This window comes from Acetoanaerobium noterae, from assembly GCF_900168025.1.
Taxonomy (GTDB): Bacteria; Bacillota; Clostridia; order Peptostreptococcales; family Filifactoraceae; genus Acetoanaerobium; species Acetoanaerobium noterae.
This window is the reverse complement of sequence record NZ_FUYN01000002.1, coordinates 323,357-438,699: the sequence shown is the minus strand read 5'-3', so window position 1 is coordinate 438,699 and position 115,343 is coordinate 323,357. Positions and strand designations below refer to the sequence as shown.

The 115,343-nt window shown below is 34.6% G+C and carries 99 protein-coding genes and 2 riboswitches (2 of these 101 running past the window's edge); of the genes, 14 read left to right on the top strand and 85 right to left on the bottom strand.

The features are described from left to right. The 25 genes from rfbB to B5X47_RS05485 all read right to left on the bottom strand — a co-directional run. Positions 1-1,052 carry the 5' portion of a dTDP-glucose 4,6-dehydratase gene (rfbB, locus tag B5X47_RS05600; protein WP_079589206.1) on the bottom strand. The gene continues 4 nt to the left of window position 1, outside the view, so only the first 1,052 of its 1,056 coding nucleotides appear in the window; the start codon lies at positions 1,050-1,052; its stop codon lies off the left edge, out of view. 25 nt (positions 1,053-1,077) lie between these two features. After that, positions 1,078-1,947 carry a glucose-1-phosphate thymidylyltransferase RfbA gene (rfbA, locus tag B5X47_RS05595; RefSeq protein WP_079589205.1) on the bottom strand — a complete coding sequence of 290 codons (870 nt, stop codon included), beginning with the start codon at positions 1,945-1,947 and terminating at the stop codon, positions 1,078-1,080. 11 nt (positions 1,948-1,958) lie between these two features. Continuing rightward, the gene (locus B5X47_RS05590; protein ID WP_079589333.1) at positions 1,959-3,059 is read right to left on the bottom strand and encodes a DegT/DnrJ/EryC1/StrS family aminotransferase; all 1,101 of its coding nucleotides are present in this window, start codon (positions 3,057-3,059) and stop codon (positions 1,959-1,961) included. A gap of 4 nt (positions 3,060-3,063) precedes the next feature. Beyond that, positions 3,064-3,786: a dTDP-4-amino-4,6-dideoxyglucose formyltransferase gene (locus B5X47_RS05585; protein ID WP_079589204.1), complete on the bottom strand. Its 723-nt coding sequence runs from the start codon at positions 3,784-3,786 to the stop codon at positions 3,064-3,066. Positions 3,787-3,939: 153 nt separating this feature from the next. Then, the gene (locus tag B5X47_RS05580; RefSeq protein WP_079589203.1) at positions 3,940-5,397 is read right to left on the bottom strand and encodes a lipopolysaccharide biosynthesis protein; all 1,458 of its coding nucleotides are present in this window, start codon (positions 5,395-5,397) and stop codon (positions 3,940-3,942) included. Between the two features lie 64 nt (positions 5,398-5,461). Beyond that, the gene (locus B5X47_RS05575; RefSeq protein WP_079589202.1) at positions 5,462-6,400 is read right to left on the bottom strand and encodes a glycosyltransferase family 2 protein; all 939 of its coding nucleotides are present in this window, start codon (positions 6,398-6,400) and stop codon (positions 5,462-5,464) included. Further along, on the bottom strand, positions 6,400-7,740 hold the full coding sequence (locus tag B5X47_RS05570; RefSeq protein ID WP_079589201.1) for an O-antigen polymerase: 1,341 nt from the start codon (positions 7,738-7,740) through the stop codon (positions 6,400-6,402). Before B5X47_RS05570 ends, B5X47_RS05575 begins: the two co-directional genes overlap by 1 nt. Further along, a complete protein-coding gene (locus tag B5X47_RS05565) occupies positions 7,737-8,651 on the bottom strand; it encodes a glycosyltransferase family 2 protein (RefSeq protein ID WP_079589200.1) in 915 nt (304 codons plus the stop codon). Before B5X47_RS05565 ends, B5X47_RS05570 begins: the two co-directional genes overlap by 4 nt. Positions 8,652-8,683: 32 nt before the next feature. Then, positions 8,684-9,703 carry a glycosyltransferase family 4 protein gene (locus B5X47_RS05560; RefSeq protein ID WP_079589199.1) on the bottom strand — a complete coding sequence of 340 codons (1,020 nt, stop codon included), beginning with the start codon at positions 9,701-9,703 and terminating at the stop codon, positions 8,684-8,686. Between the two features lie 28 nt (positions 9,704-9,731). Continuing rightward, a complete protein-coding gene (locus tag B5X47_RS05555) occupies positions 9,732-10,517 on the bottom strand; it encodes a glycosyltransferase family 2 protein (RefSeq protein ID WP_079589198.1) in 786 nt (261 codons plus the stop codon). A gap of 30 nt (positions 10,518-10,547) precedes the next feature. Further along, positions 10,548-11,714, bottom strand: a complete 1,167-nt coding sequence (locus B5X47_RS05550; RefSeq protein WP_079589197.1) for a nucleotide sugar dehydrogenase — start codon at positions 11,712-11,714, stop codon at positions 10,548-10,550. A gap of 10 nt (positions 11,715-11,724) precedes the next feature. Beyond that, positions 11,725-12,891: a glycosyltransferase family 2 protein gene (locus B5X47_RS05545; RefSeq protein WP_079589196.1), complete on the bottom strand. Its 1,167-nt coding sequence runs from the start codon at positions 12,889-12,891 to the stop codon at positions 11,725-11,727. A 141-nt stretch (positions 12,892-13,032) separates the two neighbouring features. Further along, positions 13,033-13,671: an acetyltransferase gene (locus B5X47_RS05540; RefSeq protein ID WP_079589195.1), complete on the bottom strand. Its 639-nt coding sequence runs from the start codon at positions 13,669-13,671 to the stop codon at positions 13,033-13,035. A gap of 4 nt (positions 13,672-13,675) precedes the next feature. Then, the gene (locus B5X47_RS05535; RefSeq protein WP_079589194.1) at positions 13,676-14,341 is read right to left on the bottom strand and encodes a sugar transferase; all 666 of its coding nucleotides are present in this window, start codon (positions 14,339-14,341) and stop codon (positions 13,676-13,678) included. Between the two features lie 17 nt (positions 14,342-14,358). Further along, positions 14,359-15,477 carry a DegT/DnrJ/EryC1/StrS family aminotransferase gene (locus B5X47_RS05530; RefSeq protein ID WP_079589193.1) on the bottom strand — a complete coding sequence of 373 codons (1,119 nt, stop codon included), beginning with the start codon at positions 15,475-15,477 and terminating at the stop codon, positions 14,359-14,361. Positions 15,478-15,559: 82 nt separating this feature from the next. Further along, positions 15,560-16,594: a YveK family protein gene (locus B5X47_RS05525; RefSeq protein WP_079589192.1), complete on the bottom strand. Its 1,035-nt coding sequence runs from the start codon at positions 16,592-16,594 to the stop codon at positions 15,560-15,562. Between the two features lie 14 nt (positions 16,595-16,608). Then, positions 16,609-18,507, bottom strand: a complete 1,899-nt coding sequence (locus tag B5X47_RS05520) for an O-antigen ligase family protein (RefSeq protein ID WP_159446408.1) — start codon at positions 18,505-18,507, stop codon at positions 16,609-16,611. A gap of 122 nt (positions 18,508-18,629) precedes the next feature. Continuing rightward, on the bottom strand, positions 18,630-19,775 hold the full coding sequence (locus B5X47_RS05515) for a hypothetical protein (RefSeq protein WP_079589190.1): 1,146 nt from the start codon (positions 19,773-19,775) through the stop codon (positions 18,630-18,632). Between the two features lie 20 nt (positions 19,776-19,795). Continuing rightward, the gene (locus tag B5X47_RS05510) at positions 19,796-20,551 is read right to left on the bottom strand and encodes a stalk domain-containing protein (RefSeq protein ID WP_079589189.1); all 756 of its coding nucleotides are present in this window, start codon (positions 20,549-20,551) and stop codon (positions 19,796-19,798) included. Between the two features lie 189 nt (positions 20,552-20,740). Then, complete coding sequence (locus B5X47_RS05505) at positions 20,741-22,894, bottom strand: copper amine oxidase N-terminal domain-containing protein (RefSeq protein WP_159446407.1); 2,154 nt, start codon at positions 22,892-22,894, stop codon at positions 20,741-20,743. 281 nt (positions 22,895-23,175) lie between these two features. Then, positions 23,176-24,294: a S41 family peptidase gene (locus tag B5X47_RS05500; RefSeq protein ID WP_079589187.1), complete on the bottom strand. Its 1,119-nt coding sequence runs from the start codon at positions 24,292-24,294 to the stop codon at positions 23,176-23,178. A gap of 15 nt (positions 24,295-24,309) precedes the next feature. After that, positions 24,310-25,731 carry an S-layer homology domain-containing protein gene (locus B5X47_RS05495; RefSeq protein WP_079589186.1) on the bottom strand — a complete coding sequence of 474 codons (1,422 nt, stop codon included), beginning with the start codon at positions 25,729-25,731 and terminating at the stop codon, positions 24,310-24,312. A gap of 14 nt (positions 25,732-25,745) precedes the next feature. Further along, the gene (locus B5X47_RS13910) at positions 25,746-25,883 is read right to left on the bottom strand and encodes a hypothetical protein (RefSeq protein ID WP_207651482.1); all 138 of its coding nucleotides are present in this window, start codon (positions 25,881-25,883) and stop codon (positions 25,746-25,748) included. An 82-nt stretch (positions 25,884-25,965) separates the two neighbouring features. Beyond that, entirely contained in the window at positions 25,966-28,434 is a 2,469-nt protein-coding gene (locus tag B5X47_RS05490) for a hypothetical protein (protein WP_079589185.1), read from the bottom strand. Then, positions 28,412-34,546, bottom strand: a complete 6,135-nt coding sequence (locus B5X47_RS05485; RefSeq protein ID WP_159446406.1) for an IPT/TIG domain-containing protein — start codon at positions 34,544-34,546, stop codon at positions 28,412-28,414. The genes B5X47_RS05490 and B5X47_RS05485 overlap by 23 nt, the downstream gene beginning before the upstream one ends. Positions 34,547-34,880: 334 nt before the next feature. On the opposite strand from B5X47_RS05485, the gene B5X47_RS05480 reads away from it, so the two are divergent. After that, positions 34,881-35,705, top strand: coding sequence for a hypothetical protein (locus B5X47_RS05480; protein WP_079589183.1), 825 nt, complete (start codon positions 34,881-34,883; stop codon positions 35,703-35,705). Positions 35,706-35,845: 140 nt separating this feature from the next. On the opposite strand, the gene B5X47_RS05475 is transcribed toward B5X47_RS05480, so the two are convergent. The 16 genes from B5X47_RS05475 to B5X47_RS05400 form a co-directional block, all read right to left on the bottom strand. Then, positions 35,846-36,760, bottom strand: a complete 915-nt coding sequence (locus B5X47_RS05475) for a Ppx/GppA phosphatase family protein (protein WP_079589182.1) — start codon at positions 36,758-36,760, stop codon at positions 35,846-35,848. A gap of 12 nt (positions 36,761-36,772) precedes the next feature. Then, the gene (locus tag B5X47_RS05470) at positions 36,773-37,306 is read right to left on the bottom strand and encodes an FtsB family cell division protein (RefSeq protein WP_079589181.1); all 534 of its coding nucleotides are present in this window, start codon (positions 37,304-37,306) and stop codon (positions 36,773-36,775) included. After that, positions 37,306-37,548: an RNA-binding S4 domain-containing protein gene (locus B5X47_RS05465; RefSeq protein WP_079589180.1), complete on the bottom strand. Its 243-nt coding sequence runs from the start codon at positions 37,546-37,548 to the stop codon at positions 37,306-37,308. The genes B5X47_RS05470 and B5X47_RS05465 overlap by 1 nt, the downstream gene beginning before the upstream one ends. 60 nt (positions 37,549-37,608) lie before the next feature. Continuing rightward, positions 37,609-37,917 carry an HU family DNA-binding protein gene (locus tag B5X47_RS05460; protein WP_013360565.1) on the bottom strand — a complete coding sequence of 103 codons (309 nt, stop codon included), beginning with the start codon at positions 37,915-37,917 and terminating at the stop codon, positions 37,609-37,611. A 149-nt stretch (positions 37,918-38,066) separates the two neighbouring features. Continuing rightward, positions 38,067-39,140: a MazG nucleotide pyrophosphohydrolase domain-containing protein gene (locus tag B5X47_RS05455; RefSeq protein WP_079589179.1), complete on the bottom strand. Its 1,074-nt coding sequence runs from the start codon at positions 39,138-39,140 to the stop codon at positions 38,067-38,069. A 180-nt stretch (positions 39,141-39,320) separates the two neighbouring features. Continuing rightward, complete coding sequence (locus tag B5X47_RS05450) at positions 39,321-40,784, bottom strand: methyl-accepting chemotaxis protein (protein WP_079589178.1); 1,464 nt, start codon at positions 40,782-40,784, stop codon at positions 39,321-39,323. Between the two features lie 455 nt (positions 40,785-41,239). Beyond that, complete coding sequence (locus B5X47_RS05445) at positions 41,240-41,485, bottom strand: DUF2442 domain-containing protein (protein ID WP_079589177.1); 246 nt, start codon at positions 41,483-41,485, stop codon at positions 41,240-41,242. Between the two features lie 11 nt (positions 41,486-41,496). Then, positions 41,497-41,763, bottom strand: a complete 267-nt coding sequence (locus B5X47_RS05440; protein ID WP_079589176.1) for a DUF4160 domain-containing protein — start codon at positions 41,761-41,763, stop codon at positions 41,497-41,499. A gap of 251 nt (positions 41,764-42,014) precedes the next feature. Beyond that, positions 42,015-47,024, bottom strand: coding sequence for a phosphoribosylformylglycinamidine synthase (locus B5X47_RS05435; RefSeq protein WP_079589175.1), 5,010 nt, complete (start codon positions 47,022-47,024; stop codon positions 42,015-42,017). Positions 47,025-47,110: 86 nt separating this feature from the next. Beyond that, positions 47,111-48,625 (bottom strand): bifunctional phosphoribosylaminoimidazolecarboxamide formyltransferase/IMP cyclohydrolase, encoded by a 1,515-nt coding sequence (gene purH / locus B5X47_RS05430; protein WP_079589174.1) that lies wholly within the window; start codon positions 48,623-48,625, stop codon positions 47,111-47,113. A 228-nt stretch (positions 48,626-48,853) separates the two neighbouring features. Then, positions 48,854-49,438: a phosphoribosylglycinamide formyltransferase gene (gene purN / locus B5X47_RS05425; RefSeq protein ID WP_242951006.1), complete on the bottom strand. Its 585-nt coding sequence runs from the start codon at positions 49,436-49,438 to the stop codon at positions 48,854-48,856. Continuing rightward, positions 49,425-50,471, bottom strand: coding sequence for a phosphoribosylformylglycinamidine cyclo-ligase (gene purM, locus B5X47_RS05420; RefSeq protein WP_200805086.1), 1,047 nt, complete (start codon positions 50,469-50,471; stop codon positions 49,425-49,427). Before purM ends, purN begins: the two co-directional genes overlap by 14 nt. A 39-nt stretch (positions 50,472-50,510) precedes the next feature. Next, entirely contained in the window at positions 50,511-51,854 is a 1,344-nt protein-coding gene (gene purF / locus B5X47_RS05415; protein WP_013360558.1) for an amidophosphoribosyltransferase, read from the bottom strand. Positions 51,855-51,856: 2 nt separating this feature from the next. After that, positions 51,857-52,552, bottom strand: coding sequence for a phosphoribosylaminoimidazolesuccinocarboxamide synthase (gene purC / locus B5X47_RS05410; RefSeq protein WP_013360557.1), 696 nt, complete (start codon positions 52,550-52,552; stop codon positions 51,857-51,859). 80 nt (positions 52,553-52,632) lie between these two features. Then, the gene (purE, locus tag B5X47_RS05405; protein WP_079589172.1) at positions 52,633-53,121 is read right to left on the bottom strand and encodes a 5-(carboxyamino)imidazole ribonucleotide mutase; all 489 of its coding nucleotides are present in this window, start codon (positions 53,119-53,121) and stop codon (positions 52,633-52,635) included. Between the two features lie 100 nt (positions 53,122-53,221). Then, positions 53,222-54,553 carry an NCS2 family permease gene (locus B5X47_RS05400; protein WP_079589171.1) on the bottom strand — a complete coding sequence of 444 codons (1,332 nt, stop codon included), beginning with the start codon at positions 54,551-54,553 and terminating at the stop codon, positions 53,222-53,224. A gap of 52 nt (positions 54,554-54,605) precedes the next feature. Then, positions 54,606-54,703: riboswitch (purine riboswitch) on the bottom strand. A 326-nt stretch (positions 54,704-55,029) separates the two neighbouring features. On the opposite strand from B5X47_RS05400, the gene B5X47_RS05395 reads away from it, so the two are divergent. After that, positions 55,030-55,602 (top strand): GNAT family N-acetyltransferase, encoded by a 573-nt coding sequence (locus B5X47_RS05395; RefSeq protein ID WP_079589170.1) that lies wholly within the window; start codon positions 55,030-55,032, stop codon positions 55,600-55,602. A gap of 109 nt (positions 55,603-55,711) precedes the next feature. On the opposite strand, the gene B5X47_RS05390 is transcribed toward B5X47_RS05395, so the two are convergent. From B5X47_RS05390 to B5X47_RS05365, 6 genes are all read right to left on the bottom strand, one after another. Continuing rightward, positions 55,712-56,212 (bottom strand): type 1 glutamine amidotransferase domain-containing protein, encoded by a 501-nt coding sequence (locus tag B5X47_RS05390; protein ID WP_079589331.1) that lies wholly within the window; start codon positions 56,210-56,212, stop codon positions 55,712-55,714. 22 nt (positions 56,213-56,234) lie between these two features. Beyond that, on the bottom strand, positions 56,235-57,080 hold the full coding sequence (ypfJ, locus tag B5X47_RS05385; protein WP_079589169.1) for a KPN_02809 family neutral zinc metallopeptidase: 846 nt from the start codon (positions 57,078-57,080) through the stop codon (positions 56,235-56,237). Positions 57,081-57,222: 142 nt separating this feature from the next. Further along, positions 57,223-59,133: a serine hydrolase domain-containing protein gene (locus B5X47_RS05380; RefSeq protein WP_079589168.1), complete on the bottom strand. Its 1,911-nt coding sequence runs from the start codon at positions 59,131-59,133 to the stop codon at positions 57,223-57,225. Between the two features lie 36 nt (positions 59,134-59,169). Further along, positions 59,170-59,811 carry a TetR/AcrR family transcriptional regulator gene (locus B5X47_RS05375; RefSeq protein WP_079589167.1) on the bottom strand — a complete coding sequence of 214 codons (642 nt, stop codon included), beginning with the start codon at positions 59,809-59,811 and terminating at the stop codon, positions 59,170-59,172. A gap of 191 nt (positions 59,812-60,002) precedes the next feature. Continuing rightward, positions 60,003-60,587 carry a DUF1062 domain-containing protein gene (locus B5X47_RS05370; protein WP_079589166.1) on the bottom strand — a complete coding sequence of 195 codons (585 nt, stop codon included), beginning with the start codon at positions 60,585-60,587 and terminating at the stop codon, positions 60,003-60,005. Between the two features lie 236 nt (positions 60,588-60,823). Further along, positions 60,824-61,093, bottom strand: a complete 270-nt coding sequence (locus B5X47_RS05365; RefSeq protein WP_079589165.1) for a CD3324 family protein — start codon at positions 61,091-61,093, stop codon at positions 60,824-60,826. Between the two features lie 289 nt (positions 61,094-61,382). On the opposite strand from B5X47_RS05365, the gene B5X47_RS05360 reads away from it, so the two are divergent. Next, positions 61,383-62,186 (top strand): ion transporter, encoded by an 804-nt coding sequence (locus tag B5X47_RS05360; RefSeq protein WP_079589164.1) that lies wholly within the window; start codon positions 61,383-61,385, stop codon positions 62,184-62,186. On the opposite strand, the gene B5X47_RS05355 is transcribed toward B5X47_RS05360, so the two are convergent. After that, positions 62,178-62,987, bottom strand: coding sequence for an MBL fold metallo-hydrolase (locus tag B5X47_RS05355; protein ID WP_079589163.1), 810 nt, complete (start codon positions 62,985-62,987; stop codon positions 62,178-62,180). The genes B5X47_RS05360 and B5X47_RS05355 overlap by 9 nt on opposite strands. A 30-nt stretch (positions 62,988-63,017) precedes the next feature. Continuing rightward, positions 63,018-63,500 (bottom strand): GNAT family N-acetyltransferase, encoded by a 483-nt coding sequence (locus B5X47_RS05350; protein ID WP_079589162.1) that lies wholly within the window; start codon positions 63,498-63,500, stop codon positions 63,018-63,020. A gap of 323 nt (positions 63,501-63,823) precedes the next feature. Between B5X47_RS05350 and rsgA the strand changes: the two genes are divergently transcribed. Further along, a complete protein-coding gene (gene rsgA, locus B5X47_RS05345) occupies positions 63,824-64,849 on the top strand; it encodes a ribosome small subunit-dependent GTPase A (protein ID WP_079589161.1) in 1,026 nt (341 codons plus the stop codon). A 120-nt stretch (positions 64,850-64,969) separates the two neighbouring features. Here the strand turns inward: rsgA and B5X47_RS05340 are convergent, their stop codons facing one another. The 8 genes from B5X47_RS05340 to B5X47_RS05305 form a co-directional block, all read right to left on the bottom strand. Continuing rightward, a complete protein-coding gene (locus B5X47_RS05340; protein ID WP_079589160.1) occupies positions 64,970-66,865 on the bottom strand; it encodes a DUF2207 domain-containing protein in 1,896 nt (631 codons plus the stop codon). Between the two features lie 15 nt (positions 66,866-66,880). Further along, on the bottom strand, positions 66,881-67,438 hold the full coding sequence (locus B5X47_RS05335) for a LemA family protein (protein ID WP_079589159.1): 558 nt from the start codon (positions 67,436-67,438) through the stop codon (positions 66,881-66,883). Between the two features lie 49 nt (positions 67,439-67,487). Further along, complete coding sequence (locus tag B5X47_RS05330) at positions 67,488-68,516, bottom strand: zinc-ribbon domain-containing protein (RefSeq protein WP_079589158.1); 1,029 nt, start codon at positions 68,514-68,516, stop codon at positions 67,488-67,490. An 18-nt stretch (positions 68,517-68,534) separates the two neighbouring features. After that, positions 68,535-70,169, bottom strand: a complete 1,635-nt coding sequence (locus B5X47_RS05325; protein ID WP_079589157.1) for a putative manganese-dependent inorganic diphosphatase — start codon at positions 70,167-70,169, stop codon at positions 68,535-68,537. A 57-nt stretch (positions 70,170-70,226) separates the two neighbouring features. Next, the gene (locus tag B5X47_RS05320) at positions 70,227-71,594 is read right to left on the bottom strand and encodes an MATE family efflux transporter (protein WP_079589156.1); all 1,368 of its coding nucleotides are present in this window, start codon (positions 71,592-71,594) and stop codon (positions 70,227-70,229) included. A gap of 400 nt (positions 71,595-71,994) precedes the next feature. Next, a complete protein-coding gene (locus B5X47_RS05315) occupies positions 71,995-72,270 on the bottom strand; it encodes a hypothetical protein (protein WP_079589155.1) in 276 nt (91 codons plus the stop codon). A 259-nt stretch (positions 72,271-72,529) separates the two neighbouring features. Continuing rightward, positions 72,530-73,441 carry an arginase gene (gene rocF / locus B5X47_RS05310; protein WP_079589154.1) on the bottom strand — a complete coding sequence of 304 codons (912 nt, stop codon included), beginning with the start codon at positions 73,439-73,441 and terminating at the stop codon, positions 72,530-72,532. Between the two features lie 351 nt (positions 73,442-73,792). Beyond that, positions 73,793-74,626, bottom strand: a complete 834-nt coding sequence (locus B5X47_RS05305) for an IS110 family transposase (protein WP_079589153.1) — start codon at positions 74,624-74,626, stop codon at positions 73,793-73,795. Between the two features lie 561 nt (positions 74,627-75,187). Here B5X47_RS05305 and B5X47_RS05300 point away from each other — a divergent pair. After that, the gene (locus tag B5X47_RS05300; protein WP_079589152.1) at positions 75,188-76,486 is read left to right on the top strand and encodes an RNA-binding domain-containing protein; all 1,299 of its coding nucleotides are present in this window, start codon (positions 75,188-75,190) and stop codon (positions 76,484-76,486) included. 282 nt (positions 76,487-76,768) lie between these two features. Here the strand turns inward: B5X47_RS05300 and B5X47_RS05295 are convergent, their stop codons facing one another. The 10 genes from B5X47_RS05295 to B5X47_RS05255 all read right to left on the bottom strand — a co-directional run bounded on the left by B5X47_RS05295 (position 76,769) and on the right by B5X47_RS05255 (position 86,819). Beyond that, positions 76,769-77,638, bottom strand: coding sequence for a nucleotidyl transferase AbiEii/AbiGii toxin family protein (locus B5X47_RS05295; RefSeq protein ID WP_079589151.1), 870 nt, complete (start codon positions 77,636-77,638; stop codon positions 76,769-76,771). Next, positions 77,631-78,224, bottom strand: a complete 594-nt coding sequence (locus B5X47_RS05290) for a type IV toxin-antitoxin system AbiEi family antitoxin domain-containing protein (protein ID WP_079589150.1) — start codon at positions 78,222-78,224, stop codon at positions 77,631-77,633. The genes B5X47_RS05295 and B5X47_RS05290 overlap by 8 nt, the downstream gene beginning before the upstream one ends. A gap of 342 nt (positions 78,225-78,566) precedes the next feature. Continuing rightward, positions 78,567-79,403: a nucleotidyl transferase AbiEii/AbiGii toxin family protein gene (locus B5X47_RS05285; RefSeq protein WP_079589149.1), complete on the bottom strand. Its 837-nt coding sequence runs from the start codon at positions 79,401-79,403 to the stop codon at positions 78,567-78,569. Next, positions 79,400-79,993 carry a type IV toxin-antitoxin system AbiEi family antitoxin domain-containing protein gene (locus B5X47_RS05280; RefSeq protein WP_079589148.1) on the bottom strand — a complete coding sequence of 198 codons (594 nt, stop codon included), beginning with the start codon at positions 79,991-79,993 and terminating at the stop codon, positions 79,400-79,402. Before B5X47_RS05280 ends, B5X47_RS05285 begins: the two co-directional genes overlap by 4 nt. Before the next feature lie 177 nt (positions 79,994-80,170). Continuing rightward, positions 80,171-80,377, bottom strand: a complete 207-nt coding sequence (locus tag B5X47_RS13695; RefSeq protein WP_207651481.1) for a hypothetical protein — start codon at positions 80,375-80,377, stop codon at positions 80,171-80,173. A 58-nt stretch (positions 80,378-80,435) separates the two neighbouring features. After that, a complete protein-coding gene (gene guaA / locus B5X47_RS05275) occupies positions 80,436-81,965 on the bottom strand; it encodes a glutamine-hydrolyzing GMP synthase (protein WP_079589147.1) in 1,530 nt (509 codons plus the stop codon). A gap of 5 nt (positions 81,966-81,970) precedes the next feature. Then, a complete protein-coding gene (gene guaB / locus B5X47_RS05270) occupies positions 81,971-83,434 on the bottom strand; it encodes an IMP dehydrogenase (RefSeq protein WP_079589146.1) in 1,464 nt (487 codons plus the stop codon). Positions 83,435-83,548: 114 nt separating this feature from the next. Then, positions 83,549-83,648: riboswitch (purine riboswitch) on the bottom strand. Between the two features lie 263 nt (positions 83,649-83,911). Then, positions 83,912-84,619: a B3/B4 domain-containing protein gene (locus B5X47_RS05265; RefSeq protein ID WP_079589145.1), complete on the bottom strand. Its 708-nt coding sequence runs from the start codon at positions 84,617-84,619 to the stop codon at positions 83,912-83,914. A gap of 35 nt (positions 84,620-84,654) precedes the next feature. Further along, positions 84,655-85,338 (bottom strand): radical SAM protein, encoded by a 684-nt coding sequence (locus tag B5X47_RS05260; protein WP_079589144.1) that lies wholly within the window; start codon positions 85,336-85,338, stop codon positions 84,655-84,657. Between the two features lie 152 nt (positions 85,339-85,490). Beyond that, entirely contained in the window at positions 85,491-86,819 is a 1,329-nt protein-coding gene (locus B5X47_RS05255; RefSeq protein WP_079589143.1) for an MATE family efflux transporter, read from the bottom strand. A gap of 391 nt (positions 86,820-87,210) precedes the next feature. Here B5X47_RS05255 and B5X47_RS05250 point away from each other — a divergent pair, with 391 nt between their 5' ends. Continuing rightward, a complete protein-coding gene (locus B5X47_RS05250; protein ID WP_079589142.1) occupies positions 87,211-88,962 on the top strand; it encodes an ABC transporter ATP-binding protein in 1,752 nt (583 codons plus the stop codon). Between the two features lies 1 nt (position 88,963). Further along, positions 88,964-90,757, top strand: a complete 1,794-nt coding sequence (locus tag B5X47_RS05245; RefSeq protein WP_079589141.1) for an ABC transporter ATP-binding protein — start codon at positions 88,964-88,966, stop codon at positions 90,755-90,757. Between the two features lie 81 nt (positions 90,758-90,838). On the opposite strand, the gene B5X47_RS05240 is transcribed toward B5X47_RS05245, so the two are convergent. From B5X47_RS05240 to larB, 3 genes are all read right to left on the bottom strand, one after another. After that, complete coding sequence (locus B5X47_RS05240; RefSeq protein WP_079589140.1) at positions 90,839-91,969, bottom strand: alpha-D-ribose 1-methylphosphonate 5-triphosphate diphosphatase; 1,131 nt, start codon at positions 91,967-91,969, stop codon at positions 90,839-90,841. A 159-nt stretch (positions 91,970-92,128) separates the two neighbouring features. Then, positions 92,129-93,274, bottom strand: a complete 1,146-nt coding sequence (larC, locus tag B5X47_RS05235) for a nickel pincer cofactor biosynthesis protein LarC (RefSeq protein WP_079589139.1) — start codon at positions 93,272-93,274, stop codon at positions 92,129-92,131. 95 nt (positions 93,275-93,369) lie between these two features. Then, positions 93,370-94,119, bottom strand: coding sequence for a nickel pincer cofactor biosynthesis protein LarB (gene larB, locus B5X47_RS05230; RefSeq protein WP_079589138.1), 750 nt, complete (start codon positions 94,117-94,119; stop codon positions 93,370-93,372). A gap of 464 nt (positions 94,120-94,583) precedes the next feature. Here larB and B5X47_RS05225 point away from each other — a divergent pair, with 464 nt between their 5' ends. Next, positions 94,584-96,329: a methyl-accepting chemotaxis protein gene (locus tag B5X47_RS05225; RefSeq protein ID WP_079589137.1), complete on the top strand. Its 1,746-nt coding sequence runs from the start codon at positions 94,584-94,586 to the stop codon at positions 96,327-96,329. Between the two features lie 193 nt (positions 96,330-96,522). Here the strand turns inward: B5X47_RS05225 and groL are convergent, their stop codons facing one another. From groL to B5X47_RS05205, 4 genes are all read right to left on the bottom strand, one after another. Next, positions 96,523-98,148 (bottom strand): chaperonin GroEL, encoded by a 1,626-nt coding sequence (gene groL / locus B5X47_RS05220; RefSeq protein ID WP_079589136.1) that lies wholly within the window; start codon positions 98,146-98,148, stop codon positions 96,523-96,525. A gap of 80 nt (positions 98,149-98,228) precedes the next feature. Continuing rightward, positions 98,229-98,513, bottom strand: coding sequence for a co-chaperone GroES (gene groES / locus B5X47_RS05215; RefSeq protein ID WP_013360508.1), 285 nt, complete (start codon positions 98,511-98,513; stop codon positions 98,229-98,231). Positions 98,514-98,807: 294 nt separating this feature from the next. Beyond that, positions 98,808-100,271 carry a cardiolipin synthase gene (cls, locus tag B5X47_RS05210; protein WP_013360507.1) on the bottom strand — a complete coding sequence of 488 codons (1,464 nt, stop codon included), beginning with the start codon at positions 100,269-100,271 and terminating at the stop codon, positions 98,808-98,810. A 2-nt stretch (positions 100,272-100,273) separates the two neighbouring features. Then, complete coding sequence (locus B5X47_RS05205) at positions 100,274-101,155, bottom strand: DNA-3-methyladenine glycosylase family protein (protein ID WP_079589135.1); 882 nt, start codon at positions 101,153-101,155, stop codon at positions 100,274-100,276. 116 nt (positions 101,156-101,271) lie between these two features. On the opposite strand from B5X47_RS05205, the gene cobT reads away from it, so the two are divergent. Together cobT and B5X47_RS05195 are read left to right on the top strand one after the other, a co-directional pair. Next, positions 101,272-102,318 (top strand): nicotinate-nucleotide--dimethylbenzimidazole phosphoribosyltransferase, encoded by a 1,047-nt coding sequence (gene cobT / locus B5X47_RS05200; protein WP_079589134.1) that lies wholly within the window; start codon positions 101,272-101,274, stop codon positions 102,316-102,318. 126 nt (positions 102,319-102,444) lie between these two features. Then, positions 102,445-104,220, top strand: coding sequence for a bifunctional metallophosphatase/5'-nucleotidase (locus B5X47_RS05195; protein ID WP_079589133.1), 1,776 nt, complete (start codon positions 102,445-102,447; stop codon positions 104,218-104,220). A 204-nt stretch (positions 104,221-104,424) separates the two neighbouring features. Here the strand turns inward: B5X47_RS05195 and B5X47_RS05190 are convergent, their stop codons facing one another. From B5X47_RS05190 to B5X47_RS05155, 8 genes are all read right to left on the bottom strand, one after another. Beyond that, a complete protein-coding gene (locus tag B5X47_RS05190; protein ID WP_079589132.1) occupies positions 104,425-104,634 on the bottom strand; it encodes a heavy-metal-associated domain-containing protein in 210 nt (69 codons plus the stop codon). An 83-nt stretch (positions 104,635-104,717) separates the two neighbouring features. Further along, positions 104,718-105,272: an orotate phosphoribosyltransferase gene (gene pyrE / locus B5X47_RS05185; protein WP_079589131.1), complete on the bottom strand. Its 555-nt coding sequence runs from the start codon at positions 105,270-105,272 to the stop codon at positions 104,718-104,720. Continuing rightward, positions 105,273-106,208: a dihydroorotate dehydrogenase gene (locus tag B5X47_RS05180; RefSeq protein ID WP_079589130.1), complete on the bottom strand. Its 936-nt coding sequence runs from the start codon at positions 106,206-106,208 to the stop codon at positions 105,273-105,275. After that, on the bottom strand, positions 106,189-106,908 hold the full coding sequence (locus B5X47_RS05175; RefSeq protein WP_079589129.1) for a dihydroorotate dehydrogenase electron transfer subunit: 720 nt from the start codon (positions 106,906-106,908) through the stop codon (positions 106,189-106,191). Before B5X47_RS05175 ends, B5X47_RS05180 begins: the two co-directional genes overlap by 20 nt. Next, entirely contained in the window at positions 106,896-107,738 is an 843-nt protein-coding gene (gene pyrF / locus B5X47_RS05170; RefSeq protein WP_242951005.1) for an orotidine-5'-phosphate decarboxylase, read from the bottom strand. Before pyrF ends, B5X47_RS05175 begins: the two co-directional genes overlap by 13 nt. Then, positions 107,719-108,930 (bottom strand): dihydroorotase, encoded by a 1,212-nt coding sequence (locus B5X47_RS05165; RefSeq protein WP_159446405.1) that lies wholly within the window; start codon positions 108,928-108,930, stop codon positions 107,719-107,721. Before B5X47_RS05165 ends, pyrF begins: the two co-directional genes overlap by 20 nt. A gap of 14 nt (positions 108,931-108,944) precedes the next feature. Continuing rightward, positions 108,945-110,018, bottom strand: a complete 1,074-nt coding sequence (gene pyrB, locus B5X47_RS05160; protein ID WP_079589127.1) for an aspartate carbamoyltransferase — start codon at positions 110,016-110,018, stop codon at positions 108,945-108,947. Positions 110,019-110,194: 176 nt separating this feature from the next. Next, entirely contained in the window at positions 110,195-110,626 is a 432-nt protein-coding gene (locus B5X47_RS05155; RefSeq protein ID WP_159446404.1) for a universal stress protein, read from the bottom strand. 264 nt (positions 110,627-110,890) lie between these two features. Here B5X47_RS05155 and B5X47_RS05150 point away from each other — a divergent pair, with 264 nt between their 5' ends. Beyond that, positions 110,891-111,256 (top strand): lipopolysaccharide assembly protein LapA domain-containing protein, encoded by a 366-nt coding sequence (locus B5X47_RS05150; protein WP_079589125.1) that lies wholly within the window; start codon positions 110,891-110,893, stop codon positions 111,254-111,256. A gap of 71 nt (positions 111,257-111,327) precedes the next feature. On the opposite strand, the gene B5X47_RS05145 is transcribed toward B5X47_RS05150, so the two are convergent. From B5X47_RS05145 to B5X47_RS05135, 3 genes are read right to left on the bottom strand one after another with little or no spacing between them, the layout of a single operon-like run. Further along, entirely contained in the window at positions 111,328-112,134 is an 807-nt protein-coding gene (locus tag B5X47_RS05145) for an energy-coupling factor ABC transporter ATP-binding protein (RefSeq protein WP_079589124.1), read from the bottom strand. Continuing rightward, entirely contained in the window at positions 112,127-112,831 is a 705-nt protein-coding gene (gene cbiQ / locus B5X47_RS05140; RefSeq protein WP_079589123.1) for a cobalt ECF transporter T component CbiQ, read from the bottom strand. The genes B5X47_RS05145 and cbiQ overlap by 8 nt, the downstream gene beginning before the upstream one ends. Before the next feature lie 56 nt (positions 112,832-112,887). Next, positions 112,888-113,664 (bottom strand): sirohydrochlorin cobaltochelatase, encoded by a 777-nt coding sequence (locus tag B5X47_RS05135; RefSeq protein ID WP_079589122.1) that lies wholly within the window; start codon positions 113,662-113,664, stop codon positions 112,888-112,890. Positions 113,665-113,935: 271 nt separating this feature from the next. Between B5X47_RS05135 and B5X47_RS05130 the strand changes: the two genes are divergently transcribed. The 3 genes in view from B5X47_RS05130 to feoB are tightly spaced (at most 14 nt apart) and all read left to right on the top strand, a layout consistent with a single transcriptional unit that may run on beyond the window. Continuing rightward, positions 113,936-114,151, top strand: a complete 216-nt coding sequence (locus tag B5X47_RS05130) for a FeoA family protein (RefSeq protein WP_159446403.1) — start codon at positions 113,936-113,938, stop codon at positions 114,149-114,151. Between the two features lie 14 nt (positions 114,152-114,165). Further along, positions 114,166-114,387: a FeoA family protein gene (locus B5X47_RS05125; protein WP_013360489.1), complete on the top strand. Its 222-nt coding sequence runs from the start codon at positions 114,166-114,168 to the stop codon at positions 114,385-114,387. 12 nt (positions 114,388-114,399) lie between these two features. Further along, a protein-coding gene (gene feoB, locus B5X47_RS05120; protein ID WP_079589120.1) for a ferrous iron transport protein B crosses the window boundary here: on the top strand, positions 114,400-115,343 show its 5' portion. The gene runs 928 nt beyond the window's last position; 944 of the gene's 1,872 nt are visible here — the first part of the coding sequence; its start codon is at positions 114,400-114,402; its stop codon lies beyond the right edge, outside the window.

Genomic DNA, 115,343 nt, shown 5'->3' with positions numbered 1-115,343 from the left:
ACCCCCATGTACATTCTGTCATAGTAATTCGCATAGTCACCTGAAATGATATTCTCAATCCAATTAGTATTATCAAGGTACCATTGAATTGTTTCTTTCATACCTTGTTCAAAGGTATATTGTGGCTCCCATCTAAGTTCAGTAGTAATTTTAGTATTGTCAATTGCATACCTTCGATCATGACCTGGACGATCTTTAACATACTTAATCAGATTTTCTGACTTTCCAAGAGTATTAATAATTAGTTTTACTATTTCTATATTAGCTTTCTCGTTATTTCCACCAACATTATAAACTTCTCCATCTATACCTTTATGAAGAACTGTGTCAATTGCTGAACAGTGATCAGAAACATGGAGCCAATCTCTTACTTGCATTCCATCCCCGTATACAGGAAGATTTTTTCCTTTCATACAGTTATTAATCATCAATGGTATTAGCTTTTCTGGAAATTGATATGGACCATAATTGTTACTACATCTTGTAATATTAACAGGTAATCCAAAAGTTTCATTATAAACTCTAACAATCATATCTGCACTTGCTTTTGATGCTGAATACGGGCTGTTTGGCATAAGAGGCATTGTCTCTACAAACATACCTGTTTCACCAAGCGCCCCATAAACTTCATCAGTAGAAACTTGAAGAAATTTAACTCCTTCTTTATATTCTTTGCAATATTTGTCATCAGGATTGATTTTCCAGTATTTCTTTGCGGCATCTAAAAGTACTTGCGTTCCTATGATGTTAGTCGTTAAAAAAACTTCTGGTTCATCTATACTTCTATCCACATGAGACTCTGCTGCAAAATTAACTACCAAATCTATATCTTGAGTATTAAAAATCTGCTCTATTACCTCTCTATCTCTAACATCTGCTTTAACAAATGTATAATTAGAAGCTGTATCTATATCAGAAAGATTTTCAAGATTTCCAGCATATGTTAATGCATCTAGATTTAAAATATTATACTTTGGATACTTTTCAACCATCATCTTGACAAAGTTACTACCTATAAATCCAGCTCCACCTGTTACTAAAACGTTTTTCATCTGAGTTCACCTTTCTTTTTATGGATTATAGCTCTTCTAACAACGACAATATATATTGACCATAATCTGTCATCTTAAGGCTTTCTCCAACTTCTCTAAGCTTATTATCGTCTATAAATCCTCTTCTCCAAGCTATCTCTTCAAGGCATGCAATATAAAAGCCTTGTCTTGCTTGTACTGCCTCTACATATTCAGCAGCCTTAAGCATTCCTTCTGGTGTTCCAGTATCAAGCCATGCCATACCACGCCCTAAAAGAACCACATTTAAATCCTTCTTTTCAAGGTATACGTTATTTATTGAAGTAATCTCAATTTCTCCACGTTCAGAAGGCTTTACATTTTTAGCAATCTCAACTACGTTATTGTCATAGAAGTACAAACCTGGTACAGCATAATTTGATTTAGGTTTCTGTGGCTTTTCTTCTATTGAAACAACCCTGCTATTATCATCAAACTCGACAACTCCAAAAGATTTTGGGTCTTTAACTGGATATCCAAAGACTATCGCGCCTTCTTTAAGATTACTTGCATCTTTTAATTGCCTAACAAAATCTTGTCCGTAAAAAATATTATCACCTAAAATTAAACAAACACTCTCGCTTCCAATAAACTGTTCGCCCAAAATAAAGGCATCCGCAAGCCCTCTTGGTGTGTCTTGTACTTTATACTCAATTTGAATACCTAAGTTTAATCCATCACCTAATAGTTTCTCATAAATAGGTGTGTCCTCTGGAGTTGAAATAATAAGTATTTCTCTAATTCCTGTCATCATCAAAACTGAAAGAGGATAATAAATCATTGGTTTATCATAAATAGGTAATAATTGTTTTGATATTGCTTGTGTCATAGGATATAGTCTAGTTCCCTTCCCACCAGCTAAAATAATTCCTTTCATCAAATCACCTCTTATCTCTTAATAATTTCACAAATTCTATCAACATCTTCTAGTCCTAAATCTGAATATAATGGTAGTGTCAGTACATGCTCCGCAATGTGTTTTGCTACTGGAGTATCATCAACATTATATTCGTCCTGATAACACTCAATAGCATTTGTAAGTGGATAAAAATATTTTCTTGTAATAATATTATTATCCTTTAGTTCTTCAAAAACTTGATTTCTATCTTTCTTGAAACCATCGAATATAACTGGAAAATACGCATAATTACTCTTGACTCCTTTTTGTGGCTTAGACAATATTATTCCATCAATATTACTTAAGTTTTCATAATACCGATCAACTACTAACTTTCTTTTTTCGATTTCCTCATCTACATGTCTTAAATTGCATAAACCCATAGCAGCTTGAAATTCGTTCATTTTAGCATTTCCGCCAATATACTCGATGGTTTCAGGACCAGTAATTCCAAAATTCTTGATATCATTTAAAACCTGCTGAAGTTTGGGATTGTTATATGTGAGTGCCCCTCCCTCAATTGTGTTAAATACTTTTGTTGCATGAAAACTAAACATGGATACATCTCCAAAGTTTCCAATACCTACTTCGTTGACAGTAATACCAAAAGTGTGAGCGGCATCATAAATTACCCTTAGATTATACTTATCAGCAATTCTTTGAATTTCTTCAATGTTACAGACGTTCCCATATACATGCACTGGAATAATTGCACTTGTTTTTTCCGTAATCAATTTTTCTATTTTGGTAACATCAATTGTATAGTCTTCAGAATTAATGTCACAAAAAACTGGCGTTAGCCCGTTCCTGAAAATAGCATGAGTTGTTGAGACAAATGTATAAGGTGTAGTTATAACCTCACCGGTAAGATTGAGAGCAGCAATGGCGCATTCTAATGCTAGGTGTCCATTTGTAAACAAAGTTATATTGTTTGTTTTCAGATAATTATTCAGCTTGTCCTCAAGTTCAAGATGTTTCTCTCCCATATTTGTTAACCAGTGACTTTCCCACAAACCTTTTATTTCATTAATATATTCTTCTAATGGAGGCATGGAGGACTTGGTAACTAATATCTGTTTTTTATTACTCATCACCTTATTCCTCCTTTTCTAATTCTATCTCGACAAAAATCTTATTTCCTTCTTCATCATGGAAGTATGCGTTTTTATAACCTTTAAAACTCATAGATCTAAAGAAGTCAATAGCCTCTCTATAACTTACTTTCTTATCTAAATCAATTTCACAAAGCTCATTAAAGTCTTTCTTTAAGTTAACATTTCCTTCAGAGTTTGGTTGAACTGCTTTATACTCATTATTAATTATTTTTAGTAAATTTTCTCTAATAAGTTCAATCTCTAATTCTTGAATTCGTTGATAAACATCATACGAAGTCTCCCAAGCTCTTATTTCTAGCTCTTTTTGAACAATAATTGGACCATGATCTAATTCTTCATCCATTTCATGAATTGTTACTCCTATTGGTAGCTTATTGATAATGCTAAATACTTGTGGGAACCATCCCCTATTATGTGGATTTAAGCCCGGATGTACATTGACACAACGTACGCTTTTAACCAACTCAGGTGGGAATAATTGTTTGCAGTGGAGTGAGAAAACCAAATCGTAATTTTCAATAATAACATCACATTTTTTTTTGAGGTTTATAGCTTTGAAATTATTGATGCATTTTTTTTGCAAAAATTCATTATTGTATGAATAAAAGTAGTCAAACTTGATCCCTTCAAAATCACAGCCCATTATCAACTTTTTGAAACTTATATAAAGAAATTCATTATCTGTGAGTATAAGTATATTCATAAAATCTTCCTTTCTACTTGATTGTTTATTTACAGCATATTGTTATGCCTAAATACACAGTTATATTAAAACAAACTAAGCGGAACAAATATTAATCAGAATATTACAATAGTGATAATATTAACCATTGTTATGGTCTGTGTTTAACCTTTCCTAACTATATTCATTTTTTCTTTTCAATTGTCTAATCGTTCTAACTAAGTAGTTAAAGCTTTCTAAATTAAATGTTCTGGCCAATCCAATATAAATACTTACTCCTAAAATTATTTGAAGTATAAGTATCTGCCAATCGTTAAAGCTAAAGAGATTTAAAGAATAGACTATTCCTCCCATAGTAATAGAAATGAAAAGAGATGGCATTATATCTATCAATTGCTCCTTATAGCTATAATTTAGCAACTGTTTGTTCGGATAAGCGTTAATGAATGTAAAAATAATTCCACTGATAGCAACTCCTAGCGCCAATGCGTATACTCCGAAAGGTAATGTAATTCCCAGAATTATTAGGCCAACAGTTTTCTTAATAATCTCTAGTCGCAAAAATATATCGCTTCTACCCATTGCATTAATTGCTTGTAAGTTAGCTGTATGAATTGGCCATAGTGAAAAAGTCAAACATGATATCTGCAAGAACGGTACTGCAGGTAACCACTTTTCTGTTAGTACAATCAGTACTAATTGTTTTGACACTACAGCCATACCTATCATCATAGGGAAAATCAGAAAGGAACTTGATACTATTGCTCTTCTCATCATTTCCTTAACTCTCTTTTTGTCATCTTGACAAGCTGATAATGCTGGTAGCATTACAGATTGAATTGAGCCGTTAATATTCGCTACAATCAACTGTGGAAATTGTTGTCCTCTATTATAAAAACCTATCATCGATGGACTATAAACCCTTCCAATAATAAGGGTTGTCAACTCTCTATATAGAGTGTCAATCAAGCCTGATGCAAGCAGCTTTGATCCGTAGGAAAAAAGGCTCTTTACTCTTTGAATTGAGAATACCAATTGAGGTCTCCATTTAACAGTAGACCATAATAATACTGCAACTGTTAATTGATTAGTCAATTGTTGAGCAACTAAAGCCCAGACACCCATACCCCTATATGCAGCAACTATACCAATAACCCCCGAGATAATCACAGCACCTAAACTGCATACAAACAATTTCTTGAATAACATATGTTTTGCTACAAAGGCGTTTTGAATAGAGTTTACTGCTCCAATAAACAAAGTAATTGATAATATTCTAAGCACATTTGTTAATACAGGTTGGTTGTAAAATTTTGCTACAAAGGGGGCGCAGAAAAAGATAACAGTATATAATATTGTAGCAACTCCTAAACTTAAATACAAAACTGATGAAAAATCAACTTCATCCGCGTTCTTTTTTTGGATTAATGCTGTATTAAAGCCACTTTGTACAAATACATTGGCTAGAAGTATAAACACCATTACTATAGCAATAACACCGAACTCTTCAGGCGAAAGAAGTCTTGCTAGAATAATTTGGACGATAAATTGTATACCTTGTGTTCCACTTCTCTCTAATAGTTTCCACATTAGGGAAGAGACTATATTTGATTTAATGCTTTCTGTTTGCATTATATCCCTTCTTTCTAAAAAGCGAAATTTTCTTTCAGCCTTGCTTCTTCTGATATAGTTCAAATTAGAAAACTATTAATTTTTTTCTAATATATGAACAAAGTTTCCTTACGAATAAGTGTATTGTGAAGAGTTTAGTTTTATAAGATAACTTTCTTGTAAATCCTGAAATATGTTTTAGTGTTGTATTCTTTTTTACCAAATAGGTAGAAATAAGTTCTAATGCTCGCACTGCTTTAGTATAATCAAAGTTATATTTTTTATCGAAATAGCTTTCAAGTTTACTATACATAGTAATTATTTCTTCATACTCCCCTATCATATTACGTCTAATAATTGCACTTGCATTTCCGCCATTATTGGAAAGATTTTCCCTATAAGAACTTAACTTGTCTGGGATGTAAAGAATCGGACCATTATTTAAACAAAGACATGCTATAGTGTAATCTGATATAAGTTTGTGTGCTTCAAATATTATGCTGAAATCTAAATCAGAATTTAAGAAAAAATTCTTATGCATTAGTGTTGCAGTATGAAATATCCCCGACGTCTTTAACAAATCGTTAATTGTTATTTCTGTAGGCTCGTCGAAGTAACAGGTTTCGCCGAAAATATTTCCTTTCATATCAACTCTATAATTTGCGTGAGCTATGCCAAAATAAAATCCACATTCAAGTAAACTAATCTGTTTTTCAATTTTACCATTATCACTCCAAAAATCATCACCTTCTAGATAAGCAATATATCTTCCTTTTGTTTTCAGTAAAAGATCGTGTAAATTTTTTGTTGCTCCTATGTTCTCAGTTCTTTTAATTAATCTTATTTTGTCTGGATATAACTCCTGATACTCCCCAAGTATTTTCGCAGTAGTATCTTCAGAAGAATCATCTCCAATAAGTATCTCATACTTATATTGAGTCCATTGCATTAATATGCTTTCTATGGCATCTTTTACATATTTTTCGTGATTGTAAGTTACCATAACAATTGATAGATCTATCATTAAAGTTCCTCCTTGATTCTTTCCAAGTTTTGTTTCTTATTTAACTCATCAGAAAAAACAAATCTTATGAGTATTAATGGAACTAGGTAAGAATAAAAAACTGAACTAATAGAAACACTTAAAAAGGCTATTGTAAATATTACTATGACAATACCCGCATATGATATATCCATTCTATTCATAATCCAGTTAATCATCTGTAAGAGTACAACTAAAGAGAATGCCCCGAGTATTATCCCTAGAAAACCTAAATCAGCATAAGCGTATGAAAACATTCCATTATTGGCCAACAATTCTTCTCTACCTAAATAATTCAATCCAATAATTTTTGCAGATGGTACCTCATAATTCGGAGATAAGCCAAAAACTTTTATGAAAAATCTTGAGAAAAACATATCTTCAAATAGAAGTAGTTTTGAGTTTCTGCTAAAGTAGTCAAAGTAATAGGAGTTTAATAATGCTGGAACAAAGAATATCCTTCTAATGAAATAATCAAAAAGGATATCAGTTTTTTTAATAACTAATTCTAATAATGATAATAGATTTAAACTAACAAAAGCAAATGGCAAATACCTCAGATTTTTGTTGTTTAAAAAGTAAATTGATGCTATCCCTATGGGGATTAAAAAAAATTGCGTTTTATGCCCTGCAATTGAAAATGATATTATTTGTGCAATTAATAGATAGAAGAAACTATAATAGTTCTTTTTTTTGTAATTGTATACTGCCATTACAGGAATTATTATTGTTCCACTCCAAGTAAGAACAAGCGAATACAATGTTCCAAAATTTGATAAGGATTCATTAAATCTCAAATCGTATACATCTGATAATCCAAAGTGAAAATAAATCCTTCCGTAAACTTTAAATGATGTATACACAACGAACAGAACTGCCATAATCTGTATTATGTACCTTATCGTTTCTGGAGTGAATATTCTTTTTAAACCCTTTATTTGTATTTTTGGTAAGCTAATTTTCTTTCTTTCGAGTAATTGATTAAAACAAAACAATATCAACCAATAAAAATTGTGATATATAAAATAGGCCCACTCATTACTATTATATGAGTCATGGATAGTCGTCGGTATATAACTCACATAGAATAGAATAATAATAATCACAGAAGAGATTTTAATATTTGAATTTTTATTATACAAATTAGATATTAAGAAATTGAAAATTAAAAAAAAAGCCCACGACATAACATATCTATGCAATGAAAATTCTACTTCATAAGTTAGAGGGTATTTTACATGTAAGACCGAAACATATATATACTCCATGATAACTCTGTATAAAACTGACCAACTAAACACTTTGAGATTTACAAGTCTCATGTCTTAGACCCTCCTTTACTTGTCATTCGAGTCTTAACGAACTCCTTAACAAAATTCATAAATATACCTAAACAAAGAAATGATTTTTCAATATCTAATGCTTCTAGAATTTTTTGTGACTTAAATTTCTTTTGTTTTGCAATTTTATAGTATCTACCTGCTGAGAAGAAGTTGTAAGGGAAAGGTAGTGTATTACAGTTCATTTTTTCTAACAAAGTATAGCCATTAAAGTTTGACAGTTTCCTATATTCAGAATCTGTATTTGTCAAACCATCATGTAAATAATCACAAATACAAATTATCTCTGGAAACCATCTAATTAAAAATCCATCTGAGGCTATTTTATTCCAAACCACAGCCTCCCATAAAAATTTTTCTCCCTCAAATTCGGGAAAAGGATACTTTTTCAAGATTTCAGTTCTATATATTTCGGCTTTGTCTCCCTGAAGTTTATTTTTAATTCTATCTATATTATTAGAATCAACATACTTATTCTCATCAGGAAAATCTCCAATTCTAATTAACTGGTTACCATCATACTTTCCCTTACAGCCTGAAACCCCAACATATCTTTCAGCATTATCAATCTCTTTTATCCATTTATAAATTAACTCTACAGCATTATTAGTTAAGTAATCATCGCTATCAAGAATATATGTGAAATCATATTGTGCAAAGTTGATTCCTTTGTTTATAGCTCTATGCTTTCCTCCATTATCTTGTTTAATATAGTTTATATTGAATTCTATCTCTGAATCTTTCCATTTTCTAACAATTTCTTCAGTATTATCTGTAGAGCCGTCATCTACTACAATCCATTCAAACCCCTTCTTGGATTGTCTTTTCAATGATTCAAATAATTGTGGCAAGATATATGCTCTGTTATAAGTGGGTGTTAATATTGATAACATACTTCATTTCTCCATTTCATATATTAAATATCTTATCTAATGGTTTTTAAAATCTTATTTAATAACGATTCTGATGCTCTTTCTAAACCAATTTCATCTTCAAGAACACCTCTCATTAGCCTTCTAGCATTCCCAATATTTATAATTTTTTCAATCTTACTTGAAATTTCTTCAATGTTATCCTGATTAAATATTAAGTCTGTATCAGTTATAGTTTTAATTACCCCAATTGCACCTACTCTTCTTGACACCAATAAATTGCAATTTGAAAATAATGCTTCAATCAAAGCCAATCCAAAAGTTTCAAAGCTACTATTCTGTACATATAAATAACTTTCAGCTAGAATTTCCAGCACTTTTTCATGGGGTAGTTCATCATAGTAAGTAACAAAATCATAGCTGCATATCTTTTCTTTGTCAGTGTATGGAAGTCCTATAACTATATATTTTAAACCCATGTTTTTTTCTTTATTAAGTTTATCAATGGCCGCGCAAACCGCTAAATTGTTTTTTTGCTTCATTCCACCTCCAATAGAAACAATTTGTCCTTGTTTCTTGTTTGCAGAATATTTTACAGTGCTGTTCTTGATTTTATTTAAATCTAAACCATTATAATTATAATCAAACTTTTCTTTGAATGTAGGTTCTGCATCTTTCATATAATTCATGAAAGCTTCTGATACACAAAAAATATGATCCACATTTCTGAATATATACTTCTCACACTTATTAATTTTCATAAGTTGCTTTTCAGTAATATTTTCGTTATTAATTCTATTTTCAAGCGTTGAATATCCATGCATCAAGTAAAAAGTCTTTTTATTGAAGAGTTTTGCTATCCTAATTCCAAAGATAGTTGCTTTTGAAAAACTACAAAAACAAACTCCGTCTGAAAATAAAATCTTAACTACAATTTCTAAAGCCCTCGTTAACTTGTTATTGGCATCCGAAAAAACTACACTTTTATTTCCTAAAAGACCTTTTCGAATAGCTTTATTTGCCATTGCAGGTCCTGTATTATTTTTTAAATCACCTACAAAAAAAAACTTCATTTGTATAACCTCTAATCTATAGTTTTATTTACATAAGTTTCAAATACTCACTTCGCCCCTGCAACATAATTTTTAAAGCGTTCATCAGAGAGGTTTCTTTTTTATATAAATTACGTTTTCTTAAAGCAAATTGCAAAATATACAATAAAGATAGCGATTTTGACATTGCAGTAAACTGAGCACCTTTACTAATAAAATAGCCTTTATTATAACCATTGAACCACGAAGATTCACCTATATGTAAGTCAGCAATTTTCACGGGAACATATGCGATTTTTAGCCCATTTTTAATACAATGAGCAAGAAAAATATTCTCTTCTCCCATTTTATATCTTGATCCCGCACCAAAATTTTCATCAAACTTTATATCTTGCTCTTTTACCTTTTCTAATCTAAATGCAACTTCAACTGATGATATCTTCATAGAAGTAAAGTAGTTTAATTTTCTCGACTCTTTATAATAACTTTTAAATTTTTTCTCTATCCCTTCTACTTGGAAGGTAATAATGTCTGCTTGTGGATGTAACTTAAACTGTTCTATGATTAAATCGCTATAGTTTTCAACATACTCCAAATCATCATCAGCCAAAACACAAATATCTCCTGTAGCATGTTTCAATGCCATATTTCTACTTTTGCTTAACCCTCTATCAGAATCATTGAACCATTTCACTTTCTTCCCATCATGCTGAATTTCATTTTCGCTATTTTCATCACATTGATTTATCACAATTGCATCGGAATTGATATTCATTTTGTCTATCAAACTATAATCTTTCTGATGCATTGTTGCCACAAGTACTTGCAAATCCATATATTAAAACCCCTTAACCTATCATATTATTTAATCTCTACTAAACAAATCTCTTGTATAAACCTTGTCTACTACATCCTTAATCTCATCAGACAACCTATTTGCCACAATAACATCAGAAATTTTCTTAAACTCATCAAAGTCTTTTATCACTCTTGAATGATAGAACTCATCCTCTTTAAGAGCTGGCTCATATACAACAACCTCGATACCTTTGGCTTTGATACGTTTCATGACTCCCTGGATAGCGGATTGACGGAAGTTATCAGAATCCATCTTCATAGTTAGCCGATAAATACCTACAATCTTAGGATTTCTTTTAATAATCATCTCTGCAATATGGTCTTTTCTTGTTCTGTTTGCCTCCACTACCGCCCCCATTATATTTTGGGGAACATCCTGGTAATTGGCTAACAACTGCTTTGTATCCTTGGGTAAGCAATATCCACCATAACCAAATGAAGGATTATTATAATGCGTCCCTATCCGTGGATCCATCCCCACACCCTCAATAATTTGTTTAGTATCAAGACCTCTTACCTCTGCATAAGAGTCAAGTTCATTAAAGTAAGCAACTCTTAAAGCAAGATAAGTATTGGCAAAGAGTTTAATTGCTTCGGCTTCGGTTGGATTTGTATAAAGAATTGGAATGTCCTTCTTGATCGCACCATAAGCTAATAGTTCAGCAAATACTTTTGCTCTCTCAGACTGCTCTCCTACAACAATTCTTGATGGATATAAATTATCGTATAAAGCTTTTCCTTCTCTTAAGAATTCTGGCGAAAAAATGATATTCTCTGTTTCGAATTTTTCTTTAATTGAGTCTGTATATCCAACAGGTACCGTAGATTTAATTATCATAACAGCTTCTGGATTTATTGAAAGAACATTAGCAATAACTGCCTCAACGGTTCTTGTGTTAAAGTAGTTTTTTTCAGGGTCATAATTAGTAGGCGTAGCAATAATTACATAATCAGCATCTTTAAACGCAACATAATTATCAGTAGTAGCATTTAAATTCAATTCTCTAGTAGCTAAGTATTCTTCAATTTCTGCATCAATAATTGGTGATTTTTTATTGTTAATCATATTAACCTTGTCTTGGATGATATCCAATGCTATTACTTCATTATTTTGCGCTAAGAGAACTGCATTAGATAAACCAACATAACCAGTTCCCGCTATTGTTATTTTCATTTCAATCCCCCTACCTTGTACTTTCAGCTTTATCCCAAAACGGTTTAGCCTTGCTTGTTAATATTCTGTATACTCCGACCCATTGGGCTATTATTGTTACTGTGTAATAATAAATCAAAGTTAGATATTTATTCTGTGATTTAGTAATCGCTTTTAACAAAGCTAAAAAGTAAAAAAGAACTTGCCCTATAAATGCCAACATATAAAACCATGATCCGCTAATTAAAAAAGCACTCAAAACAAACAATATAAAGTGTGATATCCAAAGTAAGTACCTACACGTCCTGTGACCAAAATAAAAGTAAGAAAACCATCCGTATTTGAACACATTTAATATCCTGACATCTGGTAGTATCTGTTTAAGGATTATTCGGTTCATCCTTACCTTTCTACCAAACTCATCTTCTATAACTTCCCCTGCTTTTTCATAAGCAATTGCATCATGATTCGCTATTGCTCTTTTACCCTCAAGTGCATACAATGGAGGCATTGCACTATCATGGCATTGAATTGGGTTAAAATCATAGTAATCTTTTGTTCTACAGGCATATAATGCTCCATTACCCGCAGTAATAGTCTGTATTCTACCTTCAATTTCTCTAGCCGCTAAATCACTATCCCAATAACTAGCCTCAGCATTACTTACATCACTGGCTTCTTGATTCACTATAGATAGTCTACCTGAAACATATGCAATGTTCTCTGAAGTAAAAGCTGCCATTAATTCTCTAACAGAGTTTTTATCCATCATTGAGTTTGCATCTGTCATTACAAGATACTCTGTTGATACTGTTTTTTGAGCTTCATTCTGTGCATTAGTTTTCCCCATACGGGCTTTAACTTCATAAAGTCTTATGTTATATTCAGAATGATTAGCTATAAATTCCTTAACTATTTCATTTGTTCTATCCGTGCTGTTATCTGATGATATTAAAAACTCAATCTTCTCTTTGGGATAATCAAGTTTAATGATATTATGGAGTTTCTCAAGAATTACTTTTTCTTCATTATGAGCTACAACCATAACTGTAACCGTTGGCTGATGTTTGTAGTCTTTCTTTAGTTTTCTAGACTTATAGATCTTACCAATTATCTTTAAAGATACTGGATAGCCTACCATAGCCCAAACAATAATAAATGCACTTATATAAAATAATATTTTAAAGAGTAATTCCATTTTCTCTTCTCCTCACAACATTTAATCTATCTTTCTCACCGGAACCCAACATATGTCCCAAGTTCAGTAATATCCTTAACCACCACAGCACCTGCACCCACTTTGCATCCACTGCAGATGTTCACGTTATTGCCTAATATCTTATTCATGAAACTTAATTGGTTTAGCAGGCGAACCAACAGCAGTGCAATTTGCTGGTAAATCTTTTACTACTACAGCTCCTGCACCAACAACGGTGTTTCTTCCAATGTTTACACCTTGGATAACAGCTGATCCTGTTCCAATGCTTACACATTCTTCTGTTTCAACAAAACCCGATATATTAACGCTTGGAAGAACTGTTGAATAATCACCAATAATTGCATCATGTCCAATTGTACAATCTAGATTTACAATGACGTGCTTGCCAATTTCAATATTCACTGTAATAATATTCCCGGCGCAAATGATTGAACCTTCCCCAAAATTAACACTGTCGGAAAAAACAACATTTGGATGGATTAATACTGGATATTGGTTCTTGCTACTATCTAATTTTTCTATAATTTTCTTTTTCGTTATTGGATCCCCGATTGCATTAACTACATATAGTTCTTGCTCTTTTAACCAATTGATATTTCCAACGACTTTATATCCATTAACTTCAGTTCCTTGGATATCTTGATTATCATCAACAAATCCAACAATATTCCATTCCTTATTTTCTTTATTAATATCTTCAATAAGCCAAGCAACTTCTCTACCAAAACCACCAGCTCCAATAATAACTATATTTTTCATATAATTAATCCTCCATTCTTTGAGATCCTCTAAAAGGCTCCATCGTCACTGATGTATCCGAACTAATTCCTTCTTTAACAAATACCTTCTTTATTGTAAGAAAGATAATCTTCCAGTCTCCGATAAAGCTCACACTATCTACATACTCAACATCTAGATTGAACTTATCTTCCCAACTGATGGTATTACGTCCATTCACTTGAGCATGTCCTGAAAGACCTGGTCTTACTTCATGTCTTCTCTTTTGGTGTTCGTTGTAAAGTTCAAGATATTGAATGAGTAAAGGCCTCGGCCCCACAATACTCATATCCCCTCTAAGGATATTAAACAGCTCCGGAAGCTCATCTAGACTTGTAGATCTAAGCATCCTACCAAACTTTGTTAATCTAACACTATCTGGAAGCAGCTCACCATTCTCGTCCTTCTCGTCCGTCATTGTTCTGAACTTATACATAGTAAAAATCTTCTCATTAAGACCTGGTCTTTTCTGCTTAAACAATACCGGACTACCAAGCTTAACTCTAACCAATACCCCAACGATTATAAGTACCGGACTTAAAGCAATAATCGCCATCAAAGATAAAATGAAGTCCAATGGTCGTTTGAAAAATCTTCTGTATAAGCCTTTATTCACTTTAACATTAACTTCTTCTTTAACTCCACTTTGCATCTCTTAGCACCTACTTCTTATTTAAACCATAGTCCCTTTATAATTGAACATATCCTATGCAAATCCTCATCTGTCATCTTGGTGTCACTCGGCAAGCACACACCATTCTCAAATAGCTGCTCACTAACATCTGATCCAACATAATCATACTCAGCGAAGAACGGCTGCATGTGCATCGGCTTCCATACAGGTCTTGATTCGATGTTTTCCTTCTCTAGTGCTTCCATAACATCAAGAGGTCTTACCGAACCCTTCAATGTCATCATACTCAACCAGTAATTCGGCTCATTCCAATCATTGATTGGCATAAACTCTACACCTTCTAACTGACCAAGTTTTCTCTTATAAAACTCAAATATATATTTCTTCTTAGCAACTCTCTTGTCTAATACCTTAAGCTGCCCTCTCCCAATCCCAGCAACAACGTTGCTCATACGGTAATTAAACCCTAATTCGCTGTGTTGGTAATGCCTTGCAGCATCTCTCGACTGAGTGGACCAAAACCTAACTTTCTTAATCTTCTCTTCATCATCTGAAACAAGCATTCCTCCACCAGAAGTAGTGATGATTTTATTTCCGTTAAAACTAAACACTCCGAACTTACCAAATGTTCCAGTATGTTTTCCTTTATAATAGGCACCCAAAGATTCAGCTGCATCTTCAATAACCGTTACTTCGTATCTGCTGCATATCTCCATAATCTTATCCATATCAGCAGAAAGACCATATAAATGCACAACTAAAACAGCCTTCACCTTATAACCATACTTCTCGAAGGCCTCCTCTAATGCTTTTGGATCCATATTCCATGTTTCATAATCACTGTCGATAAAGACAGGAGTTGCATTCTGATAGATGATTGGATTGGCTGTAGCTGAAAAAGTGAGGGTCGGACAAAATACTACATCTCCTTCACCGACATCGGCAGCTTTAAGTGCTAAGTGAATAGCTCCCGTCCCTGATGTCATCGCTGCAGCATGCTTTGAACCAACTTTAGCAGCAAGTTCTTTCTCAAATTCATTTACATTAGGTCCAAGTGGGGCTATCCAATTTGTATCAAACGCTTCTTGTACATACTTTCTTTCATAACCTTCATCACTCATATGTGGTGACGCTAACCATATTTTATTTGGCATATTAATCACTTCTCCTTTATTCAAGCTTAAAGAAATAAATAAGACCCAGTGATTTTTTAGTTCAGTGGGTCCTTAAGTACTATTATTTTTCAATGTAAATCACTGAGGTTTTAATTTTATATTTACTAATTATTTTTATTAGTTCCTCTAAGTCTTTTATTTCTGATTTTTCTTCTTCTACTATTATCATAGATAAGTCTGATTCTTTGGATTTTAGTAAAAATTCATCAGTAGTATATGGTAGTATCTGAACTTCTATATTATTTGATTTAGCAATTTTTATAAAGTCAGAAGGTAATACTGCAGAATCAGTATTATGAATTCCTATTAGCAGCTTATCTACCTCAGATAGTTTTGCTAGAGCTATAAGTTTATTTTGGCTTTCTGTATCTACTTTATTTTTAAGTCTTAAATCTATGTCTATTCCCATAGCTGTAATCTGAGCTTGCGATTGAATTTTTTTGCTTAAATAACTCATTGCAAATGCTAAAAATATCCCCAGCATAATTCCTAAAACCATTCCTATAGCAACTGGCAACAATCTACTCGAACCTTTTGTTTCACTTGCAATAGCATAGTCAATAATATTGATTTGATAATTGCTAAGTTCTGGATTTGCTTTTGCCATTTGAATTAATTTCTCAGGTATTTTATTTGCTATATCTGCTACTAATTTTTCATCTTTGTATTTCACTGTGATAGTAAGAAGATTACTGCCTGTCTGATTTTCTATTTCTATATCTTCTGCTAGCTTTCTTGCCTTTATATATTCTCCTTCATCATCTTTTATTTCCAGTTCAGTTATGATACTTCTAAGAATACTCAGTGACTGAGCATATCCTTTTATAGTAGGTATCATTATTCCTTGCAACCTATCTTGATAATACACATACCCTTCCCCGATTTCTTCTGGGTTTTCTGGTGCCTTATAGTTATAAATTATAGCTATGCTACTTACTGCATCATATTCTGTTTGTTTTTCAAATGCAGGCAAAAAAGCATATATTCCCGATAATAAGGTAATAATTATAAAAGATATTAGGATTACTTTTTTTCTTTTTATGAGTACTCCTAGTAATTCTTTAAGAGATATTTCCTCTTCATATGTTTGATTCATTTGTCTTCCACCTTTTAGTTATTTGATTTAATAATACCTAATACATTGATTCCTAGTAATATATATATCATAGGAGTAATAGCCAAAATGCTGTCGTTAAAAACTGATGATAGTAAAAACCCTAAAATGGCTGATGAGAATATAGCTATTGTGATATTTATATTCCCTTCATTTAATGATGATTTAATTGACTTAAATATAAGTAACACTATTCCAGTTAAAAGAATAAGTAATGAAATTAATCCTGAGTGTATACCTATTTGTATGAAGGTATTATGAGGTTTATCAGTTAGTATGTTCCAGTAATATTGAGGCATATTCTCAGCTTGTCTTCCAAATATATCGTACTGTGGAAATTCTGTTATAAATGTATCTTGCCCCGAACCAACAATTATATTGCTAAAAACTAAAGGAATGCTTCTAGACCATATATACCCTCTTCCACTAGCTAATTTGCCTCTTTCCTCAAATCCTATATGCTTAGCATATAAGTCTTTTTGTATATCCACTTTTCTAAATGATGGAGTAGTAAACGAAAGCTCTCCATTTGATACTAGAAAATCTAATTTTTCCCAAGTTCGGTCATTATAATAATAATGTATGCTGTAATTGCTGTTTCCTTTATCAACTATATTTATATAGCAAGGATACTCTGTTATCCCTAGTATATGACCAGAAGACTGTTTTTCTCCCTCTATTTTAAGGTTAAAAAGCAACTTATGATTATCATCAATTAAGTTTAAATTCATATCTTTATCCACGTTCAATCTAGTAACCTTACCGTATATCTTTAGCTCAATGGTCTTCTCATCTATCTGCTTTATATCATTAATAGGCCCAATTTCTTTATAGTCTTTACCTTTTAAATCTGACGGCTGAAATAATGTTACAGCTTCTGTTCTAATTCTAGTAAGAGGGTTATCTGATATAGGTATATATGACAGACTCACTGGTAGTATAATAAGTGATAGTAGTATAGGTAAGAATCTAGTAAGTAGTAGTTTTTTATGTTCTTCTTTTGGTTTATCTTTTATTATGTATCTAGCTGTAAATACTAATATCAATAGACCTATCGCTCCTACTATTCCCAGCACTCCTGCTTCACTTCGACTACCATATAGGGCGAACATAGATAATATGAAGAATACCGCAAATAGCGCTCTTTCTCTTATGTTATTTGATATGATGGCAAACGATAACATAAGTAGTGCATAGAAGCTTATGTATCCTCCTAAGTAGTTAGGATTATAGAATACTCCATAGGAATATTTTTCACCAAATTTTATGTTAAAATCTTTTACTTGTGATTGTATTTCACTTGATATCATAATATTTTTTGCAAATTCTGTAGTAAAAATATCCATCCCAAAATATTGAAATATAGATATTAAAGATATTATTGCTCCTGAAGCACCTAGTGTATATATTATTGCTTTAATTTGTTTTTCAGTTTCTACTAAATTAATGGTTGAAAACATAAGTAATAAATAACAAAGAATTATCCACATTCCTTCCCGTCTTTCATTAAATCCGTGGAGTGCAATTTGAGGATATTTAGAAAATATAGTAGAAAGTATTACTAAAAATCCATATGCTCCCATAAAATAGTATGCTTTAGTAAATTTTATTTTTTTTGTAAAGAGAAAAGTATGTAATAAGGCCCATGCTGTTACAACGTAAATAAAAATTTGTTTATAATAGGTAAAAAAATCAGGATTAATGCTTTGTCCATTCCAAAATTCATAAAAAGGACCTTCTAGTGGCACTAATTTTAGACGTATAATAAATGGTAAAATTCCAACAATTAATAAAAGCGGTAAAATCTTAAATAAATCAAAATATATGTGTGAAGTCTTAAGTGCATTTTGGTTTATTCTAGTATCATTATTTAGTCTCTTCTTAGATGTAGACACCATGCTACCTCCTTCTATTCATTCGTTACCAATATATTATAACATAGGATATCTAAAAATGAAAAAGCGATTGCATAAAAAAAGGCAGAATAAATGTAAATTCTGCCCGTTTTTATATTAATTTAGTTAATGCTTCCTCCTGCTAATAACGGATTGTTATACATCTCTACTAAAAGCGCATGTTGAGATTGAATTTTTTCAATTCCATTATTAACTTCATTTATTCCAAGTAATAAATCTTGATAATCTTGGTTTATTGCTGTTCCAGCTTTAATAGCAACTTCTAATATTCTTTTTTTCTCTTCTAACTCTTTTAGTTTCAAAATAGTATTATCATAAGCAGTTTCAAATTTTTTAATAGAGTTATATTTGTTAATTACACTATCTTTTAAATCTTTCTTTGCTTGCTCCAAATCATTTGAAGAAATTTTAGCATCGAGTTCTAAGGCTTTATAGGGTGTAGGATTAGATTGCATGTTGCTAGGTAATCCACTAATATAATTAAGAGCATAGAAATCAACATCAATTCTTTGAATATCTAATTGTTGTTTTTTCCCCCATATATTGATATCACTACTTAACGCTCTTGTAGCTTTAAACTCAATATCTTCCTGAGTATCTTTTATGGGTTGGTATTCAAAATCAAGTTTTTCAATATTATATTTCTCGAAGTTGTCATAACCAATTATTTTACTAAGAGCTATATACTGCTCCTCAAGTTCTTTTTCTAAAGTTTCAATATCTTTTCTTGTTTGATTGATTTCTATATCCTTAGTCGTTAAATTAGTTTTACTTTCCATTCCGTATTCAACTTTAAGAGCAATTGTATTTCTTTTTTTAATATCATTGTCTAACTTAGATATTTTTAAATCTAAATCTTCTTCCATTAAATTTATATTATTGAACATGGATTTTAATTTAAAAGCTAAAGCTTGTTTAATATACTCTTCCATTTTAGTTGTTTTTTCTGAACTTATTTTATCATTTTTTTGAATTTTCATTAAGGCTAAAACTTGAGGATCATATAAGCTTGTTCCAAATTGGTCTAGAGCATCATCGATTTTCACTGTGGTAGATTCTTTTTCAAGTTTTAGATTTTTTAAGTCAGTACTTTCATTAATTGCAAGTTCTACCGCTCTTTCATAGGTAAGTAAGTTAGATGCTTGTACTGATTCTAAATTATTTGGTTCAGCAAATGCTGATAATGGATTCACAATAGTAAATGTCAAAAAAGCAGATAGAATTATTTTTTTGATATTCATTTTCAAGTTAATCACTCTCCTTTAAATTAATCATTTAGCACTTTAAACACTAATGTTTCAGTTTTTGGGTATGCTTGATTGATTTCAACTTCAATTGTAATTGTCATTTCTTTTATATCTTTATCTTCTTCTGGTAAATCAGAAAATGGAATAAATGTTTTTAAGTCTTCAGTACGTTGAACCCATTTAAACAATTTCATATCTAAATTCTCTTGCATCATTGCAGATGCTTTGTAAGTTTTTCCATTGGCTTCTATCGTGGTAGCCATTGAATTAATTTTTATACCCGTATTAACATCTTCATTTTTTAAATAAAAGTATAGTCTTCCATCTCTTCCATCATCTCTTACAGATAAGCCTTCAACAGTTAATTGGTAGCCATCTTTAGATACACGCGATGGAAAGTTTGCGTAATCTGAAGTAACCTGTGTTGATGATTCTAATTTTTTTATTTTATTTTCAAGCTCTTTTATTTTATTTTCATACTCATCAATCTTGTTTTGATCAAGACTATTTTGCGGTTGTGAAGCAATATTAACAGTTTTAGTCGAAGTATCAAATGTTGTACTAGCTCCTAATATATCAGCTATAAAAGCTGCAGGCAAGTATGTTCTATTTTCATACACTATAGGTTTTAAGCCTTCTGGATGGTATTTAAATTCTCCATTTACTTTAATTAAAAAATCATTTTGTAAATATGCTTCAATAGTTTTAGGTGCAGCATAAGCAAAACTCGATATACCTATCAACATTGTAAGAGTAATTGCTAATATTTTTTTCATTTAAGTTCCTCCTAAATAATTAATAATCTAAATCTAAATTTAAATCATGATATAATTTAAAATTGTACACTATAATTTTATACTAAATCACGATTTAAATTATAACATTGATATTACATTTTTATAAAAAAGAGAGCTGAGATATCTCAGCTCTCTTTTATTTGATTATAATTATTCTTTTAAACTCAATTATTGAGCGTTAGGGAATAAAGTTACAGTTCTTGTAGCTGCATCATAAACTATATCGATTCCGTTTTGGATACCGAAAGCTTGTGCAACATAAACAACTGGTACAAATGCTCTGCTGTTAACTATCTCTGGCTTAGCATCCATTGGAACTGGAGATCCGTTTACTAGAAGAATATTAGTGTCTAAGTTCATAGATACAACTAGGTTATCTTTAGTAAATACAGCAGTTCTAGTAGTTGCTGAGTAGTTAAGAGTAGCACCTGCTAATTGAGCTACAGTTCCGATAGGAAGCATAGTTCTGTTGTTAGAAATATATGGTGCTGCATCTAAAGTTTTAGTTTCAGAACCTACAGTGTAAGTTGTAGAATCTAAAGTAAATACAGTTTTTTGTTGTCTAGCTGTTTGTACTTCTGTTACTACGTTTAAGAAAGGAACTTTCTCAATTATAGTTTCAACTTCATATTCAAAACTCTTTTTCTCTGGGTCAATACCAAATTCTCCATCAGTGATTGTTCCTTGATCTCCATCAGCTACAACTGCTCCAAATCTTAAATCAAGTTGTCCAAATGGAACAGCTCTGTCAAGAGTAACAGTTAGACCTTTTATAACTATAGAAGAAGCTTCTTTATTTGACTCTCCATCTACATATACTACTACTTTATCGCCATTTTCAATAGTGTAAACATCATCAACACTGATATCTCCAGTAGTCTCGAACTTAACTGTAGAATCAATAAATTCTACTCCAGCATATCTAGCTTGGTTAAGATCGAATACATAGTATCCTTCTGCTAAAGAACCAGCTTCTGTCTCAGTAATAATAATTTCTGGAGTAGCTTGATTTTGAAGTCCAACTACTACATCAGCAACAGTTTTTGTATCATCTACTTTAGTAGTGATTTTAGCTGGCGCTAAAACATCAGCCAATTTAATTGTTTGCTCTTCAACCCCTGCACCTTTAGCAGTAAGTTTTAATTCACCATTAGCATCCCAATCAGCTTTTAAATAAGCTTCAAATTCAATTTTTGCAGTAGTTGAATTTGCTTGGATACCAAATTCATCATCATATTTTCCAGATATAGTGTCTTTTCCTGTTTCCATAGTTCCACCAGTAACAGAACCTTTTAATTTAAGGTCTCCACCAGCAACTGTGAAATCTATAGTTCTTGAAGGAATAAAAGAAGCTCCATTTGGGTCAAGTGTAATTTTTACAGTATATTCTTTGCTAGTTTTTTCTGTACCAGCAACTATGCTCTTAACTTTATCCACTTCTAGCACAGCGCCAAATTCTTTATATTCAGCAACTTTCACATCGTCAGCGTCCATATTAGCATTTACATCAATTACTTCGATTTCTATATCTCCGAATTTAGCATCCTTAGAAATAGATATTACTGGCTTAACAATAATTCTATCCATTACGCTATCAGAAATTTTTCCATTTGCAAAAGTAACTGTCATTTCTCTATCGCTAAATGTTTTTGTCACATCTGCCGCTACATTGTTTAATGTAACTACAGTATCTGCTTGATTCCATGACATATCCTTAGGAAGTCTTAATTTAAAGCTAGCTCCATTTGCAGTGCTAAGAGCTTTAGCTGAAACTTCTCTAAGTTCAAACTCTGCGCCAACCGCTTGAGCAGATCTAGTTACAGTTTTAACGTCTTCTAATCTTCTAGATATAACTGATCCAGAACCAGAAACTACAGCGTAAGTAAGAACTTGTCTAGAAACTCCTGAGTTTCCAAGATCTTCAATTGTTACTTTTTGGTCCCCGGCAGAAGCGCCGTCTAGTTGAACTTTACCAGTGATTACAATTTCTCCAGCTGGTACTGTTGCTGGCATCTTGAATTCCACTCTTTTTTCTGTTTCTCTTTCTTTTGTTGGTTGAACTGGAGAAGAACCAGCTACATTAATAACAAAAGTACTTCCAGAAGTTAACCACTCAGCATTTTCTCCTAATGCAATTTCAAAACTTCCATTAGGCTCAAAACCTGTACCTTTAGGGTCAATCTGGATTTGGAAGTTTACTGTTCCGTCAGCACTTGTTGTTGTTGTGTTAACAACAGCATCACTTGCAGCAAACGCCATGTTAGCAGGTATTAATGTTAACATCATCATTAATACCATTAATAGAGATAATTTTCTCTTCATGTTTGTCTTTCCTCCTTTAAAATATGTGTTTTTTGGTTTGAGAGTTTTACAGCCTCCCTGCTGGTCTGCCGTACAAATCGTCAGACTTACAAAATGAATTATAGCATTACATCCAACTCGAGTCAAGCTCTGAATGTGCATGTAATAGAGTTGTAACTTGAGAAGTTTTCATACTCCACCCCCAAGTTCTTATAGCTATTATACTACTAAAACTAGGTTTTTAATATTACATGTCTGTTACACTTGCTTGTTTTTGTTGTAATATTAACATTATTTACCTGTTATTTCTGCTTTATAAATTCAATCGCTGTGTTTAGCTGATTATCTGTATCTGAGTTATTTGTTGGCGTGATATACTCTACTTTTTTGTCAGGATTTAATCCTTTTAAGTTTATACTTCTACCTGATGGTAAGACATATTTTGCTATAGTTAGCTTTATGGCTTCCCCATTTTTTAGAGGATATAAGTCTTGAACTACTCCTTTCCCATAGGTAGTAGTTCCAACTAGCGTTCCTGAGTTTGTGTCCTGAATAGCTCCTGCTAGGATTTCTGATGCAGATGCTGTGTTTCCATCTATTAGTACTGCAACTTTTTCAAACTGAAGGTTACCATTAGAATAAAATACATCAGGTTTATCTTCCTTATATTGTATCTCTAGGAGCTTGCCTTTTGGTACGAAATAGTTAGATACTTTTAGGACCTGGTCTAAAGAGCCTCCTGGGTTTCCTCTTAGGTCTAGGATTACTTTTTTTATTCCTTGCTTTTTTAGGTCTTGTATAGCTGTAGTCATGTTAGTATAGGTATTATTATTGAATTCAGTTATTCTGATATAGCCTAGGTCTTTTTCTAAGGTTTTGTATTCTATAGGGTTTACTTGAATCTGCGCTCTTACTATATTTACTGTAAGAACTTCATTTCCTCTTTTTACAATTAGCTTTACGTTGGTTCCTGCTTGTCCTCTTATTTGTTTCACTAGAGACTCTGTATCTTGTTTTAGGTCTATCGCTTTATCATTTACAGATATTAATACGTCCATAGGCTTTAGCCCTGCTTTTGACGCTGGTGAGCCTTCGTTTATGCTTACTAGATAAAATCCATCATCTCTTTTTCCTACTACTGCCCCTATACCTGCAAATTCACCTGTAGCTTCTTCCATGAAGGCTTTGTATTCTTCTTCATCCATATAAGTGCTATATGGGTCAAGTGCATCAAACATACCCTTTATAGCTGCATCGTATAGCTGGTCTTCTGTTACTTCTAAAGCGTAGTTTTGCATGATGTACTCTTTGACTGCATCAAAGAATTCTTGATCTTTTGTTATCGGATCTGCATATGCAAGATTTGTAGACAATATCATGGTAGTGAATAGCAAGGTTAATATCTGTCTTAGTTTTTTCATTTTCAGGACTCCCTTTTAGTAGTTGACTATTCTTTCTCTAAAATCCTCTCTCAGGTCATAGCTGAGGTAGTGAATGTAGTTATTTAGTATGCTAGCTGCTTCTGCTCTAGTTAAGCTTTTGTTCGGCTGGAAGAATCCGTTTTCTGTTCCATCGATTAGTCCTAGGCTTCTAGCCATATATACAGAATCCTTTGCCCAGTAAGGTATAGAGTAATCATCTTTGAACCCTGTAGAGTAAGCTCCATTAGGTGCTAGGGCTTCTACTCCTAGAGCATTTATGAGGATGGTTGCTGCTTGAGCCTTGCTAAGCTCTCCCTTTGGCTCAAATCTATCTTCTCCTACTCCACCCATGATGCCTTTTGTCGCTACTGCTTTTACGTATTTATATTTTTCTGAGTCTAGTGCAGTGTCAGTAAATAGTGGTTGCTCTTGAGTTTTCTTGCTTCTTCTTACTGTGGTTTCTTCTTCTACTATATCTGATACCACAGCTACAGCTTTTGCAAACTCTTCTCTGCTTATCGCCAGTGATGGAGCGAAGTTCTTTGCATTTGGCGAAATAGCGTTTAATGATGCTAGGATTTTTATTGATTCTTCCGCCCAGTGCCCACTAGTATCTCTAAGTTCTGGAACATTTAGCCTAGTGAACTTTGGATTGTTTGCAAGTGTAAGTGAGTTTGAACCTACTCTGCCGTTTATATCATATGAATATTCCATTACGCTTTCATCTTTTTCCGATACCATATAACCCCCTCTAAATGAAATCTGAGTAGGCTGGTTTTCTGCATATACTATATCTTTAGTTATGTTGTTTGAATTTTTTACTGTGTAGCTTCCTTGGATGCCTTTTGGGTCAGAAGATGATATATAGTAGTTCATGGTCCTAGTTTCTGTATTTCCCCATGCTTGGTCGTAGCCTACAGAGCTTCCTTCCATATCCACTGTGATAGTTGGAGTTTCGTCGTCTCCTTTATATACCTTCCTATAAGCCATGTTACCTGCGTAGTAGCTGACAGCAGGCTTGTTATCGTAGATGATACTTTGAGTGAATTCAGAGGTCTTATCATCTGCGCTGTAGGTCACATCCCCTAGCTTTATAGTTTCTTTAAACGAATCCACCTCAGCTACCTCTACTGTTTGTCCATAGTTATCCTGAAGTGTTGCCGTAAGAGATAGAGAACGTGAAAGAGTGAATTCTCCAGATGCGTCTTCTAGCTTGTAGGTATATTTTTCTGTTCTTTCATCGTCTTTTTCTTTTATAGAGGTTTTCACTGTTCCCTTCATAAGGACTGGTCTTCCTGTCAGAAATACAACTTCCTGATAACCTTGAAGATTTTCTATTCCTGGGTCAAATCCTCCAAGAGGCTCTGCATAGGCAGATGATACAGCAAGAGATGATATCATCAGGCCTGCTAAAATCGTTGAAAAAATTTTTTTCATAGTCTACTCCTTTTTTATTCGAATATTATTTCTTTTCTATTTCTATATTCGCTTTTTATTTTATTTCTATATTTTGATTTTATAATTTCGGTTGTTTCCTTAATAGTTATTATATATTCTATATTTTTAATGCTCATATTTTTATTATACATGTTTTACTTTATTTTTTATAAAGAAAAGTCTCTTCCTCAAATATACGCGATGTATATGATAAGGGCAGAGACTTTTCATTTTTTAATCTACTATTATAACTATACCATTATTTTTTCTGGTTGTGTTTTGTTTGTAGACTGCTCTTATTTTTTTGCCTATCAGTTGCTCTGCTGATAGCTTAGGTAGCTCTTTATTTCCTGATATTATGCTCGCTTTTGATATATCGATTAGCTCCTCTGTCTGCTGAGGCACAAATATCTCTCTTAGAGAGTTATATTTACTTACCTCTGAAAGCGTAAGAGTTTTTGCAGTTATATCTACTGCTTTTACTTTTCCTGTCATGACATTTTGAGTGTTTACTTCATCGTAGCCTGATTCTGATAGGAAGTTTATAGATATAGCTACGTCGTCTTTGGTTACTACATATACCTGTCTATCGTAGTAAACTGGGTCTTCATCGTCATATCTGCTTCCTTCATATTTGTAATCTCTAAAATCTCTAACTGGAATTTCTTTTCCCTTACCTTTATTATAGTCAGAATCGTAGATGGTGGTGCTGTCGTTGTAGGAAATTCTCGGTCCCTCGCTTCCTGCTCTAAAGCTAGCCCATACCGAGCCTCTCATTTCGTAGTAGTATCTATCGTCTTTATCATTTCCTAGTTCTATAGAGTAGTCAAAGATATCTTCAATAGTTCCTCTGTAGATTTTGTATGGATAGCTTTTGTTGTCAGATGAATACTGAGTGTTGTTCATAACTATAAGTGAAGCATTTTTGTTGGTTCCAGACTCTACATAGGCTCCTACATCAGCCTGAAGATTTCCTGGAGCTACTATTCTGCCATCTTTTACTATTAGAGTTCCTTCTGTATAGTTGATGAGATTTGTCTCAATGTTTAGGTAGCTACCTGGGTAGTCCACCTGAGATATTTCATCTGAGAAGGATAGAGCTGAGCCTCTTCTTATATTTGCCTTTTCTATTGTAGGGTTATTTTGATTTTTTGCTAGTACTGCATAGATTTCTTGACCTTTATAGTCTTTTAGCTTTGCAGCAGTTACTTTTTTGCTTCCGTCATAGATATCTCCACTTAGCTTTAGCTTTGTGTAGCTAGTATCTGCAGCTACCCATCTATCTCCGTTTAGCTTTGTTACAGATTTAAGTGCTAGCTCTCCTCTTCCTAGTGCGTAGCTATCTATAGTTCCTTTTATTATAGTGTCAACTTGTCTTTGAGGTCCTTCTACCTCTGCTCTAGTCACCATAGGAGTGTAGATATCATCAAAAAACAGCTTTACTCTATCGCCTTCCTTTATATCTCTATAATCAGTGAGCTCACCGTTTCTTAGGATAAAGGTGTCTGGATTTATATAGTACTGCTTGTTGTCTGTAAGAGTTACATAGTTTGCAGTTACATCTAGCACTACTCCAGCAATTAGTTTTGATTCTGCTGGTATATAGCCGTCTAAATCTGAGTCTCTAGGAATGAAGGTCTTAAGCTCATGTACTAGGCCATTTTTGACTGCTAGCTGCATATCTTGATTGAAAATCAAATCCTTTGCTGCTATAGTTCTAGATTTACCTTGATTGTCAAGCTCACCTTCTACTTCTAGAATTACCATATTTGGATGAGTTTTATAGGTTCTGATTTGGTTATTAAAATCCAAAATAGTCAAGGTATCTCCATTTAGACTTTGAAAGGTTCCATTTATGGTCTGAGCTGTAGTCACTTCTGATATTGCAAATTGAACTTGGTTATTTTTGTAGTAAAAAGACGCTACCTCTCCTTTTGAAAGGTTTGTCATATTAAGAGATATCTGCCCATTTTTTACTACTGGGATATCTTGGTTGCTAAGGATGGTTATATAGCCTCCTGTGTCCTGCTTTACTGAGGTAGCTATTTTATTTACTCCATCTTCTGTTATAGTTTTTTGGTCTACTATTTCACCTTTTAGCAAGGTGAAGCCTTTGGCTGGAGCTACTAGCTCCTGATTGTTATGAAATAGCTCTGCCGCATCTATTCTTCTAACAGTAGCGTTTGGCGAAAGCTTGTATTTAGTTTCTTTTTGAAGACCAGTGCTGAGCCATTTATTAAATTTTTCAGCTGTAACAAGCTTTGTAAACGGAGTATCTGGTGTATCGCTATACTCAGCCAAATCTACATCTGTTATGATGCCCATCTGAGTAGCCATATCGATATAGCCTGTTCTCCAGTTTGTAGGATTTGGCTCTATCTGTTCACTCATTCCTGAAGCATTCACTACTGCTGCTAGAGCGTCCATCTCTGTCATAGGAGCAAATGGATTAAATCTAGTATTGGTCACCGACATAACTCCAGTGCCTAGTGCAAAGTAAGGAAGTGTGCTTCCTGCTGCATCAGTCACTGTCATTTTCAGCATATTTTCCTGAGGGTTAATAAGTCCTCTATATACTGGATATGGAGATACGTCATCATAGGCTGCCCATGAGGTAACTGCTGATGAAAGTATCATGATTATGCTTAGGAAAAGACCCAGAAGACGGGTCTTTTCTTTTTTATTTGTTTGTAAGAAGTACATAGTTTCCTCCTTGCGTGATGATGTTTGACTGCAGTATTGAGAATGTATCTGCACTTTCTATATATACTGCGTGGTATTTAGGATATGCTGGGGAGTTGATGTTTATAGTAGCACTTCCTGCTAGCATAGCTATAGGAGTTACTAGCTTTGGCTGTGCTAGCTCAAAGTAGATTCCATATACGTTAGAGGCTTTTTTGTAGGCTCTAGGTATAGCTCTAGTCAGGCTTTCTTCTACTTGTTTTTCTGCCGCTGATATCTTAAATCTAAATACCGCATCATCTGGTGCATTTCTAAGCTCTGGTGTATTAAGTGAGCTGTAGCTTACTGTCAGGCTTAGGTCTTTATCTGTTATTGTTATAGTTTTGTTTCCTGCTTTTATATCTCTTACAGGAATCTGAACGTATTTTGTTTTATTTTTTGCAGTAGTATTTGAAAGATTGATAGTAGATTCTCTAGTTCCTACAGTGTAATACAAGGTATCTCCTATTACTTCCTGTTTCCCTTGAGTTTCTATATTAGTTACAGCTTTATCCACTGCATCTACCTTTTCTTTTTCTTTGTAGTCTTGATTTTGTTTCAAGGTAGTTTCTCTCACACTTCCAAAATCTTCTGCTTCACCGTATTTATTCAGTACTCTAACTAATATATCGTAGGTTGTGTCGTATTTTAGCCCTTTTATTACGTAGGACTGATCCGTTGTATCTTGCTTTGTATCTCCTACAAAGGTATAGTCTCCGCTTCTACGCTCTCTTACGTAGATTTCAAATTTTTCTGCTGCGTTTAGTACGTCCTTATCTACTTTCCATCTTAGTATCATGGTTCTTTCAAAGCCTGGTATAGCCTCGATGTCTGGGACGTCTGGTACTGGTGGTTTGATATTTCCTTGCCCTGGTTCAGACATACCCGTGTCTGGATTCACTATTATGATTGAAGTATTTTCAAGTGATTCTATTCCATCAGGCATTTTAAAGGTTATTTGGTTAGTTCCTGTAACCTTAACATCTGCTGCCTCTACTCCTCCTACAAGATGTCCTTCTTGATTTTGTCCATCAGCTGTTACTCCTATCATTCCTGACACAGAAGCATCAGCAGGTTTCTTGCCTTTAGTCTGATCTGCTCCTATTACAACTTTAACTCCTGATTGGAAATCCTCTCCAAAAAGTCTTACCTCAGTCGTTGTATCATTGAAGAAAAGAGAGCCTTCTGTTTGCGAAATCTTAGGCTGAGAAATATATGTGAAATCCTTTGGCTCCGATGTTCCTCCATCTGCATTTATAACCTGAAGCTTTGCTTTTCCAGTTACTGATGGTGGCATAATTACTTTTAGCTCTACAATTTCGCCTTGCTCGTTTTTAACCGTGCTTTTTAATCCAGCTGGCATAGAGCCGTTTACTGTAATAGTTATTCTCTCATCTACATTATCTGATATTACTCCAAATTCATCCTTTTCTCTAAATCCTTTACCTTTAATGGTAACGAGAGTTCCACCTGTTCTAGGTCCAACAACTGGTGTTACTGTTTCTATTACAGGTTTTGAGTCTGCAGCTATATACATGAAGTATACAGGTGGCTCAGTTCTAGATGAAAAGGCATTTCCTTCTTTAGTAACAACCGTTACTTGAAGAGGCTGTCCTACTTCTTCTGGAGTACCTTTAGGAACCGATACTATCATATAAGTGTAGTCTTGAGAAACTGACTCTACTTTCACTTCCTTAGTTCCTATTTTTACAGACTGAACATCTTTAAAATTCTTTCCTAATACTTTCATCGTTCCGTCTACTGTGTAGTCTTGGGTTTTAACCTTTACTTTTTGCTGAGCTCCATCTATCATTACATTTCTGTCTTTGCTACCTTCTAAATCAGTAATCACTGGCGCATCTAGTCCACCGTGGAATTCAAATGGAGCTGTTGCTGATGAGCCATCTGAGTTTATTAAAGTTATAGTAGTTTTTTCAATTTTATCGTGAAACGGTGTGTTTATACCTATAACTGAATTGTTAAGTTTATCGATTTTAAAGCTTTCAACTTTCCCAAGTGCTCTTCTAATTTCTAAGTAGTTGTTCGAGCCTTCTTGGATAGTTTTTATAGACATATATTCCTTATTATAGGTTTTTAGCTGATCAGGATTTGATGCAGCACTTGTAGCTTTGTGGTAATCTGGATTTTGCCAGTTTATTCCTATTATTTTTGTAATTCCCGGTTCATTTCCAAGTGCTATTTTACCTCCAGTTACAGTCTCAGAAGTAGTAGTCAATAGAGTTGCGTCCTCCATTAAAGTCAAGGCTCCTGAAGGATCTCTATAGTACACCTCAATATTTTCTGTCTGTCCTGGGATATATCTTACTACAATTTGTTCTAATTCACCTTTTTCATTGGTTATAAAGTCTTTTTGGTTTGAACCAAGTTCTTTTTTGTAAGTTCTATCTCCAAATGCAACTATTAATCCGTCCTTAAATACTTCCTTTGCAAAAATTTCTATTCGTTCACCAGTTTTTCTTGCTCTTAGAATAGATGTTTTTTCATCAATAGAAGGATTGCCTGTTCCATATATAACACCTTTTGGTTGAATAGCTTTAGCTCCATCGTAGTTTTGAACTAATATATCAACAGAACCATCATTTGCAGCATTTATTGGTTTTGGTGGTACTTTTACTTTTATTCTTGATAGCTCTGCTCTATCTGTTCCTATATTCATTATGTCATAGTCCTCTGCTTGAACTTTTGTATAGCCAAACATGACTATCGGAAGATTTTCTACGGTTTTCCCATCTGTAGTGGTTCCTCTAAAGTTTTCTCCCTCAATCCATATATAGTCTCCAACATTCACTTTATTTGCATTTTGGTCAGTAGATGACATGCCTTCTCTATATATTTTTGTTATTTTTACTGTGTAATTTGGGTTGAGGTAAATAAACCCATCCGATTTAGTATCTGTAGATTTATTTACTTTGTTAGCTACTGTTACTGGAACTGTAAAGGACTGAATTTTATCAATATCAGCAGGATTAGTTGGGAATTTAAAATCCGTGAGTGGTGGTACCTTTACATATGCTTTTGTATAGTCTAGATTGTAGCCTACTACAGTTGCTTTTTGACTTCCGAAATAAACATCTATTTCCCCTTTGAAGTTTGTTCCTGTATCTGCTGTAATAGTAGTTATTATTCCTCCTGTTTCATCATCTTGTCCTGGATCGATAGTTCCTATTTTTGTTTTTGCTATGGAGTCTATAACTGTAAATATTTTAGCAGAGGTGCTCTCACTTCCATCTGGGTTTTTTATTTGAATTGTATATTTCCCAGCATCAATAGCTTCTGGAAGCTTCATATATATAGTATCCGCATCTACTACATAAATATATTTTCCTGGTATACTAAGTGGCTGAGATGGATCAGTAAAGTTTGTAAATATATCACTATCTTGATATATTACCTTGCCATCAACATCCTTTGAATATCCTGAAAATAATTCATTTATGTCTTGTCCGTTTAATAATACTCTACTTCCTACTCTCTCTTGCTCATCAGCAGAAGTACTAAGAGCTGGCTTGAATCCTATAGTATTTGCTTTTGTGTCTCTCTTTATTATTGCTATAGTTCCTGCATCACCTGTATTAGGTGTAATATCTTTAATTTCTGGTCCAAGTAGATTGTCAAAAGTAATATCATATGAATCCATCAATCCTTCATTAAGAATTATCTGGAGTCTAGTTTTCCCTACTATTCCTCTTGGAATTACTACTTTGATAACTGCTTGATTTCCATCATTCGTTCTAGATGATATTTTATTGCTTATATCCATTCCATCTATAGTAACCTTTACTTTGCTCAAATCGCTAAGCCCTGCTCTAGTGCTAAATCTTATTTCAACTTCATTGTCTTTATCAGAGCTAAGCTTTTGAACAGGAACATTACCATTTAATAGCACCTGCGATATTATTGGTTGCTTAGAATGGGCTGTTGTATTACCTAATACGTCATCGGGATGCCTAAATTCAAATTTCACTCCCTCAGTCGATAGTATATTGGTGCCTCCTTGAGGATTTTGTACTTCCACTATACCGTAAAGGAATCTATATCCATCTGGCTGAAGGGCTTCTTTTAGTATTAATGACTTTAAATCCCCTAATGCAGAATCCGGTAATACTGATACGACCAATGTATCTCCTAAAGTTTTAAATTGTCCGTCGATTTGAGCTCCCTTATCTAAAACCTTTATATCTCCAGGCTCTTTTGATATCTTTACTGGAAGACTTTGTCCATCAGGTAGCTTGAATTTAACTTCTGGATATGATATTTCTCCTGTAACTGGATCCTTAATTGCTTGGAATTTAGAACCTTTAATTCTAATCATTAATGGTTTTTCCACTGCATCTACGTTGTAGTAATATCCATAAGGTGGCTCTACACTTTGTATTACTGGTCTAGGTTCTACTTCTTTGTAGATAAAAGATGAGTATCTGGTTCCTTCTGGAATGGATATTACAGTTCCATCTTCTAACTCCATAATAGTTTCTATCTCTAAAATAACTGCCTGTGGTCCATCCACATTTGCATTAGGTGTAGTTACTACTAAACCATCTTCTGTGATAGTTGTATAATGAGCCGTTCCATAACTTTCTGTATTGAGTTTACTGTACTGAATTTCTAATTCTTTAGGTGTAGTATATAGAGAAATTTTGGTCTTTATTTTTCTTTGTATATCAACTATCTGTTTCTCTCCATACATAGCTTTATTTGAGGCTGTCTCGCCTAGTATATCGTAGTCTATAACTAGTGTATCATTGCCTTCTCTAGAAGGAGTTTGCTCCGCTTTAAATTCAACTCCTTGAGGCTTTGTAATTCCAGACGATGCAACGTTAATTATATTTCTTCCAACTATTGTTACATCTGTTCCGCCAGTACTTGGTCCTTCTCCCGGATACAGTCCTACTATGGACGGTGCTGGATCTCCTGTTACAAATGTATAGGCATTTTTCTTAATCCCTTCTGCAAGAGGATTAGCTGGGTCTCTTATGACAGCATGATAGAGTTTATCTACTTCTTTTCTGCTATCTATAGCTGGAGTATATCCTGTAATTCCTACAACTGTATCCACTCCTCCTATTTTTTCATATTTAAGCTCAACATTTTGAAGGGGTATCTCAATGGTATTATCTTCTGCTTTTCTTAGGAATATTCTCATTTTATCTGTAAATTTATTTGTTAGCTTTGTAGTTCCAAGTTCATCCATTGCATAAACTGTTATAAGACTTGACTTAGAAACTGGTCCTTCCGAAGGAAGTACTAGCAGATTATCCATTCCACTTAGTCTGTCGTACACAGTGACTCTATTTTTATAATCTACAGAAAATATAACTGGTATAGTATCAACTTGACCGCTTACCGTTGTAGTATTTTCTTTTCTAAGTATTATGCTCGTTTCAGCACCTAGTATATTTTTTTGAAGTGCATCTATAGATAGTTTTGTAGCAGTAACAGTAAGTCTTCCTGACCCAGCAGGAGTGCCTGGTGTATGAGAAGCTCCAGCTACCATAAAATCAGTAACTCCAGTAAACCCAGAACCCTCTATTTCAACTGGTTGACCAGCATAAAGCTTACTTTCTACGAAAGATCCTCCAACAGATGGAAGCTGATTTACATTGGTTTCAAAAACCTTTGCACTCTGATCTCTTGCTGTAATAGTTATATATGACGTTCCATTTGTGTTCATTCCTAGTGTAATAGGACCAGTATCTGGAGCTTCTATTCTAATCAAGGTTTCTGTTATAGTAACTTTTCCTCCAGCCGCTATTATATCTTGCATGGTAGTAGTAGCTGTACCATTTCCTATACTTATATTCCTAACTACGTCTACAGGATTGTTGTTGATGTACTCCACAAAATTAAATCCAGTAATCTCGATTTTATTTTTTGTTTTTCCACCACTCACCTCTTGAATGAATTGGAATCTATTAATAGATATAGTTGGAGTAGCCGCAAAGCTTTCCATAGGTATAGATGTAAATAATAGTGCAAATAAAAGTATAAAGGAAATCATGGATTTTTTATTTCTTCCAGACTTACTTTTTCTGCTTGATAGGTTTTTTGTGTTTGAATTATATTTTGTAATCATGCCCATCCCTTTCTTTTTTCACAAATTTAATTTCTAATTTATTTCTGAGTATTCATTCTTATTTGCTTTTTTAGATATGCTAGTAGCATAATTTATAACTATGTAATAATTAACTATGTAATAATTAACTCTATAAATTTCACACTACAATCTTTTTATATATCGTCTATTATACTGTATGGTTTTAGCTTTTGTACTAAAACGAGATATAATTGTAATATTTTTTTAATCTTTTGGTGACATTGATGCTATATGCTTGTAAATATTCTGTAATTGTGTTGTAATTTAAACAGGTTATAATGCAATTAGTGATAATTATAAAGGAGGAGATTTTGTGAAGTTATTTAGTTCAAAGAAAAAAATAGCAATAATTGGTACTATGCTTACTACTATGTTAGCAGGAACTATTGCTTATGCTGCTACACCTATCAAGCAAGATGCATATTATGATACGTTTAAATTAGTGGTAAATGGAACTGAGCAATTCATTTCTGATACAGCTCTTAAGCCATTTATAGCAAACAGCAGAGTTTATGTACCTATAGCTACTCTTCAAAATTTAGGAATAGCTAATGTGCAGTGGACTCCAGCAGCAAGTGGACAAGCCGCATCTCTAGCAGTAAGTCCAAAAGGTGGTACAGCTAGTGGGGAGGTTGCTCTATATCAGCAACAGCTAGCAGCTCTTAATACACAGCTACAAGCTAAAGATTCTGAAATCACAACTCTTAAGGCTGATAAAGCTAGATTAGAAGCTGAAGTAGATAAGTTAAAGCAAAGCAGCTCAACTAGTGGGGATATTTCTAGCAAGGATTTAACTGCTCTAGAAGACACTTTAAACGATGATAGAGATTTCAACAGATATTCTGGACCTACAGGCGTAGGAACTTTATACTTTGATTTTGAAGTTGATGAGTATAGAGGAGATATCGAAATCGATATGTATATAGACAGCAAGCTTGACTCTACAGCGCTTAATGCACTTAAAGATGACTACAGAGATTTTGATGATTTCATAGAAGAAATAGCTGAAGAAGCTGTTAGATCATTTAAAAACTCAGATGTAATAATCAATGTTTACAATGGTACAGCTAGAAGCAATCCTTCTAGAATTGTAGAGTATGAGTATGATGGTAGATTAAGAGATTCTATCCAAGACTAAAAATCAAAATAAATCAAAAGGGACGGTTCTTAGTGATTTTTGAAATCACCAAGAACCGTCCCCTTTTTAATTAAGAGCCATATGTTTTAATTAGATTTAAAATCAAAAAGAACCGTCCCTTTTGATTCTACCTTTTGATTCTAGTTTTTGTTTTTTGTGTATACTAGGCCTTCTAGGTTGTCGTATTCGCTTATAAGTATGTCTTTCATTTCTAGGTAGGACATTAGATTTTTTAGGATATTTACTCCTGCTGTTATTACGTCAGCTCTTTGAGGCTGTAGGCCTTTTATCATTCGCTTTTCATCTAGGGTTTTGTATTTTAAGTCTTTGAATATCGCTTCAACCTCTTCATACATTACTAGGCTTTGGTGGACTTTTTCCATATCGTAGACATCTAGCTGCTGTACCATAGCAGATATAGTAGTAGCAGTTCCACCGATACCTATGAGCTTTGTAATAGGGTAGGTTTTGAGGATTGATATGGTGTTTTCTGTTACTGCCTTGATATAGGCATCCATGTTTTCTAGCTCGATTTCATCTACTGGGTCTGATTTTATGAATTTTTCTGTAAGTCTTACTGAGCCGATGTTTTCACTTTTGCTAAAAACTATTCCGCCTGTTTTATCCCCTAGGATAAACTCTGTTGAGCCTCCACCTATATCTAGGATAAGAACCTGGCCTTCTTCTTTTAGGTCAGCTGTTACTCCATAAAATCCAAGCGATGCCTCATCATTGCCAGATATAATATCTACATTTACTCCAGCTTCGTTTTTTGCTCTTTCTATGAATTCCTCTTTGTTTTTACTATCTCTCAGAGCTGATGTTCCCATGACATATATTTCCTCGCAATCTTCGTGTTTGGCTATTTCAACAAATTCCTTGAGTGCATGTATGTTACGGTCTATGGCTTCTTTGGATATATATCCAAATTCATCTACCCCTCTACCTATTCTGGTTATGTTTGTATACTTTTTTCTCTTAGAAAATCCATTTTCATAATCGGTAATAAGTAGCCTCATAGAGTTTGTCCCAATATCTATCGATGCTAGTTTCAATTATTTCACCCCTTAGTTTTTCTTTTTTGTCAAATCTATATATACGGTTTCACCCGGTTTTATCATTCCAAGTTTTTCTCTAGCCTGTTTTTCTATGAACTCTAAGGTATCCATCTGATTAAGTGTATTTTTTATTTTTTTAAGCTCTTTTTCTTCTTGCTTTATCTGAGTTTCTAAGGCTAGTTTTCTTTCCTTTAGGACAGAGATTTCCATTTGTTGCTCTATAAATGTAAATGACAAAGATATCCCTGCCCAAATCAATAGTCCGATCACTACTGCCGATGCAACATCAAAGCTATCAAGCTTCTTCTTAGTTTTCTTAGGTTTATCTTCACCTTTTTTATTTCTATGTTTTGAGCTTTTATCTTTTAACTTTATCAATTTTTTTTGTTTATCTGTATCTTCTATTTTTTTAACGTCTCTAGGTTTTGTGTTCAAATCATCATTATCTATGTTGATATTTTCAAAAGATTCTTCTCTTGTCTGATTATCCTTAAATTCTAAAACTTTACTTATTTTTGTTTCATCCTGATTTTTGCCTTTCACTACTCAATCACCTCATACAAGGAAGCTGCTTCGTCCTTGCCTACGTGTTCTTTTAAATCCAGTACTTTAACTCTTAAAATTTTTTCTCCGAAATGAAGTTCTAGGGTGTCTCCTATTTTAACTTTAGTTGAGGCTTTGGCTTCCTTGCCGTTTATGAACACTACTCCAGCATCTGAAGCGTCCTTTGCAACTGTTCTTCTTTTTATTATACGCGATACCTTAAGGTATTTATCTAATCTCATGATAGTTCTCCTTATTTGAAAAGACTACATGGCAAAAGCCCTGTAGTCCTTTTATTGTCTTTATTTCTTTTTAGATGATTTTGCAGCTTTTGTAGCGTTAACTTTTTCTTTTAAGCCTTTTCCAGCTTTGAATACTGGAGCTTTTGAAGCAGGTATTTTAATTTTCTTTTCTGGATCTCTTGGATTTCTTCCTTCTCTTGCTGCTCTTTCTCTTGTCTCGAATGTTCCAAATCCAACAAGTTGAACTTTTTCTCCAGCTACTAATGCTTCTTCAACTGATGCCATGAAAGAGTTTAAAGCTACCTCTGTATCTTTTTTAGTCATGCCACTCTTCTCAGCCATTTTTGCAACTAATTCAGCTTTGTTCATTTGTTATATACCTCCTTATTTTTATGTAGCTGTGCTACGTTTTAGCTTAGTCTTACTAAGCTTCCCATTTAATTTATCATCGGGATGTATTGTCTTGTCCTAATTCCTATTGTATATTCAATATTTATGTTTCGTCAACCTCTAATTCGCTATTTATCAGTATTTTTATTGTTTTTTTCAATCTGTTTCAATCTTTCCCACATTTCTGGTAGGTCTTTTTCATCAATTTCTAAGTCTGAAAACACGTGTGGATGTCTAAATGTGAGCTTCTTGCAAATCCCATCTGTAATGTCTAGAAGGTTGAAGTAGCCAGATTCTCTGCCTAGCTCGCTGTGAAACACTATGTGAAGCAGTACGTCTCCAAGCTCTTCTATTAGGTTATCTAGGTCGTCATTTTCTATTGCTTCTTTTACTTCTGTAGCTTCTTCAACTATATGGTCCTTAAGTGATTCATGAGTCTGCTTAGCATCCCAAGGGCAGCCATCTGGTCCTCTTAGCTTTCTAACTATGTTTATGAGGTCAGAAAGATTGCTGTAGGTTTTGTGAATTACTCTTGGAATATAGAGACTAGTTAAGTAATCGTAGCATATTCCCATCTGATCTAGCTCATATATTTTGCATACGGTTATTTCTTCTGTGCCTGTTATTCCAGCGTTTTTGACTATATATGCCTCATGCTCATCTGGATAGGCTTCTAGTAGCTTTAACTTTGTTTCAGAGGCTATGAAGTTGTCATATACCTGAGTGATTACTAAATCATGCTCCGTATCTAGGCTAAGAGCATCTATGTTAAATGCATCTTTTAGTTCAAATCCATCTGAAGGGTCTCTTTTTACTGCTGCAAATAAAGCATCAATAAAGCTCATGGATGGATAGGCTACTATTTCTATATTTTGCTCTTTGCATTTTTCATGAAGAATAGCTACTGTTTGCTCAGCTACATAAGGATGCCCCGGTACTGCGTATATGATTTCATTACGTTTTTCAACTTCATCAATCAAGTAAGCTACAATAGCTTCATATACCTGCTCAAATACCTCTCCAGCTTCATAAAATCTATCAAGATATTCTGCCTTCATCCCTCTTTGCTCTAGAGTATCTATTACTGGGTGTTTTTTTGTTCTAATATAAAGTGGAAGCTTTGAAACTGTCACTAGCTCATATACTTTGTAGCTAATATTATCAAGACTTCCTGGACCGAGTCCTACTATATTTATTTTCATATCAAATTCCTTTTTATTTTATTTTTCGAATCAGAAGAGAATCAAAATGGAGAATCAAAAGGGACGGTTCTTTTTGACCACTCTGTTTTAATTTTATTTCATTTTGAAATCGATTATTAGAGCTAGAATCAATAAGAACCGTCCCTATTGATTTATATTGATTCCCTATTGATTCTTGATTTAAGCGAGTGATACGTCCGCCATTATTACCCCAACTATTTGACCATTTTCTTTTATCGGAAGAGATACTGCAACGCAGTAGTTCCCTGTATCTGTAGATATGTATGGCTTTGATTCATAAGTATTTCCTGCAATAGCTGATTTAAAATACTCTGCATGAGAGAAGTTAAGTTTGTAGTCTTCTTCATCAATGCTCGACACTAAGCTTAATCCACTAGCATCTAGTATACAGATTACTTCAAATGATGGATAGGCTTTTGCCAATTTTTTTAGCTCTTCTCTTGCTACTTTATTATTTTCTCTTTTTAAAAGAGAAGTGTCTGTCTGCTTATTTGCAAGTGCTGACTTGGCATTTGCTATGCAGGTTTTCATTTTATCAGTAAGAGGTAGACTCTCAGTATATGAACGAATAAAGCCAAAAATTTCCTGAGTTCTTTTTTCTGTTTCTAATAGCATAGCTGTGATGTTTTGAGACTTTGCATAGTAATTCTGGCTTCCTGCTCTCATATCTTCAGACAGGCTAGTTACATCCTCCATAAGCTGAATAAAATCCGCAGATACAAGCTCAACTTTTTCTCCTAGCTTTTTCTGAATCTGAGTGTTTCTTTCTAGATTTTTCATTTTTGAGGCTGCTTTTTTGGCTTCCTCATCTATGAGCTGCATTGATGCTATAGAGTTATCAGCAACTTTTGCCTCTTGCTCTACATGGTTCATCTCTGTGGTTACATTTTCTGTTATGTTTATGATTCTAGCTGCCAAATCCGTGAGTGTAGAGTCAATTTTTTCTACGGCTTCTTGAGACTGCATAGCAAGCTTTCCAATTTCCTGAGCTACAACAGCAAAACCTCTTCCTGATTCTCCTGCTCTAGCTGCCTCTATTGAAGCGTTTAGCGAAAGTAGATTTGTTTTGTTTGCTATGCTTTGTACTTCTTCTATTATTTTATTAATATTTTTTATTTCACCTGCAAGTGAGGTCATGTTTCCTGCCAAATCCAGTCCAGTATCTTTTGTAGTGTTTAAAAGCTTTACTACTTTTAGGAAATCTTCTTTTCCATGTATGATTGCATCATGCATTTGGCTTAATGCATCAGTTACTTCCTTGGCTCCTGTTTCAGATTCTTTTGAACTCTCTACAAACTGCTCTAAAGATTCCTTAAGCTCAGATATTCTCTCACTTCGTCGATTCATTTGTTCAGCAAAATCATCTACTCTTTTGTCTACCATAGCAAAGGTTTCATTGGCTTCTTCTAGACTACTAGAAAGCACCTCTGATTCTTCTGACATTTTTTGTGAAAGTGCATAAAACTGACCTAGATTAGCTCTGATATCAGTTATAAAGCTATTGATGTTTTGAGCAAATTCTCCAAGCTCACTAGGTATCATTTGAGTTAAATTTCTTTTTTTAATTTCCCTAGATGCCCTGATATGTTCGTCCGTAATCTTGCTACCACCAAAAAATCCCATAGAAGACCTCCCCAAGACTTAGTTAAATATCATTAAGTTATAATATATAGCTTAAACTATTACTATTGATTTTGCAAACCATTGAAAACTTTTCTACCATATTATCATAATTTTCAATCAATAGTCTTATAAATTTTATTATATGTTTAATTTATGTTAATTTCAAACTAAAAATCATGAGGGACGGTTCTTTTTGACCACTTTCATTTAATTTTATTATTTTCTTCAAATCATGAGGGACGGTTCTTTTTGACCACTCTCATTTAATTTTATTGTTTTCTTAAATTTTTTAGAATCAAAAAGAACCGTCCCTATTGATTCGTCCCTATTGATTCCCTCAATATAATGTAAAAGAGGTTGCATTAATTTGCTGCTTTTTTTTACTTTTTTTGAGAACTAAAAAAAGCGACAAACGTCGCTTTTTTAGAAAGTGGTTATTTCCCGACAGTCCTTTTTTACTGTTCAGTAATTTTTTTACTTTTTTCATATAAAAATTCTGGATCAATATCTGCTTTATTACACCATTCTATACTATCAAAAGAAATTCTTACTGTTTTAAATTTATTTTCATCTTTTAGTTCTTTATAAATTCCTTTATCCAAATATGGTTTCATATCAAATATTTTTTTTTCACCATTTTCAAAAGTTAAAAGTAATTGATATTCACTTAAAGGTCTCACTGATTTAACAGATATATACATTATTACTCCTCCTATTTTAGTGGTTCAATTTTAAAAGGAAGTTCACTATTCATTGCAAGTTTCCAATCTGCTAATAAATCTTCTTGACGAAGTTCTGCCCATGCCAATACTAGTTTTAATTGCTTCTTTGGTAAAAACCCTTCTTTTAATTCACATGAATTTATATCAATAATCGCCACATGTTCTCCGTAATATGCATGAAAATGAGGAGGATTATGTTCTTCTGGAGCACAATACATTCTAATAATTATTCCATAAAACATACTTATAGTAGGCATATTATCATCCTTCCTAAATAATTACTATTTAGTTATATTATACCATATTTCATATCACAAAATCACAGTTTAGCCACAAATCATGAGGGACGGTTCTTTTTGACCACTCCCATTAAAATCACGAGGGACGGTTCTTTTTGACCACTCTCATTTAATTTTATTGTTTTCTTAATTTTTTTAGAATCAAAAAGAACCGTCCCTTTTGATTCCTGCGAGGAAATCAAAAAGAACCGTCCCTAATGATTTTTGATTTATTTGTAGTAGGTTACGCCGCCTTCAAATAGTAGTTGTTTTGAAGTTATTTTGTAGTTGTTGAAGAGGCCTTTTTGAACCCTTTCTGTATGTCCCATTTTTCCTAGGATTCTGCCACATGGGCTTACTAGCCCTTCTATTGCTCCGTAAGAGCCGTTTGGGTTGTATGGTAGCTTCATCGTAGGATTTCCAGAGTCATCTACATACTGGAAGGCTACCTGATGGTTGTCATACAGCTGTTTTATAACTGCTTCACTTCCGATTAGTCTACCTTCTCCATGAGATACTGGTATCTGATGGATATCTCCTTCAGTTAATAGGCTAGTCCAAGGTGAGTTTGTAGCTACTACCTTTGTTTTTATAAACTGAGCCATATGTCTTCCTATAGCGTTATGAGTAAGTGTAGGTGCATCTGAATCAAGTGTCTTAATCTCTCCGTATGGAAGAAGTCCAGTTTTTATAAGTGCTTGGAAGCCGTTACAAACTCCAAGTATCAGACCGTCATTTTTTTCTAGTAGCTGAGCTATTGCATCGCTGATTCTAGGCGAGCTAAGCACTGCCGCTATGAATTTACCTGAGCCATCTGGCTCATCCCCTAAGCTAAAGCCTCCAGGTATCATAAGAATCTGAGATTCTCTGATGGTTTTCTCTAGTTCCTTTAGAGATTCATCTATATCTTTTAGGGTTAAGTTTCTAAGGACCTGAATGGTTGCTTTTGCACCAGCTTTATCAAATGCAAAGGCACTGTCATATTCGCAGTTTGTTCCTGGGAATACTGGGATTACTACCTTTGGCTGAGCAATACTCATTTTTGCTTTACTAGGTTTTAGCTCTAGCTTTGACTGAGCTTCAAATACAGTTTTTACTGTTTCTTGAGCTGGATTTTTGGTTCCAAATACAGACTCGAGTGGCTCTTCATAGGTAGCCTGAAGGTCTTTTAGCTCTATGGCTACACTAGCTCCTACTTTTAGAACTGGAGATTTTTCTACTTTTCCTAGTGTCATAACTCTTGCATCTTCCTCAGCTAGCTCTACTACAAATGAGCCGTATAGAGGTTTAAACAGCATATCTGCTTTTAAATCTGCATTTAGATTTACTCCTAGGTTGTTTCCAAAGGCCATTTTAGTTAGTCCAGCTAATATACCTTCATGCGTAACAGCATAGGCTGATTTTATTTTATTCTCTAAGGCTAGAGCTTTTAGTGTATTTAGGTTGTCTTTGTACATTTCCATATCAAGCAGATTGTCCTCTGTAGCTGGAGTGAAAAGTAAGCCTATGGTGTTTCCTGCTTCTTTTAGCTCCTGTGATATGATTTTTTCGCTGTCTTGATATGATACTGCAAATGATATCAAGGTAGGTGGTACATTTAGGTCTTTGTAGGTGCCTGACATAGAGTCCTTGCCCCCTATAGCAGGAAGGCTCAGCTCTCTTTGTACTTTTAATGCTCCTATAAGGGCTGATAGAGGCTTACCCCATTTACGCTTATCTTCGCCTAGCTTTTCAAAGTATTCCTGGAATGATAATCTAGTTTTTTCTACTGGTGCTCCTAGGGCTGCTATCTTGCTCACTGACTCTATCACTGCATAGTAAGCTCCATGAAATGGACTTTGCTCAGAAAGATATGGGTTGTAGCCATAGGTCATAACTGAAGCAGTAGAGGTATCTCCATCTAGAGATGGAATATTGCATGCCATACCTTGAGCTGGTGTAAGCTGATAATCTCCACCTAGAGGAATCAGCACACTAGCCGCTCCTATAGTGTTGTCAAATCTTTGAATCAGACCTTTTTTGCTACATACATTTAGGTCTGCTAGTCTAGATTTTAGCTCTGATTCTATATCTTTAATTTCTGTCTCTGCAAACATATCTAGAGTGTAAGGGATTTCTACTTCTACTTCTTGAGACGAGGTAACTCCTGCACTATCTAGGAAGGTTCTATCTATATCTACCATGACTTCATCGTTATAAGTCATAACTAGTCTATTTGTATCTGTTACTGTAGCTACTACTGTAGCTTCTATGTTTTCCTCATGGCACAGCTTCATAAATGCATCTAAATCAGCTGGCGATATAACACAAGCCATACGCTCTTGTGATTCTGAGATTGCTATTTCTTTTGGTGTAAGTCCAGCGTATTTTAATGGAACTTTATCTAGCTTGATATCTAGTCCATCTGCTAGCTCTCCTATTGCTACTGATACTCCACCTGCTCCAAAGTCATTACACTTTTTGATAAGAGAAGCTGCTTTTGGGTTTCTAAATAGTCTTTGAAGTTTACGCTCAGATGGTGCATTACCTTTTTGGACTTCTGCAGAGGATAGCTCGATGGATTTTTCTGTTTGCTCTTTTGACGAGCCTGTAGCTCCACCTACTCCATCTCTTCCTGTTCTTCCGCCGATTAATACTATGATGTCGCCAGATTCTGGCTGTTTACGTATTACGTTTTCTGCAGGAGCCGCTCCTATTACTGCTCCTACTTCCATTCTCTTTGCTTTGAAACCTGGATGATACACTTCATCTACAAAGCCTGTGCAAAGTCCTATTTGGTTTCCATATGCACTGTAGCCTTTAGCTGCTTCTTGAGTGATTTTTCTCTGTGGCAGTTTTCCCTCTAGAGTTTCGCTTATTGCTTCTCTAGGGTCTGCTGAGCCTGTAACTCTCATAGCCTGATATACATATGAACGTCCAGATAATGGGTCTCTTATTGCTCCACCTAGGCAAGTAGATGCTCCACCAAAAGGCTCTATCTCTGTAGGGTGGTTGTGAGTTTCGTTTTTGAACATCAATAGGTAATCTTGGTCTTCACCGTTTACTTTTACTTTTATTTTTACTGAGCAAGCATTGATTTCATCAGATACTTCTAGGTCATCTAGCTGGCCATTTTTTCTCATGTATCTAGCCATGATGGTAGCCATGTCCATAAGAGTGAGTGGCTTTTCGTTGTTATGGGCTTTTTCTCTTAGGTCTAGGTAGTCCTTGTATGCCTGAAGCACTGCTAGCTGAATAGCTTTATTTGCTGAGGATATAAAGCTTACGTTTTCTAGCACTGTGTTAAATGTAGTATGTCTGCAGTGATCCGACCAGTAAGTATCTACCATTGCAAGCTCTACTTCACTAGGGTCTCGATTTTCTTTAGTTTTGAAATAGTCTTGGAAATATTTTAGGTCCTCTAGCTTCATAGCTAGGCCGTTTTTTGCATGAAAATCTGACAGAGCTGACTCATCCATAGCTATAAAGCCATCTATCACAGCTTTTGTCTGGATGATAGGCTGCTCGTCTTCTAATAGATTTGGAAGCTTCATACTGCCTTCTTGCTGGTCTACTGGGTTGATAAGGTAGGCTTTAATTTTTTCCAGCTCTTCAGCTGTAACTTTCCCTTTGATGTCATAAACTCTCGCACATCTTATTTTTACATCTTCTTTTCCTAGCACTACTGCTAATGATTGAAGTAGGCCATCTTCTCTTTGGTCGTACTGTCCTCTATGAAGCTCTACAACTATAGGGCTAGTCATAGATTTTTCAGTTTCAAATGCCTCTTCTTGTATATATATATCATCTACAGGCGGCTCGCTGAGGATGGTTTTTGATATTTTGTTTATCTCATCTATAGTTATGTTTTGCATATCATAGCGCTGATATGGACTTACTGAGTCTAGGTGTATTCCTAGGCTTTCCTTAATCTGGGCTGCAAGTGAAGCTCCTTCAATGTCAAACTCAGCTTTTTTCTGAACATAGATTCTTTTTACCATAGGTCCGATATCCTTCCTGTAGGTTTTTCCTTCAAAATCAATAAGCTCTGCCATTTTATATGCTTTTGCCATAGCTTCATCTAGAGTAGGGGCTTTTGCTGTAAGGCTAAGCACTCTTCCGCCATTTGTCACAGGCGTATCACAATCAAGCTTTGTTCCTGCGTGAAATACTACTCCTAGATTATCTAACTTTGCTTTATCTTTAATAGTTATAGGCTTTCCTTTTTCATACGCTCCTGGATAGCCTTTTGATGCTAGAACTAAGGTTACTGCCTGATTATCGCTCCACTTTATATCCAGTTCATTTAGTTTATCCTGGGTTGCCATGTCAAATATCTCTAGTAAATCCGTCTCTAATCTAACTAATATGGACTGAGTTTCTGGATCTCCGAATCTAGTGTTAAATTCCAGTACCTTGATACCCTCTGGAGTAATCATGAAGCCAAAGAATATGATTCCTCTATAGCTAAGCCCTTCTTTTTGTAGTCCCTTATGATATGCCTTAGCTACCTCTTTTATCATCTCATCATGATAGGCTAGGGCTATAGGATTTGGCGAGTAAGTTCCCATTCCACCGGTGTTTGGACCTCTTTCAGCTTCGTAGATTCTCTTATGGTCTTTTGCTGTAGGCATAGCCACTATAGTGTTATGGTCTACAAAGCAAAGCAGGGATGCCTCGATGCCTTCGATGTATTCTTCTAGTACTAGCTCAGTTTCTCCAAATATTCTATTTGTCAGTACCTCAGTTATAAATTCAAAGCCTTGCTCTAGGCTCTCAGCTACTACTACACCTTTGCCTGCGCAGAGTCCATCAGCTTTTATTACTGCCTTGCCGTAAGGTGAGCTAGTAAACATCATTTCAAATGCCTGCATAGCTTGATTTATATCTGAAGTTTTTATGTATCTAGCTGTAGGTATGCCATTTCTTAGCATGAACTCTTTTGCAAAGGCTTTGCTACCCTCTAGCTGAGCTGAAGCTTTTTCTGGTCCAAAAACCTTTATCCCCTCTGCTGTGAGTCTATCTACTACTCCCATGCAAAGAGGATCCTCTGGTCCAACTATTACAAGGTCTATGCTGTTATTTTTTGCAAATTCTACTAAGCCCTCTACATCTGTTGCTGAAATGTCTATGCATTTTGCTAGCTCAGCTATTCCTGCATTGCCTGGAGCTGCGTAGATTTTTCCTGCTCTGCTACTTTGACTTAATTTGTAGATGATAGCGTGCTCTCTAGCTCCGCCCCCGATTACTAGGATATTCATAAGTTATCCTCCTGTTTTTATTGTGAATATAACAAGGTTATAAGTGCCCATTGACACTAATTTTTGCATAAATGGGCTTTCTTATTCTAGTGCTTAAAGTGACGAGTTCCTGTAAATACCATGGCTATTCCTGATTTGTTGCAGGCATCTATGCTATCTTGATCTCTTCCTGCTCCACCTGGCTGCATGATAGCCGCTATGCCATGCTCTGCTGACAAGGTCACACAGTCATCAAATGGGAAGAATGCATCAGATGCTAGACTGCATCCTGTAAAGTCTTTGTCTGGGTTATTTCTGATTGCATTTTGAAGTGCCCAGATTCTAGATGTCTGTCCACCACTGATAGCTACCGTTGCACCATCCTTTGCTATTACTATAGCATTAGATTTCACATGTTTACATACTATCATGGCAAATTTCAAATCATCTAGCTGAGCCTTAGTAGGAGCAGTAGTTGTAACTGTCTCTAGCTTTTCGTAGTTTAGATTGTCTGTTTCTTGGATTAATACTTTTCCGCTAGTGAATTTTACATCAAGGGCTGATTTTTTATTGTTAAAGTTTATAACTAAGATTCTTAGATTTTTCTTTTTCTTAAGTATTTCTAGGGCCTGCTCACTATATGAAGGTGCGGCAACTATTTCTAAGAAGATTTCATCCATGGCAGTTGCCGTTTCTGCATCCATTTCTTTGTTCATAGCTACTATTCCGCCATATATTGAAACTTTGTCGGCCTCATAAGCTCTTACAAAGGCTTCATAGATAGTGCCTCCTATAGCTGCTGCACACGGAGTTGCATGTTTGATTACTGCTACAGCTGGCTCTTCAAATTCACTAGCTAGCTCTAGCGCAGTGTTTAGGTCGTTTAGGTTGTTAAATGAAAGCTCCTTGCCATGAAGCTGAGTCATACCTGTCATAAGGCTAGTAGTCATAGCATCCTCATAAACTGCTGCGTTTTGGTGAGGGTTTTCTCCGTAGCGAAGAGATGATTCCTTTAGTAAGCCTATAGCTGTTCTTTCTGGGAAGATTTCATTTTCTAGCCCAGCAAAATATCTGCCTATCATGGCATCGTAGTATCCAGTAAGCGAGAAGGCTTTGTAAGCTAGTTTTCTTTTGTAGGCTTCATCTAGGGTTTTATTTGATAGTCTTTCTAATATTTCTTCATAATCTTTTGGGTCAGTTACTACTGCTACATCTTTATAGTTTTTAGCAGCTGATCTAATCATAGATGGGCCGCCGATATCTATATTTTCTACTATTTCATCGTGAGGCTTGCCTGATTTTAGGGTGCCTTCGAAGTCGTATAGGTTTACTACTACCATGTCTATCGGGTCGATTCCATGCTCTTTTACTGTAGCTACATGGGTTTCATTTGCTCTGATATGTAGGATTCCTCCATGAACCTTTGGGTGAAGGGTCTTCACTCTTCCGTCTAGCATTTCTGGAAATCCAGTAAGCTCATCTATTGATATAGCTTTTACTCCAGCGTCTAGTAAAACTTTCAAAGTTCCACCAGTAGATACTATTTCATAGCCAAATTTTTCTAGTCCAAGGGCAAAGTCTGCAATTCCGGTCTTGTCAGTTACACTTATTAGAGCCTTCATATCTCACCTCATTGTGTATTTTAAATTTTTGATATAGATTTATATAAATTAACACAGCTTACTTATTTCCAAGAGTTAAACAGCTTATAACTTTATATATAAAATTATAAACTTAATTATTAAGATTTGTTTTTTTTAAATAACATTTTTTATTATATTTAAGTTTTTCATTAGGATATTGTTCATTAATAAGTTGTTTTATTTTAAATAATTATTTAATATTTATGTTTAAGTTTCAACTATTTTGATAGCTTCTTTTAATATTTCATGTTCAATTATAAGAACTGCTCGCTGAAGCTCTTCAGGAGATTTAATTACATCGTAGTCTACTCTTAGTTTTTTCTGAATTATAATCGGTCCTTCATCTACCTGAGCTGTCACATAGTGCACTGTAGCTCCTGTTTGGTCTTTTTTGTCAGCAAATACTTTTTCGTGAACATGTAGCCCATACATCCCATGACCTCCATATTCTGGAAGCAGGGATGGATGGATGTTTATTATTTTATTTTCGTAAGCATTTATAAGCTCTGGGCTGATTACTTTTAGATATCCAGCTAGTACTATTAGGTCGATTTCATTTTCTAGCAGAGTATCTAGCAGCTCCTTATCTGACTTTATAACTAGCGCTTTTATCTCAGCATTTTCAGCTCTTGTCAGTCCATAGGCAGAGGCTTTATTTGATACGACTAGTGCTATTTCAGAATTAAAGTAGCCTTCCTTCTGGGCATCAATAAGAGACTGAAGATTTGTTCCTGAGCCAGAAACTAAAACTGCTAGCTTTAATTTTTGCATCTGGTCTTTAGATGTTTCCATTTAAAATCACCTTTTTACTGCCTTTTTCTACAGTTCCGATGATAAAAGCGTCGTCCCAGCTATTTTCATTGATGTGGTCAAGTATAGTTTTTGCTTCTTCCTTGTTTACTACTACTACCATTCCTATACCCATGTTAAAGCTTTTGTAGAGTTCTTTTTCTTCTATTTTGTCTAGAGCTAGAATTTCTTTGTATATCTCTGGCATATTCCATGAGCCTTTGTTGATGTATACATCTAGGTCATCTGGCAGTACTCTAGGTACGTTTTCAAGGAGTCCTCCACCTGTGATATGAGCTATAGCCTTGATGTCATATTTTTCTAATATGTCCATAATCGTTTTTACGTAGATTTTAGTAGGTACTAGCAGTAAGTCACCTATAGTTCTGATGCTAGTATTTATCTTATCATTTATATTTAGTCCTAAATGGTCAAAGAAAAGCTTTCTAGCCAGGGAGTAGCCATTACTGTGAAGTCCACTAGATGCAAGTCCTATAACTACATCTCCTTCTTTTACTCTAGAACCATCTAAAATTTTTGCTTTGTCCGCTATTCCTACTGCAAACCCAGCTAAATCATATTCATCTTCTGTGTACATATCAGGCATTTCTGCAGTTTCTCCACCTATTAGCGAGCAGTCTGCCATCTTACAGCCGTCAGCTATTCCGCCAACTATGTTTGCTATTTTTTCTGCATTTACTTTGCCTGTAGCTACATAATCTAGGAAAAATAGTGGCTTTGCACCTTGGCAAATAAGGTCATTGACACACATAGCAACTAGGTCTTGCCCTACGCTGTGGTGCTTGTCCATCATCTGAGCTATGATGAGCTTTGTTCCCACACCGTCTGTAGCCGCAAGTAACACAGGTTCCTCCATATGCTTAAAATCTTTTAATGAAAATCCTCCAGAAAAAGCTCCCAAATCTCCTACCACTGCGCTAGTGTAGGTAGATGCTACCTTGCTTTTCATTAGCTGTACGGCGCGATTGCCTTCGTCAATATCGACTCCTGATGCTGCATAGGTTAACTTTTCCATGATATCCTCCAATTTTTTAATGGGTATTTTTAATATTATTTATAGTACGCAAGGGTCAAGCGGATACTTTCCATCAAAGCAAGCCTTGCAAAATTTGAACTCTGGTCCTGCCGCTTCTCTTAGGGCATCTATAGATATAAAGCCTAGTGAATCAGCGCCTATATTGTCACAGATTTCCTGCACTGTACTGTGAGCTGCTATTAAGTTTTTTCTTCTAGGAGTATCTATTCCAAAGTAGCATGAATGAGTAACTGGAGGAGATGTGATTCTCATATGAACCTCTTTTGCTCCTGCTGCTCTTAGGCTCTCTATTAGTCTTTTAGAAGTAGTTCCTCTTACTATTGAGTCATCAACCAGGACTACTTTTTTGCCTTTTACTACGTCTACTATAGGGTTTAGCTTTAGTTTTACTGCTATTTCACGCTCTCTTTGAGTCGGCTTGATAAAGGTTCTTCCCATGTAGCGATTTTTTACTAGCCCTTCCATTATAGGGATGCCAGATTTACTTGAAAAACCTATAGCTCCTGGCCAGCCTGAGTCCGGAACTGGAACAATTACATCTGCATCGACTGGGCTTTCCTTTGCTAAGATTTCTCCTGTTTTTACTCTGAATGAGTAAGCATTTAGTCCATCTATTGTTGCATCTGGTCTAGCAAAATAAATATGCTCAAATATACAAGTCGACATAGGAGCCTTGTGTTCGTACATATGGGACTCCATTTTATTGTCCTTTACTATTACTATCTCTCCAGGCTCTAAATCTCTGATATATTCTCCACCTAGTACATCTATTACCCCTGTTTCCGAAGCGAAAATATAGTCATCTCCACGTCTTCCCATAACTAGTGGTCTAAAGCCGTATGGGTCTCTTACTGCTACCATTTTGTCTTTTAGCATTACTACAAGAGAGTACGCTCCTTTTATAAGATCCATAGTTTTTTTAACTGCATCTAGCATATTTCCGTTGTAGTATCTAGATATAAGATAAAGAATAACCTCTGAATCTATAGTAGTCTGGAACATCATTCCATCTTCTTCTAGCCTTGTCTTAAGTAGTTGATTGTTTATTAAGTTTCCATTATGAGCGATTGCTATTCTCTTGCCTTTTGAAAATCCAAGCAGTGGCTGAGTGTTATATTCGTAGCTTCCTCCTGCTGTAGAGTAGCGTACATGTCCTATTCCTATATTGCCGTTCATATTTTGAATATTTTCTTCTCTAAATACCTCTTGAACTAGTCCCATTCCTTTATGACAGCTGATATCTTTGTCATCTGAAACTGCTATTCCGCAGCTTTCCTGTCCTCTATGCTGAAGAGTGTTGAGTGCATAAAATAAATCTCTTACTACTGGTTCGTTAGAATATACCCCTACGATTCCGCACATAATTATTTAATCCTTTCTAATACTTCTTGGTAACCTTCAATAACAGAACCTAAATCTCTTCTAAATCTATCCTTATCAAGCTTTTTATCTGTATCCTTATCCCATAATCTGCAAGTATCAGGAGAAATCTCATCTGCAAGGATAATCTCACCGTCTTCTGTTTTTCCATATTCGATTTTGAAATCAACAAGCTTTAGATTTGCTTTCATAAAAAAATCTTTAAGAATTTCATTTATTTTAAATGTCTCTTGCTTTATAAACTCTACTTCTTCTCTAGTAACTATTCCTAGTGCAATAGCATGATCATCGTTAATTAGTGGATCACCTAGGTCATCTCTCTTGTAGCAGAATTCAAAGATTGGAGTTTCAAATGCAATACCTTCTTTTAGGTCTAATCTTTTCGCCATAGATCCTGCGCTTATATTTCTAATTATAACCTCTAGTGGAAGAATAGTTACTTTTTTTACTAGCATATCTCTTTCGTCGATTTGCTTTATGAAGTGAGTTTTGATGCCTTTTTCATTAAGCATAGTGAAAATGTGACTAGATATCGCATTGTTAAGCTGTCCTTTTCCTGCAAGCTGGTCTTTTTTCTCTCCGTTAAATGCTGTTGCATCGTCTTTATAGTGAACTATATACTCATTTGGATTTTCTGTTAAAAATACCTGTTTAGCTTTTCCTTCATATAACATTTTCATAATATATTCCTCCAGTATTATAATTTTAAAATATAGTTTAAAAGATTAATAATCTCGCTCAATTTCGTAATTATAGGATTTTAGTATCCTTTGCTTTTTAATAGATCTTGTTCTTTAGAAAGTACCTCTAGTCTCATTTTGTTTTTGTATTCTTTTAATTTTGCAGCTGTTTTTTCATCCTTAAGCGCTATAATCTGAGCCGCAAGAATTCCTGCGTTAAGTGAACCGTCTATTGCAACTGTCGCTACTGGTACACCCTTTGGCATCTGAACTATTGAAAGTAGTGCATCTAGTCCATCAAGGGTTGAAGCTTTTACTGGAATACCTATAACTGGCTTTAAGGTTTTTGATGCTACTACTCCCGGAAGGTGAGCTGCTTTTCCTGCTGCTGCTATGAATACTTCAACTTCATTTTCCATTTCTGTAAGATATTCTATAAGCTCTCCTGGTGTTCTGTGAGCAGATAGCGCTCTAAGACTCACCTCGATGTCCATTTCTTTGAAAAAATCCAGCATTTCCTTTAGTGAATCAAAATCAGATACAGATCCCATAACAACAGATACTTTCATAACATCCTCCTCAAAATTTACAAAATTAGTTAATTTTCATAGATTTTTTGTGAAAAAAAGCCCACCTCGAGAATCAGGTGGGATTTTGTATTTAATTAGTTTAGCCTGCTAGTATTACTTTTGCTATGAACAATAGTGCCAGTACATAAAGGGCAGGTGTTACAGATTTTCCTTTGCCAGCAATCAGCTTGATGATAGCAAATGATACTACTCCAAACAAGATACCTTCAGCTATTGAGTATGCAAGAGGCATCATTACGATAGTTAAGAAAGCCGGAATAGCCTCTGTCATATCGTGGAAATCTATTTTCAGCATAGATGATGCCATCATTACCCCAACCAGAATAAGTACTGGTGCAGTAGCTTGAGATGGAATCGCTATGAAGATAGGTGAAAATAATAATGAAGCTAAGAAAAGCATTCCGGTAACGACAGCCGTAAGTCCTGTTCTTCCGCCTTCAGACATTCCTGAAGCACTCTCTACAAATGTAGTTACAGTTGAAGTTCCAAGTACAGCTCCTACTGTAGTTCCTATTGCATCTGCAAATAGAGCTTGCTTAGCTTTAGGAAGCTTGCCATTTTCGTCTAGCATGTCAGTTTTTGCTGCAAGACCTACTAGGCATCCTACTGTATCAAATAAATCTACGAATAAGAAAGTAAATACGATGATAGCCATTTCTGGTCCAAATATCTGAGCTTTGTCAGCTTGAAGGAAAGCTCCGAATATAGGCTTAAGTGATGGAGGAGCAGATGCAAGTCCTGAAGGAAGAGCAACAAGTCCTGTAACCATACCTATTACTGTAGTAACTAGCATTCCTATTAGGAAAGCTCCTTTAATATTTCTAGAAAGAAGTCCAGCTGTTACTAAAAGTCCGAATAAACTAAGTACTATAAGCGGCTCACGAAGATTTCCTACTGAAAGAATAGCTCCACCGGCCTGTACTATTCCTACATTTGCAAGTCCTATAAATGCGATGAATAATCCGATACCAGCACTAACTGCGTTTTTAAGTCCTAGCGGTATGGCATCTATAATTTTTTCTCTGACGTTAAAGAATGTTAAGATAATAAAGATAATACCTTCAATAAATACTGCCATAAGTGCAAATTGCCAAGTATAACCCATACCAAGTACAACAGTATAAGCAAAGAATGCATTTAGTCCCATTCCTGGAGCTAGTGCAAAAGGGTAGTTTGCCAAGAATCCCATAACAAAGGTCGCAATAGCTGCTGCAAGTGCTGTAGCTACGAATACTGCCCCTTTATCCATTCCTGCATCAGCAAGAATCATAGGGTTTACTACCAATATGTACGCCATAGTCATAAATGTTGTGATACCTGCTAGTACTTCTGTTTTTACATCTGTGTTGTGCTCTGACAGCTTAAAGGTTCTTTCTAAGAAGCCTTTTGGTGCCTGATTTGCAATATCCATTTCATACCTCCTGAATTTTGAATGATGATGAACATGAGAGCCCACCTTGCTCCATTTGTTACCCTCACCCAATAGTAAAAAGTTTACGGCTTTTTGTAGAAACTCCGGACCATATTACCGGATTATATCAGGCTTTTTTACTTTATTATTCGTCTTTTAATATTCATGATTTAATTTTAAAGGATATATAATAATAAATCAAGTGTTTTTTCATATATTTTTCAATTTTTTATTACCTATAGTTCGTATTAATCCGAACTATAGGTAATTTAATTTTAGCTAAAATACGTAATTATTGTTTTATGCATTTATGTTTTAATTTAAATGTCATGTATCCATTTTATTCTTCACTATTTATCAAAAGCTTTTTTATAATCTAATTTTAATAAATCTCTATTTTTCATTTAGTTTTAAAGTATAATTATTATAAGGTATTATGTATATTTAATTTTCATACGCGAAGGGAGATGCACCTTATGATTTACAGAAATGCTACTATTGATGATATCGAAGCAGTTGCAAGGCTCCAGCAGAAATACCACGTATCCACTATTGATGAAAAGGATAAGAAGGATGGGTTTGTCACTACCTTATTTACACATGATCAGTTTAAGGAAATAATAGAAAAAGAAAATGGACTTGCCATCGCTTGCGACTCATTAGGCATTGTAGGATATGCGATGGCGGCGTCGTGGGAGTTTTGGTCAAAGTGGCCTTTGTTCCAATTTATGATAGAGGATTTGCCTAGTACGACTTATTTGGGAGAAGTTCTTAGCAAAGAAAATTCTTATCAATACGGACCTATATGCATAGACAAAGCCTATAGAGGAACCGAGGTGCTTGCTAATTTATTCGAGTTTTCTAGGCAGCAGATGGAAAAAAGATATCCTATTATGATTACCTTTATAAATCATATCAATCCTCGCTCTTACGAAGCTCATACAAGAAAGCTTGGATTAGATGTGATAAAAAATTTTGATTTTAATAACAATCATTACTATGAACTAGGCTATGATATGAAGAAAAAAACATTAGGCTCTACTATATAAAAATAAAAACCGGCTCATTTTGACTTTTACTAAATCAAAATAAGCCGGTTTTTATTAATATAATTAAAGTTTGCGATTCTTAATCCATCTTTATAAAAATAATCTCTTATCAAATCATTTCAACAAATTTTTTCATAAGTGCTGGCAAATCCCCTGGATTTCTAGAGGTCAAAATATTATCTGATACAACTACTTCCTTATCAACCCATATTCCACCAGCATGAATCATATCGTCCTTTATGGAGAAAAAGCTAGTTACTTCTTTATCTTTTATAGCATCTGCAGACGCTAGCATCCATGGTCCATGGCATATCGCAGCTACAGGCTTGCCAGTTTTTATGAACATTTTTACTAGATTTACTGTTGCCTCTGTTCTTCTCATATAATCCGGCGAAAATCCTCCTGGTATAAAAAGAGCCTCATACTCCTCCAGATTGACTTCTTCAGAGGCTAAATCTGATTTTAGACTAAAGCCAGCTTTTGACTTATATGCTTCATCTTTTTTACTACCTACTAATACGACTTCAAAATCTTCTCTTAGTCTATGATATGGATAAATTAGCTCTTGCTCATCAAAAAGGTTCTCAATTAATATCATTACTTTTTTCATTTTACTATCTCTCCTTTTTCTATTATAGTTCATTTGCACCAAAGGTATCCCACTGGCTTAAATCTCCTGCTTCATAGCCTTTATAAAACCATCGTTTTCTTTGCTCTGATGTTCCGTGAGTAAAGCTATCTGGAACTACGTAGCCTTGAGATTGCATCTGTATTCTATCGTCTCCTACAGCGCTTGCTGCAGTCAATGCTTCTTCTAAATCTCCTTCTTCTAAAAGATTTTGTCCCTGAACATGGTTAGCCCAAACTCCTGCTAAATAATCTGCTTGCAGTTCTAGCCTTACATTGTATTTGTTGTACTCTTCCTTACTCACTTTTCCTCTAATTTCATCCATCTGAGCTATTATTCCAAGCTCATTTTGAATATGATGACCCACCTCATGAGCTATTACATAGGCCATAGCAAAGTCCCCTGGAGCTTTGAACTGGGTCTTTAGTTCGTTGTAAAAGCTAAGGTCAATATAAACATTTTTGTCTCCTGGACAGTAAAACGGCCCTGTTGATGCTCCTGCTACTCCGCAGGCTGACTGTACGCTACCAGTAAAAAGAACGAGCTTTGGTTCCTTGTATTCTTTGCCCAAATCAGCAAAGATATCATTCCATACCACCTCAGTGTCGGCTAAAACAACTGACACAAATTCAGCAAGCTCTTCCTCTTCCTGAGTAGCTTCATAAGGCACATTTTGAGTTTGACCAGAATCTATGCTTTGCATTATGTCTCCAGGATTTCCTCCTAGTAATGCATAGATAATCATTATGATGATGCCAAAGCCTCCCAAGCCGCCAATAGCAGCTCCTCCTACGCCTCTTCCTCTTCTATCCTCAACATTAGAGCTTTTAGCTCTTCCCTTCCATTTCATATACTGCCTCCTTTCTCTATTTTAAGCTACCTAATTAATCTTCCCGTATATTAACATTTACCCTAGAATATCTTTCTTAAAAGCAAAAAACTCTCAGCATAATACTAAGAGTTTTCTTCTATAGGCAATCTTTCTATCATAATTAAAATAAAGCATAGAATTTCCAATTTATAAGGAGGCTGATAAGCGACATTACTATTACTGCTGTTGAGGAAAACCAGATTTTTTCAGATTTACTTACAATGCTTTTCCATTTTGAAATTCCCAATACTATAAATCCTATAGCAAGCAATGTTATTACATAGTTTAAAATAATAATTGGCTTGATTGAGCTGTATTTAATAAATGGATTTGTAATTATAGTAGCTATCAAAACTATGTTGTTTGCAAATAATATACTCCCAATAGCTGTAAGAATTGCTCTAGGTTTATAAACAGGTTTAGGTTCATCTGCATTAGTGCGTTTGCTTTTAATCCTTAACCTTATTATGGAAATAATGCCAACAACTAAAAATAAAAGATAGATTACAAAGCTTGCTAAGCTTCCAATTAACATTGGAATAGTTCTATTTGAAGGCAGTATTGACATATCAAAGCCTTTTCCTACCAAAATCTGCTTAGGATTTCCTTCGTCATCTAGTCTAAATGTCATCTCAGGCATTATCACTTTGAAAAAAGCATGTGAGTTTTCAGTTAAAGAGAATTTCCCTGGTGAAGTCTGAATATAAGTTCCTGACATATCTCTAATATTAAAATTTATTTTATTGTTGTCTACTGCTTCAACTTTTCCCAGTGCTAAGTAAGAAATAAATTCTGATGGGGTGCCTTCTGGGCGGCGCATACTCACGTAATTTCCTTCTAATTTATGAGCATCAATATAATTTATATCCTCAATAGGCTCTACTTTACTGCTTCCTAGTAGCATGCTTTGAAGCTCAAGTGTAATATTAGATTCTCCACTTACATTTGTGAGGACTGCAAAGCCAAAGGAGTCTTCTGGAGTAAACGCAACCTGCGCTGAAAATGAAGCTGTATTTCCTCCATGACCAAAAGCCTTTTTTTCAGGATAATCAAACTCAAAGAAGCCATGAGCTGTACCTGAAAAGCCAGGCTCGTAGCTAGGTGACAGCATATCATTTATAGTAGCATTGCTTTTAAATAGCTTTGTTTTATTTTGATTCAATGGCATGAGCTCAGATGCAAATAAAGCTAATTCTTCTGCCGTTCCTATTACTGAGCCTGCAGGGTACATTCCTACATATGACCATCCAGAATCCTTGAAAGTATCTTCATCTGTTTTTGAATAGCCTTTAGCCTTATTTATAAGAATATCTGGATTGTCTTTCCAGCTTCTTTCCCCTGCTATAGCACTCATACTAAGAGGGTCAAATATATGATTTTTTTGATATTTGTAATACTCTTCCCCAGATACTGTTTCAACTATGTAAGCTGCCAGAGCAGTTGCATAGTTTGAATATACACTTGCAGTTCCTGGCTCAAAATATTGTTTGGGATGAGCTAGAAGAAGTGCGTCTTTTAAGCTCATGTCATCATTAGAATCTTCTAAGGCGATTAAATCATATGGGTACTCTCCAAATCCACTTGAATGATTCATTATATTTCTAAGCGTAATAGGATATCTAAGCTTTAGCTCCTTGTAAAAATCATCTGGCAAATAGGTCTTTATATCTTCATCTAAGTCTATCTTTCCTTGCTCTACTAGCTGCATCACAGAGGTCCAAACAAATAGCTTGCTCACTGAGCCATACTCAAATACAGTATCCTTAGTAACTGGCTTTTTTGTTGCAATATCTGCATACCCGTATCCTTTTGAAAGTACTATTTTTCCGTTTTTAATTACAGCCACTGCTGCTCCAGGAGTAGATTTACCTACGTATTTATTCATTAGCTCATCAACTCTAAGCTCTAGACTGCCTAGCTCAATCCCAGACGGAGTATATTGTTTTGGTTCTAATGCATGAGATGGATAGGTCAAAGATAGTATCAGCTGAATTATTAGGATTATTAGTGCATATTTTTTTATAGTTTTCATAATTTATATCCTCTCTTTTACTGCTTTTCTAAGCTATTATTTTAATTGGCTCACCACTAAATTCTTTAATTCTTCTATCTGCTCTTGCTCAATTCCTAGTCCTGTGCTCAAAACCCAAATGAAATAGTCCACCTGCTTTTTTATATTTTCTGGAGTAGGATTTTCAATTGCATTTTCGTGTATATTATTTGCTGAGCTGATAATAAGCTGAGCTGTTTCTTTTGGATAAGCTGTTTTTAGTTCACCAGAAGCCACTCCATCAGCTATAATTTTTGCCAGTACCTCAGCTGTTCTTTTGTTGCTAAGTTCCCTAGACCTATAATCAAAAATCGATATTGAGCGTTTTGACAGCTGCTCTCTTGCGACCCTTATTTCCTTTGGAACATCTGAATCTGAGGATTTAAGCATCTTAATTATTTTTCCAATTGCGCTTATATTAGTGTCTTTTAAAATCGGCTCATAGCGTTTTTCATCTAGAGCTATAATGTAGTTTATAACAGCATCTAAAATATCTTCCTTCTTATCAAAATAATGGTACATTGCTCCTTTTGATATCATTGCCGCTTTTAAAATATCTGTGATTGTAGTGTCTTCATATCCTTTCTTCATAAATAGTTCAAAGGCTATTTCTATAAGCTCTTGCTTTTTGCTTTCAAAATTAGTATTTGGTCTAGGCAAGCTAATCACTCCTTATTTCAATTAATAAACCGACCGTTGGTTTAATAATAAACTGTAAGGAAATATTTGTCAATATACTTTTGAATTAAATTTTTATTAATGATTTATGCTGAACTAATAACTTCGCTTCACATAGCGACAAAAAATAATTGTACATAAGAAAAAAGAGCTGAACTTAAAGTCCAACTCTGTTAACCTGAAAGGCTTTCTGATTTATTAATTTGGATTTGTATACTTTTATTGCTTTGATTAATAATTAAATTTTGATTTTCTAGCATCTTTTTTATTTGGCTTCTACTACATTTTAGCAAATCAGATGCTAGCTTTTCAGGGCGTAGCTTGAGTCCATATGGATTGGATAAAGTAATTGAGGAATGATCCATAATCTCAATGTCTGCTTTTAATTCTTCCTCTCGCTCATCAAAAAAGCTATAGCTTATTGAGTCTGATTCTATTTCTAATTTGTTTCTAGTAAAAAATTGCATGCTTCTTCCAAAATCCATGGCCAAATCCATGTCATTTTCAATAAACAGCTGATACTCAGTTTGAGAAATCTTACTTACTTTTTGTCTTTCATATATGGATATATTATAGGTGTGCTTACATTTTTCACACTGATATATAAGCCAAACATCTAGCTTGTTTCCATTTGCATTTACCCTGAATCTATTGGTGTTTATATAGCGGGATTTGCTACTGCATCCTGAGCAGTTGTGAATGATAGCAAAGGATTCATTTGGAATAATTTTGTAATTTAGTTGTCTTAGATAGCTCATTTTGCATCTCCTATTAATTAGTATTAACGGATGCGCAAAGCTATTACATATTATGTTTTATTTGCAATAGCTGCGCTATGCAAAGTATATAGGCGTAGTCATAAATGCTTTCTCCTTTTCTTAATTATCGTTTTACTGTATTTCAAAATAAGTTTATCACCATAGCCCTCTATATAGGTACCTCATAAACAATTATAAAAAAAGATGAGCCGATACCTTAAGTACCAGCTCACCTATTATGTTCTTAGATTTCTTATTATTCTTTGTATGCTTTTTTCTGAAAGATAGTATTTGCAAGCTAAATCAGTAATTTTCATGCCTGCTAAATAATCCTTGTATATATCGTTATTACGTAGATTAAGCTCTCTTCTTGTTTCTGTTTTAGCTCCCCATTCTTGCCTACTATCTGATTTTCTAGGAATATAGATGTTTTTCCCATCCACATATTTTTGAATTAATTCTATTATTTCATTTGGCAGAATCTCTTCTGCTTTAATATAGCCCATGTTTGCCTCCTAAAGTTATAGTTTTTTAGGAATAGCAATGGCTATGACAAGTATATTTAAACGTTGCAATAGCCAGTGCTATGCAAACATAACATATTTTCTCATAAAGAAAGTCCTCCCTCACCCAATTATTATCTCTTTATTAATGTTCATATAAATTATAATCAGAATATTCATTTTTGTATAGATAAAATGTATTCGGATTTTTTAAAAGCAATTATAGTTTTTGTTTTCATTTTTTATTCTGTATAATGAAACTAATAATAACTTTACAAGGGAAGTGGCATTTATGAGCGATGCACTGAAAAATAGACTTTACCAAATAATATTTAAAACCGAAACAAAACAAGGAAGAGCTTATGACATCTTCCTAATTTTATCCATCACCTTGAGCACTTTATTAATTATATTTGAAAGTGTAGATGGTTTATTCTACCCGTATCGCAATATTTTTTCTTTCTTCGAATGGTTTTTTGTAATTATTTTTAGCATAGAGTATATTTTAAGACTTTATGTTGTTAAAGATTCCAAAGGTTATGCCTTTAGCTTTTACGGACTTGTTGATTTGTTTTCAATACTCCCTGCTTATATCAGCTTCTTTATTCCTGCAGCAAGATTTTTAATGGTCATAAGGGTATTTAGATTACTCAGGCTGTTTAGAGTTTTCAAGATGATGAGATATGTAGAGGAGTCTGGAACACTAATTAGAGCCTTACGAGCTAGCAGGCCAAAGATAACTGTTTTTCTATTTACTATTATATTCATTGTAATCTTCACTGGTGCTATTATGTACATAGTCGAAGGCCCACAAAATGGATTTAACAACATCCCCGAGTCAATATATTGGGCTATAGTAACAGTAAGCACTGTGGGCTACGGAGATATTTCTCCTCAAACTCCTTTAGGCAAGCTTATTTCAAGCGTTTTAATGATTGTTGCATACGGAATAATAGCCGTTCCAACAGGTATAATCACAAGCGAAATGAATAATGCATCAAAAAAGGCAGTCAAACTTGCGACCTGCCCAAATTGTTTTTCTGAAGATCATGTTGCAGATGCTATCTACTGCAACAAGTGTGGAAATTTACTTTAATTCAATTGTAAGCCCTACCCCTACATCATGCACCTTCAAAGCATTATTCATTTTGGCCTTAGCTTGAAAGGATATGCAGTGACCTGGGTATAGCATAGATATATTCTCATTTTTTAAGTAATCAACGGTAGCATCTAGTCTTTCATCGCAGTCAAACATATGAAATCCACCTATTACACCTAGGATTTTGTCTGAGCTACATACTTTTTTAGCATGCTCAATTATATTGCAAATACCGCTATGAGAGCATCCTGTAATAATGAACAGCCCAGATTTCGCTTTATATACTATTGCCGTATCATCGAGCAAAGTGTCAATATAAGCTTTGCCATTTATTATAGTTTTACCAATTGGTATTCTTGGCTCGAAAGCTACATACTGAGGTATTTCTCCTAAGAAAATTAAGCTCTCACTTATTTCATATGGCTCTTTAGAAAGCTTTAGTTTAGATATATTTTCTATCTGCTCTAGAGATATTTCTGAGCCTATAGATTCTTCATCATAGTATTTTGGATAAAAGCAATCTGGATGAGCAATGACTTCCACCTGAGATAAATCATACTTATCTTTAAGATACATAAATCCTCTCGTGTGGTCGTTGTGACCGTGAGATAAAGCTAAATGAGTCAGTTTTTCTAAATCTATATTTAGAAGCTTTGAATTAGAAATAAATATATCCGAATAACCCGTATCAAAGAGAAGGCTAATTTCTTCATCTTCTATATAGTAGCTAACGGCAGGTTCGCCTAGATAATACTTATCTATAAATGTGTTGTTATCTACTAAAACTGTTAGCTTCATCGATGTCTCCTCCCTAGTTTTTCACAATCATTACAGGTCTAGCTTCATATAAATCAACGTGTCCATAGGATTATTATTGTAGCTAGGTATTTCATAAAATCCAAAATTTTTATAAAGCACAATTGCACTTTTTAAAAACGGAAGCGTGTCTAATAGCATTGCTTTGTAGCCTATTTCTTTTGCATCATCAATAATTTTCTGGATTAATAAATTTCCAAGCTTCAGTCCTCTAAATTCAGGTCTAACATAGAGCCTTTTGACTTCGCAGGTTTCACTGTCTATCTCCTTTAGTGCTATGCAACCCGCCACTTTCCCATCTACATATGCAAGATATAGTCTTGCTCTAGGTAACCCATATTTTTTCTCTAGGTCTTTAATTTCATCATCGTAATTTTGAATTTCCAAATATTTTTTGAATGTGCTATCCCCTGCTATGAGCATTTCCATATACTCAGAAAATATTGCTAGCACTTTCTTAGGAGAATCATAGCCTAATTTAATCTCTATATCCATATATAATCTCCCCTTATTTAATTATTTTATACTGTATATTATTACCATTTTATCATACACAAGTGCTGTAGGATATATTGATTAGATTTCCTTATTATGGTAATATCAATTTGACTATATTAGTCTTTTTATTATAAATACACCAAGGGTTCCCTAACTCATATATCAATCTTTTATTGCTATATGGTTTGCGAGACTTATATACGAAAGGGGATGTTTTACTATGAAGAAATTTACTAATAATTTGGTGGTTTTTATTTAGAATTTGCCTTAGTTAAGTAGTTTTTACGCCTATAGCTAAGGCAAAAAAACTAGGAGGTAAGATGGTAGATTTAAAAGACTATGGTTTTAAAGCAGTGGATAGTAAAACAGCTGATGATATAATCCCAGCTCGAATAATTGAAGTTCACAGAGAACTTTATAAAGCAATTTGTGCACATGGAGAAGTAAGTGCAAAACTAAAAGGCTCATTTCTTAAAAATTTAAATAATAGAGAAGATTATCCTGCTGTAGGTGATTTTGTACACTTAATCTATAATCCTATAGGAGAATCTAAAATTGTAAAGCTTTTACCTAGAAAATCTAAGTTTTCACGCACGGATTTATCTGGACATAATCCTAGACATGCTAAAACAGTATTAGAGCAAGTAGTCGCTGCAAATTTCGACTATGTATTTATAATGTCTTCATTAAATCAAGATTTTAATGCAAATAGAATTTCAAGGTATCTTACTCAGGCATATCAAAGTGGAGCAACTCCTGTGGTTATCCTAACTAAATCAGATTTATGCCCTGACTACGAAGATAAAATAGAAAAGGTCAAGGCTTTATCAAATGATTTAGATGTAATTGCTGTGAGTAGTCAGACTGGTGCTGGGGTAGCTGAGGTGGCAAAATATCTTTGTCCTGGTATTACTGTAGTTTTTCTTGGAATGTCTGGAGTTGGAAAATCATCTTTAGTAAATACTCTAGCAAATGAAGAAATAATGCTTGTAAATGATATTCGGCTTTATGATGATAGAGGCCGTCACACCACTACTCATAGACAACTAGTGAAATTAAATTCAGGTGCTATGATTATCGATACTCCTGGTATGAGGGAGCTAGGGCTGTGGGATGCTGATGAGGCTATAGGTGAAGCTTTTGCTGATATCGAGGAGCTAATCTGTGATTGTCGTTTTTCTAATTGTAGTCATAAAAGCGAGCCTGGATGCCAGATTTTATTAGCACTAGAAAATGGAACTCTCTCTCAAAAGAGATGGAAAAGCTATTTAACTCAAAAGAAAGAAGCAGAGTTTGTAAAAACAAAACTAAAAAAATCCAGCAAGAAAAAATCTAGAATAATTTAATATAAACTTTAAAAATGCCCTATTTATGATTGATTTTTTCATAGACGGGGCATTTTTATATATGTTCTATATTTAAACTTACTTTCTAATATATTACTGTATTTACACTTCGGCTAAATACTAACGGCCACCGTAGCTTCCACCGCCACCGCCGCCTCCACCACCACCTGAGAAACCTCCTCCTGAGCCTCCTCCTGAGGATGATTTGCTGACAGCTTTTTGGGCTGATGAAAATGCTTTGTCTATTGAATTTCCTACCATATCAAATGAATCGTTAAATGCTCTAAAGCTTCCGTAGGATGAGTAATTCATCCAGCCGTAACCAAAGCGATAGTCTCCATCTGTCATATTAGGAAATACCAGCTCTAATTGTTTTATTACTTCCTTTGCAACCCCTAGAGTAACTGCATACACAAGGTAATGTTCCCAAATTATAAGGCTTGGGATTTCATGTTTTTGCATTTCAGAAAAATGCTCTAGAAATTTTTTAAATGCTTTCCATTTTACGTAGTCGTCCTGACCATTTGGAGAGCGTCTTCTAAATAGCTGAGGTACTAGCAATATCATAAGCCCTGATACGACTAAAGCTATCCCAATCGCAAGCATTTTAAAGATAGTAAAAATACCAAGTGCAATTAGCAAAATTCCACCGATTGCAGAATATTTATATAGGGCTTTGTTTTCATCAAAGAAACTATATTTTGCTGTAGCAATTTCTATATCCTCTGTCCAGCTTTGCCAGAATTTATAGAACTCTTCTCCATATTTTTTAGCATAATCCTCTATTTCTGTAAGATGAATAAAAGGCTGTCTTCCACCTATATCGTTTTTTAGGTAGTCAAGCAATTTTTGCTCATGCCTTTTGAGTACAGCATCTTCTGGATTCTTAAAGCTTCCAGGTTCTGGTTCTGGCATAAATGTAAGCTTGTAGGTTGTGACTTCCTTGGTTCCTATGAGTTTTTTTACTTCTACTTTATCTTCTTCTAGGTATAGAAATTTTCTTCTTGCTAGATCCAAAATAGTCGCTGTTATATCCTCTGGCTTCATTTTTTTGTAATTCCAAAGTATACTTAGTTCAGCTGGGCTATAGTCTGCTGGAAGGTCTCTATAGTAGTCACCTTCAAAGTTTAATCTATATTTTCTTCCGAATCTTCCCCATAAATATATAAGAGCCCCTATAGCAGCTGCTATTATTCCTGCAGCTCCGCCTAGCTCAAATCTAGCCTTTTGTCTTTCTTTATTGGCTTTGTCTGCATTTGCTTGCTCTTCTGACAATATACTCCCTAAGGCCATTTGGTTTGTGTAGGCTTCTCTAGGCGCATCAGAAAAAAGTGCTGTAGGCATTACTACTCTTCCTTCTACAAATGTGTAGGGAGATAGATTGCTAGTTTTCCAAGTCACTCCATTATTTTGAGTAAATTCTACAACCCCATCTAAGGGGCCATGTCCCCAAATCCTAATATCTTGACCTTGAATATAGCTTTCTGCACCAGATGGGAGGCTAAGATTAACCTGCACATCGTTTATCTTATTGCCATTTGCATCACCTACAAATTTTCTATATAGCTCTGCAACGTCATTGTGAATTTTTACAGCATTTACCACAGTATAGGAAAGCTCAAAGGTTCTCGTCTGGTCGTAGGCATCTATGCTCCAGTCTATGAGGATGTCACTTCCTTCTTTTTTAGTGAGGAAGGTTCCTGGTGGACCATATTCAGTGCTTGGATTATAGGTATAGGGCTGGCCACTTTCACTGACCGACACATCTACAATAGGCGTAGTTCCTTCTGGAATTTTGACATAAAATCCATTCCACTGCTCATTAAATTCCACAGTTATTTTTTCTGTTACTCTCATTGAAGCATCAGGCAAGAGCTGGGCATCAATGTATAGACTTCTCATACTTAGGCTTCTATCAGCAAACGCTTGATTAGGTATAAAAACCATCAATACTATAGTCAAGATTATTATTACTTTATTTAATTTTAGGCTATACGAGGAAAAGCTTTTGTCCATAGCAAATTCTCCTTCCTAAAATTCCACCTTTACTGTTTCTCTAGCTTCTGGTTCATCCTGAAGTGTAAAATAATCAGCAGGAGTAAAGCCCATGTTTCCAGCTATAAGGCTATTTGGGAATACCTCTATGCTTGTATTGAATTTTTGAACTGTATCATTATAGAACTGGCGTGAAAAAGCGATTTTGCTTTCTGTATCGCTTAGCTCTGCTTGCAGCTGTAAGAAATTTGTGTTTGCTTTTAGGTCTGGATATGCTTCAGCTACAGCAAATAAAGAGCGAAGAGCCCCTGTTAGCATGTTTTCTGCTTGAGTCTGTTCTTGAACAGTCCCTGCATTCATAGCCATTGTTCTAGCTTTTGTTACATTTTCTAGTGTTGTTTTTTCATGCTCAGCATAGCCTTTTACTGTATTTACAAGGTTTGGAATCAAATCATATCTTCTTTTTAGCTGTACATCCACTTGAGACCAAGCGTTTTTAACCCTTTGTCTTAATTGAACCAAATTGTTGTAAATCTGAATAACAAAGCCTACAACTCCAACTACTATAAGTCCCAAAACTATCAATCCTACCATAGCGTTTCCCCCTTAATCTAACTCAAATTTTACTATCAAAATTACTAAACTACTGAGTCCTATCGTCTTTAATTTCTAAATAATTAGGACACCATTTAACTATTTGACTTTCTGCTTGCTCTGTTCCTATTTGCTCTTTTGCAGTCATCTTGTAGTAATCGTTGTTTCCACTTGCATCAGTAGAGTAAATCATTCCACTACCTGGAGCGTAGTAAGCAATTGTTACAAACCCAGCTGCTTGATTGTCTTCTTTTACTACAAGGCAGTTGCTGAATTTTTCAAAGCCTAAATCCAAGTCCACTCCCATATCCATAACAGTCCAAACAATATCGCCGAACACTTCATCCTTATAGCTCCACGTCTTTCCTATGGATAAATCATCCTTAAGATGAGGATAGATTTCAAATGGTGTGGAATCCAAAATGTAATAGCTTCCATCTTGGCGAGTCACATAATGAAACCCATATCCGTAGTCCTCTCCATTTTCTCTTACTACTTCGACCTCTGAAACGATTACTCCTTCATTTGCATTTGGTCCTCTTCCGCTAAATCTCTCCACTACACCTGCCATTCCATCTGGATAGTTTACAAAGAATGTAGATTTATAGCCTGGTGTAGATAAATAGGTCCTAGCCTTTGTCAAATCTAGCTGAGACGATGTAGGCTCGGTTTGCTGGGTTTCTCCAGTTCCCTCATTTGAAGCCTGCGAATTTTGATTTGAAGAGTCTGCATTTTGATTTGGCTGGTCTGCTATATTATCATTTTCCCCTTTTTGCGAAAAAAACCAGTAGCCTCCACCAAAAATTACTATTACTAGAAGCGCTACTACTGCTATTACTCCTGAGTTTCCTTTTTTCTTTGGTCTATCTGGGAAAGGCTCCCTAAAAGGTTCTCTAGCTGCTTGCCTAGCAGGTGGTACAATGCTATCTTCTTGTTTTTGGTATGGACTTTTTTCTTCCTTTACTTCTGACTTATTTTCGTAATCATCAGCTTCTAATTTTTGTCCACAGCTTTCACAAAATACATCTTCTGGCTGAGTTTTTGCTCCACAATTCGTACAAAACTTTGAATCTCCCATAGTTTCCCTCCACTTTGATTATTTTTCTAAAGCTTGAGTTATCTTTGGTACTACTTGTTTCTTTCTAGATAGTACTCCAGGTGCTAAGAAGGTACTGTCAACCAGCTCAGCATCAAAGCTTCTAGCTATGCTTTCTGCATCTGGTCCTACTACTATGAATTTTGAAGTTTCCTTTAGTATGTCAGTAAGCACAAGGACAAAATCGTCTTCTCCACCAGCAAGTCTAAGCTCAGTCATTTTTTCAATAAGAGCGAGCCTGATGCCCTCTAGACTATCTAAGTCCATAGTCATAACCTGTGCTATTCTTACTCTCTTGCCACTTATTATAAACTCTTTTACATCTCCTCTTAATAAATCCACTGGCTCTTTTTCTTCTAATGAGGTCCCTGCTCTAAACATCTCTTTTGCAAAGGTTTCTATATCTATTCCTGCTATTTTTGACATTCTTTCTAGCATTTGTCTATCTAGCTCAGTAGCTGTAGGGCTTCTGAGCATAAGAGTATCAGATATAATAGCGGCGCTTAGGATTCCTGCGATTGATTGCTCTGGTCTTATCCCTTGCTCTATATACATTTTAGCAATGATAGTAGACGTACTTCCTACTGTTTCATTTCTAAAAAACACAGGATGTCCTGTAGTTATGTTTGCTATTCTATGATGGTCTATTATTTCTGTAATTCTTGCATAGTCTATCCCTGGTATAGATTGGTTTTTTTCGTTATGGTCTACTAGTATCAGCTCTTTTTGAGGATTTGAGATAAGGTGAAATCTCGAAATATTTCCAGCAACATGTCCTGTTTCATCTATTACTGGATAGCTTCTGTACCTAGTTTCTCCCATGATTTTCTGAACATCCTCCACAAAATCATCCAAATCGAAGGTCACAATGTTTTCAGTAGTCATTACATAGCTTATAGGTACTGATTGCGGAAGAAGTCTAGCTGCCATAAAGCTATTGAAATTGGTTCTTAGCACCACAATATTTCGCTTCTCGGCTTCAGATAGTATACCCGGCTCAATCTCACAGCCTCCAGTTAGAATTAGCACAGAGACATTTCTGTTTATTGCATCTAGCTGAGCATCTGAGCGGTCTCCTACTATTACTATATCTCCTTCACTTATGAATTCCTCTGCTTTTTGAGGAGTCATAGCGTATACATGCATAAAGCCAAATGGACGTATGACTTCTGGTGTATACAGCAGTTCCCCCGACAAAGTTTCCACTATGTTTTCAAGAGGAGTATTTGAATTTTTAATTATTGCATCATCCCAAACGTCCAAGTAGCAGGCTGTAATATTTGAAAGGCTTACTACTCCAACTAGATTGTTTGAATCATCTACTACAGCAATATTGTTGTTGTGATTTGACTGAATGAGCCTAATTGCTTTTGCTAGAGAAATCTCTGGAGAAGCATAAAAGGCTGGATCCATGTCCAAATCCCCTACCCTAGGCTTTATAGTGTCCATATATCTAGGCTTCTCTACCTTAAAATAATCTAGTACAAACTGGGTCTCACTGTTGATTTCTCCCAGTCTAACAGGAATCGCATTTAGGCCATTTCTTTTTTGCTTTAGCTTTGAATAGGCAATAGCAGATACAATTGAGTCCGTATCTGGATTTTTGTGTCCAGTTATATATATTTCTCTGTTCATAGCTTACTCCTTTTATAAAAGTTTTCATTTCCTAACTAAAATATTTAGTAAATAAAGTTAAGACTCCAAAACTACCTCACCAATGGCTTTATTTGACTTTTTTAGCAGCATCATATACCACGTAGCTAAGATAACTCCTTTAAATATACTTGAAATGCTAATCGCCCACCATACACCGTTTAACCCTAGACTGGTAGCTGAAAGTATGAGCGCTCCTGGTATTCTTAGAGCATTGAATACTATACCTATTATAGATGGTGGAACTGTATTTCCCAGTCCATTAAACGCCCCTGCTGTAGTTAGCTCTATGCACATAAAAAGCTGAGAAAGTGCTAATATTTTTAAGTATACTACCCCATAGCTTATGCTCTCTGGCTCTGGTATAAATATTGAAAATATAGGTCTAGCTCCAAAATAAAGCAAGCCTGTTGTAAATATTCCAATTACTGTCATAATACCTAGTCCAACCATATATCCTTTTGTAATTCTATCCCAGTTCTTTGCTCCATAGTTTTGCCCTACAAAGGTGCTCATAGCAGTTTGAAATCCTCCTGCTGTCATCCACGAAACAGCCTCAATCTGAGAACCTACCTTCTGAACAGCTATAGGAATCGGTCCCCACTGAGCTATTATTCTGGCTATTACCATTGCAAACACAGTAAATAACCCGCTTTGAAGTGCGACTGGAAGCCCTAGCTTGAAAATTTTATTAATATGAGCCATATCTGGAGCTTTGAAGAGATTAAGTCCTGAAAAAAGCTCTGGCCTCATCCTCGCATTTAGCACAAATATTAGAGTAACTACTGCTTGCGCTATAACTGTTGCAATAGCTGCTCCAGCTACCTCTAGTCTTGGAATAGGCCCTAGTCCTAAAATCAGCAATGGGTCTAGTACCATATTCACCAAAAGTCCGATTGAATTTATTATAAATGGAGTTCTGCTTTCTCCGTAGCCGTTGAAAATAGCTGTAAATACTGGATTTACAAAATAAAAAACAAGTCCAAAGGATATGAGTATTAGATAATTAATTGCATTTTGGATTATATCTGGTTCTCCTAGATTAAAAAATCCTATGAGAGGTTTTCTAAATGTTATAAGAGAAAGTGCATATATCAGAGCAATTACTACTATCATTTGAAGTGTGTGCTTGATATAAACCTTAGCCTCTTTCATATCGTTTTTTCCTATAGACTGAGCTACTCCTACCTCAGCACCTATTTTTGGTATAAGGATAAAAGCCATAGCAAGCCAAGTAAAAAATCCAGCTGTTCCTACTGCTGCTACGGCTCTTGAACCAACTCTTCCCACCCAAATCATATCCGTCATATTGTAAGCCATCTGAACAAAAGACGTTCCCATTATAGGGATGGCTAGTTTAAATAGTGCGCTTAAAATACTACCCTGTGTCAAGTTGTTTGTTTTCATAGTTTTTCATCAACCATTCTTTATATTATTTGTCTATAATATTATAAAGCATTGGTTAGTGATTTGCATCTTAAACCTCGTGGGTTCTTAAGTATCTACATATTAGATACTATAAAGCTGAAAACTTTATTATGGCTATTTATAAAATACCCTGATTAATAATTGTAAAGCATTCACACTTTATTATTATTGTGATAAAATAACTCACCATCAAAAAAATATATACTTAAAGAAATGGCTATAGAAATAAGTAAAGGCAATCATTTTAGATTGTACGAAAGTAGAGAAGAAGCTGAAAAATGGCTTCTTCAGTAAGAAAAGAAAAATATAACTTAAAATATAGAGACCGTAAATTATCATACACAAAATTATTTACAGTCTCTAACATTAATATGTTTTGTTACTCTTTTAAATTATTTTTTTCTGAGATATAAAAGCTCTTCTTTTTCTCTTCATCTTTCAAGCCTTTCCTCAATAAGACAATTGACAGAGAAAACATAAATAAGATTATCATGTCTTTTAATTCGGCTTCTATCGGTAACAGATTATTAACCACAGGAGTTAGAATAATCAAGCTAGAAAGGTTTTCGCTTTTCGTTTTATCAATTTTTCTTAACTTAAAAAAATAATACATTGAAACTATAGATAAAATAAACATTAAAAGTAATGTTATCATACATTATCCCTTATCTTCTCAGAATCTATCGAACATCAATCATTGGGGGCCGTTCTTTTTGACCACTCTCATATGTTTTTATTATATTCTTAGATTGTTATATTCTTAGATTGATTATTAATAGAATTATAATCAAAAAGAACCTACCATATAGTAAGATTACTTCCATCAAACTACTTAGTAGGTTCAAATTATATTTATATGCAAATTCTCAACTTAGAATCAAAAAGAACCGTCCCTGTTGATTCTATTGATTTCTTTATATCAACCATTCTCCCATCAATGATCCTACAAGGACAGCTGCCGCCTTACCTGTCATATTTGCATTGTCCAGAAGCGGGTTCACTTCTACAAACTCTGCACTTACAAGCTTTTCTGATTTGGCTATAAGCTCCAATGCATAATGAGCTTCCCTGTAATTCATTCCTCCTGGTACCTTTGTACCGGTTCCCGGTGCAATACTTGGATCAAGGGCGTCCATATCAAAACTAACATGGATTCCATCAGTATTATCTCCTGCTATTTTTATAGCTTCTTCCATTACTTTCTTGATACCCATATCATCTATCTCATGCATAGTGAATACTGTTATACCTTGCTCTTTCATAGCTTTTCGCTCTCCGCTGTCCAAATCTCTTGAGCCTATATAAACAATATTTTCTTTTTTTAGAAAATTATTTTCTCCAACTATTTTTGTTAAACTCTTATCCCCTAGACCTAAAAGGACTGCAACAGGCATACCATGGATATTACCTGAAGGTGACGTTTCAGGCGTATTGATATCTCCGTGTGCATCAAACCAAATGACACCTAGACTTTTTTTATACTTTAGAACTCCAGAAATCGTTCCTATAGCTATACTATGGTCTCCTCCCAACACTAATGGAAATTTACCTTCACTCATTACTGAAAAAACTTTTTCTGAAAGCAAAGAGTTAACCTCTGATATTACATTTAGATTTTTAAGATTCGAATTCGGTTCAGTAAAAGCTTGAGATCTATTTACAGGAATATCGCCTAGATCCTCGACATTATATCCGATATTTTTTAGCCTTTCTTCTACCCCTGCGTATCTGATAGCGTCAGGGCCTAAGTTCACACCTCTTGTTCCTGCTCCTAAATCGAGAGGAACCCCTATTATTGCTATATTACTATTAATATTTGGCTTCATGTTATCTCCTTTAGATTAATATTTTCTGAATAATCAGTGTACCATAATTTATCCATTAGTTACATAAATTTATTGGATAAATTTTATTCAAATCATTGGGCAAATCATTGGGGACGGTTAGTGTGTAACAAACTACTTAAAATTATATATGAAAACCCTAGGACAGTTACATGTATTCGGTGTGGCAAAGCTTGTCATGGTTGTTAGTGTGTAACAAAAATACACGAATGATAAAACAAACATAAATTAAGCAACTACAAAAAGGCATCGAGCCAAAATATAAATCTCCATGCCAAATAGATTAAACTAGCCTTTTTTTAAAACAAAATTGTTTTGAAATTAAGGCTTTTTTTACGTCATATCTAACTTAGCATTGTAAGGCGATCTAGAACTAAGAATCATGTAAATATACACAAGTAATTTTCTAGCTACAGCAATGATTGATTTCTTTTGCCCAATTTTACCTTGATGAGACCAAAACCACTTAGCAATACGAGTATTACGAGTCCTTACAGCAGCCCATGCACACTGACAAAGAATAGATTTTACATAAGTATTGCCATGCAAAATCTTTTGAGATTTTTTCTTGCCAGCACTTTCATTATTTCTAGGGCAAAGCCCTGCCCAAGATGTAATATTAGAAGAAGTAGCAAAAGAACTCATATCATCGCCAATTTCACCTAAAATATACAAAGAAGAAAGCTTAAAACCATGGATTTGCAAAAACTTTTCAATTCTAGTAACTAACTGGGCTCTATTTTCATTTACTTTCTTGTAAAACCTAGTATATTCTCTAAGTTCACGAACAGCTTTACAAGGAATAAAACTAGAATTTAAAAGCCCAAAACGAAATAGTTCAGCAATCCACTGAGCATCCTTTACATCAGTCTTTCTGCCAGGGATATTACGCATATGATGAGCATTAACAACGTATACAGTAAAACCTGAATGCTCTTGTAAAATATCATAAAGAGCCATCCAGTAAATACCAGTACTTTCCATAGCAACATGAAAACAATCATTCATAACTAAAAAATCTCTTAACTTAAACAAATCCCCACGCAAAGTTGAAAAGCTAGCTCTAACAACATTAACATCATCAGAAGAGTCTCCCTTTAAAATGCAAACTTCAATAATCTCCTTATGAACATCCAAACCAGAGCAAATATTAAGTAGAGCTTTCATAGCAATTTAAGCTCCTGTATAATATGATTAGCAGGAGAAGTTGTCTGAAAAAAAGAAAGATTAGTGTACGCTTTCAAAGAAGCAATTCTGTGTGCTCAAAGACAACAAAGTCATGTTCAAAAAACGGGGTTTTACCGCCAAACCGTCCCTCGACTTTAACTCCTGCTACTTAAATTATATATGAAAACGCTAGGACAGTTACATGTATTCTGTGTGGCAAAGCTTGTCATGGTTGTTCTTTTTGACCACTCTCGTCACTTTTCCCTCTTGGTTATTTATTTTGATGATAATTAACATTTTTTTAACAAATGCTGTCATTTTATAAAACAACCGTATTTGATTTTATTAGGTTCTTAGATTGATAATTGATAGAATTAGAATCAAAAAGAACCGTCCCTGTTGATTCTAGCCGTTGATTCTTTAATATATTTAGTTACTCTTTCAAACTAAACTATCTTGCTAAAACTAATATATAGTATTAGAATAGTGTTAGAAGGTGTTCGAATAGTGTTTGAATGTACTTGAATATTTAAATTAATATGAAAACGAGGTATAGAATATATGTTTAAGGAAAGCATTCACTTGGAACTAAAAAAAGAATATGTTAAAGATATATTAAAGACAGTGATTGCCTTTGCTAATACTTCTGGTGGTAAGATTTATATTGGAATAGATGATGACGGTAAGGTTTTAGGAGTACAAAAATTAGACACTGATATTTTAAAGTTATCTAATTCTATAAGGGATTCTATAAAGCCAGATATAACTCTATTTACATCTATCTTAGTAGAAAAAATAGATAGTAATGATGTAATTGTTGTTGATGTGCAAAAAGGAGCTTCTTCTCCTTATTATTTGATCGACAAAGGTATACGGCCTTCAGGCGTTTATGTAAGACAAGGGGCTTCTTCCGTTCCTGCCACTGATGCTGCCATTTTAAAAATGATTAGAGATACTGATGGAGATAACTTTGAAGAGCTTAGATCTTTGAATCAAAATCTAGATTTTGATTTTTTAAAAAAAGAATTTGAAGATGCAAATATAAAGCTAGAACACTCTCAAATGAGAACTTTTAATATCATTGATGAGGATGGATTATATACTAATCTAGGCCTTTTATTGTCTGAGCAATGTCCACACACTATAAAAACCGCCGTATTTGAAGGTAGCACTAAGGAAATTTTTAAGGACAGATTTGAATTTTCAGGGTCTTTGTTAAAACAGATGAAGGACGTATATTCTTTTTTAAATAGATATAATAGGACTAATTCTGAAATAACTGGTCTTAAAAGAACTGATACCAGAGAGTATCCTGAAATTGCCATCAGGGAAGCTCTTTTAAATTCTATTGTTCACAAAGAATACTCCTATAGCAGCAGTACACTAATAAGTGTATTTGATGACAAAATAGAGATAGTTACTATAGGCGGCCTTACTAAAGGCCTCAGTGAAGATGATATCATGCTAGGGGTATCTATTTTGAGAAATAGAAATCTTGCAAATATTTTTTATCGCCTAAAATTAATTGAAGCATATGGAACTGGCATCCCTAAGATAATAGAAAGCTATAATGAATATAATGTAAAACCTAAAATAGAAATATCTAGCAATGCTTTTAAAATAACACTTCCAAATACCCTCAAAGAAAAATCAATCTCTAAATTGGAAAAGAATTTGAGCGATAAGGAGTATTTAATAGTTAATATGTTAAAGGAAAATGAATATATCAAAAGAACAGATATAGAAAAAAATCTTTCAATTTCAAGTTCTATGGCTATCAAGTTGTTAAGAAATATGGTAGATAACTCTATTATAGAGAAACTTGGAAAAGGTAAAAATGTCATATATAGATTAAAGTAGTTAAATCTAATATACATGGTGTAATCATGGCTTAGGAGTCCTCCACTTCCTCTATCTATGGAATAATTTTATTCATCTGGCAATAAAGAAGTGCATGAAAATTAAAAAATGTATCACGGCAAAAAAACAAACCCTAGAAACCTTTGTATTTCAAAAGCTCTAGGGTTTTCTTTAATTACTCCCACTCTTCACTCCCTTTATGTCTTTTCTTTATAAAACCCTGCACTATCAGTATATTTTTTGCAAATAGTTCTAGTGTATATCATTAATTTCGTATGATTTTTAAATTTTTTTACCCGTTCCAGTACCAGTTCCAATTAAAATAATTTGCTCAATTATTAATATCAAACTTTCAATAACATTTTCAAAAGAGATTTCTTTAACATAATTATTTTTATTTGCATATGCTTTCCACCTATCATTAAATCCCTTATCTGCTAAGATTATGTCTATCATTTCTTTAAAACTTGCAAAGTCAAGTATGGTACCCCTATAATCAAAAGTTCTTTCACAAGCTTTAGACAGCTTTTCAAAATCAACATCATTGCTTTTGAATCTATATATTAGATGGATATCATAAAAATCTTTACTTCTGCTATTTAAAAATCCTTTGGAATAAATGGTTTCTAATTTCTCTGCTAACATTGTTTCTAAATTGTATGCTTTGATTTTTAAGTTATCTTCAGAAAATATTGTTTTGTATTCATAATCTACTGGTTTATATGTCAATATATCTCCTGTTGCTATATCTAAAGGAACAATTTGTCTTATATTGTCTAATTTACATAGAATCTGGATTCTATATCCCCCATATTCATCTTGTTTTTTAATTTCTTGTATACCCTTTAGCTCATATTGAATGGAATCTTTTTCATTATATTCTAAAATATCATCAAAAATTTCAACTAGAAGTTCTTCAGTTAAAGGCATATTCTTAAAAAGAAAATCAATATCTACGGTGCTTCTTGAATCCAATCCCACTATATTTGAAAGTATATATCCACCTTTAAAAATAAATTTATCATTATATTTGCTAATTGATAATTTTCTTAAAACACTTTCTAAAAAATAATATGTCATAACAGAATTAAAAGTTAATCCTGTTTCATTGGATACTTTACGGCACATAGCTGTTATTTTATCTTTATTCATAAATAACCTCCATTGTACTTCTTACCTTTTCAATAATCCCCATTTTTTTAGCATATATAAAGAGTTTATTTATATCAGAGTTTTTAGATGATGCATATCCTCGTATTGTCTTAACATAAACTTCTGGATCTATGTTATTCTTGTTTTGAACAAAATCACATATTATTCTTTCAATGTTATATGCTCTGACCTTATTTTGATATATAGTTTTTACTTCTATCGCTCCCATATCTGATATATCGCTTTTCACATAATATAGTTTTACATTATTGGGAAGATTATTAATTTTATAGCTGTAAGGGACACTCGCCTCAATCAATTGTGGTATTTTATCAGTTAATCCTTGTAAATATAGAGCTGTCTCATAAGAAAATACCGTTTTTTTAAATTTATGCTGAAAAAAATAATATTCGTCATAATCTCCCTGTTTTGAAATATAAATACCTCTATCCACTCTAGAAAGTATATTTTCTTCTACAAGCCTTGTAAGATATACTCTAGGAATTCCTTCTTCTTTACAATATTGTGTTGTGATGACTCCGTTGTTTTCTTTTAGATAGTTAAGTATCTTTTCTTTGTGATTCATATTATCCTCCACTGTTCCATCTATACTGATAGTATACTGTTTTCTCAGTGCATATGCAACAATATAAATTTTGTTGTATCGGTTCTTAAATTATATAATTAATACGCACATTTCAAACTAGTTTACCTTATTAGTGCAATACGAAAATTAAAAACCCGTGTATTCCTTTATTAAAAAGGATACACGGATTTGATTTACTACTCCCACTCGATACAGATTAGTTTATGCCTTTTGATTTTCTTTGATAAATAGTGATTTTTAGTGTTCATACTATCACTATTGTTAGTAAAAAAGTTGTCTGTTAACCTTTTAGGAGTCAAAATGGGGTCAATATTATAAATATTAATCAATCGATTTCCAAAGCTTCCTAATTGAAATACCAATTTGTTCCCAACTAATATCAGATGCATAAGAATACTTCTTTTGATACTTTTTCCAACTCAAAGCCATATTTTCATTGGAAAACACACCTTCAATAATATCATAACCTTTTTTAATAACATGAAATGTTCCACGCTTTTTCCCTGTTCCTATAAGAGCTTCTTTTAAAACAATTAAATCAATTGAATCCCTTTGAAGCTGGTACAATATATGAACATCATAGAAATCTCTCATTCTTGTATTAGCTGTAGATCGTGTAATAATTGTTTCTAATTTCTCAGCAAGAATTGTTTCTATATTATAGCTTAGAATCTCAATTTCTCTATCTTCTAATAACAGTTGATACATATGCAAAATCTCTTTCGGCGTTATTTCATCACCTGTAGTAATATCAACTTTAATTGGAATTTTAGCATTTTCAAGTATTGCATCAATTGATACCCTAAAACCTGGATAATCTGCTTCATCTCTTATTTCTTCAACCTTCTTTATTTCAAATTTAACTCCATCTCCAGTATCAATAGTAATAATATCCTCAAACGTTAACTTAATTGAATCAATAGTTACTGCTTTATTTTTCATTGTAGTATCCATATCTACTGTTGAACGACTTTCTACACCAATAAGTGAGCTAATAAGCATGCCACCTTTTAAAATAAAGTTTTCTTTATAATTTGATAAAGCAATTCTTTCAAGAAGTCTTTCCATCATATAATTTCTAAGTAGTATTTGAGGATTTATGCTTTTCTTCTTGGCTATATTATTAATCAAATCTTTAATTTGCCTTAATGTCCTCATATCAAAACCTCCACATATTGCCTAATTATCTTCTCTACTCTAAATTTTTCTGCATATTGTAATAGTTTTGGGATATCTTTTTCTTTCTCCGATAAATATCTTCTAATTCCTTCATTGATAATCGCAGAATCAATAACATTTCGGTTCCTTACGATATCGCAAATAGTACGTTCTTTATTATAGACTCGAATATTTCTCCCAAATGGGGTTTTCCCATATTCTACACCTAGATTCAATAGATCATTTTTTATAAAATATACATAAATACCATCATTTTTAAAATTGGAGGCATTGTATCCTGATGGTAAAGTAACTGTATACTGTAAAGGGTCTCTATCGGTTAAATCATGTAAATAAAGTGCTGTCTCGTGTGAAAAAATAGCCTTTTTACTTCTCGCTTGTAAAACATACATCGCATCTTCAAATGCATCTTTAGATAAATACACTCCTTGAGTAACTCTTTCTATATATCCTTTTTTTACATATTTGCTTAATAACTGTTTTGAAATTCCAGCTTCTATTATATCTTTAGTTAAAAGCATTCCTTCTTTTTCACGAAGTAAAGTTTCTAAAAGTTTATGATAATCCATCTAATTCACCCTTTTTTTACTTTTATGCTTATATTTTATATTATATAAGTACAGAAGTAAACAAATTGTTCTTTATATAGAAATAAAAATGTCATAGAACATCAACAATATACAATTTTATGTCTATGACAAATCATTTGGGATGGGGTTATTATTGACCACTCTCATCTGCTTTTATTATATTCTTAGATTGATAATTGATAGAATTAGAATCAAAAAGAAGCGTCCCTTTTGATTTACTCCCTCTTGAAGAATCCAAGAAACAACAAAGTCAAACTCTGCTATTTCTTTATTATAAAATTGACTACTTACATTAATGAAGTTAAGATTACCATTTGATGGCTCTTGGACTTCTTTGCATATTATAACTGATTGTAATATCATTTCCTTATAATAGTAAAGCCCTAAATATTGTAATTTCAATATTTAGGGCTTTGATTCTTTATTCCCACTCAATTGTCGCTGGTGGTTTTCCTGTTACGTCATAGACTACTCTATTTACGCCTTTTACTTCGTTTACTATTCTAGTTGATATGGTTCCTAGCACTTCATATGGGATAGGATAAAATTCTCCTGTCATTCCATCAGTTGAGGTGATTGCTCTTAGGCCTACCATATATGAGTAGGTACGCTCATCTCCCATTACTCCTACGGTTTTTACATCTGGAAGTGTTGCAAATGCTTGCCAAATTTTTCTTCCTAGACCAGCTTTTTCTAGTTCTTCTCTATATATAGCATCAGCTTCTCTTAGTATGTCGCATTTTTCCTCAGTTACTTCTCCAAGTACTCTGATTCCTAGTCCTGGTCCTGGGAATGGATGTCTAAATATAAGGTATTCAGGAATTCCTAGCTCTAGTCCAACATTTCTAACTTCGTCTTTGAAAAGCTCTCTAAGTGGCTCAACTAGGCTCAGCTTCATGTCTTCAGGAAGCCCTCCAACATTGTGGTGGCTCTTGATTACAGCTGCTTCATCTGTTCCACTTTCTATTACGTCTGGGTAGATTGTCCCTTGTACTAGAAACTCTACGTCCCCTAGCTTTTTAGATTCCTCTTCAAATACTCTTATGAATTCTTCTCCAATAATTTTTCTTTTTCTTTCTGGGTCAGTTACTCCAGCCAGCTTTGAAAGGAATCTTTCCTGAGCATTTACTCTGATTAGATTCATAGAGAATTCATCTCTAAATATTCTCTCTACATCATCACCTTCATTTTTTCTAAGTAGACCATGGTCTACGAATATACAGGTGAGGTTATCCCCTATGGCTTTATGTACGAGAACTGCTGCCACAGAGGAATCAACCCCTCCACTAAGGGCGCAAAGGGTTTTTTTATCTCCCACCTGCTGTCTTATGAGCCTTACTTTATCATCTATGAAGGAGTCTGAAGTAAAATCGCCAGACAAAGCGCATACTTCAAATAGGAAATTACGAATTATTTTGTAGCCCTGTACTGTATGCTCTACTTCTGGATGAAACTGAAGTGCATATAGTTTTTTGTCTACATTTTCCATTGCTGCTACTGGGCAGTCATGTGTAGCCGCTGTAATTGTGAAGCCTTCTGGAAGCTTATCTATCTGGTCTGTGTGACTCATCCAGCAGATGTTTGATTTATCAACATCTTTAAATAATTTTCCACCAGCATAGTTTATCTCTGTTTTTCCGTATTCTCTTTTTTCTGGTTTTGTTACGCTTCCACCTAGAACTTTTGCTGTAAGCTGTGCTCCATAGCAGATTCCAAGTATAGGAATGCCTAGGTCAAATATTTCTGCTTCGATATCTGGAGCTCCAGGATCATTTACACTAGATGGTCCTCCAGTAAAGATGATTCCTTCAGGCTTAACTTCCTTTATTTTATTCATTGCTTTTTTGTAGGGTACGATTTCACAGTATACTTTTGCTTCTCTAACTCTTCTCGCTATAAGCTGGTTGTACTGTCCACCAAAATCTATTATTAGTACTGTTTCGTGTTTCATTATTTTTAGACCTCCATATTAGCACTGTAGTTAGGTGCTTCTTTAGTTACTGTAATATCATGAGGATGACTTTCTCTTAATCCTGCCGCTGTTATTCTTACGAACTCTGAGTTTTCTATGAGGTCTTTTATTGTAGGAGTTCCGCAGTATCCCATACCTGAGCGAAGTCCTCCAACCATTTGGAATATAAGCTCAGATGCTTCTCCTTTGTAAGGAACCATGCCTTCTACTCCTTCTGGTACTAATTTCTTTGCGTCTTTTTGGAAGTATCTATCTTTTGAGCCTTTTTCCATAGCTGCTAGTGAGCCCATTCCTCTATATGATTTAAATGAACGGCCTTTGTAGATTACTGTTTCTCCTGGGCTTTCTTTAGTTCCTGCAAGCAGTGAACCTAGCATTACTGCTGAGCCTCCAGCTGCGATTGCTTTTACTACGTCTCCAGAGTATTTGATTCCACCATCTGCTATTATTGGAATATTGTGTTTAGAGGCTTCTTCGTAGCAATCCATAACTGCTGATATTTGAGGGACTCCTACTCCTGCTACTACTCTTGTAGTACAAATTGAGCCAGGTCCTATTCCTACCTTAACGCAGTCAGCCCCAGCTTCGATTAGCTCTCTTGTAGCTAGTCCAGTTGCTACGTTTCCAGCTATTACTGGAAGCTCTGGATATTTTTCTTTAGATTTTTTAACTGCCTGAATTACTCCTTGAGAATGTCCATGAGCTGTATCTATTACTATGATATCTACTTTAGCATTTACTAAAGCATCTATTCTTTCCATCATATCTTCAGTTACGCCTACTGCAGCTCCACAAAGAAGTCTACCTTGGCTATCTGTTGCAGAGTTAGGGAATTTAATTTTCTTTTCAATGTCTTTTATAGTTATTAGTCCTTTTAGGTATCCATCTTTGTCTACTATAGGAAGCTTTTCTATTTTGTGTTTAGCTAATATATGCTGAGCTTCTTCTAAAGAAACTCCTTCAAGTGCTGTGATTAGGTTTTCGCTTGTCATAGCTTCTTCAATTTTTTTAGTGAAATCTGTTTCGAATCTTATGTCCCTGTTTGTAAGGATTCCTATAAGTTTATCTTGCTCATCTACTATAGGTACTCCAGATATACGGTATCTTCCCATAAGAGAATCTGCTTCTCCTAGAGTTTTATCTTTTGTTAAGAAAAATGGATCTACTATAACACCATGTTCTGAACGCTTTACCTTGTCTACCTCTAGAGCCTGCTCTGCTATAGTCATGTTTTTGTGTATGATTCCTATGCCGCCTTCTCTTGCTACTGCTATCGCCATCCCATGCTCAGTTACTGTGTCCATACCAGCGCTCACTATAGGGATATTTAGTTTTACTGTTTTTGCTAGGTAAGTGGATGTATCTACCTGATATGGTAGTACGTTAGATTTTTGCGGAACTAAAAGTACGTCGTCGAAGGTAAGTGCTTCTTTCAGAATTTTTGCCATTAGATTATTTCCTCCTGTTTGGATACTAAAATTTAACTACTAAGTTGAAAATTGTTACAAAAAAACACCCGTGGGCGCATAGAGTGGCCGCACGAGTGTATTCCTCAATTTTAATATACACAGCGATCCACTCATAGTCGAAAATTTACGGTTTTCGGTAGAGACTTCCGGTCCATATTACCGGTATTATATGAGGGAAAAACATTTGAAATGTTCGTTATTTAGTTTGATTGTATTATAAGATATCAAAATAATCTGACCTTGTCAATGAATTAGAGACATTTATTTTTTAGTTTTTTCAAAGCATTGGAGGATATCGTTTTCCAATTTTTTGTATATATAATTTTTCTTGTTAAGAGCTATTATTTATTCTGTCATTTTTTTTATTAAACAACCTCTATATCATTGAAGAATATCTCTTTATCATAAAATTACTATATTAAATACGTCATTTATATTAATATAGTAATTTTATTCTTATACTATGACTAATTCATTATGGTTTATATCCAATATAGAAATTTTAGCTGTGCCTCCCAAGTTTTCTGTTACTAGACCAGATAGTTCATTTAGGGCAGCTTCAAAATCCTCAGTTCTAGTTTCATCAACTAGCTCTATACATAAGAAAGCATGCTTCGTATTTTCTGTGAGCATAGTTCTTACAGATTCACGCCAGTTCCAGCATCTGCAGATAGCTCCCTTGTCGTCTTTGTATACTATTTCGCCTTCATATGGTGGCGCGCTTTCTTCTGAGCCTAGGGTTATGAAATCTTCATCACCTATTGCTTTTGTAAGTCTTACATCTCCTGCAAAGGTTTCTATATCCTCTCCTCCACACGGCATACCGTATTTTAGAGATATTGAGTTATATATATCGACTAGAGGATTGATTGTTCCTATGTGATTTTCGTTATAAACTCTTTTTAATAAGGCTTCAATGGAAGATCTCGCACCCTTTTTAGTCTTGAATTTTGTAAAGGCCTCTCTCCAAACTTTTATTACAGGATTTTTGCTAAAATCTCCTTCAGTAAAGAACTTATCTGTCTCTTTTTCTGCAGCCGCTAGCATAGGAGCATATTTAGCTTCATCCTTTATGGTGTTATCAATATCATTTGCTACGATGATTCCTATTTTGGCAGTTGGAAACAGCTCCCAGAATTCATTTTCAATTATAAATTTTTTCATAATATTTTCCTCCTAATATAGTTTTTTATATACGGTTACATCAATTCTCTTTTTATCTGCTCAAAGCGTTCATCAGATATTCCTAGCTTTTTCTGAAAATGCTCTTCTTCTAGTCTTACTACTTGTATTTCCTCAGGCTGTAGCTGTTTTATTATAGCTTTTAGCTTTGTTATTGATTCTTGGTCATCATTATATCCCTTTATGATTGTGATTTCAAATATAAACTTTCCTTTATACTGCTTATTAAACTCTATCATATTGGATATATATTCCTCTATAGTATACCCAGCTATTGGCCTTTGCACCTTTTGAAAATCCTCTTCTTCTAGGACTTTTAGTTCTCCAATTACTTCATCGCATTTGTTAGCAATTTTTCTATATTCATCCTTGCCTAGCACATATCCATTTGAAAGCAGACGCACCTTTACATTTTTAGATTTTATTAAATCAATTATTTCACTTAGCTTTTCGTTAACAAAGGCTTCTCCTTTTGAATTAATAAATACTAGCTCAATTTCATTTTTATCTATTCTTTCTAAAAGCTCTTTTATGTCTTGCTCTTGATCCTCAAACGAAATCTTCTCATCAATTTTATTTTGAGAACGTCCTATAGGACAAAATATGCAGTCAAAATTACAATATTTTTCTGGGAGCAAATTGACTTCCAAAACCTTTACACCCTCTTCAAAATACACATCTTTGTAAGTAAAAAAACTCATATTTATCTCCTCCATCTTATATAATATACACCAATACATAGCCGTTAAATTGTGCTTCTATTAAATAGATATTCTTATTAGTTTTTCTTAGAATTTTATATTAGTAGCTTGTCTTCGTAGCTTGTCTTCGTAGCTTTTCTTATAATTTTGTCTTAGGAGTTTGCAATTTTTTTTGTTAAAAACAGCGCTACAGTTATAGCTACCATAGCCTCTGTAAGAGGAAAGGTAATCCACACACCAATAATTCCAAATGCTCTTGATAGTATAAAAGCAAGAGGTATGATTAGAAAAAATCCTCTTATCAGAGATATAAGCTGAGCAGGCGCTGGATTTTCAGTGGATGTAAAGTACATGGAAATTATTATATTAAAGCCTGCAAATATACCTGAAGTAAAATACAGTCTAAGTCCCGTAATTGCGATTTCTTGCAGTTTGGGATTTCCATCACTGTTAAACATCAGCGTTATAGAATCAGCAAAGGTTGCGGTAGTTATATAGATTATAGCAGCAAGTCCTATCATGGTAATTAGAGCATATTTTAAGGTCTTATTGATTACCTCTTTTTCGCCTTTGCCATATGCTTTTGTGACTAGTGGCTGTATTCCCTGAGCTATTCCTACGAACATAGCAGTTACTACTAGAGCTATATTGGCAATTACTCCATAAGCAGCTACTCCAGTGTTGCCCTCAAGTCTAAGTATTATAAGGTTAAACACTATCATCACCACCCCTGCTGAAAGCTCTGTAATAAGCGAGGGTAAACCTAGAGAGAATATTGTCTTTATTTTGCTCAATTGTAGTTTTACCTTTACCAAATAAAAGCTGTTTTTTTTCTTTATAAAATGCACAGAAATTACTATCATGCTTATTATAGGAGATACTCCTGTAGCTAGCACCGCTCCTAGCATCCCCATTTTGAATTCAAATATAAATATATAATCTAAAATTATATTTGAAAGACTTCCAACTAGCATTGCTGTCATTGAGAGCCTAGGCTTTGAATCGTTTCTCACAAAGCATATGAGAATCTCATTTACAATAAATAGCGGCGTGAACAAAAGCATGACTTTTAAGTAGGTATTAGTCATTGCAAATATTTTGCTGTCTGCTCCTAGAATATGCGCTAGCCCTTCTGAATAAAAATACCCTAATGCCATAAATAAAAGCGAGATTAAAAGCGCTAGATAAATAGTATTTGTAAAAATGCTATTTGCTTTATGCTCTGAATTTTGGCTTTTATATATGGAGTATTTAGTAACCCCACCTATCCCAAGCATAAGAGCACAGCCATGAATAAAGCTGTAGATTGGAATAGCTAGATTAAGAGCTGCAAGCCCATCTGCTCCCACTCCATTTGCTATAAAAAATGTATCTGCAAGTATGTAGCATGATAGGCCTACCATCCCTAGCACATTGGAAAGTGAGTACTTTGTAAAGTTTTTTAATATTGATTTGTCTTTTAATGCTATGTCCGTTTTCATATTGCTTCCTTCTCTTTCTCATCTCAAAAACAAAAGCGCCAGCACTTCCTATCTTCAATGGCCTAACGATAGGAAAGCTGACGCCTAGATTTCTTTACCCGGCGGCAAAGAAACAACTGCGAGTTATTTTTTTAGAATTATAGCACAGGGTAATTCTATATACAATATTTTTTTGAAATTATTTCTTTTTATCTATTTTTAGCAACGCTTTAATTCCCGTTTAACTTTTTTTATATGGTATAATATTTTGATAAAATCTTTAAATATTCAAAAAACTTATTTTTATAATATGAAAAAATTTATTCAAATAATATAAGCAAGAATATTAATACATTCTATTGATTAGTAATGAATTTTTATATCTACTACATTTATAAAAAGGAGCATAAATATGTATTTACTTAGACATCTTAAGGATTTTTTAATCACATATAAGCGGCAATATCTCCTTGGGGTATCTGCTCTTATAATCGTAGACCTACTTCAGCTTATCCCACCTAAAATCATAGGGTCAATTACAGACTCTATTAAATCTGGAAGCATAGATGCAAGCGGCATAACTCTATATGGTTTTATAATCATCGGTATAGCCTGTCTCGTGGCTATATTTCGATATTTCTGGCGCATGAATATCATAGGAAGTGCTAGAAAGCTTGAGTGCTGGCTGAGAAATAAGCTTTTCATTCACTTAGAGGACATGACCCCTGAATTTTTTAACTACAAGAAAACTGGAGATTTAATGGCTCATGCTACCAATGATATCCAAGCCATCCGTATGTCTTTTGGCCCCGGTGTCATCATGACTACAGATGCTATTGTGATTTCTATAACTACCATGGTCATTATGTTTTCAACTATAAATCCTAAGCTTACTATTTGGGCATTACTGCCTCTGCCTTTCATGGCTGCTCTAGTGACTTTTCTTGGCAAAAAAATTCAAAAGCTCTACAAGCAAGTTCAAGAAGCTTTTTCAGGGCTTAGCGACCATACCCAAGAATCAATCAGTGGGATAAGAGTTATAAAATCCTTCGTAAGAGAAAAATCATCACTCAGTAATTTTGAAAATACCAGTGAAATTTATGTAAATAAAAATATGAAGCTTGCAGCTATTTATGGCTTTATGTTTCCTATGATAGGCTTTATTTCTTCTATCAGCTTTCTTATAGCCTTGTTTCAAGGTGGAAAGATGGTTATAAATGGCTCTTTGTCACTAGGTGATTTAGTTGCTTTTATCACCTATCTAGGCATGCTAATTTGGCCTATGATGGCTATAGGCTGGGTAATCAACAGTATGCAAAGAGGGATTGCTTCCATCAAGAGAATTAACGAAATACTAGATACTGCTCCTGCTTTAATCGATAAAGAAGCTGCTATTTGGCCAGAGGCGTTCACTCCGAGGATAAGCTTTGAAAATGTTTCATTCAAATATCCTCAAAGTGAAAATTTTGCCCTTAGGAATCTGGATTTTCATATTAATAAAGGCAAAATCCTCGCTATAGTAGGGAAGACAGGAAGCGGAAAGTCTTCAGTAGCCTCCTTGCTTTTGAGATTCTACTCTCATAGTGATGGGATTATAAATGTTAGCGATACTAATATAGAAGATTTAAAGCACAAGAAGCTAAGAGAAAAAATTGGTTATGTACCTCAAGAAGCTTTTTTGTTTTCTTGCAGTATCCATGAAAATATAGCTTTTTCTAATCCTGAGCTTCCTAGAGAAAGGGTAATAGAGGTTGCTAAGATAGCCGCTATAGATGAGGATATAACTGAATTTCCTGCAGGCTATGACACTATTGTAGGAGAAAAAGGAGTCACCCTATCTGGAGGTCAAAAACAAAGAGTCGCTATTGCAAGAGCTCTTATTAAAAATCCTGAAATTTTAATTCTAGACGACTGTCTGTCCGCTGTTGATACTAAAACAGAGGAAAAAATTCTAGGCCATCTTAAAGAGGTTATGAAAGACAGGACAAGTATTATAATATCTCACAGAATTTCAGCAATTAAGGATGCTGACGAAATTCTTTATTTAGAAGACGGAGTAATAACAGAAAGAGGAACTCATAGTGAGCTACTAGTTCAAAAGGGAGCTTACGAAGACCTCTATCGCAAACAACTACTAGAAGAAAAACTAGACAAGGAGGTGTAGCATGGGACATTTTGAAGAAAGTGAAATTCAAGATAAAGGGTTTGACGTAGCTTTGATGAAAAGGCTGATGTCTTATGCCAAGCCGTTCACAGGACTTCTAGTGCTTAGTTTTTTGATGATACTACTAGCTACTGTTGTAGACCTTGCTAGGCCCTGGATGATTAAGATAGCTGTAGATGAGTACATCTCTCCTGTAGGAAGCATTCCAAAGGATGAAGCAGTAAAGGGAGTCCAGCAAATAGTGTTTTTCCTTTTCCTTCTTATCACTGGAGGCTTCTTCTTTAATTATCTTCAGGTTTATTTGCTTTCTTATGTAGGTCAAAGAGTAATCCACAATATGAGAACTACTCTTTATGATAAAGTAATGCATCTACCTCTTAGCTTTTTTGATAAAAATCCTACGGGCAGACTAGTAACTAGGCTTACAAATGATATGGAAAATCTAAATGAGCTTTACACCTCCGTACTTGTATCATTTTTTAAGGATGTTTTTCTGCTAGGTGGTATCATTATCATGATGATAAGGCTGGACTTAAAGGTATCTCTTATGGTTTTTATAACCATTCCTATTATAGTCTGGGTATCCATAGTATTTAGAAAGAAATCCAGAAAAGCCTACAGACTTGTCAGAACTAGGCTTGCAGTTATAAACTCATCCCTTAGCGAAAATATTTCAGGTATGAGAATAATTCAGATTTTTGCTCAAGAAGAGCGTAAAAAAGAAGAATTTTCCAAGTATAACGAAGCACACCTAGATGCTTCTATGAAGGAATTATTTATATTTGCGATATTTAGGCCCTCTATGGACCTTATTTATTCCTTTGGACTAGCTCTACTTATTTGGTTTGCAGGAGGAGCTGTTTTAAAGGGTCAGATGCCTTTTGGAGTTCTCTTTGCATTTATAAATTATCTGGAGCAATTTTTTCATCCTATTTACGATTTATCTGAAAAGTTCAATATCATGCAATCAGCAATGGCATCTTCAGAGAGGATATTTCAGCTCATGGATGAGCCAGACTCTTCTAATGCAAGAGATGAAGATAGTGCAGAGTATCCTGAAATAACTGGCAAAATAGAATTTGAAAATGTCTGGTTTTCATATACAGGAGATGAGGACTGGGTACTTAGGGATGTAAGCTTTGTTATAAATCCTGGTGAAACAGTCGCTTTTGTAGGCTCTACTGGTTCTGGCAAGACCACTATCATAAGCCTTATAGCTAGGCTATATGAGATTCAAAAAGGGAGAATATTAATCGATTCTGTAGATATAAAAGACATTCCTGTCTCTCATCTTAGAAATCAGATTTCTGCAGTACTTCAGGACGTATTCTTGTTTACAGGAGATATAAAAAGCAATATCAGGCTCGATAACGATGAGATTTCTGATGAAAAAATAGTAGCAGTCGCAAAATTTGTAAATGCAGATAGGTTTATAAATAAGCTTCCAAAAGCCTATGATGCCAATGTAGAGGAAAACGGCGCTACCTTTTCATCTGGCGAAAGACAGCTACTTGCTTTTGCTAGAGCTCTAGCCTATGAGCCTAAGATTTTGATACTAGATGAAGCCACATCAAACATCGACACTCAAACAGAGCTTCTAATCCAAGATGCCATCACAAGAGTAATTCAAAACAGAACTACAATAGTCGTAGCTCACAGGCTATCAACTATACAGCATGCTGATAATATCATCGTGCTTCACAAAGGTAAAATAAGAGAAATGGGAAGGCATGACGAGCTTCTATCTCAAAAGGGCATTTATCATAATCTTTACCTACTTCAATACAAAAATTGACCATGTTAAAAGGGGCTGACGAAAACTTTTTAGTTTCCGAAAGCCCCTTTGTTTATATTTATATATATTTTAAAGGCTGAATTAATAATTGGCTCTATATACTATTTTTCCATTTGATATAGTCATTTCAACTACAGGTACTTCATCTAGGATATCTACTACTATTAAATCTGCTCTTAAATTTTCCTTGATTTGTCCTCTGTCCTTTAGCTTAAGTGCAGTTGCTGGATTTGAAGTGACAAGCGATACTGCTTTTTCTAATCCAAGGTCCTGAGCTAGCTGAAATACAAATGCCAATATGTCGTGCGCTCTCATATCAGAAGAAAGTATATCTATATGACCAGTCCTAATAGCTGACACCACTTGATCCTGATAGGTTTTATTAAGCTGCTTGCTAAGAGATAAAATGTCCATCATAATCATTTTATCAGACTCGCTGTCTAAATTTAACGCTTCTTCAAGCGATGGATTTTCAATTATATTAATACCCTGCTGTTCTAAAAACTCTAGCTTTTTAATTACGCTTAGCTCAGAGGTTCCTACCTTTACTCCCTTGTAGTGAGCGTACTTTAGCATATATGCCAGTTCCTCAAGATTCGATTCACTTCTTAGCTCTCTCACTCTTTCTACCATTCTCCTGCAGGTAGCTTCACTTAGGCCCATTACCCTTTGGATGTAGTCCTCATAATAAATCTCTCTATATCTTTCTTCCTCACTTCTGCAATAGCCTGAATATGAAATATAATCTAAGAGATTTGATTCTAGCATCTCTTTTATTTTATCCATGCTCTGAATAAATCCAAGCTGAAATGCCATGTGAATTCTATGGTCAATGAGATTGGAATTCTTAGAAAGCTCTTTTATATCTTTTGCCATCTTCGGACCAGTAGTAAAGTCTTCTCTGTATCTGCCATTTACTAGAGGAATAGAGTGAAATAGTGTAGTTATTCCTGCTGAGGCGTATTTTATTTCAACTTCTCTGAAGATCTTTGCAAAAGGAAATCTACTATTTAATTTAATTTGATTTTCTCTAGATATATGCTCACTTTTTATATTGATAAGACCTGGCAGGATATATTTTCCTGTCATATCTATATAGTCTTTTAAGGATGATTTCTCATCTATTTTCTGGATCTTGCCATCTGCTATATGAATATATCCACTTATAACTGCATCATTTTGTACGATTTTATCGCTGTATATTACTAGCACTTAAAGACCCCCTTTATCAATTACTAGGTTCAAATTATAGCTTTCTTATCACCTATCTCATGATTATAACACAAATATATGGAAATTTTGTAAAAATTGCTTTAGAAGAAACTTTGACTTTTTCTATAGATAATATATTGGATTCTATAATGAACTTTGCTATTTTATATTAAGGCTTCTAACTGTTACGCCCTTCTTTTTTGCCAAAGCTTTGAGGTCTTCAAACTCCGGTTTTTGATTTATTTTTTTGTCTCCTAGATAAGCTTCTTTAATTCTGATGCTCCCTAATTCAGTCTTATGATATCTCATTTTTCTTTTTAGTGATTTTCTATCGATTATCTGCTCTCTTATTCCAAGAGTTGTGGTCTGCTCAAAAATAACCTTTGATATAGCTTCTTTTTGATGCATGGTTGTAAGCACCTCAAGCTTGTAGGCTGGTCTGCTTTTCTTCATCATTATAGGAGAAAACCAAACATCTAGAGCCCCCGCGTCAAAAAGCTCTTCCATAGCGTTACCCATAAGCTCTCCAGTCATATCATCTAGATTACAAGATAATACAGCCAATTTTTCTCTTATATAATAATAGTTTGGCTGAAATAAAATAGCTCTTAGGATATTTGGTATATCAAAATTCTTCGTCCCGCATCCTATAGAGGTTTTCTTGATTTTCATGCTGAGATTTGAGGCTTGTTTAGCATTTAACCCCTTTAATATTGCAGCTCCTGTAGGTGTCACTGTTTCAGCCTGAAGATTTGTTAATCTAACCTTCATATTTTCTAGTAGATTGAGAGTCGCTGGTGCTGGAAGAGGTATCTTTCCATGCTGGGACCAAGTAAATCCAGTTCCAAGTGGTATCTCACTGCAATATATAGTCTCAATATCAAGCATATCTATTAAAACAGCAGTTCCTATGATATCCACTATAGAGTCAACAGCTCCTACCTCGTGAAAATGTACATCTTCTATCTTAGCAAGATGAACCTTCGCCTCTGCCTCTGCCAACACTGTAAATATTTTTCTAGACATATATTTTGCTCTAGAAGATATTTCGGAATTATCTATGATATTAATAATATCGCTAAGATTTCTATGCACAAAAGAAGAATCCTCTTTTAAAATTACATCAACCTTATTTCCCCCTATTGCTCCTTTTGAAGCTTGACTTAAGCTTATTTCAAATTCATCGCTAATCGAAAGAGTGCTCATCACTTCTATAAACCTATCGTAATTTACTCCTAGTCCAAGAAGCGAGGAAAGCATCATATCACCTGATATGCCTCCTACTATATCCAAATATAAATTCATGTATAATCCTCCTATTGCAATTGCTTTATATATACTTCTACATTATACTTATTTTTTTAAGTGTTTTTCATTATAGATCTGCTACTACTTTTTATTTATAGTCTATTTATCGTGCTCGCTAGATATCCCGCTCCAAACCCATTGTCTATATTTACTACGCTAATCCCTGATGCGCAGGAATTGAGCATGGTAAGTAAAGCTGAAAGGCCTCCAAAATTTGCACCGTATCCCACTGAGGTAGGAACTGCTATAACAGGCACCTCAACTAGGCCTCCAAGAACGCTTGGAAGTGCCCCTTCCATACCAGCAACTGCAATTACTACTCTGCATCTTCTAAGCTCATCTTGCTTTGATAGTAGTCTGTGAATTCCAGCAACCCCAGCATCATAGATGCGAATCACTTTATTGCCTAAAAACTCCGCAGTTATAGCTGCCTCTTCTGCTACATACATATCCGAAGTACCCGCTGTTACTACCGCAATCTCGCCCTTGCCTTTAATTTCTATTTCCTTGACCTTTAGAGTCATAACCCTAGACATACTGTGATATTCTAAATCCTTAAACCTTTCCTTAAGATATTCATAGCTCTCTTCATTTAGTCTAGTCCCTAGGATATTGCTATTTTTTTCTAGAAGCTTTTCCATGATTCCTGCTATTTGCTCCTTTGTCTTGCCTTCACAGTATATAACTTCAGGATAACCATTTCTAAGGCTTCTGTGATGATCCACCTTTGCATACCCTATATCCTCATATGAAATACTGCTCAGCTTTTCTGCCGCTTCATCTATGTTCATTTCATTAGATTTTACTTTACTAAGCATGTCTATTAACAGTTTTTTATCCATAAAATTTTCTCACTCTCCATAATTAGTTTATATCAATTATTTATTAATAATTATTTATTATTTATCTGGATACTATTCATATTTTGGAATAAATTATATTTTCCTTTGTATTATATTTATTTTTTTCAGAAATTATTTTAGTTATATTTAATATATCTTCGTTATAAGTAATTATATCATATCTGACATCAAAAACTGCTTACTTACTCAATCTATTGCAAATACAAAGTTAAACTTAATTTACAATCTTGTGATTGAAGCTTTTTTATGGTAACATTACATAACTTTATAGTCAATCAGAACCAATTGACTTTTCTGATGTATCAATAAAGTGTACTCAGTCCATCCATTTTCTTCACTATGACTAATCCTTGACAGAATCATTGTATATCATTTTACTTAATCATCATTTATTCATCAGCTGTATTCAGCATTAATATGTCATTTATTTACAAGGAGGCTATATGGAAAAAATCAAATTCACTGAAAAAATAAGCACCAGACTTGTAAGTATTGCGCTCATTTGCTTTATCTTGACAGCCGCTCTACTTCTATCAATTAACTTTTACACTTTAAACACCATCACAAATAATCAAATGAATCTAATAGCTAATAACACATGGAGTGCTGTAAACAATTTAGTTGACGAAAATACTGTCCAAGAGATGATTATGGGAAAAACTGAGGATTCTCGTCTATACAAAGATATTAGAAAATCTCTAGTCGCACTTTCTAGTGCAACAACAGCAAAATTTCTTTATATAGTAATAGAAAATAACGGAACCTGGGAATACTTGATTGACGGTACTATAGTTGAATCAGATATGGCTTCACTATTTGAGGAAGTTGAGGACGAATACAAGCCCATCTATGATGAAGTTAAGAAGAGTCAAGATGCCCAGTTTGGAGAAGTAGAAGAGTACGAAGGAAGCCTTTTATATACTAATTACTTTCCTCTAAAAAATACTAGCGGTGAAATTTATGCATACTGTGGAATTGATTTTGATGTTACTGAGCTTTTTGAAAAAAAATCCGAGCTCCTCATGCTTACAACCGGACTTTTGGCTATAATTTTAGCAGTGATTGGATTTATTCTATACTCATATATCAAAAAATCACTAAAGCCAATAGAAACCTTAGCCTCTGATTGCGAATTACTTGCTAACTATGAAATCTGTCACAAGATAGAGGGTAACTATCGTGGAGAATTTTCTCTTCTTAAGACTTCTTTAAGCCAGCTTCAAACCAACAACTATAATTTAATAAAGCAAATATATTACCTTGGAAAAAATATTCAAGACAACTTTAAGTCTGTGACAGAGTCTACCCATAATATCTCAGCAATGATTGAGGAGTCTACAGCTTCAATGGAAGAAACTCACGAAAATATTCAGGTTCAAATAGAGCAGATGGACCATCTCACTGAACTTAATACAAAGCTTAATAAAAACCTAGAGGATATGTGTGAGCTTGCTGACAAATCCATGCAGGACGGTAAATTGGTATCAGATAACACTAAAATTTCTCACGACGCTCTTGTTGGTATGAAGGAGCAGTTTGCTAGAACAAGCACAGGCTTTGAGACTTTAAACGATTCCATGAAGGATTTGTATGAGGAATCCGGTGCTATTCTTAGCATAGTAGAGACCATAAGTAGTATAGCAAATCAAACGAATCTGCTTGCACTAAATGCTTCCATAGAAGCTGCTAGAGCTGGAGAGCAGGGTAGAGGGTTTGCTGTTGTAGCAGAGGAAATAAGAAAGCTAGCTGAAGAATCTGCTCAATCAGTTGACGCCATTCAGGTCATCCTAAACAAGGTCACTAATGAAATTAAAACTGCAAATGAAATCACAAGTGATAATCGCTCTATGATTTCTTCATCTAATGCTGCAGTTGAAAGTACTTTAGCTCACTATTTATCAACTGAGCACTCTATCGAGAACGTAATTTCAAGTATATATAATTTAAAAAGCAGAATCGATATAATTTCTGAAAATCAAAAAACAGTTTTCCAAATAAGTCAGGATTTAAACAAGCTATCTCATGAAAATGCAACTACTGTAGATCAGCTAAATCAAACTGCTCAAGAGGAATCTGCAAATATAGAGGAAATCACCTCTAGCCTTGATGATATCTATCAAATGAGCGAGCAATTAAATGAACAAATCTCTGTTTATAAATGCGAGGAAACCCAGAATCAAAAAAATTAGATTTATAAAATTTTAATTCACTTCTATAGTATTAATCTGTTTTATAGTTTGTAGTTTACAGTTCGTAATTTATTCAATATAAATTTTATACTATATAAAAAATAAAGGTGCGGAAATTCCACACCTTTATTTTTATGATTATCTATATTGTTATAAGTTTTAATACCAAGGCTATTTTTTTATAAATAGCTTACTACATCATTCCTGGCATTCCGCCGCCCATTGGCATAGCTGGCTCATCACTCTTGATTTCAACTACTGCTGCTTCTGTAGTAAGAAGTGTAGCTGCAACTGATGCTGCATTTTGAAGAGCTGATCTAGTTACCTTAGTAGGGTCAATAATACCAGCATCAATCATGTTTACATATTGCTCGTTTAGAGCATCAAATCCATGGTCTTTATCTGATTTTCTTACGTTTTCAACAATTACAGCACCCTCAAGTCCTGCGTTTATAGCGATTTGCTTAAGTGGCTCTTGAAGAGCTTTTAGAACTATTTGGATACCAGTTTTAGTCTCAGCTGTCTGCTCATCTTTAATTAGAGCTTCTACTTCGTCCATAACTGCAACTAGAGCTGTTCCTCCTCCAGGTACTATACCTTCTTCAACTGCTGCTCTTGTAGCATTTAGAGCATCTTCCATTCTTAGTTTTCTCTCTTTTAGCTCTGTTTCAGTAGCTGCTCCTACTTCGATAACTGCTACTCCACCAGAAAGCTTAGCAAGTCTTTCTTGAAGCTTTTCTTTATCAAACTCAGAAGTAGTTTCTTCGATTTGTCTCTTGATTTGAGCTATTCTATCTTTGATAGCCTTTTCTTCTCCAGCTCCGTTTACTATAGTTGTGTTCTCTTTTGAGATTTTAACTGTAGATGCTTTTCCTAGCATATCTAATGTAGCTTCTTTAAGGTCTAAGCCGATTTCTTCAGAAATCACTCTTCCACCTGTAAGGATAGCAATATCTTCTAGCATAGCTTTTCTTCTGTCACCAAAGCCTGGAGCTTTAACAGCAACAACTTCAAATGTTCCTCTTAATTTGTTTACAACTAATGTAGATAAAGCCTCTCCTTCAACATCTTCAGCAATGATAAGAAGTCTTCTTCCTTGTTGTACTATTTGCTCTAATATTGGAAGGATTTCTTGGATATTAGAAATTTTCTTGTCAGTGATTAGGATGTAAGGCTCGCTAAGTGTAGCTTCCATTTTTTCTACATCTGTTACCATGTAAGCAGATACATATCCTCTATCAAACTGCATACCTTCAACCACTTCAAGAGTAGTTCCCATAGATTTTGACTCTTCTACAGTTATAACTCCGTCATTTCCTACCTTTTCCATAGCTTCAGCAATTAATTTACCGATTTCTTCATCTCCAGCAGAAATAGCTGCAACTTGAGCTATAGACTCTTTATTTTCAATTGTTCTAGAATTTGCTTTTAGTGTTGCTACTGCTGTATCTACAGCTTTTTGGATACCCTTTCTAAGCAGAATAGGGTTTGAACCAGCAGCTACGTTTTTAAGACCTTCTCTGATTATTGCTTGAGCTAAAAGTGTTGCTGTTGTAGTACCATCACCTGCTACGTCGTTAGTTTTAGTGGCAACCTCTTTAACTAGCTGAGCTCCCATATTTTCATATGGATCTTCTAATTCGATTTCTTTTGCTATAGTTACACCGTCGTTAGTAATAAGTGGTGAACCGAATTTTTTATCTAAAATTACGTTTCTTCCTTTAGGTCCAATAGTTACTTTTACTGTATCTGCAAGCTTATTAACACCAATTTCTAGAGCTTTTCTAGCTTCTTCTGAAAATCTAATTTCTTTAGCCATCTTATATTACTCCTCCTAATTTATAATCAAGTTACTTTTTTATGATTAATCTCTTATGATTGTTTTCTTTGTGAAATTTCTTATTCTACTACAGCTAAAATATCGCTTTGTCTTAATATAGTGAACTCTTGTCCATCTAATTTAACTTCAGTTCCTGCGTATTTAGAGAAAAGTACTTTATCTCCTACCTTTAGCTCCATCTTGATTTCTTTGCCGTCAACTACTCCACCAGGTCCTACTTCTACTACCTCAGCCATTTGTGGCTGCTCCTTTGCACTTCCTGGAAGTACGATACCGCTTTTAGTTTTTTCTTCTGCTTCTACCATCTTAATTACCACTCTGTCTGCTAATGGTCTGATTTTCATAATAAACATTCCCTCCTAAATAATATTATTTAATACTCCCTATAAAGGGATGCTTTATTGCAAAGACTAGCTTTGCGCTTAATTTTAGTTTAAATGTTAGCACTCTTTTATATCGAGTGCTACTACATAGTATATGTTATATAATATTTGAATTTTTTTCAAGTCCTTTTTTTGATTTTTTTATAATAAATTAAGGAAATTATGAATAAGCAATAATTACTAAAAATCATAATTTCCTTAATTATATCCAATAAATTTTTAATTGTATTATAAGCGTTTTCAAAGTGTTACTTTTTACAATATAGGCGAAAATAGTCTAGCAGCTGATTCTGCGATTTTTTGAACTATAGGACGAGCTTTAAAATCAGAATAAAGAAGCTCTTTAGAGTCCTTTATGTCAGCTTCAAATATCTCATATAGCCTTGAAATTGTAGGCTCATCATATATGAAAGCATTGACCTCAAAGTTAATCATAAAGCTTCTTATATCCATATTTGCAGTACCTACAGAAGCTATTTCCTCATCAACTAAAATCATCTTAGAGTGAATAAAGCCTTTTTCATAGAGATATACTTTGCATCCTAGCTCCAAAAGCTCTTCTAAATACGACAAGGATGCATAGTAGACTACATTGTGGTCTGGAAATGAAGGAAATATTATCCTTACATCTACACTAGAAAGTACTGCTGTCCTAAGTGCTGTAAGCAGAGCGTCGTCAGGTATGAAGTACGGTGTTTCTATATATATTGTATTTTTAGCATGGGCTATAGATGAAAAATAAGCATTGTAGATACTTTCATACTGATTATCGGGACCTGAAGATACTATTTGAATGAGAGAATCTCCTTTATATGCCATAGAAGGAAATAATTCCTGCTGATTTAGCTTTTGTCCACTGCCAATATAGTAATCTACTAAAAATATCGTTTGGAGCATATATACAGACTCTCCCTCTATGCGAAGGTGGGTGTCTCTCCAAAATCCAAATTTCTTATTTTCGTGGACATACTCATCTCCTATATTGAGGCCTCCTATATAGCCTATTTCTCCATCTATTACGCAGATTTTTCTATGATTCCTGTAGTTAAATTTCCTATGAATATAAGGGAAATGAATATGAATAAATGGGCGAAATTCGATTCCTGCCGATTTCATCTCTCTCGCAAAATCAGGATGAAATATGAGCCTGAAGCTCCCTATTTCATCATATATAAATCTAACCTTCACTCCCTGCTTCGCTTTTTTTATAAGCGCATCCTTGAGTTTTTTTCCTATTTCAGAGTTTTTCACTATAAAGTATTCCAAATGAATATAGCTTCTTGCATTTTCGATATCTTTTAACATCTGCTCGAATTTATCAAGCCCATCTGTATATATATCTACTTTGTTATTTAAAGTAAAAGGAGATCTTTCTGAGTTTAGTATCAGCTGCATTACCTTCTTTTTACCCTCTGATTCTAAATCGTGAAACATGACATTGTCTTTTAAAGCTTGCTTTTGTGTTGCACTTAATATTTGCAGACTTATCATGCCCTTTATGTCTTGACTGTTTAAAAATTTTGCAACTGCTACCTTGGTTTTCTTGACCTTAGAGGATCTTAAATTTTCACCAAATAACAAGTAGAGCACAAAGCCTATACCAGGCAAAAAAATCATGACCAGCAGCCAGCTTATAGTCTTAGCAGGGTCACGATTTTCAAAGAATATGAGCAGAGATACAAAGATAGCTAAAATGGCAAAAAATATCGTAAATGTCATTTTTACTTCCTCCCTATCCCCTTTTCTCTAGCATAGTAAAATAAATATTGTTGAGCTATTCCAGATTTGTCTTTAAACATATCTATTCCAAACTCTCTAATTTTCTTTAGGTCCTTCATTTCTTTTTCAATATAAAACTCATGCATTACTCTTTGTACCCACACATCTACAGGAAATACATCGTATTTTGAAAGTCCAAACAGCAAAATACAATCTGAAACCTTTGGCCCAACTCCAGGAATTGTCATTAGCTCTTTTCTCGCCATATCTGTAGGTAGATTCCTTAGCTTATACATATCCATTTGAAGTGAATGCTGGATATAGCTTGCGTCTCTTATATAGCCTTTTCTAAAAGCCACCTTCGAATCAATGAGTACCTGCTCATCACAAGATGAAAGAGCTTTTGGAGTCGGAAAAGCATAATACTTCTTTCCTCTATATTCTCCGATTTCCTCTCCTAGAGCTTTCGATAAAAACGCCACGCTTCTTTTTATCATAGGAATGGCATTTCTAGCTGAGATTATAAAGGAAATAACAATTTCAAAGGTATCCTGATTCAAAATCCTCATTCCTTGACCAAATATAGTTGCATTGTAAAGATGTTCATCCATTTTAGCAAGCTCTGCTTTAATAGCGGAATAATCCCTATCCATGTCAAAGTAGTTATGCCAGATTTTATGATAATCATCTAGATTTGTGTTATCTAGTATCAAAGTATCGCCTTCTAGCTTTACATTGAGTATTTTTCCATTTGCTACTCCTGTGTAGGAGCCATCTTCCTCTTTATCCCATCTGAAGCACTGCCCACACTCAAATATATGCTTTGGTTCAAAATCTTTGATTTTATCGATTATTACTTTATTATTTTCTTGATATAGTTTCATTTTCTCACCTCGCTGATTATCTTTTTACCCATTTTCAGGCTTGACTAACGGTAGTATAATAAATATAAAGATGCAAATCATTTGCGTTAAATATACGGGATAAGGGGAGTAAATTAATGGAACTTTTTAAGAGTACTATCGCTAGTATAACAAATTTGAACGAAGAAATGATGAAAAAAGCACAGGAAAGACAAGATTTACTCATAAAGCCTAAGGGCAGTCTAGGAAAGCTAGAGGAAATATCAATTCAGCTTGCAGGAATATATGGGCAGGATTTTTACGACACTACTAAAAAAGCTATCATAGCTTTTGCTGGCGACCACGGAGTATATGAGGAAGGAGTAGCTCCAAACGCTCAGGAAATAACAAAAATTCAGATTCCAAATTATGTGAGAAAAATAACTGGAGTAGGTGCTCTAGCTAGATTTGCAAATGCTGATGTCTATGGTGTAGACGTAGGTGTAAACTGCGACGAGCTTCTTCCAGGAGTAATCAACAGAAAAATAAGAAAAGGCACTTCTAATATGGCAAAAGGACCTGCAATGAGCTATGAAGAAGCGATTTTTTCTATTGAAATAGGCATAGAAGAAACTAACAAACTAATAGATGCCGGCTACAGAGTAATAGGAGTAGGTGAAATGGGTATAGCAAATACTACGCCTACTAGCGCTATCATATCAGTTTACGGAGACTATGAGCCTATAGAAGTAACTGGTATAGGCGCTGGACTCAACAGCGAAGGTGTAATACATAAAGCAAATGTAATTAAAAAATCTATCGAGCTTAATGCTCCTGATAAAAATGACCCTGTAGATGTGCTTGCTAAGGTAGGTGGCTTTGAAATAGGTGCCATGACAGGCGCTATCCTAGCATGTGCTAGCAGAAATATTCCTGTAGTGCTAGATGGAGTTATTTCTTATGCTTCAGCTATACTTGCAATCAAGCTAAACCCATTATCAAAGCTTTATATGATTCCATCACATTTTTCTGCTGAGCCTGCCTCAAAAAAAGCTTTTGATTTACTTGAGCTCTCACCTATGCTTCAGATGGACATGAGACTAGGCGAAGGCTCTGGTGCTGCACTTTGCTTTAATATAATTGAAGCAGCTAACTTTACCTACAAAAATATGTATACCTTTGAGGAAGCTGGTTTTACAGTTTAAAAGAAAATTCAAAAAATTAAAGCTAATTTTACATTTATATGTTTATTTGACGGATATTTGGTCTATAATTATATAGCGGGGTAAATTAATTCCTCGCAATAATATTATTATAATAAGGAGGGTTTTATGCGAAACAAAAGATTTATGTCACTTGCTTTAAGTATCACTATGGTACTTTCTCTTGTATTATTTAATCCTATTTCTGCTTTTGCTGACGATGCAAAAGAGCTTGTTATCCTTCATTTCAATGATACTCATGCCAGAGTTAAATCAGTGGAGAAAGATGGAGTAGTAACAGGTGTAGGTTTTGACCGTATTGCTCAGTACAAGCAAGATTTACTAAAGGAAAATCCAAACGTGCTTATGCTAGATGCTGGGGATACTCTTCATGGTCAGCCTATAGCTACACTTAGCCAAGGCGAAAGTATAGTTAAGATTCTTAATCTTATGGGCATCGATGCTTTTACTCCAGGAAACCACGACTTTAACTATGGCTTTGCTAGATTGCAGGAATTAGAGAAGATGATGAACTTTCCTATCGTATCTGCAAATGTTATGGATAAATCAGGCAAAGAGGTTTTCAAGCCTTATGTTATAAAAGAAATGGATGGATTTAAGGTAGGTATCTTTGGACTTTCTACTCCTGAGACTTCATACAAAACAAATCCTAAAAACGTAGAAACAATAGACTTTACAGACACCATAGCTGCTGCTAAAAAAGCTGTAGAAGCTCTAGAAAAAGAAAATGTAGATGTTATTATAGCTCTTACTCACCTAGGCCTAGACCAAGGAGATGACACTTCTGATAAAGTAGCAGAAGCTGTAGATGGAATTGATATAGTAATAGATGGACACAGCCATACTACACTTGAAGAAGGACGTATGGTAAAAAATACTCTTATCGCTAGTACTGGCGAATATGACAAAGCTTTTGGAATTGTAACTTTAAAAATCGCAAATGGCGAAGTTACAGAAAAATCTGCTAAGCTTATGGCTGCAGCTGATACTAAAGATATAGTTCCTCATCCAGATGTTGTAGCACTTCTAGCTGATATCGATAAAGGACTAAATGAAATCCTATCTGAAAAAATAGGTACTTCTACAGTTATGCTTGATGGCGCTAGAGAAAATGTTCGTACTAAAGAAACTAACTTCGGACAATTAGTAGCTGATGCTATGCTAGATGCTACTGGAGCCGAAGTAGCTCTTACTAACGGTGGTGGAATTCGTGCTTCTATAGAAGCTGGAGACATCACTAAGAATCACATAGTAACTTCTTTCCCATTTGGAAACTATCTAGTAACTAAAGAAGTGAAAGGAAAAGATATCAAAGCAGCTTTAGAGCACGGACTTTCTAAATATCCAGAACAAAACGGAGGCTTCCCTCACGTTGCTGGGATAACATTTACTTTTAACACTGCTAATCCTGCAGGCTCAAGAGTAAGTGATTTAATGATAGGCGGCTCTCCTGTAGATATGGAAAAAGCTTATTTATTCGTTACTAATGACTTTATGGCAGCTGGTGGAGATGATTACACTATGCTTAAGCCTTATGCTACAGTTAATGAATATGCAGCATTTGATGAAATCTTAGTAAACTATATTAAGAAAATGGGTACTATTTCTACTACACTAGTTCCTAGAATGACTGTAAATGAAACAGCTCCTGTTACTCCAGCACCAATGCCTGAACCTATGCCTCCTATGCATCACGATGGAAAAGTTATAGTTCCTTCTCCTGCAGAAACTATGAATTACACTGTTCATCACGACATGAGCATAATGGAGCTTGCTATGGATCATGGCTTCGCTTGGCAACATGTTTTAGTATTAAATCCAGAAATTTCTAACCCAATGCTAAAATTAAAAGCTGGTCAAGTTATCAAGCTTCCAGTTCATTAAACTTAATTTTCGCTAGTTAATCATTTATAATGCTAATTTTAGCTTTTTTAAATATATTCACTATATGATTGATTAGACAAAAAAATCCTAGATTATTTTATCTGTTTACATCTCTGTAAGCTCTAAATAATCTAGGATTTTTAAATTTTTAAGGTCTATTTATCAATAAATATCATTTTTAGACAGTTCTTTTGCTATAACACCTTATCTTATTTCTCTAACCTCATAACCAAATTCTTCTACTGCATTTTTAAGCACTTCATCAGCTACATCTTCATTTAGCTCAACTACTGCGCTTTGCTCTTGAAGTGATACTTCAGCGCTTTTTACCTGCTCTAGCTCTTCTAAAGCCATTTTTACATGGGCAACGCATTTATGACAAGTCATTCCAAATACTGAAAGTGTTTTTTTCATAATAGCCTCCTATTTTATACCCCCTTGGGGTAAGTTTAATTTAATTATATCATAGGAGAAATATTTGTAAAATATATTTTTACTTAGTCCATTTTTCTACTTCCAGGCTTTACTACAGGAGTTCCTTGTTTACAAAGTGGACAAGCATCTGCATCAAAGGTATCTATTTCTACTCTCAGAGAGCTGATAAGTGGAAGCTCTAGCTCTTCATTTGTTCTGTCTATGATAGATGCTATAGCTATTACCTTTGCTCCCATTGATTCTAGCAGAGCTTTTACTTCCATTGATGATTTTCCAGTAGTTACTACATCCTCGCAGATTACTATATTCATTCCTTCACTTACCTCGAAGCCTCTTCTTAGAGCCATAATATTATCTACTCTCTCAGTAAATATAGCCTCTATTCCTAGCTGTCTGCCTAGCTCATAAGCTACTAGGATTCCTCCCATTGCTGGCCCAACTAGTAAATCTATCTTCATTTCCTTTAGCTTTTCAGCTACTGGCTTTAATATAGCCTCCGCTTTATCTGGGTAGCGAAGTATTCTTGCACATTGCACATATCTATTTGAATGCTTGCCTGAAGATAGTAGAAAATGCCCCTCAAGTAGTGCATCAGTTTGCTTTAGTAATTCTATCATTTATATTATCCCCCTTATTTCATCTAGTGATTTAATGTTTTCTTCCTTCATAAAGGCTTCTATCCCTTCAACTATATCTTTTCCTGCATAAGGGTTGATAAATGAAGCCGTTCCAAATTGTATCAAGTGAGCTCCTGCCATGATAAATTCTATGGCATCCTCTGCTGTTGTTATTCCTCCCATACCTATAACAGGTACCTTTACTGCTTTAGCTACCTCTCTTACCATTTTTAATGCTATAGGCTTTATAGCTGGTCCTGACAGCCCTGCATATACATTGTCAAATACTGGTCTTCTCTTTTTAATATCTATCTTAAGGGCAGAAAAGGTGTTTATAAGTGAGATTCCATCTGCTCCTTCGTATTCACAAGTTTTTGCTACATTTACTATATTTTCTGCATTTGGTGAAAGCTTTACAGCCATAGGAACACTAAGAACTTTTCTTACTTCCCTTACTACTTTTTCTGCCCCTTCGCAGGTGATTCCAAAAGCTATCCCGCCCTCTTTTACATTTGGACATGAGATATTTAGCTCAACCAAATCAACTGCTGTGTGAAGAAGCGTAGATGCATTTGCTTTTACTTTTTTGTTATGCTCTTCTATTAGCTTAGCACCTTCTATATAGGTCTCTAGCGTAGAGCCTCCTAGGTTTGCTATTTTTACTGTATCTATAGTGCTCATTTGCTGTAGTTCATCTGCTAAGAAAGACTCTACTCCAGGATTTTCAAGTCCTATTGAGTTCATTATTCCTCCAGCAGTCTCAGTAATTCTAATTCCTGAGTTTCCTCTTCTAGCTTCCAGAGTTATCCCTTTTGCTGAGATTCCTCCTAGAATTGATGGATTGTAGTAGGCTTTGTATTCCTGACCAAAGCCAAAGGTGCCTGATGCTGCTATTACAGGGTTTTTGAAGCTTAGATTAAAGTAATTTGATTGCATCGTCATAGCTCACCTCACTTCCTTTAAACACAGGCCCATCCTTACATACCTTTACTCTTTTTCCAGCTACATCACAGGTACAGGAAAGACAAGCTCCCACAGCGCATCCCATGTGTTTTTCAAGTGATACATAGACATTTTCATGCTTTTTAGTAAGCTTGTACATCATTATTTCCGGTCCGCAGGTCATGACAGCATCATACTTTGAAAAGTCCAGCTTTTCGCTCATATCCGTGTCTATATGTATAGTAGTCGGTGCATGAGTAGCGTAAAGCTGACCTAAATACTGCTTTTGCTCAGCAGTCAAATCTCTGCTATTTAGTCCCAAATGAATCTCTGCATTATCAAGCTGCTTTGCAAGGTAAAATAAAGGTGCTATCCCCATTCCTCCTCCGATTAAAGCTACTTTTTTATCCTTGTAATCAGATACTGGGTATCCATTTCCGTATGGTCCATATAAAGTTATTTCATCGCCTTCTTTTAGCTTTGAAAAGTACTTAGTTCCTTCTCCTACTACTCTATACATAAAAGCAATTTTATCCTTTCCTACATCAAATACACTTATAGGTCTAGAAAGAGTCATAAACGAGCCTATGCCTCTTAGCATATAAAATTGGCCTGGATTTGCTTCAAAGCTTCCTTCTATTGCCATTATATAAAAGTCGTTTCCAATCTGCTGATTAGAGATTATTTTATACATTCAGACAGCTCCTTTGCTAACTGCTGTGCTCTTTGGCTTAGAACTTTTCTAAAATCACTTTCTTTTATACCAGCAGTGTATCCTCTAGATACATTTATTACTCCGTTTTTATTTTCTTGAATTAGGGCTCTTATATCTTCTATATTTGCTCCCTGCGCTCCATAGCCTGGAATAAGTAGGTAGGTATCCTTGCTGTTTTCTTTTAGAGCCTTTATATCCTTTAATTCATTTACTCCTACTACTGCTCCTAGAGGTGAAAACTTGTAATCCCCAGGGATTTCCTTGCTCCACTCTTTTAGTTTTTGAAGCACACTCATGTACAGTGGCTGTCCATCTATTATTAAATCTTGAAAATCTTTTGAACCTTCATTTGATGTTTTTGCAAGTACAAAAGCTCCCTTGTCCTTTGCAAAGAAATCAAAGTATGGAGATATTGCATCTTTTCCCATATATGGACTAAGAGTTACTACATCAGCTTCAAAGTCTCCGCTTAGATGCCCTTTTGCATAAAGTCCTGCTGTAGAGCCTATGTCTCCTCTTTTTACATCAGCTATCACAATTTCACCTATAGAGCGTATATATGATACTATCTGCTGATATGCTACCATGCCGTCTAAGCCCTCTGCCTCGTAGCAAGCAATTTGAACTTTGTAGCAAGCTGCATATTCCTTTGATGCATCTATAGCTTCCTTTGCATAGGCTACTAGCTTGTCAGATGTCTTTGTAAATGAGTTTTGCAATTCTGCTGGAACATGGTCCATTCTAAGGTCTATGCCCACACAAAAAGGGCTTCTGCTGATTGCCCTCTCTTTAATTTTGTCCATTATCATATAGGATATCTCCTTTTCTTATCGTTTTATCAATTACTGCATATACCATTTCCTTGTCAAATGGCGTATTTTTGCCTTTTGACTCAAACAAACTGCTATCTATCTGAGATTTTTTTTCTTCTATTACTACTAGATTTGCCTGCATTCCTGCTCTTATCACTCTAGGACTAAGACCTAAGAACCTTGCTGGACTTGCTGAAAGTAGTTTGCTTAGAAGCTTTAGTGATATTTCGTTGTCAGTAAATACCTTGTGGCATAGGGAAAATGAAGTTTCTATGCCTGATATTCCAGGTGCATTATTGCCTTTATCCTCTGGTGTATGTGGTGCATGATCAGTTGCTATTGCATCTACATATCCATTTTTTATGCTCTCTATGAGAAACAGTCTATCTTCTTCTGACGCAAATGGAGGATTGACTCTATAGCTTACATTACTAGCGTATATATGATGAGGCGCTACCTCTACAGTTACTTTGAGTCCTTCTTCTTTTGCTTTTATTATTGCCTCCATAGAAGCTTTTTTGCTTATATGGCAAAAGTGCAGGTTGCCACCAGTCTGTCTTACTAGGTCTAGATTTCTTATTACCATTTCAGTTTCTTCTTCACTGTGGTCTAGGATTATAAAATCATGCTGCTTTGAAGCAAGTAGAGCTTCTCTCATGATTTGTTCATCATCTATATTTTTGCCATCGTCAGAAAAAAATTTAGTTGCTTTTCTGTTTTCCTCAAAATCTACTAAATCCTTGCCATTTAGCTCCTTGGTTACTGCACTCACCTGCAGCAATCTAGTCATACCCAGTGAATTATTTTTTTCTATTATTTCTGTTATTAGAGTTTTGTTATCTATTACAGGATTTGTGTTTGCCATAGCAAGAAGGTCTGTATACCCGCCTTTTATGGCAGCCTTATTGGCAGATAGAAGTGTTTCTTTATGTTCTTGACCTGGATTTCTCATATGAAAGTGTAAATCTACAAAAGCCGGCATAACTAACCTATTACATAAATCTAGCTCGAGGATATCGAGCTTTGTTTGGACATGCAAATCAGGAAGCGAAGCTTCCTGATTCTTTTCAGTTATATAGTTAGTTATTTTGGCTTTTCCAATAAGCTTTATCTTACCTGAATCTATCAAGATATCGTCAATATAGTCCGATACCTCGTCTATTATATGGCAGTTTTTAAGATAGAGCATGGTAGCCTCCTTCATTATACTGCGTAGTAAGTATCGCAGTACTCACAAGCGTAGATGTGGTTTTCTTTATCAAGTAGACCAAACCCAACTTTTTCAAGCTTCTCATGGTTAGATACGCATTTTGGATTGCTACAGCTTGAGTATAATTCATGTCTATGCTCTTCATGGTTTTCTGCTGAGTTTTCTTTTTCGCTTACTAGCTTTAGAATAAGCGCCATACGTACGAACATTCCGTATTTAGCTTGTGGGAAGTATACTGCTCTTGGGTCAGAGTCTACGTCTTCTGAGATTTCATTTACTCTTGGAAGTGGATGCATTACTATCATGTCACTTTTTGCAAGTATCATTTTGTGCTTAGTAAGTACGCAAGAATCCTTTAGCTTCTCATACTGCTCAGGGTCAGCAAACCTTTCTCTTTGGATTCTAGTCATGTAAAGTACATCAGCCATTGGTAGAGCATCTTCCAATGATTCCATTTCAAAGAACAAGCTGTCTTTTATGTGATTTTTTATATAATCAGGGATTTTTAATTCTTTAGGTGATACAAAGTAGAAAGTGTTGTTTTCAAACTTTGATAATGCTTTTACTAGTGAATGCACTGTTCTTCCGTTTTTTAAGTCTCCGCAAAGTACTACATTAAGATTTGTAAGTCTTCCTTTTTCCATTTGGATAGTAAGAAGGTCAGTAATGGTCTGAGTAGGGTGTTGGTGCCCTCCATCTCCAGCATTTACTACAGGAATATCTGAGTAGACAGATGCTAGTTTAGGTGCTCCCTCTAAATAATGGCGCATTACTGCTATATCTGCATAGCAAGCTACGGTTCTGATTGTATCTTTTACGGATTCGCCTTTGGCAACGGATGAATTTTGTGCTTCTGAAAAGCCGATAACCTGTCCGCCTAGTCTTAGCATAGCTGCTTCAAAGCTGAAACGGGTTCTAGTTGATGGCTCATAGAATAGTGTGGCAAGGAGTCTTCCCTTCATGGCATCCCCATATTTTGCTGGGTTTTGCATGATGTCTTGACCTACCTCGATTAATGAGATTAATTCCTCTTTAGAAAAGTCACTTACTTCGATAAAATGTTTCATATCATTTTCCTCCTTGTTAGTCTCTCGGACTAAATTAAAAGAGCTGAGTTAACAGTCTATTTTGTTTTTCTTTACTAATAATACACCTGCTAAATATCCTTGTCAATTATTTTTTAATGCTCATTAAAAAGCTTTTCTTTCTTAAAAAAAGGGCTAATTTCTTAGCCCATAATCTTTTATTCTACTGGTATTGCAAGTACTGGCACTTTTGAATGATGAACTACATAGTTGGTAACTGAGCCCACGAAGAATCTTCTAACTCTAGTCATGCCTCTTGTAGCCATTACTATTAAATCCACTGGATTCTCATCTGCATAGGTCACTATGCCATCGCCAGCTTGGCCTTTTAGAGATATTTTTTCTACCTTCATACCCTCAAATTTAAGAGCTTCTTTATCTAGTAGCTTTTCCCCTCTTTTAATAAGCGCCTCTTCAACCACTGGGTCATAAGAATAGAATTCATGCATTGTTCCTCTGGTGCCCACATCCACCACGTGGATTAATACAATTTTAGAGTCGAACTTTTGTGCTATAGCTTTTGCTGTGTCTATAGCTAATAAACTGCCTTCTGATCCGTCTACTGGTACTAATATGGTATCAACTTTCATAACTGAGGCCCCCTCACTTTTTATTATCATTTATCTATTACCCAAATTTTAGAAAAAATAGCAACTATACATTATATTCAACAAATTTGATAATAAAATCCCAAAAACTTCGCCAATTTTATACTATTGGAAATAATAATATGTTTAAAGTTAGGTATTTAGAGATATAATAAAATAGAAATAAAATTTATTAGGCATAATTTTATTTTTTACAAAAACTAATTTATTTGAAATATTTCAAATAAATTTAAAGGAGGGTATCATATGCAGGCAAAGTTTATTTTTTCTTTAATTTTAGCAGTACTGGTTGCTATATTTGCAATTCAAAACTCAGCAGCCGTTCCTGTCAACTTCATAGTATATCATCTCGAAATTTCTCAAGCCCTTATAATACTTATCTCTGCTATCATCGGAGCTATAATTGCATTTTCGCTTGGTCTTATGAAGCAGTTTAACATGAACAAAGCCATCAAGGATAAAGACAAGCAAATACGAAATTTAGAAATGTCAGTCGCAAAGCTAGAAATTGAGAATGGTGAGCTCCATACCAAAAATGCTATGAGCTTAGACTCTGAAGAGTCTAGATTAAATACTTCTACAATCTCTGATGATAAAAATCTCACTCATTAACATAATAAACCAAATCAAACCTACTCCAAGAAATTTTATTTTATTGGCAATAGTAAAATTTAAAGGATGTGCTACTTAGCACATCCTTTAAATTTATATAATTCCTCTTCTGTTTTAAAAAGAGGATAGCCCATCCTTGCATGAAGCTTTACTAGCCAAGGCTGAATTAGTCCTGCTTTATTTAGTACCTCTTCCATCATAAACACCTCAGATACATCTCCATGAGCTATTATGCTTCCTTCATCCATTACATAAACATAATCACAGACCTTGTAAATCAAATCCATGTCGTGACTAGATATAACAACCTTCTTACGGTCTTGCTCTGATAGAGATTTTATTATCTCTTCTACTTGAGTTGTAGCTACCGGGTCTAAGCCTGCACTAGGCTCATCCATAAAAATTATCTCGCTGTCCATAGCTATAACTCCAGCAATCGCAACTCTTTTTTTCTGTCCATGACTTAAGAAATGAACTGGCTTGTCAGCAAAATCCTTAGCTCCTACGCTTGCTAAAGCTATATTTACTCTGTGATTTATCTCCTTCTCATCTACCCCTAGATTTCTAAGAGCAAAGGCAACATCGTCATAGACCTTTGAAAAAAATATCTGCTTATCTGGATCTTGAAATACTATAGATACCTGCTTTCTAAGCTCTCTTAGACTTGCCTTATCGTATTTCATAGGTTTTTCATCATAAAAAATCTGTCCTTGCTTAGGCTTTAGTACGCCTGTAAAGTTTAAAAATAATGTAGATTTTCCAGCACCGTTAGAGCCTATTATTCCAATACAGCTTCCTTTAGACAAATCCATCGATATATCCTTTAAAGCAACTGTCTGGTCTTCATAGATATAGGTTACATTTTTCATCTCAAGCATCTTGTTCCTCCTGCTTTTCCATATGAAAATCTCCTGTGTACAGCTTGCTATCTAGTGCAATTTCCATATCTTGATATCTATTCATGACTCTCTCAAACAAGACTCTAATGAGTATAGAAAGAGAAGAATATGAGTTTTTTAAATTATTATATCCAAATCTAAGCTCCTGAGCTCTGTATATCTCAATGGATTCATCAAGTAAAATAAATATAAATCTATAGGTAAGCGCATATAAATCCAAAAAATAAGCTGGAAGATGAAGCTTTCTCATAATATACAGCTGCTGATCCATAGGAGTCGTGAGCGTTAGAAAATAAAGACATCCAAGCGCTGACATAGCTCTTAAGAAGAGAATCAGGGCATTGTTGAGTCCTAACTCAGTCACCCCGACATAAAACACCTTTAAATTTACACTCCATATAAATACGGATTGGTCCTGAGAAAAAGAAAAAACTATTGCAAGAATACTTGTAAATAAAAATGCAAAAGGCACAGTTAGCATCTTTAAGTACTTTCCTAGTGGAATCTTCGCCCAAAACACAGTTCCTGCAAATGCAAAAGCAATAATTGCAATAAAAATAAGAGGCTCTTTGTTAATCAAGCTCGCAAGCAAAAGCCCCATAGAGTATCCAAATTTCTTTTTCGGACTTAAGTCCTTAAGGTTATTAGTATAAGCAAATTTATCTATTATTAGCATCTTTATTCCTTCTTAAGCTTTAATCTACAAAATTACACGGTCTTTCTCAATCAAAATTACATAGAGTCTTTAAGTCTTTTAATAAACATTTCTGATATTGGCTCAAACTCTCCTAGCCCTTTTAATATAGGCTCTACACCATATCCATTTGACTCAAAAAATGATTTCCAAGAATCCTCTTCATCAGATGCCATATCGTTAATTGCATGATCTCCAGCCACTATCATAAATGGAAGCAGGTATAGCTTTTCATAGCCTTGACCTTCTAATTCCTCCAGTATATCCTCTGCCTCTGGATAGCCCTCCACAGTCCCTAAATAAACATGTGAAGTAAGTGGATTTCTCTCAAGCATATGGTATAGCATTACATAGGCTGCATTTGCTGCATGGTCGCTTCCATGTCCCATAAGTACTAAGGCTTCATTTTCACTTAGTTCTGGCATAAGCTTTGCAATGGCATCCACTGCCTCATCGTAGTGAGCTTTTGAGTAAAGAAGCGGCTTTGCTCCTTTTATAACCTTAAAATCATCCTTGAATCTATTTATACTGTGGCTCACCTTTTTATATTCATGGCCTGCTATTATATGTAATGAAGCCACATATACCTCTTCAAAGCCCTCTTCCTTCATTTTAGAAAGTGCCTCATCCACATCATCGACATGAATGCCTTCATTTTTTAATATACGCTTTCTAACCATAGAAGATGTAAATGCTCTTCTCACTTCAAAATCAGGAAATGCCTTAGCTATTTTTTCTTCTATTGCACCTATTGTTTTTTCTCTAGTTGATATATATGTCGTTCCAAAGCTAGCAACCAAAATACCTTTTTTCACTAAATATCATCCCTTCATTAGGTAAACTGAAACTTCGCTTTATATTATATCAGTTTCTAGGTTATTATCCTAGAATTTTGTTGCAAAATAATTGCATTAAGTAATAGGTACAATCCCTCAACTAATAAGTTTTATCATTGACAGTACTTTATCTAAGTACTATAATTAATATTAAAGAATGAAACCCATTATCAATTAGTCTGCGATAATGATTATCAATAATACAACTAATTTATTATACATATATTTCATCACAAAAGGAGATGCAAATATGCCGCTTTCAATGGTAAGCAGTAACCAAGAAGTAATTATATCTGATGTAATTGCAAGTGCTGAATTAAAGCAAAAGTTAATGAATATGGGCTTTACTAAAGGCTGTAAGCTCTATGTGCTTCAGGGACTTACTAAAGGCTCTATAATGGTAAAGGTTAGAGATTCAAAGGTAGTGCTAAACGCATCTACTGCTCACAAAATCCAGTGCAGTTAGGAGAGATTTTCATAATGAAGACGCTTTCTGATTTAAAGGTAGGCGAAACAGCTATAATTGACAGCATAAATGTCACAGGAATTCTAAAAAGAAGAATGATAGATATGGGAATAACTAAAGGCTGTGAGATAAAAGTAGAAAAATTTGCTCCTCTAGGCGACCCTATAGATATAAGAGTTAAGGATTACCATATAGCAATTAGAAAATCAGACGCAAAAAATATCATTGTAAAATAAAGGAGACTCAGCATGACTATTAGCCACATAACTATGGCTCTGGCAGGAAACCCTAACAGCGGTAAGACCACTTTATTCAATGCTCTAACTGGTGCTAGACAATATGTAGGAAACTGGCCAGGGGTGACAGTAGAAAAAAAAGAGGGAAAACTGAAATTTGAAGATAAAAATCTAATTCTTGTTGATTTACCTGGTACCTACAGTCTTTCTCCATACTCTATGGAGGAAATAATTGCCAAAAATTATGTCATAAACGAAAAGCCCGACGTAGTTGTAAATATCGTCGATGCTTCTAATATAGAAAGAAATCTCTTCCTTACGATGCAGCTTCTAGAGCTAGGTCGTCCTACTGTTATCGCCCTTAATATGATGGATGTCGCAAAAGCAAAAGGTTATGAAATTGATATAACTAAGCTATCAATGGAGCTTGGAGTACCAGTTGTGCCTATAATAGCCTCAAAAAGCGAAGGCATAAACGAGCTTATAAGCAGGGCTATAACTGAAGCTGATGTAAAAAATCAAACTATGCCTCAAAAAATGCAGGCTTTCGTAAACAAATTGGAAGAGAAAATTTCTGGTATTACTGACCCAGAGCTAGCAGAAGAAACAAAAACTGATTATACCTATGAATATATTGAAGGCATTATAAAATCAGCTGTAAAAAAACCTTCATCTCATAAAATCACTACGTCTGACAAAGTAGACTCTGTACTTACGCACAAGTACTTAGGGCTACCTATCTTTGCACTGGTGATGTTTTTTACTTTCTTTTTCACCTATGACCTTGCAGGAAATGTTCTAAACGGAATGTTAGATGAGTTCATCACAGGAATAGTAGCCCCTACAGCCGAGGCTGGACTTATGGCTATAGGCGCTCAAGACTGGCTTATCTCTCTTGTAGTAGATGGAATTATAGGCGGTGTAGGTGGTGTAATAATATTTGTTCCAAACGTCGC

What these genes read in the sequence shown, in the direction of transcription:
- rfbA (WP_079589205.1), bottom strand. Translation starts at nt 1,947, where the DNA reads ATGAAAGGAATTATTTTAGCTGGTGGGAAGGGAACTAGACTATATCCT.
- B5X47_RS05590 (WP_079589333.1), bottom strand. Translation starts at nt 3,059, where the DNA reads ATGAGTAATAAAAAACAGATATTAGTTACCAAGTCCTCCATGCCTCCA.
- B5X47_RS05585 (WP_079589204.1), bottom strand. Translation starts at nt 3,786, where the DNA reads ATGAATATACTTATACTCACAGATAATGAATTTCTTTATATAAGTTTC.
- B5X47_RS05580 (WP_079589203.1), bottom strand. Translation starts at nt 5,397, where the DNA reads ATGCAAACAGAAAGCATTAAATCAAATATAGTCTCTTCCCTAATGTGG.
- B5X47_RS05575 (WP_079589202.1), bottom strand. Translation starts at nt 6,400, where the DNA reads ATGATAGATCTATCAATTGTTATGGTAACTTACAATCACGAAAAATAT.
- B5X47_RS05570 (WP_079589201.1), bottom strand. Translation starts at nt 7,740, where the DNA reads ATGAGACTTGTAAATCTCAAAGTGTTTAGTTGGTCAGTTTTATACAGA.
- B5X47_RS05565 (WP_079589200.1), bottom strand. Translation starts at nt 8,651, where the DNA reads ATGTTATCAATATTAACACCCACTTATAACAGAGCATATATCTTGCCA.
- B5X47_RS05560 (WP_079589199.1), bottom strand. Translation starts at nt 9,703, where the DNA reads ATGAAGTTTTTTTTTGTAGGTGATTTAAAAAATAATACAGGACCTGCA.
- B5X47_RS05555 (WP_079589198.1), bottom strand. Translation starts at nt 10,517, where the DNA reads ATGGATTTGCAAGTACTTGTGGCAACAATGCATCAGAAAGATTATAGT.
- B5X47_RS05550 (WP_079589197.1), bottom strand. Translation starts at nt 11,714, where the DNA reads ATGAAAATAACAATAGCGGGAACTGGTTATGTTGGTTTATCTAATGCA.
- B5X47_RS05545 (WP_079589196.1), bottom strand. Translation starts at nt 12,891, where the DNA reads ATGGAATTACTCTTTAAAATATTATTTTATATAAGTGCATTTATTATT.
- B5X47_RS05540 (WP_079589195.1), bottom strand. Translation starts at nt 13,671, where the DNA reads ATGAAAAATATAGTTATTATTGGAGCTGGTGGTTTTGGTAGAGAAGTT.
- B5X47_RS05535 (WP_079589194.1), bottom strand. Translation starts at nt 14,341, where the DNA reads ATGCAAAGTGGAGTTAAAGAAGAAGTTAATGTTAAAGTGAATAAAGGC.
- B5X47_RS05530 (WP_079589193.1), bottom strand. Translation starts at nt 15,477, where the DNA reads ATGCCAAATAAAATATGGTTAGCGTCACCACATATGAGTGATGAAGGT.
- B5X47_RS05525 (WP_079589192.1), bottom strand. Translation starts at nt 16,594, where the DNA reads ATGAATCAAACATATGAAGAGGAAATATCTCTTAAAGAATTACTAGGA.
- B5X47_RS05510 (WP_079589189.1), bottom strand. Translation starts at nt 20,551, where the DNA reads ATGAAAAAAATATTAGCAATTACTCTTACAATGTTGATAGGTATATCG.
- B5X47_RS05505 (WP_159446407.1), bottom strand. Translation starts at nt 22,894, where the DNA reads ATGAAGAGAAAATTATCTCTATTAATGGTATTAATGATGATGTTAACA.
- B5X47_RS05500 (WP_079589187.1), bottom strand. Translation starts at nt 24,294, where the DNA reads ATGAAAAAACTAAGACAGATATTAACCTTGCTATTCACTACCATGATA.
- B5X47_RS05495 (WP_079589186.1), bottom strand. Translation starts at nt 25,731, where the DNA reads ATGAAAAAAATTTTTTCAACGATTTTAGCAGGCCTGATGATATCATCT.
- B5X47_RS13910 (WP_207651482.1), bottom strand. Translation starts at nt 25,883, where the DNA reads ATGTATAATAAAAATATGAGCATTAAAAATATAGAATATATAATAACT.
- B5X47_RS05490 (WP_079589185.1), bottom strand. Translation starts at nt 28,434, where the DNA reads ATGTACTTCTTACAAACAAATAAAAAAGAAAAGACCCGTCTTCTGGGT.
- B5X47_RS05485 (WP_159446406.1), bottom strand. Translation starts at nt 34,546, where the DNA reads ATGATTACAAAATATAATTCAAACACAAAAAACCTATCAAGCAGAAAA.
- B5X47_RS05465 (WP_079589180.1), bottom strand. Translation starts at nt 37,548, where the DNA reads ATGAGATTAGATAAATACCTTAAGGTATCGCGTATAATAAAAAGAAGA.
- B5X47_RS05460 (WP_013360565.1), bottom strand. Translation starts at nt 37,917, where the DNA reads ATGAACAAAGCTGAATTAGTTGCAAAAATGGCTGAGAAGAGTGGCATG.
- B5X47_RS05455 (WP_079589179.1), bottom strand. Translation starts at nt 39,140, where the DNA reads ATGAAAATAAATATAGTAGGACTCGGTCCAGGAAGTCTTGATAATATT.
- B5X47_RS05450 (WP_079589178.1), bottom strand. Translation starts at nt 40,784, where the DNA reads ATGGGATTTTTTGGTGGTAGCAAGATTACGGACGAACATATCAGGGCA.
- B5X47_RS05445 (WP_079589177.1), bottom strand. Translation starts at nt 41,485, where the DNA reads ATGTATATATCTGTTAAATCAGTGAGACCTTTAAGTGAATATCAATTA.
- B5X47_RS05440 (WP_079589176.1), bottom strand. Translation starts at nt 41,763, where the DNA reads ATGCCTACTATAAGTATGTTTTATGGAATAATTATTAGAATGTATTGT.
- B5X47_RS05435 (WP_079589175.1), bottom strand. Translation starts at nt 47,024, where the DNA reads ATGAATATCCTAGTAATCGGGGGCGGAGCTAGAGAGCACGCTATCATC.
- purH (WP_079589174.1), bottom strand. Translation starts at nt 48,625, where the DNA reads ATGAAGGCTCTAATAAGTGTAACTGACAAGACCGGAATTGCAGACTTT.
- purN (WP_242951006.1), bottom strand. Translation starts at nt 49,438, where the DNA reads ATGGAAACATCTAAAGACCAGATGCAAAAATTAAAGCTAGCAGTTTTA.
- purM (WP_200805086.1), bottom strand. Translation starts at nt 50,471, where the DNA reads ATGGAAAAGTTAACCTATGCAGCATCAGGAGTCGATATTGACGAAGGC.
- purF (WP_013360558.1), bottom strand. Translation starts at nt 51,854, where the DNA reads ATGTGCGGAATCGTAGGGGTATATTCTAACGAACCAGTAGTAAGAGAT.
- purC (WP_013360557.1), bottom strand. Translation starts at nt 52,552, where the DNA reads ATGAAAATGTTATATGAAGGAAAAGCTAAACAGGTATTTTTAACAGAA.
- purE (WP_079589172.1), bottom strand. Translation starts at nt 53,121, where the DNA reads ATGAAAGTATCTGTTGTTATGGGATCTGTATCTGATTTTGATTCACTA.
- B5X47_RS05400 (WP_079589171.1), bottom strand. Translation starts at nt 54,553, where the DNA reads ATGGATATTGCAAATCAGGCACCAAAAGGCTTCTTAGAAAGAACCTTT.
- B5X47_RS05395 (WP_079589170.1), top strand. Translation starts at nt 55,030, where the DNA reads ATGATTTACAGAAATGCTACTATTGATGATATCGAAGCAGTTGCAAGG.
- B5X47_RS05390 (WP_079589331.1), bottom strand. Translation starts at nt 56,212, where the DNA reads ATGAAAAAAGTAATGATATTAATTGAGAACCTTTTTGATGAGCAAGAG.
- ypfJ (WP_079589169.1), bottom strand. Translation starts at nt 57,080, where the DNA reads ATGAAATGGAAGGGAAGAGCTAAAAGCTCTAATGTTGAGGATAGAAGA.
- B5X47_RS05380 (WP_079589168.1), bottom strand. Translation starts at nt 59,133, where the DNA reads ATGAAAACTATAAAAAAATATGCACTAATAATCCTAATAATTCAGCTG.
- B5X47_RS05370 (WP_079589166.1), bottom strand. Translation starts at nt 60,587, where the DNA reads ATGAGCTATCTAAGACAACTAAATTACAAAATTATTCCAAATGAATCC.
- B5X47_RS05365 (WP_079589165.1), bottom strand. Translation starts at nt 61,093, where the DNA reads ATGGGCTATATTAAAGCAGAAGAGATTCTGCCAAATGAAATAATAGAA.
- B5X47_RS05360 (WP_079589164.1), top strand. Translation starts at nt 61,383, where the DNA reads ATGAGCGATGCACTGAAAAATAGACTTTACCAAATAATATTTAAAACC.
- B5X47_RS05355 (WP_079589163.1), bottom strand. Translation starts at nt 62,987, where the DNA reads ATGAAGCTAACAGTTTTAGTAGATAACAACACATTTATAGATAAGTAT.
- B5X47_RS05350 (WP_079589162.1), bottom strand. Translation starts at nt 63,500, where the DNA reads ATGGATATAGAGATTAAATTAGGCTATGATTCTCCTAAGAAAGTGCTA.
- rsgA (WP_079589161.1), top strand. Translation starts at nt 63,824, where the DNA reads ATGGTAGATTTAAAAGACTATGGTTTTAAAGCAGTGGATAGTAAAACA.
- B5X47_RS05340 (WP_079589160.1), bottom strand. Translation starts at nt 66,865, where the DNA reads ATGGACAAAAGCTTTTCCTCGTATAGCCTAAAATTAAATAAAGTAATA.
- B5X47_RS05335 (WP_079589159.1), bottom strand. Translation starts at nt 67,438, where the DNA reads ATGGTAGGATTGATAGTTTTGGGACTTATAGTAGTTGGAGTTGTAGGC.
- B5X47_RS05330 (WP_079589158.1), bottom strand. Translation starts at nt 68,516, where the DNA reads ATGGGAGATTCAAAGTTTTGTACGAATTGTGGAGCAAAAACTCAGCCA.
- B5X47_RS05325 (WP_079589157.1), bottom strand. Translation starts at nt 70,169, where the DNA reads ATGAACAGAGAAATATATATAACTGGACACAAAAATCCAGATACGGAC.
- B5X47_RS05320 (WP_079589156.1), bottom strand. Translation starts at nt 71,594, where the DNA reads ATGAAAACAAACAACTTGACACAGGGTAGTATTTTAAGCGCACTATTT.
- B5X47_RS05315 (WP_079589155.1), bottom strand. Translation starts at nt 72,270, where the DNA reads ATGATAACATTACTTTTAATGTTTATTTTATCTATAGTTTCAATGTAT.
- rocF (WP_079589154.1), bottom strand. Translation starts at nt 73,441, where the DNA reads ATGAAGCCAAATATTAATAGTAATATAGCAATAATAGGGGTTCCTCTC.
- B5X47_RS05305 (WP_079589153.1), bottom strand. Translation starts at nt 74,626, where the DNA reads ATGAAAGCTCTACTTAATATTTGCTCTGGTTTGGATGTTCATAAGGAG.
- B5X47_RS05300 (WP_079589152.1), top strand. Translation starts at nt 75,188, where the DNA reads ATGTTTAAGGAAAGCATTCACTTGGAACTAAAAAAAGAATATGTTAAA.
- B5X47_RS05295 (WP_079589151.1), bottom strand. Translation starts at nt 77,638, where the DNA reads ATGAATAAAGATAAAATAACAGCTATGTGCCGTAAAGTATCCAATGAA.
- B5X47_RS05290 (WP_079589150.1), bottom strand. Translation starts at nt 78,224, where the DNA reads ATGAATCACAAAGAAAAGATACTTAACTATCTAAAAGAAAACAACGGA.
- B5X47_RS05285 (WP_079589149.1), bottom strand. Translation starts at nt 79,403, where the DNA reads ATGAGGACATTAAGGCAAATTAAAGATTTGATTAATAATATAGCCAAG.
- B5X47_RS05280 (WP_079589148.1), bottom strand. Translation starts at nt 79,993, where the DNA reads ATGGATTATCATAAACTTTTAGAAACTTTACTTCGTGAAAAAGAAGGA.
- B5X47_RS13695 (WP_207651481.1), bottom strand. Translation starts at nt 80,377, where the DNA reads ATGATATTACAATCAGTTATAATATGCAAAGAAGTCCAAGAGCCATCA.
- guaA (WP_079589147.1), bottom strand. Translation starts at nt 81,965, where the DNA reads ATGAAACACGAAACAGTACTAATAATAGATTTTGGTGGACAGTACAAC.
- guaB (WP_079589146.1), bottom strand. Translation starts at nt 83,434, where the DNA reads ATGGCAAAAATTCTGAAAGAAGCACTTACCTTCGACGACGTACTTTTA.
- B5X47_RS05265 (WP_079589145.1), bottom strand. Translation starts at nt 84,619, where the DNA reads ATGAAAAAATTTATAATTGAAAATGAATTCTGGGAGCTGTTTCCAACT.
- B5X47_RS05260 (WP_079589144.1), bottom strand. Translation starts at nt 85,338, where the DNA reads ATGAGTTTTTTTACTTACAAAGATGTGTATTTTGAAGAGGGTGTAAAG.
- B5X47_RS05255 (WP_079589143.1), bottom strand. Translation starts at nt 86,819, where the DNA reads ATGAAAACGGACATAGCATTAAAAGACAAATCAATATTAAAAAACTTT.
- B5X47_RS05250 (WP_079589142.1), top strand. Translation starts at nt 87,211, where the DNA reads ATGTATTTACTTAGACATCTTAAGGATTTTTTAATCACATATAAGCGG.
- B5X47_RS05245 (WP_079589141.1), top strand. Translation starts at nt 88,964, where the DNA reads ATGGGACATTTTGAAGAAAGTGAAATTCAAGATAAAGGGTTTGACGTA.
- larC (WP_079589139.1), bottom strand. Translation starts at nt 93,274, where the DNA reads ATGAATTTATATTTGGATATAGTAGGAGGCATATCAGGTGATATGATG.
- larB (WP_079589138.1), bottom strand. Translation starts at nt 94,119, where the DNA reads ATGGATAAAAAACTGTTAATAGACATGCTTAGTAAAGTAAAATCTAAT.
- B5X47_RS05225 (WP_079589137.1), top strand. Translation starts at nt 94,584, where the DNA reads ATGGAAAAAATCAAATTCACTGAAAAAATAAGCACCAGACTTGTAAGT.
- groL (WP_079589136.1), bottom strand. Translation starts at nt 98,148, where the DNA reads ATGGCTAAAGAAATTAGATTTTCAGAAGAAGCTAGAAAAGCTCTAGAA.
- groES (WP_013360508.1), bottom strand. Translation starts at nt 98,513, where the DNA reads ATGAAAATCAGACCATTAGCAGACAGAGTGGTAATTAAGATGGTAGAA.
- cls (WP_013360507.1), bottom strand. Translation starts at nt 100,271, where the DNA reads ATGACATTTACGATATTTTTTGCCATTTTAGCTATCTTTGTATCTCTG.
- B5X47_RS05205 (WP_079589135.1), bottom strand. Translation starts at nt 101,155, where the DNA reads ATGAAACTATATCAAGAAAATAATAAAGTAATAATCGATAAAATCAAA.
- cobT (WP_079589134.1), top strand. Translation starts at nt 101,272, where the DNA reads ATGGAACTTTTTAAGAGTACTATCGCTAGTATAACAAATTTGAACGAA.
- B5X47_RS05195 (WP_079589133.1), top strand. Translation starts at nt 102,445, where the DNA reads ATGCGAAACAAAAGATTTATGTCACTTGCTTTAAGTATCACTATGGTA.
- B5X47_RS05190 (WP_079589132.1), bottom strand. Translation starts at nt 104,634, where the DNA reads ATGAAAAAAACACTTTCAGTATTTGGAATGACTTGTCATAAATGCGTT.
- pyrE (WP_079589131.1), bottom strand. Translation starts at nt 105,272, where the DNA reads ATGATAGAATTACTAAAGCAAACTGATGCACTACTTGAGGGGCATTTT.
- B5X47_RS05180 (WP_079589130.1), bottom strand. Translation starts at nt 106,208, where the DNA reads ATGCAATCAAATTACTTTAATCTAAGCTTCAAAAACCCTGTAATAGCA.
- B5X47_RS05175 (WP_079589129.1), bottom strand. Translation starts at nt 106,908, where the DNA reads ATGTATAAAATAATCTCTAATCAGCAGATTGGAAACGACTTTTATATA.
- pyrF (WP_242951005.1), bottom strand. Translation starts at nt 107,738, where the DNA reads ATGATAATGGACAAAATTAAAGAGAGGGCAATCAGCAGAAGCCCTTTT.
- B5X47_RS05165 (WP_159446405.1), bottom strand. Translation starts at nt 108,930, where the DNA reads ATGCTCTATCTTAAAAACTGCCATATAATAGACGAGGTATCGGACTAT.
- pyrB (WP_079589127.1), bottom strand. Translation starts at nt 110,018, where the DNA reads ATGAAACATTTTATCGAAGTAAGTGACTTTTCTAAAGAGGAATTAATC.
- B5X47_RS05155 (WP_159446404.1), bottom strand. Translation starts at nt 110,626, where the DNA reads ATGAAAGTTGATACCATATTAGTACCAGTAGACGGATCAGAAGGCAGT.
- B5X47_RS05150 (WP_079589125.1), top strand. Translation starts at nt 110,891, where the DNA reads ATGCAGGCAAAGTTTATTTTTTCTTTAATTTTAGCAGTACTGGTTGCT.
- B5X47_RS05145 (WP_079589124.1), bottom strand. Translation starts at nt 112,134, where the DNA reads ATGCTTGAGATGAAAAATGTAACCTATATCTATGAAGACCAGACAGTT.
- cbiQ (WP_079589123.1), bottom strand. Translation starts at nt 112,831, where the DNA reads ATGCTAATAATAGATAAATTTGCTTATACTAATAACCTTAAGGACTTA.
- B5X47_RS05130 (WP_159446403.1), top strand. Translation starts at nt 113,936, where the DNA reads ATGCCGCTTTCAATGGTAAGCAGTAACCAAGAAGTAATTATATCTGAT.
- B5X47_RS05125 (WP_013360489.1), top strand. Translation starts at nt 114,166, where the DNA reads ATGAAGACGCTTTCTGATTTAAAGGTAGGCGAAACAGCTATAATTGAC.